The sequence below is a fragment of the Williamsia sp. Y844 genome (assembly GCF_056786475.1).
The window spans coordinates 1-114,721 of sequence record NZ_JBXCJB010000006.1; the positions used below are offsets into that span (position 1 = coordinate 1).

Annotated in this window: 106 protein-coding genes and 1 riboswitch (1 of these 107 cut by a window edge); of the genes, 59 read left to right on the plus strand and 47 right to left on the minus strand. The window is 63.8% G+C overall.

Going from position 1 to position 114,721, the window contains the following annotated elements; all coding sequences use genetic code 11:
• Positions 1-330: 330 nt before the first annotated feature.
• The 5 genes from AC1TQG_RS26715 (at position 331) to AC1TQG_RS26735 (ending at position 6,645) form a co-directional block, all read left to right on the plus strand.
• Positions 331-1,428 carry an alpha/beta hydrolase gene (locus tag AC1TQG_RS26715; protein ID WP_482141952.1) on the plus strand — a complete coding sequence of 366 codons (1,098 nt, stop codon included), beginning with the start codon at positions 331-333 and terminating at the stop codon, positions 1,426-1,428.
• Positions 1,429-1,511: 83 nt separating this feature from the next.
• The gene (locus tag AC1TQG_RS26720) at positions 1,512-2,714 is read left to right on the plus strand and encodes an oxygenase MpaB family protein (protein WP_482142143.1); all 1,203 of its coding nucleotides are present in this window, start codon (positions 1,512-1,514) and stop codon (positions 2,712-2,714) included.
• Positions 2,711-4,051 (plus strand): homogentisate 1,2-dioxygenase, encoded by a 1,341-nt coding sequence (gene hmgA, locus AC1TQG_RS26725; protein ID WP_482141953.1) that lies wholly within the window; start codon positions 2,711-2,713, stop codon positions 4,049-4,051. The genes AC1TQG_RS26720 and hmgA overlap by 4 nt, the downstream gene beginning before the upstream one ends.
• The gene (locus AC1TQG_RS26730) at positions 4,048-5,523 is read left to right on the plus strand and encodes an aldehyde dehydrogenase family protein (protein WP_482141954.1); all 1,476 of its coding nucleotides are present in this window, start codon (positions 4,048-4,050) and stop codon (positions 5,521-5,523) included. The genes hmgA and AC1TQG_RS26730 overlap by 4 nt, the downstream gene beginning before the upstream one ends.
• Before the next feature lie 54 nt (positions 5,524-5,577).
• On the plus strand, positions 5,578-6,645 hold the full coding sequence (locus tag AC1TQG_RS26735) for a lipocalin-like domain-containing protein (protein WP_482141955.1): 1,068 nt from the start codon (positions 5,578-5,580) through the stop codon (positions 6,643-6,645).
• Positions 6,646-6,733: 88 nt separating this feature from the next.
• Here AC1TQG_RS26735 and AC1TQG_RS26740 read toward each other — a convergent pair whose 3' ends face one another.
• Complete coding sequence (locus AC1TQG_RS26740) at positions 6,734-7,315, minus strand: FKBP-type peptidyl-prolyl cis-trans isomerase (protein WP_482141956.1); 582 nt, start codon at positions 7,313-7,315, stop codon at positions 6,734-6,736.
• Positions 7,316-7,453: 138 nt separating this feature from the next.
• On the opposite strand from AC1TQG_RS26740, the gene AC1TQG_RS26745 reads away from it, so the two are divergent.
• The 3 genes from AC1TQG_RS26745 (at position 7,454) to AC1TQG_RS26755 (ending at position 10,718) form a co-directional block, all read left to right on the plus strand.
• A complete protein-coding gene (locus AC1TQG_RS26745; protein ID WP_482141957.1) occupies positions 7,454-8,680 on the plus strand; it encodes an amidohydrolase family protein in 1,227 nt (408 codons plus the stop codon).
• 96 nt (positions 8,681-8,776) lie between these two features.
• Positions 8,777-9,616, plus strand: a complete 840-nt coding sequence (locus tag AC1TQG_RS26750; RefSeq protein ID WP_482141958.1) for an SDR family NAD(P)-dependent oxidoreductase — start codon at positions 8,777-8,779, stop codon at positions 9,614-9,616.
• A gap of 19 nt (positions 9,617-9,635) precedes the next feature.
• Positions 9,636-10,718, plus strand: a complete 1,083-nt coding sequence (locus AC1TQG_RS26755; protein WP_482141959.1) for a phosphotransferase family protein — start codon at positions 9,636-9,638, stop codon at positions 10,716-10,718.
• Positions 10,719-10,734: 16 nt separating this feature from the next.
• On the opposite strand, the gene AC1TQG_RS26760 is transcribed toward AC1TQG_RS26755, so the two are convergent.
• From AC1TQG_RS26760 to AC1TQG_RS26795, 8 genes are all read right to left on the minus strand, one after another.
• The gene (locus AC1TQG_RS26760; protein ID WP_482141960.1) at positions 10,735-12,057 is read right to left on the minus strand and encodes an ANL family adenylate-forming protein; all 1,323 of its coding nucleotides are present in this window, start codon (positions 12,055-12,057) and stop codon (positions 10,735-10,737) included.
• 164 nt (positions 12,058-12,221) lie between these two features.
• Entirely contained in the window at positions 12,222-12,653 is a 432-nt protein-coding gene (locus AC1TQG_RS26765; protein WP_482141961.1) for a PaaI family thioesterase, read from the minus strand.
• Positions 12,654-12,680: 27 nt separating this feature from the next.
• The gene (locus AC1TQG_RS26770; protein WP_482141962.1) at positions 12,681-13,808 is read right to left on the minus strand and encodes an NDMA-dependent alcohol dehydrogenase; all 1,128 of its coding nucleotides are present in this window, start codon (positions 13,806-13,808) and stop codon (positions 12,681-12,683) included.
• Between the two features lie 30 nt (positions 13,809-13,838).
• Positions 13,839-15,419 (minus strand): class I adenylate-forming enzyme family protein, encoded by a 1,581-nt coding sequence (locus AC1TQG_RS26775; RefSeq protein WP_482141963.1) that lies wholly within the window; start codon positions 15,417-15,419, stop codon positions 13,839-13,841.
• Complete coding sequence (locus AC1TQG_RS26780; protein WP_482141964.1) at positions 15,412-16,917, minus strand: class I adenylate-forming enzyme family protein; 1,506 nt, start codon at positions 16,915-16,917, stop codon at positions 15,412-15,414. Before AC1TQG_RS26780 ends, AC1TQG_RS26775 begins: the two co-directional genes overlap by 8 nt.
• On the minus strand, positions 16,917-17,708 hold the full coding sequence (locus AC1TQG_RS26785; RefSeq protein ID WP_482141965.1) for an enoyl-CoA hydratase/isomerase family protein: 792 nt from the start codon (positions 17,706-17,708) through the stop codon (positions 16,917-16,919). The genes AC1TQG_RS26780 and AC1TQG_RS26785 overlap by 1 nt, the downstream gene beginning before the upstream one ends.
• Positions 17,699-18,502: an enoyl-CoA hydratase/isomerase family protein gene (locus tag AC1TQG_RS26790; RefSeq protein ID WP_482141966.1), complete on the minus strand. Its 804-nt coding sequence runs from the start codon at positions 18,500-18,502 to the stop codon at positions 17,699-17,701. The genes AC1TQG_RS26785 and AC1TQG_RS26790 overlap by 10 nt, the downstream gene beginning before the upstream one ends.
• A 78-nt stretch (positions 18,503-18,580) precedes the next feature.
• Complete coding sequence (locus AC1TQG_RS26795) at positions 18,581-19,399, minus strand: enoyl-CoA hydratase/isomerase family protein (RefSeq protein WP_482141967.1); 819 nt, start codon at positions 19,397-19,399, stop codon at positions 18,581-18,583.
• A 170-nt stretch (positions 19,400-19,569) separates the two neighbouring features.
• Here AC1TQG_RS26795 and AC1TQG_RS26800 point away from each other — a divergent pair, with 170 nt between their 5' ends.
• The 4 genes from AC1TQG_RS26800 to AC1TQG_RS26815 are packed head-to-tail and all read left to right on the plus strand — an operon-like array spanning position 19,570 to position 23,201.
• Positions 19,570-20,745, plus strand: a complete 1,176-nt coding sequence (locus AC1TQG_RS26800) for a thiolase family protein (RefSeq protein ID WP_482141968.1) — start codon at positions 19,570-19,572, stop codon at positions 20,743-20,745.
• Positions 20,746-20,791: 46 nt separating this feature from the next.
• Positions 20,792-21,553: a crotonase/enoyl-CoA hydratase family protein gene (locus tag AC1TQG_RS26805; protein ID WP_482141969.1), complete on the plus strand. Its 762-nt coding sequence runs from the start codon at positions 20,792-20,794 to the stop codon at positions 21,551-21,553.
• Between the two features lie 52 nt (positions 21,554-21,605).
• Complete coding sequence (locus tag AC1TQG_RS26810; RefSeq protein ID WP_482141970.1) at positions 21,606-22,376, plus strand: SDR family oxidoreductase; 771 nt, start codon at positions 21,606-21,608, stop codon at positions 22,374-22,376.
• A gap of 27 nt (positions 22,377-22,403) precedes the next feature.
• The gene (locus tag AC1TQG_RS26815) at positions 22,404-23,201 is read left to right on the plus strand and encodes an SDR family NAD(P)-dependent oxidoreductase (RefSeq protein WP_482141971.1); all 798 of its coding nucleotides are present in this window, start codon (positions 22,404-22,406) and stop codon (positions 23,199-23,201) included.
• Between the two features lie 21 nt (positions 23,202-23,222).
• Here AC1TQG_RS26815 and AC1TQG_RS26820 read toward each other — a convergent pair whose 3' ends face one another.
• The gene (locus AC1TQG_RS26820; protein WP_482141972.1) at positions 23,223-23,414 is read right to left on the minus strand and encodes a ferredoxin; all 192 of its coding nucleotides are present in this window, start codon (positions 23,412-23,414) and stop codon (positions 23,223-23,225) included.
• Positions 23,411-24,643, minus strand: coding sequence for a cytochrome P450 (locus AC1TQG_RS26825; RefSeq protein ID WP_482141973.1), 1,233 nt, complete (start codon positions 24,641-24,643; stop codon positions 23,411-23,413). Before AC1TQG_RS26825 ends, AC1TQG_RS26820 begins: the two co-directional genes overlap by 4 nt.
• 179 nt (positions 24,644-24,822) lie before the next feature.
• On the opposite strand from AC1TQG_RS26825, the gene AC1TQG_RS26830 reads away from it, so the two are divergent.
• Together AC1TQG_RS26830 and AC1TQG_RS26835 are read left to right on the plus strand one after the other, a co-directional pair.
• Complete coding sequence (locus tag AC1TQG_RS26830) at positions 24,823-25,611, plus strand: SDR family oxidoreductase (protein ID WP_482141974.1); 789 nt, start codon at positions 24,823-24,825, stop codon at positions 25,609-25,611.
• Between the two features lie 73 nt (positions 25,612-25,684).
• On the plus strand, positions 25,685-26,959 hold the full coding sequence (locus tag AC1TQG_RS26835) for a cytochrome P450 (protein ID WP_482141975.1): 1,275 nt from the start codon (positions 25,685-25,687) through the stop codon (positions 26,957-26,959).
• Between the two features lie 103 nt (positions 26,960-27,062).
• Here the strand turns inward: AC1TQG_RS26835 and AC1TQG_RS26840 are convergent, their stop codons facing one another.
• Genes AC1TQG_RS26840 through AC1TQG_RS26850 form a run of 3 tightly spaced genes read right to left on the minus strand, consistent with a single transcriptional unit; the run spans position 27,063 to position 30,386 of the window.
• On the minus strand, positions 27,063-28,208 hold the full coding sequence (locus AC1TQG_RS26840; RefSeq protein WP_482141976.1) for a thiolase family protein: 1,146 nt from the start codon (positions 28,206-28,208) through the stop codon (positions 27,063-27,065).
• 39 nt (positions 28,209-28,247) lie between these two features.
• Entirely contained in the window at positions 28,248-28,664 is a 417-nt protein-coding gene (locus AC1TQG_RS26845; RefSeq protein ID WP_482141977.1) for a Zn-ribbon domain-containing OB-fold protein, read from the minus strand.
• Positions 28,665-28,709: 45 nt separating this feature from the next.
• Complete coding sequence (locus tag AC1TQG_RS26850) at positions 28,710-30,386, minus strand: acyl-CoA synthetase (protein WP_482141978.1); 1,677 nt, start codon at positions 30,384-30,386, stop codon at positions 28,710-28,712.
• A gap of 114 nt (positions 30,387-30,500) precedes the next feature.
• On the opposite strand from AC1TQG_RS26850, the gene AC1TQG_RS26855 reads away from it, so the two are divergent.
• Together AC1TQG_RS26855 and AC1TQG_RS26860 are read left to right on the plus strand one after the other, a co-directional pair.
• On the plus strand, positions 30,501-31,181 hold the full coding sequence (locus tag AC1TQG_RS26855; RefSeq protein WP_482141979.1) for a PaaI family thioesterase: 681 nt from the start codon (positions 30,501-30,503) through the stop codon (positions 31,179-31,181).
• Between the two features lie 49 nt (positions 31,182-31,230).
• Positions 31,231-32,148, plus strand: a complete 918-nt coding sequence (locus AC1TQG_RS26860) for an enoyl-CoA hydratase/isomerase family protein (RefSeq protein WP_482141980.1) — start codon at positions 31,231-31,233, stop codon at positions 32,146-32,148.
• Here AC1TQG_RS26860 and AC1TQG_RS26865 read toward each other — a convergent pair.
• The 3 genes from AC1TQG_RS26865 to AC1TQG_RS26875 form a co-directional block, all read right to left on the minus strand.
• Positions 32,135-33,037 (minus strand): alpha/beta hydrolase, encoded by a 903-nt coding sequence (locus AC1TQG_RS26865; RefSeq protein ID WP_482141981.1) that lies wholly within the window; start codon positions 33,035-33,037, stop codon positions 32,135-32,137. The genes AC1TQG_RS26860 and AC1TQG_RS26865 overlap by 14 nt on opposite strands.
• The gene (locus tag AC1TQG_RS26870) at positions 33,034-34,383 is read right to left on the minus strand and encodes a flavin-containing monooxygenase (RefSeq protein WP_482141982.1); all 1,350 of its coding nucleotides are present in this window, start codon (positions 34,381-34,383) and stop codon (positions 33,034-33,036) included. The genes AC1TQG_RS26865 and AC1TQG_RS26870 overlap by 4 nt, the downstream gene beginning before the upstream one ends.
• Positions 34,384-34,479: 96 nt before the next feature.
• Complete coding sequence (locus tag AC1TQG_RS26875; RefSeq protein WP_482141983.1) at positions 34,480-35,244, minus strand: TetR/AcrR family transcriptional regulator; 765 nt, start codon at positions 35,242-35,244, stop codon at positions 34,480-34,482.
• Between the two features lie 273 nt (positions 35,245-35,517).
• Between AC1TQG_RS26875 and AC1TQG_RS26880 the strand changes: the two genes are divergently transcribed.
• The 10 genes from AC1TQG_RS26880 to AC1TQG_RS26925 all read left to right on the plus strand — a co-directional run bounded on the left by AC1TQG_RS26880 (position 35,518) and on the right by AC1TQG_RS26925 (position 48,711).
• Entirely contained in the window at positions 35,518-36,333 is an 816-nt protein-coding gene (locus AC1TQG_RS26880) for an enoyl-CoA hydratase (protein WP_482141984.1), read from the plus strand.
• 71 nt (positions 36,334-36,404) lie between these two features.
• Positions 36,405-37,634 carry an amidohydrolase family protein gene (locus tag AC1TQG_RS26885; protein ID WP_482141985.1) on the plus strand — a complete coding sequence of 410 codons (1,230 nt, stop codon included), beginning with the start codon at positions 36,405-36,407 and terminating at the stop codon, positions 37,632-37,634.
• Entirely contained in the window at positions 37,631-39,271 is a 1,641-nt protein-coding gene (locus AC1TQG_RS26890) for an acyl-CoA synthetase (RefSeq protein ID WP_482141986.1), read from the plus strand. Before AC1TQG_RS26885 ends, AC1TQG_RS26890 begins: the two co-directional genes overlap by 4 nt.
• A 16-nt stretch (positions 39,272-39,287) precedes the next feature.
• Positions 39,288-40,142, plus strand: coding sequence for an amidohydrolase family protein (locus tag AC1TQG_RS26895; protein ID WP_482141987.1), 855 nt, complete (start codon positions 39,288-39,290; stop codon positions 40,140-40,142).
• A 22-nt stretch (positions 40,143-40,164) separates the two neighbouring features.
• The gene (locus tag AC1TQG_RS26900) at positions 40,165-41,262 is read left to right on the plus strand and encodes an acyl-CoA dehydrogenase family protein (RefSeq protein WP_482141988.1); all 1,098 of its coding nucleotides are present in this window, start codon (positions 40,165-40,167) and stop codon (positions 41,260-41,262) included.
• A 14-nt stretch (positions 41,263-41,276) separates the two neighbouring features.
• Positions 41,277-42,470, plus strand: a complete 1,194-nt coding sequence (locus tag AC1TQG_RS26905; RefSeq protein ID WP_482141989.1) for an acyl-CoA dehydrogenase family protein — start codon at positions 41,277-41,279, stop codon at positions 42,468-42,470.
• A 54-nt stretch (positions 42,471-42,524) separates the two neighbouring features.
• Positions 42,525-43,730: an amidohydrolase family protein gene (locus tag AC1TQG_RS26910; protein ID WP_482141990.1), complete on the plus strand. Its 1,206-nt coding sequence runs from the start codon at positions 42,525-42,527 to the stop codon at positions 43,728-43,730.
• Positions 43,731-43,957: 227 nt separating this feature from the next.
• Positions 43,958-46,699 carry an ABC transporter permease subunit gene (locus tag AC1TQG_RS26915; RefSeq protein WP_482141991.1) on the plus strand — a complete coding sequence of 914 codons (2,742 nt, stop codon included), beginning with the start codon at positions 43,958-43,960 and terminating at the stop codon, positions 46,697-46,699.
• A complete protein-coding gene (locus AC1TQG_RS26920; RefSeq protein WP_482141992.1) occupies positions 46,696-47,415 on the plus strand; it encodes an ABC transporter ATP-binding protein in 720 nt (239 codons plus the stop codon). The genes AC1TQG_RS26915 and AC1TQG_RS26920 overlap by 4 nt, the downstream gene beginning before the upstream one ends.
• Positions 47,416-47,451: 36 nt before the next feature.
• Positions 47,452-48,711, plus strand: a complete 1,260-nt coding sequence (locus AC1TQG_RS26925; RefSeq protein ID WP_482141993.1) for an ABC transporter substrate-binding protein — start codon at positions 47,452-47,454, stop codon at positions 48,709-48,711.
• Between the two features lie 94 nt (positions 48,712-48,805).
• Here the strand turns inward: AC1TQG_RS26925 and AC1TQG_RS26930 are convergent, their stop codons facing one another.
• On the minus strand, positions 48,806-50,026 hold the full coding sequence (locus tag AC1TQG_RS26930; RefSeq protein ID WP_482141994.1) for a CaiB/BaiF CoA transferase family protein: 1,221 nt from the start codon (positions 50,024-50,026) through the stop codon (positions 48,806-48,808).
• A gap of 138 nt (positions 50,027-50,164) precedes the next feature.
• Here AC1TQG_RS26930 and AC1TQG_RS26935 point away from each other — a divergent pair, with 138 nt between their 5' ends.
• The 4 genes from AC1TQG_RS26935 (at position 50,165) to AC1TQG_RS26950 (ending at position 54,963) form a co-directional block, all read left to right on the plus strand.
• Positions 50,165-51,721, plus strand: a complete 1,557-nt coding sequence (locus tag AC1TQG_RS26935) for an aldehyde dehydrogenase family protein (protein WP_482141995.1) — start codon at positions 50,165-50,167, stop codon at positions 51,719-51,721.
• A gap of 58 nt (positions 51,722-51,779) precedes the next feature.
• Complete coding sequence (locus AC1TQG_RS26940; RefSeq protein ID WP_482141996.1) at positions 51,780-52,628, plus strand: mycofactocin-coupled SDR family oxidoreductase; 849 nt, start codon at positions 51,780-51,782, stop codon at positions 52,626-52,628.
• Positions 52,629-52,694: 66 nt separating this feature from the next.
• Positions 52,695-53,504: an NAD(P)-dependent oxidoreductase gene (locus tag AC1TQG_RS26945; protein WP_482141997.1), complete on the plus strand. Its 810-nt coding sequence runs from the start codon at positions 52,695-52,697 to the stop codon at positions 53,502-53,504.
• 10 nt (positions 53,505-53,514) lie between these two features.
• Positions 53,515-54,963, plus strand: a complete 1,449-nt coding sequence (locus AC1TQG_RS26950) for a coniferyl aldehyde dehydrogenase (RefSeq protein ID WP_482141998.1) — start codon at positions 53,515-53,517, stop codon at positions 54,961-54,963.
• 50 nt (positions 54,964-55,013) lie between these two features.
• Here AC1TQG_RS26950 and AC1TQG_RS26955 read toward each other — a convergent pair whose 3' ends face one another.
• The 4 genes from AC1TQG_RS26955 to AC1TQG_RS26970 are packed head-to-tail and all read right to left on the minus strand — an operon-like array spanning position 55,014 to position 59,511.
• Positions 55,014-55,631, minus strand: coding sequence for a cysteine hydrolase family protein (locus AC1TQG_RS26955; RefSeq protein WP_482141999.1), 618 nt, complete (start codon positions 55,629-55,631; stop codon positions 55,014-55,016).
• Positions 55,628-56,644, minus strand: a complete 1,017-nt coding sequence (locus AC1TQG_RS26960; protein ID WP_482142000.1) for a Rieske 2Fe-2S domain-containing protein — start codon at positions 56,642-56,644, stop codon at positions 55,628-55,630. Before AC1TQG_RS26960 ends, AC1TQG_RS26955 begins: the two co-directional genes overlap by 4 nt.
• An 11-nt stretch (positions 56,645-56,655) precedes the next feature.
• Entirely contained in the window at positions 56,656-58,158 is a 1,503-nt protein-coding gene (locus tag AC1TQG_RS26965; RefSeq protein WP_482142001.1) for an acyl-CoA carboxylase subunit beta, read from the minus strand.
• A 51-nt stretch (positions 58,159-58,209) separates the two neighbouring features.
• Entirely contained in the window at positions 58,210-59,511 is a 1,302-nt protein-coding gene (locus AC1TQG_RS26970) for an amidohydrolase family protein (protein ID WP_482142002.1), read from the minus strand.
• 153 nt (positions 59,512-59,664) lie between these two features.
• Here AC1TQG_RS26970 and AC1TQG_RS26975 point away from each other — a divergent pair, with 153 nt between their 5' ends.
• Complete coding sequence (locus AC1TQG_RS26975; protein ID WP_482142003.1) at positions 59,665-60,732, plus strand: NAD(P)H-dependent amine dehydrogenase family protein; 1,068 nt, start codon at positions 59,665-59,667, stop codon at positions 60,730-60,732.
• An 18-nt stretch (positions 60,733-60,750) separates the two neighbouring features.
• Complete coding sequence (locus AC1TQG_RS26980) at positions 60,751-61,986, plus strand: cytochrome P450 (RefSeq protein WP_482142004.1); 1,236 nt, start codon at positions 60,751-60,753, stop codon at positions 61,984-61,986.
• Between the two features lie 67 nt (positions 61,987-62,053).
• Here the strand turns inward: AC1TQG_RS26980 and AC1TQG_RS26985 are convergent, their stop codons facing one another.
• Positions 62,054-63,091, minus strand: a complete 1,038-nt coding sequence (locus AC1TQG_RS26985; RefSeq protein WP_482142005.1) for a zinc-binding dehydrogenase — start codon at positions 63,089-63,091, stop codon at positions 62,054-62,056.
• A 609-nt stretch (positions 63,092-63,700) separates the two neighbouring features.
• Here AC1TQG_RS26985 and AC1TQG_RS26990 point away from each other — a divergent pair.
• Positions 63,701-65,287, plus strand: a complete 1,587-nt coding sequence (locus AC1TQG_RS26990; RefSeq protein WP_482142006.1) for a Na+/H+ antiporter — start codon at positions 63,701-63,703, stop codon at positions 65,285-65,287.
• A gap of 123 nt (positions 65,288-65,410) precedes the next feature.
• On the opposite strand, the gene glnA is transcribed toward AC1TQG_RS26990, so the two are convergent.
• On the minus strand, positions 65,411-66,844 hold the full coding sequence (gene glnA / locus AC1TQG_RS26995; protein ID WP_482142007.1) for a type I glutamate--ammonia ligase: 1,434 nt from the start codon (positions 66,842-66,844) through the stop codon (positions 65,411-65,413).
• 254 nt (positions 66,845-67,098) lie between these two features.
• On the opposite strand from glnA, the gene AC1TQG_RS27000 reads away from it, so the two are divergent.
• The gene (locus AC1TQG_RS27000) at positions 67,099-67,566 is read left to right on the plus strand and encodes an RDD family protein (protein WP_482142008.1); all 468 of its coding nucleotides are present in this window, start codon (positions 67,099-67,101) and stop codon (positions 67,564-67,566) included.
• Between the two features lie 69 nt (positions 67,567-67,635).
• On the opposite strand, the gene AC1TQG_RS27005 is transcribed toward AC1TQG_RS27000, so the two are convergent.
• The 6 genes from AC1TQG_RS27005 to AC1TQG_RS27030 form a co-directional block, all read right to left on the minus strand.
• Positions 67,636-68,376, minus strand: a complete 741-nt coding sequence (locus tag AC1TQG_RS27005) for a DUF4191 domain-containing protein (protein WP_482142009.1) — start codon at positions 68,374-68,376, stop codon at positions 67,636-67,638.
• Between the two features lie 100 nt (positions 68,377-68,476).
• The gene (lipA, locus tag AC1TQG_RS27010) at positions 68,477-69,529 is read right to left on the minus strand and encodes a lipoyl synthase (protein ID WP_482142010.1); all 1,053 of its coding nucleotides are present in this window, start codon (positions 69,527-69,529) and stop codon (positions 68,477-68,479) included.
• The gene (gene lipB / locus AC1TQG_RS27015) at positions 69,526-70,275 is read right to left on the minus strand and encodes a lipoyl(octanoyl) transferase LipB (RefSeq protein ID WP_482142011.1); all 750 of its coding nucleotides are present in this window, start codon (positions 70,273-70,275) and stop codon (positions 69,526-69,528) included. The genes lipA and lipB overlap by 4 nt, the downstream gene beginning before the upstream one ends.
• Positions 70,275-71,174: a TIGR01777 family oxidoreductase gene (locus tag AC1TQG_RS27020; RefSeq protein ID WP_482142012.1), complete on the minus strand. Its 900-nt coding sequence runs from the start codon at positions 71,172-71,174 to the stop codon at positions 70,275-70,277. The genes lipB and AC1TQG_RS27020 overlap by 1 nt, the downstream gene beginning before the upstream one ends.
• A gap of 7 nt (positions 71,175-71,181) precedes the next feature.
• A complete protein-coding gene (sucB, locus tag AC1TQG_RS27025) occupies positions 71,182-72,909 on the minus strand; it encodes a 2-oxoglutarate dehydrogenase, E2 component, dihydrolipoamide succinyltransferase (RefSeq protein ID WP_482142144.1) in 1,728 nt (575 codons plus the stop codon).
• A gap of 134 nt (positions 72,910-73,043) precedes the next feature.
• The gene (locus tag AC1TQG_RS27030; RefSeq protein ID WP_482142013.1) at positions 73,044-74,558 is read right to left on the minus strand and encodes a leucyl aminopeptidase; all 1,515 of its coding nucleotides are present in this window, start codon (positions 74,556-74,558) and stop codon (positions 73,044-73,046) included.
• Between the two features lie 90 nt (positions 74,559-74,648).
• Between AC1TQG_RS27030 and gcvT the strand changes: the two genes are divergently transcribed.
• Both gcvT and AC1TQG_RS27040 read left to right on the plus strand, forming a co-directional pair.
• Complete coding sequence (gene gcvT / locus AC1TQG_RS27035; RefSeq protein WP_482142014.1) at positions 74,649-75,767, plus strand: glycine cleavage system aminomethyltransferase GcvT; 1,119 nt, start codon at positions 74,649-74,651, stop codon at positions 75,765-75,767.
• 113 nt (positions 75,768-75,880) lie between these two features.
• On the plus strand, positions 75,881-76,981 hold the full coding sequence (locus AC1TQG_RS27040; protein WP_482142015.1) for a branched-chain amino acid aminotransferase: 1,101 nt from the start codon (positions 75,881-75,883) through the stop codon (positions 76,979-76,981).
• A 36-nt stretch (positions 76,982-77,017) separates the two neighbouring features.
• Here the strand turns inward: AC1TQG_RS27040 and AC1TQG_RS27045 are convergent, their stop codons facing one another.
• The 3 genes from AC1TQG_RS27045 to AC1TQG_RS27055 are packed head-to-tail and all read right to left on the minus strand — an operon-like array spanning position 77,018 to position 80,217.
• On the minus strand, positions 77,018-77,782 hold the full coding sequence (locus AC1TQG_RS27045) for an adenosylcobinamide-GDP ribazoletransferase (protein WP_482142016.1): 765 nt from the start codon (positions 77,780-77,782) through the stop codon (positions 77,018-77,020).
• 6 nt (positions 77,783-77,788) lie between these two features.
• On the minus strand, positions 77,789-79,537 hold the full coding sequence (gene cobT, locus AC1TQG_RS27050; RefSeq protein ID WP_482142017.1) for a nicotinate-nucleotide--dimethylbenzimidazole phosphoribosyltransferase: 1,749 nt from the start codon (positions 79,535-79,537) through the stop codon (positions 77,789-77,791).
• 5 nt (positions 79,538-79,542) lie between these two features.
• Positions 79,543-80,217, minus strand: a complete 675-nt coding sequence (locus tag AC1TQG_RS27055; protein ID WP_482142018.1) for a DUF3043 domain-containing protein — start codon at positions 80,215-80,217, stop codon at positions 79,543-79,545.
• A 133-nt stretch (positions 80,218-80,350) separates the two neighbouring features.
• Here AC1TQG_RS27055 and AC1TQG_RS27060 point away from each other — a divergent pair, with 133 nt between their 5' ends.
• From AC1TQG_RS27060 to AC1TQG_RS27070, 3 genes are all read left to right on the plus strand, one after another.
• Positions 80,351-81,406, plus strand: a complete 1,056-nt coding sequence (locus AC1TQG_RS27060; RefSeq protein ID WP_482142019.1) for a glycerate kinase family protein — start codon at positions 80,351-80,353, stop codon at positions 81,404-81,406.
• A 137-nt stretch (positions 81,407-81,543) separates the two neighbouring features.
• Positions 81,544-81,918: a HesB/IscA family protein gene (locus AC1TQG_RS27065; RefSeq protein WP_482142020.1), complete on the plus strand. Its 375-nt coding sequence runs from the start codon at positions 81,544-81,546 to the stop codon at positions 81,916-81,918.
• Between the two features lie 163 nt (positions 81,919-82,081).
• Entirely contained in the window at positions 82,082-83,059 is a 978-nt protein-coding gene (locus AC1TQG_RS27070) for a carbohydrate kinase family protein (protein ID WP_482142021.1), read from the plus strand.
• A gap of 85 nt (positions 83,060-83,144) precedes the next feature.
• Here AC1TQG_RS27070 and asnB read toward each other — a convergent pair whose 3' ends face one another.
• Positions 83,145-85,070, minus strand: coding sequence for an asparagine synthase (glutamine-hydrolyzing) (gene asnB, locus AC1TQG_RS27075; protein ID WP_482142022.1), 1,926 nt, complete (start codon positions 85,068-85,070; stop codon positions 83,145-83,147).
• A 233-nt stretch (positions 85,071-85,303) separates the two neighbouring features.
• Here asnB and ctaC point away from each other — a divergent pair, with 233 nt between their 5' ends.
• From ctaC to AC1TQG_RS27095, 4 genes are all read left to right on the plus strand, one after another.
• Complete coding sequence (gene ctaC / locus AC1TQG_RS27080; protein WP_482142023.1) at positions 85,304-86,380, plus strand: aa3-type cytochrome oxidase subunit II; 1,077 nt, start codon at positions 85,304-85,306, stop codon at positions 86,378-86,380.
• An 18-nt stretch (positions 86,381-86,398) separates the two neighbouring features.
• On the plus strand, positions 86,399-86,815 hold the full coding sequence (locus tag AC1TQG_RS27085; RefSeq protein WP_482142024.1) for a cytochrome c oxidase subunit 4: 417 nt from the start codon (positions 86,399-86,401) through the stop codon (positions 86,813-86,815).
• A gap of 71 nt (positions 86,816-86,886) precedes the next feature.
• Entirely contained in the window at positions 86,887-87,363 is a 477-nt protein-coding gene (locus tag AC1TQG_RS27090; RefSeq protein WP_482142025.1) for a GNAT family N-acetyltransferase, read from the plus strand.
• Positions 87,364-87,386: 23 nt separating this feature from the next.
• Positions 87,387-87,683 carry an antibiotic biosynthesis monooxygenase family protein gene (locus AC1TQG_RS27095; RefSeq protein ID WP_482142026.1) on the plus strand — a complete coding sequence of 99 codons (297 nt, stop codon included), beginning with the start codon at positions 87,387-87,389 and terminating at the stop codon, positions 87,681-87,683.
• Positions 87,684-87,887: 204 nt separating this feature from the next.
• Here AC1TQG_RS27095 and qcrB read toward each other — a convergent pair whose 3' ends face one another.
• The 4 genes from qcrB to ctaE are packed head-to-tail and all read right to left on the minus strand — an operon-like array spanning position 87,888 to position 92,262.
• The gene (gene qcrB, locus AC1TQG_RS27100; RefSeq protein ID WP_482142027.1) at positions 87,888-89,504 is read right to left on the minus strand and encodes a cytochrome bc1 complex cytochrome b subunit; all 1,617 of its coding nucleotides are present in this window, start codon (positions 89,502-89,504) and stop codon (positions 87,888-87,890) included.
• Entirely contained in the window at positions 89,501-90,673 is a 1,173-nt protein-coding gene (gene qcrA / locus AC1TQG_RS27105) for a cytochrome bc1 complex Rieske iron-sulfur subunit (protein ID WP_482142028.1), read from the minus strand. Before qcrA ends, qcrB begins: the two co-directional genes overlap by 4 nt.
• Complete coding sequence (qcrC, locus tag AC1TQG_RS27110) at positions 90,670-91,593, minus strand: cytochrome bc1 complex diheme cytochrome c subunit (protein WP_482142029.1); 924 nt, start codon at positions 91,591-91,593, stop codon at positions 90,670-90,672. Before qcrC ends, qcrA begins: the two co-directional genes overlap by 4 nt.
• Positions 91,594-91,650: 57 nt before the next feature.
• Complete coding sequence (gene ctaE / locus AC1TQG_RS27115) at positions 91,651-92,262, minus strand: aa3-type cytochrome oxidase subunit III (protein WP_482142030.1); 612 nt, start codon at positions 92,260-92,262, stop codon at positions 91,651-91,653.
• Positions 92,263-92,410: 148 nt separating this feature from the next.
• Between ctaE and AC1TQG_RS27120 the strand changes: the two genes are divergently transcribed.
• Both AC1TQG_RS27120 and trpD read left to right on the plus strand, forming a co-directional pair.
• Positions 92,411-92,869 (plus strand): hypothetical protein, encoded by a 459-nt coding sequence (locus tag AC1TQG_RS27120; protein ID WP_482142031.1) that lies wholly within the window; start codon positions 92,411-92,413, stop codon positions 92,867-92,869.
• A 140-nt stretch (positions 92,870-93,009) separates the two neighbouring features.
• Positions 93,010-94,059 carry an anthranilate phosphoribosyltransferase gene (gene trpD / locus AC1TQG_RS27125; protein WP_482142032.1) on the plus strand — a complete coding sequence of 350 codons (1,050 nt, stop codon included), beginning with the start codon at positions 93,010-93,012 and terminating at the stop codon, positions 94,057-94,059.
• A gap of 49 nt (positions 94,060-94,108) precedes the next feature.
• Here trpD and AC1TQG_RS27130 read toward each other — a convergent pair whose 3' ends face one another.
• Both AC1TQG_RS27130 and AC1TQG_RS27135 read right to left on the minus strand, forming a co-directional pair.
• On the minus strand, positions 94,109-94,384 hold the full coding sequence (locus AC1TQG_RS27130; RefSeq protein WP_482142033.1) for an Lrp/AsnC family transcriptional regulator: 276 nt from the start codon (positions 94,382-94,384) through the stop codon (positions 94,109-94,111).
• 20 nt (positions 94,385-94,404) lie between these two features.
• Complete coding sequence (locus AC1TQG_RS27135; protein WP_482142145.1) at positions 94,405-96,156, minus strand: DEDD exonuclease domain-containing protein; 1,752 nt, start codon at positions 96,154-96,156, stop codon at positions 94,405-94,407.
• A gap of 599 nt (positions 96,157-96,755) precedes the next feature.
• Positions 96,756-96,939, plus strand: a riboswitch (cyclic di-AMP (ydaO/yuaA leader).
• Positions 96,940-96,954: 15 nt separating this feature from the next.
• Here AC1TQG_RS27135 and AC1TQG_RS27140 point away from each other — a divergent pair.
• The 12 genes from AC1TQG_RS27140 to AC1TQG_RS27195 all read left to right on the plus strand — a co-directional run bounded on the left by AC1TQG_RS27140 (position 96,955) and on the right by AC1TQG_RS27195 (position 107,800).
• Complete coding sequence (locus AC1TQG_RS27140) at positions 96,955-97,539, plus strand: C40 family peptidase (protein ID WP_482142034.1); 585 nt, start codon at positions 96,955-96,957, stop codon at positions 97,537-97,539.
• Positions 97,540-97,789: 250 nt separating this feature from the next.
• Positions 97,790-98,806, plus strand: coding sequence for a C40 family peptidase (locus AC1TQG_RS27145; protein WP_482142146.1), 1,017 nt, complete (start codon positions 97,790-97,792; stop codon positions 98,804-98,806).
• 8 nt (positions 98,807-98,814) lie between these two features.
• Positions 98,815-100,218 carry a hypothetical protein gene (locus AC1TQG_RS27150; RefSeq protein ID WP_482142035.1) on the plus strand — a complete coding sequence of 468 codons (1,404 nt, stop codon included), beginning with the start codon at positions 98,815-98,817 and terminating at the stop codon, positions 100,216-100,218.
• Between the two features lie 4 nt (positions 100,219-100,222).
• Entirely contained in the window at positions 100,223-101,347 is a 1,125-nt protein-coding gene (locus AC1TQG_RS27155) for a glycosyltransferase family 4 protein (RefSeq protein ID WP_482142036.1), read from the plus strand.
• A gap of 76 nt (positions 101,348-101,423) precedes the next feature.
• Positions 101,424-101,852 carry an SRPBCC family protein gene (locus AC1TQG_RS27160; protein WP_482142037.1) on the plus strand — a complete coding sequence of 143 codons (429 nt, stop codon included), beginning with the start codon at positions 101,424-101,426 and terminating at the stop codon, positions 101,850-101,852.
• Positions 101,849-102,286 carry an SRPBCC family protein gene (locus AC1TQG_RS27165; RefSeq protein ID WP_482142038.1) on the plus strand — a complete coding sequence of 146 codons (438 nt, stop codon included), beginning with the start codon at positions 101,849-101,851 and terminating at the stop codon, positions 102,284-102,286. The genes AC1TQG_RS27160 and AC1TQG_RS27165 overlap by 4 nt, the downstream gene beginning before the upstream one ends.
• Positions 102,287-102,312: 26 nt before the next feature.
• Complete coding sequence (locus AC1TQG_RS27170; RefSeq protein ID WP_482142147.1) at positions 102,313-103,533, plus strand: ArsA family ATPase; 1,221 nt, start codon at positions 102,313-102,315, stop codon at positions 103,531-103,533.
• A 70-nt stretch (positions 103,534-103,603) separates the two neighbouring features.
• Entirely contained in the window at positions 103,604-104,035 is a 432-nt protein-coding gene (locus AC1TQG_RS27175) for a hypothetical protein (protein ID WP_482142039.1), read from the plus strand.
• Positions 104,032-105,051: an ROK family protein gene (locus tag AC1TQG_RS27180; RefSeq protein WP_482142040.1), complete on the plus strand. Its 1,020-nt coding sequence runs from the start codon at positions 104,032-104,034 to the stop codon at positions 105,049-105,051. Before AC1TQG_RS27175 ends, AC1TQG_RS27180 begins: the two co-directional genes overlap by 4 nt.
• A gap of 94 nt (positions 105,052-105,145) precedes the next feature.
• Positions 105,146-105,853, plus strand: coding sequence for a lysophospholipid acyltransferase family protein (locus tag AC1TQG_RS27185; RefSeq protein WP_482142041.1), 708 nt, complete (start codon positions 105,146-105,148; stop codon positions 105,851-105,853).
• A gap of 8 nt (positions 105,854-105,861) precedes the next feature.
• Positions 105,862-106,356, plus strand: coding sequence for a polyadenylate-specific 3'-exoribonuclease AS (locus AC1TQG_RS27190; RefSeq protein ID WP_482142042.1), 495 nt, complete (start codon positions 105,862-105,864; stop codon positions 106,354-106,356).
• 43 nt (positions 106,357-106,399) lie between these two features.
• A complete protein-coding gene (locus AC1TQG_RS27195; RefSeq protein WP_482142043.1) occupies positions 106,400-107,800 on the plus strand; it encodes a class II 3-deoxy-7-phosphoheptulonate synthase in 1,401 nt (466 codons plus the stop codon).
• Positions 107,801-107,905: 105 nt separating this feature from the next.
• Here AC1TQG_RS27195 and pknB read toward each other — a convergent pair whose 3' ends face one another.
• Positions 107,906-110,134, minus strand: a complete 2,229-nt coding sequence (gene pknB / locus AC1TQG_RS27200) for a Stk1 family PASTA domain-containing Ser/Thr kinase (protein WP_482142044.1) — start codon at positions 110,132-110,134, stop codon at positions 107,906-107,908.
• Between the two features lie 161 nt (positions 110,135-110,295).
• Between pknB and AC1TQG_RS27205 the strand changes: the two genes are divergently transcribed.
• Positions 110,296-110,661, plus strand: a complete 366-nt coding sequence (locus tag AC1TQG_RS27205; RefSeq protein WP_482142045.1) for an Rv2175c family DNA-binding protein — start codon at positions 110,296-110,298, stop codon at positions 110,659-110,661.
• Positions 110,662-110,773: 112 nt separating this feature from the next.
• Here AC1TQG_RS27205 and AC1TQG_RS27210 read toward each other — a convergent pair whose 3' ends face one another.
• From AC1TQG_RS27210 to AC1TQG_RS27225, 4 genes are read right to left on the minus strand one after another with little or no spacing between them, the layout of a single operon-like run.
• A complete protein-coding gene (locus AC1TQG_RS27210; RefSeq protein ID WP_482142046.1) occupies positions 110,774-111,391 on the minus strand; it encodes a class I SAM-dependent DNA methyltransferase in 618 nt (205 codons plus the stop codon).
• Positions 111,392-111,417: 26 nt separating this feature from the next.
• Positions 111,418-111,882 (minus strand): GNAT family N-acetyltransferase, encoded by a 465-nt coding sequence (locus tag AC1TQG_RS27215; RefSeq protein ID WP_482142047.1) that lies wholly within the window; start codon positions 111,880-111,882, stop codon positions 111,418-111,420.
• Between the two features lie 29 nt (positions 111,883-111,911).
• On the minus strand, positions 111,912-112,502 hold the full coding sequence (locus AC1TQG_RS27220) for a GNAT family N-acetyltransferase (RefSeq protein WP_482142048.1): 591 nt from the start codon (positions 112,500-112,502) through the stop codon (positions 111,912-111,914).
• 7 nt (positions 112,503-112,509) lie between these two features.
• Positions 112,510-112,986 carry a DinB family protein gene (locus AC1TQG_RS27225; RefSeq protein ID WP_482142049.1) on the minus strand — a complete coding sequence of 159 codons (477 nt, stop codon included), beginning with the start codon at positions 112,984-112,986 and terminating at the stop codon, positions 112,510-112,512.
• Between the two features lie 164 nt (positions 112,987-113,150).
• Between AC1TQG_RS27225 and AC1TQG_RS27230 the strand changes: the two genes are divergently transcribed.
• On the plus strand, positions 113,151-113,381 hold the full coding sequence (locus tag AC1TQG_RS27230; RefSeq protein ID WP_482142050.1) for a hypothetical protein: 231 nt from the start codon (positions 113,151-113,153) through the stop codon (positions 113,379-113,381).
• Between the two features lie 23 nt (positions 113,382-113,404).
• Here the strand turns inward: AC1TQG_RS27230 and AC1TQG_RS27235 are convergent, their stop codons facing one another.
• Both AC1TQG_RS27235 and AC1TQG_RS27240 read right to left on the minus strand, forming a co-directional pair.
• A complete protein-coding gene (locus AC1TQG_RS27235) occupies positions 113,405-114,295 on the minus strand; it encodes a phytoene/squalene synthase family protein (RefSeq protein ID WP_482142051.1) in 891 nt (296 codons plus the stop codon).
• A protein-coding gene (locus AC1TQG_RS27240; protein ID WP_482142052.1) for an alpha-(1->6)-mannopyranosyltransferase A crosses the window boundary here: on the minus strand, positions 114,292-114,721 show its 3' portion. It continues 1,175 nt past the right edge of the window; 430 of the gene's 1,605 nt are visible here — the last part of the coding sequence; the start codon falls outside the window, past its right edge; it ends in the stop codon at positions 114,292-114,294. The genes AC1TQG_RS27235 and AC1TQG_RS27240 overlap by 4 nt, the downstream gene beginning before the upstream one ends.

A 114,721-nucleotide genomic window follows, 5' to 3' on the forward strand; every position in this document is an offset into this window, starting at 1 on the left:
CCTCGAACATACATTTGAGTCTAGATGGGAGCTCTGACAATCGACGGAGTCCGTGTGAGTGTGGTCGTTCCGATCGTGAAACCACGTTGGGCGAGTCTCCCATTGCCGATTGTGGCGGGCGGGCCAGGCATCCGGTGATGGCAGCTCTTCCGTTTGGATAGAACATACCCTTCGGTATGGTACGTTCGCGATCTGTGATCTGGATCGCAATACCCGCCATGTCTTGATCACGCGAAGTCGTGTGCCACGCCGAACAGGAAGTGAGCCCAACGTTTGACGATCGGTGACAGTTTTCAGCGAATCCCGTTTGAGCCCGCCACGGATGGGCGGGTGGAAAGCCATTCGGGTCTGACCCGCCACTATCCGACCTTGCCCGCCAATTTTGTGACGCCAGAGGGGTATTCGAAGCGTGTTGGCCTGATCATGGCCCATCCCGCGTCCAATTTTCTGACCCATTTTCTGCTCCGCGGATTCGCTGAAGCGGGCGTTCCGATCATGAGTATCAACACCCGATACAGCACCAACGAGCCGGCGTTGATCATGGAACGGGCCGCCCTGGATCTCGGTTGTGGTGTGCGGTGGATGCGCGAAGAGCTGGGATTCGAGAAGGTCGTCATACTCGGTTTCAGCGGGGGAGGGTCGCTGGCCGCGTTCTACCAGGCCCAGGCGTTGAACAACGATGTCACGCAAACGCCCGCGGGTGATCCGGTTGACATGTCCGCACTGGTGCCCGCTGACGGGCTTGCTCTCATCGGTGCGCATCCGGGCCGCGCAAGGGTGTTGCGGCATTGGATCGATGGCTCCGTGGTCGATGAATCGAATCCCTTTGAGACCGACGTGCACCTGAATCTCTACAACACGCGACGAACAGTTCCGCTGGATCCGGCCTGGGTGGAGGAATACCGCAACGCGCAACTTCGTCGGATTCGCCGCATCGACGACTGGGCTCTCGACCAATTGGGAGTGCTCGACCGACATGGCGCGGCTGATCGGGCATTTGTTGTCCATCGCACCGTGGCCGACCCGCGGTTTGTCGACCTCACAGTCGATCCCAGCGACCGCGCGATCGGGAGCATGTACGGCGACCCTGCTGCGGCGAACATGGCGGCCGGTGGCCTCGCCCGGTTCAGCACGGTCCGATCGTGGTTGAGTACCTGGAGTTTTGATCGCACCAACGCCGATGCGCTGCGCAATCTGAAGGCGGTCACAACACCGACAACGGTGGTTTGCCTGCGCGCCGATCAGGCCGCATTTGTCAGTGACTCGCGCGATATGTACGAGGCATCAGCAGATCCGCAGGCATCGCTGACCGAACTCGACAACCTCAACCACTACCTCGTCGATCAGCCCGGTGGCCTGCCGATGATCGTCGAAGACTTGAAGTCCTGGCTCATCAAACGCGAACTTGCAGAGGGATTCGAATCGTGACCATCGACGAAACCGCGGTGCCGACAGTCGAATCCGGCCCGGCAATCGCAAGCCATCCGACTGCTTTCTGCTACGAGGAGGGAATGAACTCTCCGGGTGTCCAGCGGGCGCAGATGTTGGTGCGCAGGATCTTCGGTGCCGAGATGTTCCCGACGCAGCGGCAGATCGACGACATCTGTGCCGACATGTTCACGGCGGATCCCGTTGCGGAACGGTTTGTCGACGAGGTCTTCTACGGCGACATCGGGCCCACCCGTGGGCGTGCGATGCTGCAACAGGCATTGGCTGAGGGTATTTCGTCGCTCGCCGATCCACCGGAGTCGATGGTGGCCCTGTTCGACGAGTTCGAGCATGTACCGGACTGGGTGGATCCAGAGATCGTCGAACGGGGTGCGGCGATCTGGCGGCGTTGGGGCACAATGTTGTTCAGTGTTGCCGGCGGGATCACCCTCGAGATGTACACCGAATCTTCGGTCGCGACCCCGCTGTCGCTGGCAGGCGGATATGCCGGTGACAACGCGTTGCGCAGATTCCTGGAAACGGCGAGATTCTGGATCGACGTGTCGGAACCGGAGGCGCTGCTGACCCGTGGCAGCAAAGGCCGTGAAACCGCGATGCTGGTGCGCGTGATGCATGTGTCGGTGCGCAGGCGAGTGGCCGACCACCCCGAATGGGATACCGAGAAGTGGGGTATCCCGATCAGTCAGACCTACATGCTGCTGACGCTGCTCGGCGGCAGCGTGGCGCCTGCGCTCGCCCTGCGGCTGGTCGGAATACAGACGCCTGCAAGCGAAATCCGCGAGCTGATCCACTTCCAGAAGTACATGGGGCACGTCCTCGGAGTGCGGACCCGGTGGCATCCGGAGACCATTGCCGACTCACTGCGGCTCCTTCTGCTGGTCGCGGTGTCCCGCAGTCACGATGCAGGTGATCACGGTGCCGAACTCATCGAGTCCTTCCCGAGGGCGTTCGCTCCACGTTATGGGCACACCGGATTGAAGAAGTTCAGGGAAAAGTACAACGGCACGATCTATGCGGCGTATTCGGCTGTCTTCATGATGCCGTGGACCCGAAAGAAGTACGACATGCCAGGCGCCGTCCCGGGACTACTGTGGTTGATTGCACGACTACCGGCGGTGACGGTCTACGAAATACTGCGACGACTCATTCCGCCGTTGGCCCGTCGTCACGAAAGTCTCATGCGCCGCCACCGGGAGAACTGGTATCGCGCACAGATGGACGGCCGGGAGTCGGAGTTCGACGCCTCGGGGGCGCTGCGGCGATGACTGGGTCGAAGGGCAAGGCAGAGTCGAACAACAAGGCAGAACTGCAGTACCTGACCGGTTTCGGTAACGAGCACTGGTCCGAGGCGATCCCCGGTGCCCTGGTCACCGGCCAGAACTCACCGCAGCGCGCACCGATGGGTCTGTACGCCGAACAGATCTCGGGCACCGCCTTCACCGAACCCCGAACCATCAACCGGCGCACCTGGATGTACCGGATCGTACCGACCGCCGCGCACCGCCCGTTCGCCCGGATCGATGACGGCAGGCTGCGCAGTGCTCCGATCAGCACACCTGCTGACCCGAATCGGTTGCGCTGGGATCCATTGCCCGCGCCGACCGGATCGGTCGACTTCCTCGATGGCATCTATACGATCGCCGCAAACGGGGATGTGCTGACGCGCAACGGAATCGCAGTCCACCTGTACTCTGCGACAACTTCGATGACTGACCGCTACTTCTCGAACGCCGATGGTGAACTCCTCATCGTCCCGCAATCCGGTGAGCTGACGATCCGCACCGAACTCGGGGTGCTGGATGTCGGTCCGGGCGAGATCGTCGTCATCGGACGCGGCATCAAGTTCTCCGTCGACATCGCCGATGGCCCGGTGTCGGGGTATATCTGCGAAAACTACGGGGCCTACTTCGAGCTGCCGGAGCTCGGCCCGATCGGCGCCAACGGTCTGGCACACGCACGGCACTTCCATCATCCCGTTGCGGCGTACGAAGACACGGCGCGCAATGTGCAGTGGGTCAACAAGTTCGGTGGCCACCTCTGGGCCACGGACCTGGATCATTCTCCGCTGGACGTGGTGGCGTGGCACGGCAGCCACGGCGTCTACAAATATGACCTGGCACAGTTCAACGTGATGGGGACGCTCGGCTGGGACCATCCCGACCCGTCGATCTTCACGGTGCTGACGTCGGTGTCAGAACGACCGGGGCAGGCCAATGTCGACTTCGTGGCATTCCCGCCGCGTTGGGTGGTGGGGGAGCACACCTTCCGGCCACCGCACTTTCACCGCAACGTGATGACCGAGTTCATGGGTCTGATCTACGGCGTCCACGATTCGAAGGCCGAAGGCTTTGTTCCCGGTGGATCGAGCCTGCACAACATGTTCGCCGCGCACGGGCCGGACCTGCAGACCTTCGAGACCGGTAGCAACGCCGAACTCGCACCTCAGAAGTTCGACAACTCATTGGCTTTCATGTTCGAGACGCGGTGGCCGCTGGTGGTCACCGAGTTCGCCATGGCGGCCGCGCACCGGCAGAACGACTACGACGGCGTCTGGTCCGGTCTGCACCGCAACTTTCAACCACCGACAAGGGAGTTCTCATGACCGCTGCAGCAGTCCGGCCGAAATCACCCGTGCTCCCCGAGGCGGGTTTGCGGATCGGTGGACGGGTACGTCCATCGGCAGGCGGGCAAACGTACCGATCCATCAATCCGGCCGACGAATCGTTGGTCGTCGAACTCCCGGCCGGCAATGCCACCGATATCGATGAGGCCGTCAGCGTCGCTCGCACAGAGTTCGAAGAGGGCGAGTGGGCAACCATGCCCGCACATGAGCGGGGTCGGGTGCTGTCCCGGGTGGCAGACCTGATCGAGGCCGATGCAGAAAACATCTCTGCACTGGAATCGGTCGAGATGGGCAAGCTGTATGTGGACACCGTGAACGGTGATGTCCCGGCCGCAGCCGCCGTGTTCCGGCATTTCGGGGGATGGGCCGACAAGATCCAGGGATCGACCGCACAGCTACCGGATATCGCCGGGCAGCACCGGTTCGGATTCACGCTGCGGCAACCGGTGGGCGTTGTCGGTGCGATCACCCCTTGGAACAATCCGCTCGTCATCGCCGCGTGGAAGCTCGCACCTGCACTTGCTGCCGGATGCACCGCGGTCATCAAACCCGCTGAGGACGCGTCGTTGTCGACCATCCGCCTGGCTGAATTGTTCTCCGAGGCAGGACTTCCCGACGGTGCGCTCAACGTGGTGACCGGGCTCGGTGACGAAGCGGGCGCTGCGCTCGCCGGACATGCTGGTATCGACAAGATCTCGTTCACCGGTTCGGCGCGGGTCGGCAAGCAGATCCAACCGCTGGCCGGCGACAAGTTCCGCAAGATGACATTGGAGCTCGGCGGGAAGTCGCCGCAGCTCATCTTCCCGGACGCCGATCTGGACGCGGCGATGTTCTGGATCGCGATGGGCAACTTCTACCACCAAGGACAGGTGTGCGCGGCCGGTACCCGAGTCCTGGTCCACGAGTCGATTGCCGATGAGGTCGTCGACGGCTTGACCGCGGCTGCGCGCGCTGCGGTGATCGGTGATCCGATGGATCCGTCGAGCACGATGGGAACGATAGTGAACCGCAAGCAGCTGGACCGGGTGATGGGCTACATCGAGAAAGGCAAGCAGGAGGCCGAGCTGATCACCGGCGGCAACCGGATCGATGGTCCCGGCTTTTTTGTCGAACCAACCGTCTTCCGCGGGACCAACGACCTGACGATCGCTCGCGAGGAGATCTTCGGCCCGGTGGCCACCGTCATCACCTTCCGCGACACCGATGAGGCTGTGCGACTTGCCAATGCGACGAAGTACGGGCTCAACGCGATGATCTACACGTCGAGCCTGTCGACGGCACATTCGGTGATTCCGCGGCTTCGGGTGGGCATGGTGTGGGTCAATGGCTGGGGTGTCCCCGAGCCGCAGCTCCCGTGGGGTGGTCGCGAGGCGAGCGGGTACGGGCGCGAACTCGGTCAAGCAGGTCTGCTCGCACATACCGAGGAAAAGACCGTCCACCTGGCCTTCTGATCCCGGTCGACCAAACGGCCAGACCGCGATCAATACCAACAACGGAGTGAGATCATGACAACCGTGGACATCGTCGAAGCATGGAACGGCCCCGGCCGCAAGGACGGGGTGATCACCGATGCAACACCGAAAAACAATGCGGTACATCTCAGTTCAGGTGGCGCGGCATTCGAGCATTGGTACTTCGATGCCCAGCTCGAGGACGGCCACACCGTCGTCGCGTTCCTGAACAAGCGGCGGCCCGAAGATCCCCCCAAGTGCAGGCCGTGGGTCGAGATCATCATCTACGCCCCGGACGGAACCCGGCGGGAGATCGCCAAGAAATACCCGCGCGGGGAGTCGTTTTTCTCCGAAGAGAAGTGTGATGTGCGGATCGGCAAAAACACTGCTCGGGTGAGCTTTCCGGAGGATGGCGGGCTGCCGAGCTACCACGTCTTCATTCAGGAAGAAGACGTGACGTTCGACCTCACGTTCACAGCCGAATTGCAGCCATGGATGCCGGGTCGTGGTGAAACACACTTCGGCGCAAAGCATTCCTTCGGCTGGATTGTCGGTGCACCCCGCGCACGTGTCACCGGAACCGTGAAGCTGGGTGCGTTGACCCTCGATGCGAACGGACGCGGCTACGCCGACCACAACTGGGGTGTCGGCGATATGAAGCGTGTCATCGACTGCTGGCATTGGGGCCGGCTCTATGTGGATGACTACTCACTGCTGTACGCATCGGTCAAAACGCAGGAGAAGTTCGGATCGCATGCGATCCAGCCACTGATGCTCGCTCACAACGATTCCATCGTCCTGAGCACCGGAGAGGTCGAGTTCACCACCGGGCCGACAGCGTTCGACGAGGTGGCGAATCGTAGTTATCCCACCTGGATCTCGCTGGAGGTGCCAGGAAGTCTGGAGCTGCGTCTGGATGTCCAGCGTGTTCTCCATGCGCACGACTTCCTCGACGATATTCCGGTGATCGGCAGCAAGCTGCTGCGCCCGCTCGCGTACCGACTGATCGGGCATCCCGGGTATTTCCGGTTCCAGTCGACGTTCGACCTCAAGATCATCGACGGGGAGCAAACCCACCATCGCACCGGGACGACCCTCCACGAACTGGTTGCCCTGCGCTGACCGCACCCGCAGATGCTCCACCTATACGAAGACGCTCCACATACTTGTGGAGCGTCTTCGTATAGGTGGAGCGTTTAGGGGGTTGTGGTCAGCCGGTTACTTCGAGGATCTTGATTGCGAAGATCAGGGTGTCGTCGCCCTCGATGCCGGCGCCGGGATTGCCGCTCGCGCCGTACCCGTCGTCGGGGGTCATCGCCACGGCGACGGTGGAGCCGACCTTCTGGCCGGCGATGGCCTTCTGGAAGCCTGTGACAACACCGGTCAGCGGGAATTCGACGGGTGCACCGCGCTCGTAGCTGCTGTCGAACACGTTGCCGTCGCGGCCGTCGACTCCCATGTAGCAGACGGAGACCTCTGCGGTCTCGGCCACGATGTCACCGTTACCCTCGGTCAGCGTCTGAACAGTGGTCTCATCCACTGAGAAAGGCTCCGTGACAGTCACTTTGGGAGCCGCTGAGTCAGTCGAACCGGTGACCTCCACCGCGCCGGTCGTGCCATCCAAGGTCCATTCCGGTGCGACATCGCCGGCCGGTTCCGCCGTGGGGCACGACGCCACGGAAGATGTGGCGGCGGCCGAATCGCTCGACGAGTTGTCGTCGGAGCCGCAGCCGGCGAGCAGCAGCAGTGAGGACGAAGCCACGAGGGCCATGGAGAGGCGCTTGGAGATCATAGGAGAAAACTTAACAGTCCATCATCGGGCCTCCGGTCGGCGGCGGTGGACAACCCCACGTGACCGCAGCTACTGTGAAGGCAACCGCAAGCCTAACAGTATCGCTTTGTGGAACGAACCTTTCAGTGGAGGTGCACGGTGACGACGGTTTCAGAGGGTCGGCAACGCAGCAAGGTTTCCTACGACCGCCCGGTTGACTGCGACAACCACTACTACGAGAAGATCGACGCCTTCACCCGCTATCTCGACCCGAAGTTCAAAAGGCGCGGCGTCGAGATCATCACCCGGGGCACCCACACCGAACTGCTCGCCGGTGGCCAGTTGTTCGAGTTCGTGCCCAATCCCACGTTTGATCCGGTGATCGTTCCGGGCTGCCTCGACGCACTGTTCCGCGGCGAGATCCCGGAGGGTGTGGACCCGCGGAGTCTGTCGAAGGTCGAACCGCTCAACGCTGCATATCAGGATCGGGATCTGCGGCTGGTGATGATCGAGAAGCAGCAGATGTCGGGTGTGATCTTGCTGCCGACGTTGGCCTGCGGTGTAGAAGAAGCCCTCAAACACGACATACCGGCAACGATGGCGAGCATCACCGCCTTCAATCGGTGGCTGGACGAAGACTGGGGCTATGCCTACCAGGGCCGGATCTTTGCGACTCCGATGCTGTCGTTTGCCGACCCCGACGAGGCTCTCAAAGAAATCGATCGCCTGATCGACCGGGATGTGCGCATCGTCTCGGTCCGCCCGGCGCCGATACCGGCCGGCCATGGAACGTCCAAGGCGTTCGGTGATCCGCGATACGACAAGGTATGGGCCAAGCTCGCCGATGCCGACATCCCGGTCGCATTCCATTTGAGCGACAGCGGCTACACCGAGTTTCTGGGTGCGGCCTGGGGCGGACCACCGAAGTTCGCTCCGTTCCGCTACAACGACCCGCTGGCATCGGTGGTCGTATCGGACCGGGCCATCCACGACACGATTGCCAGCCTCGTCATCGGTGGCGTGTTCACCCGCCATCCGAAACTCCGTGTGGCGAGCATCGAAAACGGTTCGGACTGGGTGCATTTGCTACTCAAACGGTTGCGCAAACTCGCCAACCAGGCGCCGTGGCTGTTCGCCGAAGATCCCGGGGACACCTTGCGCAGACACCTGTGGGTCTCGCCGTACTACGAGGATGACGTCCCGAAACTTGTGGAGGTCATGGGATCCGACCGGGTCATGTTCGGGTCGGACTGGCCGCACGGCGAGGGGCTTCAGACCCCACTCGACTTCGTCCACGAACTCGAGGGCTTCGGAGAGGCCGAAGTCGATCAGATCATGCGGACCAATGTGCTGGACCTGATGGGCATCGAGTACCGAAGGGTCTAGGCAGCAGCTGAAACATCCTGGCGTCATGGCAATTTGGGCCCAATCGACGGCCGAAAGCGCACGTATTGCTGTTGGGCTTACCGTATGGTTGCGCACATGAGTGGAACGTTTGCAGGCAAGGTCGCAATTGTCACCGGCGGCGGCTCCGGAATCGGTGCGGCGCTGACCCGCGCTCTGGTGGCAGCGGGTGCCGACGTCACCTGTACCGACATCGACGCTGATGCCGCCCGCGCTGTGGCGACGGGGGCGGCAGGCGACGGAACGGCTCGCGGCGAGCGGCTCGACGTCACGGACGCGGCGGCCGTGCAGGCTGTGGTCGACAGTGTTGTCGAGCGTCGTGGCCGGCTCGATCTGATGTTCAACAATGCCGGGATACTCTTCGGCGGCGACACCGAACTGCTGACTCTGGACCAGTGGAACACCATCATTGATATCAACATCCGCGGTGTGGTGCACGGTGTTTCGGCGGCATACCCGGTGATGATCCGACAGGGGGCCGGTCACATCATCAATACGTCGTCGATGGCGGGGCTGGTCGCGACCGGCCAGATCACCAGCTATGTGATGACCAAGCATGCGGTGGTGGGACTGTCGCTCGCCCTGCGTACCGAGGCTGCCGCACACGGTATCGGTGTCTTGGCGATCTGCCCCGGTGCCGTGGAGACACCCATCATCGAGAAGGGCGCTGTCGGCGACTTCGATGGCCGCGACTTCTTCCAGCAAGGCCAGGGAACCAAGCACTTTCACGATCCGGATCGGCTGGCACGAGACACGTTGCGGGCCATCGAACGAAATCGCGCATTGCTGGTGACACCGGCCCGCTCGCGGATGGCCTGGATATTTGCACGGCTTGCACCGGGCCCGATGCAGAAGATGTCCATTCGTTTTGTGGCGCAGTCCCGCTCCGCACACAGCAGTAACAGCCTGCAGAAGTGATCACCAAAGGAAAACGCCCATGAGTGCGACGCTGTCGATCCCGCGGTATCCCTCCGACGTCACCAACACCTGGCTGTCAGGGGTGCTGAGTGCCGGACGCGCACCGGTGACGGTGGCCGAGGTGGCGGTCAGCCCGATCGGCACCGGGCAGACCGCTGCGACCTACCGGATCAATGCCACGTACACCGCAGGCCGCGCAGACCTGCCCGACAGTTTTGTGCTGAAACTCCCGGCCCAGGACGACAGCGTGCGCGACGGTCTGGTGTTGGGGTACGTCAGCGAATGTGCGTTCTATGACTCGGTTGCCGACCTGGTACAGATTCCGATCCCGCGGTGCTATCACAATGAAATCGCCGATGGCGGAAAGAACTTCGCCCTCTTGCTCGGCGACGAGGTCGATGCGGTGCAAGGCGATCAGATCCGCGGTTGCGGGCAGGAGCAGGCGCTGGCAGTGGCCCGGGCGCTGGCCGGACTACATGGACCCACCTGGTGCGATCGCGCCTGGCATGACTTCTCCGGCCTGGCCTTCGCGACGAAGGAAGTTGCCGCCATTTCAGGACTGAGTGACGTGGCGCAGCTGAGCGCCGCCATGACCATCGACAAACTCGGCGACCGATTGTCGGCCGCGGACCGCGAGACCCTGACCGCCGCGATGGGCATGGTCAAACCCTGGCTGAGTGATTCTCCGGAACGTTTTGCGCTGTTGCACGGCGACTTCCGGCTGGACAACATGCTGTTCGGTGCCGACGGAAAGCTGACCGTGGTCGACTGGCAGACGCTGGGTGTGGGACTACCGGCCCGCGATCTGGCGTACTTCGTCGGAACCAGCGTCGAGTCGGAATTACGCGCCGCCATCGAAGAGGGTGTGGTCGACGCCTATCACCAAGCGCTCATCGGCTATGGAATTGCTGACTACTCACTCGAAACATGTTGGCGCGACTACAGGTTCGGCATGCTGCAGACCCTGCTGATCACCTCGCTGGGTTGCGCGTTCGCAACCGGCACAGACCGTGGAGAGAGGCTGTTCGAGGTGATGTTGCAACGTGGGTGTCAGGCGATCCGTGACCTGGGCAGTCTGGAGCTGGTCGCCGCTGCTGCTTGAAACGCAGCAGGCTGATTCATGAGTAGAACGCGGCGACGTCGTTCACCTGCACCTTCAGTGCTGCGTTGCGGGGCAACTCGTCGACGATCGTGATCACCACCGGGACGTGGTGGCTCGGCAGTGACTCGCGGACCAGATCTTTCAAGGATTCTTCGGTGGGTACCGGTAGTCCGGCGCGGACCTCGACGGCGGCAAAAGGTACGTGACCGAGCAGTTGATCTTCGACACCGACGACTGCCGCGTCGAGCACCGACGGATGTCGGAGAAGCACGCTACGGACGGTTTCGGGAAGGATCTTGAATCCACCACGGTTGATCGCGCCATCGCCGCGTCCGTGAATGGTCACGAACCCGTCGGAGTCGACCGACGCGATGTCGGTGGTTGCCAGCCAACCGTTTCCGAGTATCTCTGATCGGGCTTCCAGCCGCCCTTGCATCCCGGTCGGTGCCTGCGCCCCGGTGTCGGGGTCGATGATCCGGACCTCGATACCCGGCAACGGCCTGCCGACACTGCCGGGCTTGGACTCGCCGAACTCACGATGCAGGTCCGGTGTCCAGGCGCAGACCGAACCCGCGAATTCGGTTGCGCCGTAGCCCCACAACAGGACTACGTCGTACTTTTCCTCGAAACGCTTGCGCAGCTCTGGATCGAGCGGGCCGGATCCGCCCGGTAGATACTGCAATGACAGGAGATCTTCCGACGGGACATCGGCCTCGAGCACCATGCGCAGGATCGCCGGTTGCACCCCGGTCCGGGCGATCCGATAGGTGCGGACCGCTCGCACCCACTCATCGACGTTGAACTTCTCGAGCAGCACCATGCGCTTTCGGAGAAACGGAGCGGCCAGCAATTGGCAGATCCCGATGCTCCCGAACGGCCAATACACCAGTTCCGGTGGATCATCGGGTGTTGCGTTCTGGCCGATGGTCATGCTCAGCACGGTGTGCTGGAGTGCCTTGGTTGGCAGCGGGAGACGCTTGGGTGGGCCGGTGGTCCCGCTGGTCAGAATGTGGAGTCCGGGCAGGTCGAAGGTGTCGCCGGTGTTTCCGGTCTCGTGGTCGCGCGTCGCCGCGAGTTCGACCGTGGGCTCGGTGAGAGACAACACAATTGCGCAGGCCCCGACCTTGCGGCAGGCCGCGACGACGGGTTCGGTCCAGTCCTGACGGTCGACCACGACAACCGCCGGGCGCAGCGCCTCGATGTCCCGGGCGATGGAGGTCTCGGATTGGTAGGAATAGATCATCGCCATCGGACGCCGTGCCACGATGAAATCGAAGATCGCAGCGGCATGGGGCACCCGGTTGCGGACCACGATGCCGACCGATTCGTGAGCCGCCACCACCCGCTTCGACGAGTGCGTTGCCGATCAATACTCGATAACGGGCGATGTCGTTGCCGGAGTACCACTGCTGGTTGAACTCGATGAACGGGGCATCGCCGTATCCGGCCAGTCGATCATCCAGCTCGGCCGCAAATCGGGTACCGGCATCGATGGTCATCGACTCATCCGAGCTGTGGAGCGGCGTTGTCGACTGTCGAAACCAGCGGCGACTGTCCGCGTACCCGCGCGAAGCTGATGGTTGCGATGGCGGCGAGTTCGTCGGAAGGCCGGGACCTGATCTCGACATCGATGATGACATTGCGTTTGCCGGCGTGCACAATTCGGGCCGTGGCCTGCGCAGCTCCGGCGGTCACCGGCCGTAGATAACGCAGGTGCAGGTCGGAGGTGACCACATTGCCATCGCAGGCGTCGAGGGCAAGCCGGCCGGCCACGATGTCGACCAGCGTTGCCAACAGTCCGCCCTGGATTCCACCCGAGAGGTTGACGACGTGCGGTGCCACCGGCAGTTCCCACGCCATGGCCGCACCGTCGACGGAGGCCTGCCGAAATCCGATCTCATCGAACAACTCGCCAATGGTGTTGGTATAGCTCATGGAGTTCCTTTCGGTGAGGGCGGAAGGTCAGCGGTCAGCATCGGTGAAGCGGATGACACCGCGTAGGTTGCGGCCTTCGAGCATGTCGCGGAACCCGTCGTTGATCTCATCGAGGCGGTACTCCCTGGTGATCATGTCGTCCAGTTCGAGGTCACCGAGTTTGTACAGTGCCAGTACCTCGGGTATGTCGTACTGCGGGTTACCTCCGCCGAAGATGCTGCCCTGCAGGGTCTTCTGTAGCAGGGTCAGCATCGACATGTTCAGCGACGTATCGGCCGACTTCGTGTCGCCCATCGCGGTCACCACGCAGGTGCCTCCCTTGGAGGTCACCCACATCCACGACTCGACGTCGCGGCCCTCGCACCGGCCGACGGTGACGATGACCTTCTTGCACATACGGCCGTTGGTGGCCTCCGCGATGTCGGCGAGCGCGGTTTCGACATCGGCATAGACGTGGGTTGCACCGAAACGTTTGGCCTGGTCGCGCTTCCATTCGACCGGATCGATGGCAAACACCCGCCGGGCCCCGGAGATCACCGCACCCTGGAGTGCGGCTGTCCCGACACCGCCGATACCGATGATCGCCACGTCGTCACCGGGCCGGACGGCGGCCGTGTGGACAGCGGAACCGTAGCCGGTTGTCACACCGCAACCCACGATGGCCGCGACGCTGAACGGGATCGACGGGTCGATCTTGACCACCGACGTTTGATGTACCACCGCGTACGGCGCAAATGTGCCGACGAGCGACATGGGAAATACGTTCTGGCCCTGCGCCTGTACCCGGAAGGTCCCGTCGGACACCGACGCTCCCGACAGCAGGCCGGCGCCGAGGTCGCAGAGGTTGCGCATGCCGGACTGACAGGACTGACATCTGCCGCACGACGGGATGAAGGACATCACCACGTGGTCACCGACAGCGAGGTCCTCGACACCGTCCCCGACCTCGGTGATGATGCCGGACCCCTCGTGACCACCGAGGATGGGGAAGTCGGCCATCGGGATGTCGCCGGTGACGAGGTGGTGGTCGGAATGACACAGGCCGGCGGCCTCCATCTGCACCTTCACCTCACCGCGGTGAGGATCCCCGATCTCGATGTCCTCGATTGCCCAGGGCTGGTGGAAGTCCCGGAGCAGAGCGCCCTTCGTCAACATGTCAGACCCTTCATTTGTTCGACTGTGTTTTCAGTTACCGCCGGCAGTGGTGCACAGCAGTTCACGGAGTTGTGGCGCCGGGACCTTGCCGGTGCCGCCACGCGGGATGTCGTCATCCGAATCGACAAGGAGCCACACGGTGGGCACCTTGAACGAACTCAGCGCTGCGGCCGCCGCGGCCCGCAAATCTTCGACCGAGGTGGTGGAGGTGTCGCAGACGATCGCTGCGCCGACTTGCTGTGCACCGCCGACCGGCACATCGGTGACGTACGCCGCCTGGATGCCTGCGATACCGCGCAGCGCCTTCTCCACCTCACTCGGGTATACCGAGGCGCCACTGACCTTGAACATGTCGTCGGATCGGCCGTGGTAGAACAAGAATCCGTTGTCATCGAGGTGGCCGAGGTCGCCGGTGGGGTAGAAGCCGTCGGGCGTGAAGGTGTCGTCGCGACCTCGCAGGCAGATCCCGCGCAGGATATGTGGCCCGCGGACCTGGATTTCTCCGGTTGATCCGGTTGGTACCGGTCCGCGCTCGGACATGATCCGAACCTCCATGCCTGCGAACGGCTTTCCGCAGCTACCCCAGGCGGACCGGGGCATATCGGTATCCGCCGGATATCCGCAGTAGGGACCGAAGGTCTCTGTCATGCCGAACAGGCGGGCCCGGGCACCGGGTGCGGCCCGTTGGCCGGCGGGCAGCAGGGCATCAAGACTGCCGACGACGAGCGAGGACAGGTCGGCCCCGACAATCTGCTGGTGCCGCGCGAGTGCCTCGGCCTGATCGGGCCAGCCGCGAAACAGTGTCACCCGTTCACGTTCGAGCAGGCGCAGCGTGGCCTGCGGCCGGGGGATCTGCTCGGTGACAAGTGTTGCGCCGGCGAGCAGTGTCGAGAGGACACCGCTCCCGAAACCTCCGACCCAGAAGAACGGCATCGGAACGTAGAGGCGGGTATCGGCGGTGATGCATCGGTCGGCGAGTCCGGATACCACCGCACCGAGCGCGCCGGCGTGCGAGTGGAGAACACCCTTGGGGATGCCGCTGCTGCCGGAGGTGAAGGTGATGACCAGCGGATCGTCGTGATGCACGCTATCGGCCAGCGCGTCGACCAGTTGTCCCGCCGTCAACGGCTCGCCTGCTCGGGGCAGGTCGTCATCGGTCCAGACCCGTCGCAACGAGGGCAGTGCGGGGTGGTAGAGAATCCGGTCGGTGAGGTCGCCGGTATCCAGCGACGTCTGTAGATCGTCCAGATAGCGGTGTCCACGGAACTCGCGCACGCCCACCAGGTACTCGATCGAGGCAACGTCGCACTGCGCCAGCAGTTCTCGCGGCGACAGCAGGGTGCTCAGTGGGACCAGTACGGCCCCGATCCGGGTGAGCGAGAGCGCAACCTGTACCCAGCGGACACTGTTGGGCATGATCACCCCGACTCGGGAACCCTTCCCGACCCCGGCCTCGATGAAGCCTGCGGCCAGCTCCCGGGTTGAGGCATCGAGGTCGCGGTAGGTGATCCGATGGTCGGGATCGATGACGGCCGGCTTGTCCGGGTACTGTGCGGCAACGGATTTCACCAGCCACTCGACAGTGAGTGCTGTGGCCTGTGGATCAGACATGCGCACCCCCGACGTCGAAGTGGCGGCGGACGGCGCCGAGATCTGCCTTACCGGAAGGGGTCCGGGGTATCTCGTCGACGATGGCGATCTCGGTGGGGATCTCGTAGCGGGCCAGCATCTTCTGGAGGTATTCGGACAGTGTGTCGGCATTGACCGATCCGTCCGGACGCAGTTCGACCATGGCCACCGGGGTCTGGCCCAATCGCGGGTCTTCGCGGCCGACCACGGCGGCACCGGCGATGGCGGGATGACGTTCGAGTGCCAGTCTCACATCGTCGGGCATCACCTTGAATCCGCCGCGGATGATCGCCTGATCGGCTCGGCCGAGGATCCACACGAAACCGTCGGGGTCGATGCGACCGAGGTCAGTGGTCCGCAGCCAGGGTGCCGAGGCGCCCATCTGACCCGGTTTGACCTCGAGCACCCCGGGTAGGTCGGGGTCAAGCGGTATGCCGTCGGCATCGACCACACGTAACCGCGCGCCACCGGATGCCCGACCCACACTGCCTCGCTTGCTCTCCCAGTACTGCTTGTGGTCAGGCAACGTCCAGCCGGCCACACCGCCCCCGAATTCTGTTGCCGCATAGGATGTCAGGACCCGAATCCCGAACTTCTCGGTGAACGCCTCGGCGTCCTCGACCGACAGCGGCGCGGTACCCGAGGTGACCGCCTTGATGCTGCGCAGGTCATCGCGGGTCAGATCCGAATGCAAGACCATCCGTAAGGCGGTGGGGACCAGGGAGACTGCTCGGGGCCGGTGGGTGCGAACGGCATCGGCCCACCGATCGAGATCAAAGCGCGGCAGCAGCACAAAGGATCGGCCCTCAGTGACACATTGCAGTACCCGGTAGATTCCGCCGATGTGCACCAGTGGCGCATTGACGATCGCCACCCCGTTGCGCAGCTCGGTGGGTGACGACGACCAGGTCCGGTCAGAACCCATCACGCTGCGCGCCAACATGTTGTAGGTGATGTCCACTCGCTTCGGTGGTCCGGTGGTGCCACTGGTCAGCATGTGTACTGCGATGTCGGCCTCCATGGGCTCGCGGTCCACGCTGATCCGGCCGGCTTCGCGCAACGCAGGCGGGCTCGCCAGGTCGGAGATGGTCGCGACGGTTGAATCAGGTTTCGGTGCAACCAGTGTGGTGATGTCGTCGGCGGCACCGATGATCAGAGGCAGGTTCAAGGCGCTGATGTCGGCTCGCGTGCGATCGTCGCCGCGTGACGGGTTGATGACCACCACGCTGCCGCCTGCCATCAACACACCCAGGAGGGTGGCCACGTGTGCAGGTTGATTGCGAAGGAGGATTCCGACGCGGCGGTCGACGCCGGAGCGGTGGACGAGGTCGCTGACCCGGTCGGCGAGTGTGGCGAGGTCGCGCCATGTCGACCAGATGCCCTCGTGTTCGATCGCCCGCGTATCCGGTTGCAGGGCCAGGACATCGGCGATGCGCCGGCCCAACGCGTGCCGGGTAGAGACCTCGGTCGGGTCGGTCATCAGCGGATCCTCGGTGTCTGCGTGGTGGCAGGTGCGGCGGCAAGTTCTTCTTTGCCGATCGGATTGCCCAACCGGGTGTAGATCAGGCCCTGGTCCATGGCGGCACGATACGGTTTGTCGAGCGATTCCCAGATCGCCTTCACCGTGCCCTGCGTGGCGGTGGGTGGTTTCGCGGCGATGGCTGCGGCGATGGCGTGGGCCCGCTGCCAAAGTTCCTCGGCCGGAACCACTTCGGTGACCAACCGGATGTCCAACGCGGTCTGCGCGGTGACCCGCTCGTCGTTGCCCATCAGTGCCATCCGCAGGGTGTCGCCCAGCCCGACCCGCCGCATCAGCCCGATGGGTTCGAGAGCCGATACCAGACCGGCAGAGACATGTGAGTCGAAGAATGTCGCATCGGATGAGCAGATGACGACATCGGCCTCGTTGACGAAGTAGAACGCACCCGCGGTACACATACCCTGCACCGCGCAGACCACCGGCTTCCACACCTTTTGCCACTTCGGGCTGAGCAACTCACCGGGATCCTCGTGATTCCAGACGATGTCTGGTTGGCCGTACGTCGATTTCACGTCGAGTCCGGCACTGAACGCGCGGGTTCCGGCGGCCCTCAAGACCACCGCGTTGACCCGGTTGTCATTTTTGACCGTCTGCCAGATCTCGGCCATCTCGTGGCACATCGTCCGATTGAACGTGTTGAGCTGGTCGGGCCGGTTCAGGGTGATGGTGGCAACTCGGTCGGTCGGATCGACCTCGAGTAGAAGGGTGTCGAATGACCTGCTCATCGGCACTGCCAATGGGGTGCGCGCTTCTCGGTGAAGGCCAGGGGACCTTCGAGTGCGTCCTCGGTGCGGGTGACACGCTCGCGGAATGATTCGGCCAGCATCTCGGCTTCGTGGAGCGGGAGATCAAGGCCCTTGATGATCGCCAGCCGGGTACCCCGGACAGCCAGGGGCGCATTCGAATTCACGACCGCGGCGATCTCGTGCGCACGTTCGAGGAGCCGGTCGTGTTCGACAACCTCACTGACCATCCCGAGTTCGTAGGCCCGCTGCGCGCTCATTCGCTCGTGCTTGCCCATCAAGGCCATCCGCAGGGCAACCGATCTGGGCAGGACCCGGGCCAGGCGGACCGTTTCGCGGCCTGCGACCAGACCGATGCTGACGTGGGGATCGAAGAAAGTCGCTTTGTCGGAGGCGATCACGATATCGCCGGTGGTGACCCAGTCGAGTCCGGCTCCGCAGCACAATCCGTTGACCGCGACCACAATCGGTTTGGCCGTGGTCCGAAACGGTGGGGTGCCCTCCTGCGGTGCTTCCCACTGTTCGTAGGTCGACAAATACGGACGTTCGTTGATGACCTTGCCGTCTCCGGGGATCTCCTTCACGTCGGCTCCGGTGCAGAATGCCCGCCCGGTTGCCGTGACGATGGTGAGCCAGACGTTGTCGTCGTTCTCGGCTTCGTCGTAGGCGCCACGCAGTTCGGTGATCATGTGCGGGCTGAGCGCGTTGAGTGCTTCCGGACGATTCAGCGTGATGGTGGCCGTGTGGCCGTCGACCTCATACTTGATGCAGTCGAACGACATTGGTGCTCCTTCGGGTCGGTGGCAACGGGTGCTCCCTTCGGTCGGGGGCAATGGGTGCTCCCTTCGGTCGGGAGATGGTCATCGCCCATCGAAGTCTGGTGTCCGGCGTTCTTTGAACGCTGACAGTCCTTCTTTGAAATCGCTTGTTCTGCAGGCCAGTTCCAGGGCCGATAGTTCGTGGTTCATCGTTTCGGTCAGAGATGCGCCCTGACCGAAATTGATCGATGCCTTGGCCAGGCCGATCGCGACGGTGGGTCCGCCTGCGAGGCGGTCGACCAGATCGGTGGAGATCTTGTCGATCTCGGTGGCGGCGACGGCGCGGTGGATCATGCCCCACTCCGCGGCCTGGGTCGCGGTCACCTTCTCGCCGAGCAGCAGCATCTCCTTGGCCCGGGCGACGCCGATCAGCCTCGGAAGCAGCCATGTGGCGCCGGAGTCGGGTGTGAAGCCCCTCGCCATGAAGGGCTCGGCGAAGACGGCGCCCTCATCGGCGACCGTGAAGTCGGCTGCCAGCGCCAGATTGCAACCCAGTCCGGCAGCCCAACCCTGCACGCTGCAGACCACGGGGAGGTGAATGGTGGTCACCAATTCGATCACCCGGTGCGCGGTATGGGGGATTCGGCGGATGAGATTGCCTGCGCGGGGCCGCTGATCGGTCTTGTTCGTTGCCACCCAATCCGAACCGGCACAGAAGTGGTCGCCGCTCCCACGGATATGGACAACACGCAGGGAGTCATCGGTTGCAGCGTCGGTCAACGCCTTCACGAAAGTGTCGATCATTGCGTGGGTCATGGCATTTCGCCGGGATGGGCGATCGATCACGATGCGCAGAACTCCACCGTCAGCAGAGACCGTCAGTTCTCCATCGGTCGGATCCGGCGGGTTCAAGTCGCCCATGGTGTAGTCCACACCTCTCTGCTGTGCCGCGGTGAACCGAAGGCGTCGGTCAGGTTCCAAATAAGCATACTGTTACTCCTACGGTAGATGCTACGATTTGGTTTCGCCGCTTGTGATCATCACGCTGCGCCCGCTCGCGGGGACGCGGCCCGAGAGCCCGAGGTTGGAAAATGCCCACACCCGTCATCGTTGGTGCAGCCAGGACAGCGATCGGCAGATCGTTCAAAGGTGCGCTCGTCAACACACCTGCCGAGGCACTCGCAACCGCCGTCCTTCCCGAGGTTGTACGCCGCGCCGGCGTCGACCCCGCTGCAGTCGACGACGTGATCCTTGCCGAGTCGCATTACGGCGGTGGCGACCTGGCGCGCTACGCCGCGGTCGCCGCGGGGATGGAGACCGTGCCCGGACAGGCGGTGAACCGGCACTGCGCGGGCAGTCTCACCGCCATTGGCAACGCAGCGGCGCAGGTCGGATACGGGATGGAGCGTGTGGTGGTCGCCGGTGGTGTGCAATCACTGTCGACGGGTCCGGCGATGAAGTGGCGGATCCCTGGTCCGGAGCTGGAGTTCAAAGAGGGCTGGATGCCACCGAGCCATCCGGAGACGCCGGACGCACCGACCCTCGACATGTCGATCACCGTCGGCTGGAACACGGCAAAGGCGGTCGGCATCAGTCGCGCCGAGATGGACGCCTGGGCACTACGTTCGCATCAGCGTGCGATCGCCGCGATCGACGCCGGAAAGTTCACCGACGAGATCTTCCCACTCAAGATCGAACTGCTCGATGGCACCGTTGTCGACTTCAGCGTCGATGAACATCCTCGGCGCAACAGCAGTTTGGAGCGGTTGGCGGCGCTGCCGGTCCTGCATCCCGAGATCGAGGGCTTCTCGATCACCGCGGGCAACAGCAGCGGGATCAATGACGCCGCGGCCGCCGTGGTTGTGGTGGACGAGGACTACGCGCTGGCCGAGCGCCTTGAGGTATTGGGCACTGTAAAGGCCTGGGCTGCTTCGGCGCTCGCTCCACGCGATACCGGACTCGGGGCAGTCGCGGTGATCGGGAAGGTCCTCGCTCGCGCGGGCCTTGCAGCCGGGGACGTCGACCTGTGGGAGATCAACGAGGCATTCTGTTCGGTACCGATCGCGGCCGTGCGCGAGTACGGGCTCGACGAAGAACGGGTCAACTTCTCCGGAAGTGGCGCCAGTCTCGGCCATCCCATCGCCGCGTCCGGCGCGCGGATGGTCACCACGCTTCTGTACGAGTTGAAGCGACGGGGCGGCGGTATCGGAGTCGCGGCCATGTGCGCAGGCGGCGGCCAGGGTGGCGCCGTGCTCATCGAGGTCTGAGACGTCATCGAGGTTTGAAACACACACATCCAACGAGGGGTAAGGCATGTCAGACGAGGTCATTGTCGAGCGTCGCGGGCGCACATTGGTCATCACCATCAACCGTCCGGACGCGCGAAACGCGGTGAACCTGGCGGTCAGTCAGGGGCTGGCCGATGCGGTCGATGAACTCGACAGCAGTCCGGAGCTGTCGGTCGCGGTGCTGACCGGAGCGGGTGGCAACTTCTGTGCCGGTATGGATTTGAAGGCTTTTGCCGCAGGGGAGATGGTGCACATCAAGGGCAAGGGGATGGGCTTCACCGAGAAGCCGCCGGTCAAGCCGATCATCGCGGCCGTGGAGGGTTACGCACTGGCCGGTGGAACCGAACTCGTGTTGGCCACAGATCTGGTGGTGGCATCGAAGACAGCAAAGTTCGGTATCCCAGAGGTCAAGCGGGGTCTGGTGGCCGCGGGCGGCGGTTTGCTGCGACTGCCTGATCGCATCCCGTATCAGAAGGCCCTGGAACTGGCATTGACCGGCGACAGCTTCACCGCCGAGGAAGCCGCCGGATATGGATTTGTGAACGTTGTCGCCGAACCCGGTGAGGCACTGGACAGGGCACTGGAACTCGCCGAGAAGATCACCGCCAACGGTCCGCTCGCGGTCGCCACCACCAAAGAGATCATCGTGAAATCTCGTGGTTGGAGCGAACAGGAGATGTGGGAGAAGCAGATGGAGCTGATCATTCCGATCTTCGGTTCCAAGGATGCTCAGGAAGGCGCTGTGGCCTTCGCAGAGAAGCGTAAGCCCAACTGGTCGGGCGAATAGTCCTCGTCCATTCTGCAAACACTTTGTAACACTTCACTTCTAGGAGATATCCGTGTCATTTGAAGGTCAGTCAGTACTTGTCACCGGAGGCGCGGGCGGCCTCGGCGCGGCAACCGTCCGCAAACTCCACAGCGAGGGTGCCGCCGTTGTCATCGCCGATCTGGCCGATGACAAGGCGCTGGCACTGGCAGAGGAACTGGGCAACAAGGTCGCCTACGTCCGGACCGATGTGCTCGACGACGACGCGGTTGTCGCCGCCATCGCCAAAGCCGAAGAGCTGGGCGACTTCCGATCCGTGGTGATCGCTCACGGCGGCTTCGGGGTCCTGGAAAAGGTGGTCAACCGCGACGGCACCCCGCATACCAAAAAGGGTTTCACCGACACGATCGCGCTGTACCTGACCGGCACGTACAACGTGCTGCGGCTGGCGGCGGCGAACATCGCCACTCGTGAGCCCAAGGCCGACGGTGCCCGTGGCGCGATCGTGATGACCAGCTCGATCGCGGGATATGAGGGACAGATCGGCCAATCCGCCTATGCCGCAGCCAAAGGTGGAGTGATCTCGTTGACGCTGACCGCGGCCCGCGACCTCAGTGCCGTTGGCATCCGGGTGAACAGTATCGCTCCCGGCACCATGCGGACCCCGCTGATGGAATTGCTCGGCGAAGAAGGACTGGCGAAGTTCGCTGCTTCGGTGCCCTTCCCGAAGCGGCTCGGCCAACCGGACGAGTTCGCGGGACTGGCGCAGTACCTCCTGGAGAACACCTACATCAACGGCGAGGTCGTCCGCATCGACGGGGCGCAGCGGTTCGGGCCGAAGTAACCCCCTAGAGCGCAGGGATCGAGAATCATGGATCTCGGATTCAGTGGTGCCAGTGCAGTGGTGGCGGGTGGCGGCCGGGGCATGGGCCTGGCCGTCGCCCGCTGCCTTGCCGAAGAGGGTGCGCGCGTTGCCGTCCTGGCCCGGACGCCATCCGACCTCGATCGCGCCGTCGCCGAACTCACCGTATCCGGTTGCCCCGATGCGGTCGGCCTGGTCGCGGATGTCCGTGATCGGGCGCGGGTGAGCGAGGTCTTCGTCGAGCTGGGGCAGCGGTGGGAAGGCCGACTCAATGTGCTGATCAACGCTGCAGGCCCGAATGTCCAGGGCGACTTCGAGACACTCACCGACGAGCAGTGGCAAGCCGGATTCGATGACGGTGTGATGGGGATGGTCCACACCGTCCGGGCGGCACTTCCGCTTCTGCGACAAGCCGAATGGGCACGGGTGGTGAACTTCTCGGCCGGTTCGACACAGCGGCAGAGTGTCCGGCTGCCGGCCTACACGGCGGCAAAAGCGATGGTCACCAGTATCTCCAAGAACCTGTCGCTGTTTCTGGCGCCGGACGAGATCATGGTCAACGTGATCTCTCCGGGCAGCGTGGCGTCGGATTCATTGATCGCATGGGCCACATCGGTGGGTGTCGACAGTGACGATCCCTATCAGCTGATGGCGGCGATCGACAAACACTTCGGGCATCCGGCGCACCTGCCGCGGGCCGGGCTGCCCGATGAAATCGCACGTGTTGCAGTATTTTTGGCCTCACGTGCCAATTCGTACATGACCGGGGCGAATGTGAACGTCGACGGTGGCACCGACTTCACCTGATCTGCACTCGACCACCGAAGATCATTCAGCGATCGAAATGGCCTGACGGGGGCATTTTCGAACCGCTTCTTTGATCAGATCCAGGTTTTCGGGGGTGACCTCGGGGTGCAGGACGGTGAGCATGTCGTCATCGCCGAGTTCGAAGACCTCCGGGATCACGGCCATGCAAAAGCCGTTGCTTTCGCACAGCCCGAAGTCGACCTGCACTCTCATCGGATCACCCGGACGGGTACGTTGCTCCATCCGGCCACATTCTGCATGGTCACCCGCTTGCAGCTGTCCGCGTCGACCGTGAACTTCGGCATGAAATCGAGCAGCCGATCGATCGCGATGGTGCTCTCCATACGCGCGAGTGCGGCACCGAGGCAGCTGTGGATCCCGTACCCGAAGGCGAGGTTCTGCGCCTCGCTGCGGTCGCGGTCGATGTTGAAGGTGTCGGGGTCGGTGAAGGCCTCTGGATCGCGGTTGGCCGAGCCGCCGAGGAGGAACACCGGCTTGCCTGCCGGGATGGTGACGCCGTGCAGTTCCACTTCTTTGAGTGAATACCGCACGTTGTACTGAGCGGGGGCCTCGTAGCGCAACAACTCCTCGATCGCCGCCGGGATCTTGCTGCGATCTTCTCTCAGCATCTCCCATTGATCGGGATGCTTGGCGAAGAGTACGCCAACGTTGCCGATGAGTTTTGCGACGGTTTCGGCACCTGCTCCGCCCAACAATGTTGTGAAACTGGCGATTTCGATGTTGTCGAGGCGTGTTGTGCTGCCATCTTCGCGTTCGATCTCCGCGTTGACGAGCTTGGTGAGCATGTCGTCTTGTGGATCTGCGCGTCGCTCCTGGGCGAGCCCGTAGTAGAGCATCGCCGTGTCGATGGCGCACTGCAGCCCGGCCTCCGACATCTCGACCTGGCCGGGATTGCGATGCAGCATCTCGTCGACCCACAACCGAACCTGTTGCCTGCTCTCGGCAGGCACTCCGAGCATCCGCGTGATGACCTCCACCGGAAAATACACAGAGAAGTCTTGGACGAGATCGAACTCGTCCGGATCGACCTCGCCGAGAAAGCGATCCACCTGTTCGGTGACCATCGGCTTGAGTGCGTTGATCGCCCGCGGCGTGAACACCTTGCTGAGCAGTCCGCGCATATGGCGGTGGTCGGGAGGATCCATCACGATGATCGACTTGAACTTCTCGGCTCCGCCGACGCGGACCTGCGCGAGGTCCACACCGCGCGCGGACGAGTAGGTGGCAAAGTCGGTGAGGCCGTGTGCCACATCGGCATGCCTGCTCAGTGCGTAGAAATCGTATTCCTCGCTGTAGTAGACCGGGGCTTCTTCACGCATCCGCCGGTAGGTGTCGTATGCACCGTCGAAGAACTCTTGCGAGAACGGATCGAATACGAGTTTGGCCCCGAACGTGGTTCGCCCAGATTCGAACTTGGTCATACTTCCTCCACCGCTGTGCCGCACGACTGCCGGGGCAGCGCCCACTGTTGCCTGATACCGTAAGCCATACTATATCTGTTTCACGTGCAAGCCAAGAAGTCTTGGCTTATTGCCCAGCGCGACCAACATGTTTACTGTTGGGCTTACAGTCAATCGTACGACGACGGGGTTGTGGCGACATGAGCAGTGCACAGCAGCGCAGAGTGGTGGTTGTGGGAGCCGGGTCGGGGATCGGCGCGGCGACCGCTGCCCACTTCGATTCGCGGGGGGATTACGTTCTCGCAGTTGATGTCAAGCCGAATACGACACCGGCGTCGGAACATCGCCAGGTTGATCTGCGTGATCCGGCGGCGATCACGGCGTTTCTCGCTGACATCGGTTCCGGCTGGGATCTGCTGGCACATGTGGCCGGCGTACCCGGGACGGCGCCTGCAGGCGACGTGCTGCTGGTCAACTACCTGGGCATGCGTTTGATGACCGCCGGAATGCTACCGCTGCTGAACACCGGCGGCTCAGTTGTCGTGGTCGCTTCGGTGGCGGCTCTTGGCTGGGAGCAGCGGGCCGCTGACCTCGTCGGACTACTCGATGCCACAGAACCGGCCGCGGTCGTGGCATGGCAGGCGACGCAGGATCCGAACTATCCCGTCTACAGCACCTCGAAACAGGCGGCGATCCTGTTCGCGAAACGGATTGCGGGCCCGGCGTTGTCGAAGTACGGGGTTCGGGTCAACATCGTCAGCCCTGGGCCCACCGAGACCCCGATCCTCACCGACTTCGAGGCGTCGATGGGCAAGGACGTGCTTGATTCGGTGAAGGCCACCGTTGGCAGACATGCAGGCGTCGAGGACATCGTTCCGGTCATCGACTTCGTCGGTTCACCCGGAGCCGGCTGGATTGTGGGACAAGACATTCACGTCGACGGTGGATTCATCTCGTCGATGATGGCCGGGCCACCGATCGCGCTGTAGCGGGGTCCGTCACGAAGTCCGGCGGAGACGATTCTCCAAAGTGTCAGCCAAACAACAAGATCCAGGGGTATCGATGACCATCGACAGTGCGCCGGTTTCACCACATCCGTATCACCGGCTCGACATTTCGGCCGAGGACTTCTGGAAGGCCGGTGACTTCCGCACGCGTGATGACATATTCGCGCAGTTGCGCGCCGAGGAAGGCCTGAGCTGGCATGCTCCGGTTTCCGCGGTCTTTCCACACGAGGAGACCGGATACTGGGCGCTGACCCGGCACGCGGACATCCGTGAGGTCAGCCAGAACAACGCCGTCTTCGGATCCAGTCTGGGGGTGTCGCTCGATCCGATGCCTGCCGAGATCCAGCGGATGACAACCTACTTCCTGGCGATGGATCCGCCGGATCACACCCGGCATCGCAAGCTGATCAGTTCGGCGTTCACGCCGCGGCAGGTCAAGCGGATCGAGGAACAGATCCGGACGAATGCTCGTGTGGTGGTGGACGATTTCCTGACCCAGCTGCGCACCGGTGAAGAGTTCGACCTCGTGTCGTCTCTGTCGACGAAGCTGCCGATGAAGACCATCTCCGACATGATCGGCATCGAGCCGGAGAATCAGGAGGCCGTCGCCTACGCCGCCGAAAGCCTCATGGGCGGAAGCGATGACGAGTACGCGTCACTGGAAGAGCGGGCGATGCACGTCATGGGTCAGCTCGGGATCCTCCAGAATGCCGGCGTCGAACTCGCTGCCCGTCGCCGCGAAGACCCGCGCGAAGATCTGATGACCAACATCATCAACGCGGAGGTCGATGGGCACAAGGTGTCCGACACCGATATCGGCTCGTTCATGGTGCTCCTCGGCTCGGCGGGCAACGACACCACCAAACAGACAACTACCCACGTGTTCAAGGCGCTGGTCGAGAACCCCGACCAAAAGGCCTGGCTGCTGGAGGATTTCGACGGGCGGATCAACACCGCCGTCGACGAGTTCGTCCGCTGGTCGACGCCGGTGGTCTCGTTTGCACGGCATGCACTGGTCGACACCGAACTCGGCGGTACGCAGATCGCGGCCGGCGAAAAGATCGGCCTCTTCTACTGCTCGGGTAACCGCGACGGAGAAGTCTTCGACCGTCCCCACGAGTTCGACATCACGCGCGACCCCAACCCCCACGTCGGCTTCGGCGGCGGGGGAGCGCACTACTGCCTCGGAGCGCAACTCGCGAAAATGGAACTGCGCCATCTCTTCTACGAACTGCTGACCCGGGTTCCCGACGTCACCCTCGGTGAACCCGAGTACCTGCAGAGCACCTTCGTCCACGGCGTCAAACGGATGAACGTCAGCCTGGCCTAGTGCCCTTCCGCAAACGCTCCACTTATGCGAAGACGCTCCGCATATATGCGGAGCGTCTTCGCATAAGTGGAGCGTATGGTGGCCGGGTGGTGCGGCCCGGTTGTCAGGTGGTCAGGACTGTGGCACCTGCGGTTCCGGGTGCACCGTAGAGCTGGGCGAAGCCGACTTTCGGATTGCCGCCGACCTGGCGGTCGCCTGCCTCGCCGCGGAGTTGGCGTACCAGCTCGTGGATCTGCCGGATACCGGATGCCCCGATCGGCTCACCATTGGCGATGAGACCACCATCGGTGTTGACCGGCATCGGACCGCTGATCTCGGTGAGACCTTCGGCGAGCAACTTCTCCTGGTCACCGTGGGCGCAGAAGCCCGCCTCGGCCATGTGGATGACCTCGGCTCCGGCATCGGTGTCCTGGAGCTGGATCACGTCGACGTCTTCCGGTGATACCCCGGCGACTTCGAAGGCAGCGCGGGACGCGTAGACGGTGGGCGCCACATCCTCGTCGACGGGGCCATAGGTGGTGTTGACCTCGTAGGCACCGTAACTGCGCGTCCGCAGCTCAACGGCCTTCACGAAGACCGGCTTGGTCTTGAAGCGATGTGCGATGTCGGCGTTGCACATGATCACCGCGGCGGCACCTTCGTCGGGTGCGCAGAACATGTAGTGCGTCAACGGATAGTTGAGCATCGGCGAGCCGAGGATCTCTTCCTCGGAGATCGGCTTGCGGCGGAACGCATTCGGATTGAGGGCGCCGTTCCGGTAGCTCTTGGCTGCCACCTTCGCCAGGGTTTGCGGTGGGATGTTGTGATCGTGGAGGTAGCGATTGGCCTTCATGCCGAAGAACTGCGTGGTCAGGTACTGGCCGTTCTCGGCGTACCACTTCGGCATCCCCACCAGGGTCGGGTCTTCGGTGAATGCACCGCGCGGATGCTTGTCCAGGCCGATAGCGATCCCGATGTCATAGCGACCGACGCGGATCGTGTCGGCGCACACCTGAGTTGCGCTCGCGCCGGTGGCGCAGGCGTTGAACACGTTGGTGAAGGGTATTCCGGTGAGCCCCAACATCCCGACGATGTTGTCCGGATTGGCGACCGTCCAGCTGCCGCCGACACCGAACTGGATGTCTTTCCATTCCAGGCCGGCGTCTTTGAGTGCAAAGCGGACGGCGTCGACACCCATCTCCATGGCGGACTTGCCCTCGAATCGGCCGAACGGGTGCAGTCCCACTCCGATGATCGCGACCCTCGTCATTGTGCTGTCCGATCTGTCATTTCAAAACCCTTCGTGGTGTCAGATCGCCTGGAAGGCGAACGTCACGATCTCGTTGCCGTCGTCGTCGGCGGTGAACGGGATCATCGTGAGCTCGACATCCATCCCGAATTGCAGTTTGGCGGTGTCGCTTTCGGTCAATCGACCCTCGACCCGGACCACATCGCCGAGCTGGACCAGGCCGACTGCAAACGGTGTGAAGGTCTTCATGGTCTCCCGCCCGGCGTACGGAGCTCCCGGAAGAAACCCCTGGGTGGTCCACGCGACCAGGGTTCCGCGGCGCGGCAGCAGTGCCGCCGACACCTGATCGCTGCTGCATCGCGGGCAGAGTTTGTGTTCGGGAAACACAGTGGCCTCACAATCACCACAACGACTTCCGATCAGCTGGGGATCGGTGCTCGGCCAGGTCGAGATCTCCGGTGCCAAGGCTTTTTGCATCAAGCACTCCATTCGTGGTTCTGCGGATGAGGTGAAGAACGGGGGTCAGTCGCCGGTGACCGCCTGCGCTCGGGCCCACCGATAGTCGGCCTTACCCACGGGGCTTCTCTGGATCGCAGTGCGGAACAGAACGGCCTTGGGCAGTTTGTATCGGGCGAGTGATTTGCCTGCGTGATCGACGAGGTCCTCGGAACTTGCTGTCGCGCCATCGATCAGCGCCACCACGGCAACAACTTCCTCACCCCAGCGTTCACTGGGACGTCCGGCCACCACGACATCGCTGACCGCCGGGTGGGAGGCGATGGCCATCTCGACTTCCTCGACAAAGACCTTTTCGCCGCCGGAGTTGATGGTCACGGAGTCTCGGCCCAGCAGTGCGATGTTGCCATCGGAGAGCAGTCGGGCGCGGTCGCCGGGCAGGGAGAATCGGATGCCGGCAACGGTGGGAAACGACTTCGCGGACTTTGCTTCATCACCCTTGTAGCCCAGCGGGACGTGTCCGCGCTGAGCCAGCCATCCGATGCCGTCGTGTCCGGGTTCGAGGATCGCCTCGAGGTCCTCAGAAAGGACGCAGGTGTCCGGTCCAGGATTGAATGTTCCGGTGGAAACGGCGTCGGCAGTGGACAAGTGGGTCATCTGCGCGCCGGTCTCCGAGGAGCCGACACCGTCGATCACGATGGCGTTGGGGAGGGCGTCGATCAGTCGCGCCTTGATGGTCGGCGTCAGGATCGCCCCACCGTTGGCCACGGCGAACAGCGACGTGAGGTCGGCGGAGGTGTCTTCCAGCGCAGTGAGCAGGGGCCGTGCCACGGCGTCGCCGACAAGCATCACCACCCCGGCTTTCTCCCGTTCGATCGCGGCCACGACGTCGTGGGGATCGAGATGGTCGACGACGGTGGGGAACACCAGGGATTGGCCTGTGCTCAGTGCTTGCATGGCGGCCCACTGGGCGGCGCCGTGAATCAGCGGCGGCAACACCACGATCTTGATCCCCGGGTTGTCGACCACGCGGGCGGCGATGTCCTCGTACGAACGTGCGAGTTCACCGGTTGCGAGATTCCGCCCACCGAAGGCGGACACAAAGATGTCGTGTTGACGCCACAGCACGCCTTTGGGCATACCTGTGGTTCCGCCGGTGTAGAGGACGTACAGGTCGTCCGGCGAAGGTTCGACGGGCGGTGATTCCGGGGAGCTCTCGGCGATGACGGTTTCGTAGTCCACGGCGCCGGGCAACAAATCGTTTCCCGAGTTGTCGGCGATCTGGATGAGCACTCGCAGGTGTGGGAGGTCGGGCAGCACCGCGGCGAGCTGTGGGGCAAACACGGCGTGATAGACCAGCGCACTGGCGCCTGCGTCCGCGAGCAGGTACCGAAGCTCGTCGCTGACGTACCGGAAGTTCACGTTGAACGGGGCGACGCGGGCCCGGAAGGCACCCAGCAGCGTCTCGATGTATTCGTTGCCGTTGTAGGCGTAGATGCCGAGCAGATCCTGACCGGTTTCGTGGCCGGCGAGTTCATCGCGTTTGGTATGTACGCCCAATCCGCATGAATGGAGGTAGGAGGCAAGGCGTTTGGAACGATCGGCGATCTGGGCGTGGGTGTAGTGATCGTCGCCCTGGGAGATGAAAACGCGGTCGCCGATCGCGGCGGCGACGACGTCGGCAGCCGCTCCGACGGTGAACTCGGTAGTTGTCGGCTCGGCCCCGGTGTCGGTGTTGGACACAATTCCTCCTCGATGGCGGCTTCGCGGCCACAGGTGGCCTGATGTCCACTACTGTAAGGTATACGGGAACGCGTGCGACAGTCTTTGCGACAAGCATTTTGAAGGAGTGGGACCATGGCGCTGGACGAACAGGTGACCTCGGGCGAGAGCGCCAGACCCAGTTATGGCGAAGCACCACTCGACCAGACGGTCGCCGCCGCAGCGGCCATCCGCCGTCTGATCGAAGTGGCACTCTCACTCGAACATGAGCACCCGACGGTGGATGCCATTGCCGCCCAATGTGAGCAGTGGGAGCGCGAACTGGCCGTTGCGGCGCCACCGAATCCGGCGCCGCGATTCGGAGATGAGGTCGGCGCGGATCGGCGGGTCTACCTCGACCACGCCTTTGACGTCGGTGCATTCAATCCCTGTTTCCCCGAGTACGAGTTCGACCACCTCGACCCCCGCAGCGCATCGGGACGGGTGGAGTTCGGGTTGTCCTACGAAGGTCCACCGGGATCGGTGCACGGTGGGTTCTTGGGCGTGTTCTTCGATTGTGTTGTACAGCACCAGAATTGTGCGGTACGACTATCGGGTAAAACCCGTTCACTCAACATCGCCTACCGACGGCCGACGCCGGTGCTCACCCCGTTGCGGTTCGAGATCGACCGATCGCACGAGGGTCGCGAACTCATCTCGACGGCGCGCCTGCTACTCGGCGACGAGACGTTGTGCAGCGCGCAGGTCACCGCGGTTGCATTACCTCCCGATCAGCTGGCCGGCTCGCGCCACGGCAAACGCAGGATTTCGAACTGATGCGCAGGCACCGCACATCCCCCGTGCGAATCGATAAGGAGTTTGGCAGATGACATCGTCGACTGTTGGAAGTGACCGGGTCCTGTTCGAGGTGGACCGTGACACCCGGATCGCGACGATCACGCTGAACAATCCACAACGCCGTAACTCCTACGACGCAGCAATGCGCGATGATCTGGCCCGGTGCCTCGATGTGGTCGCCGACGACGACGACGTGACGGTCGCGCTGCTTCGCGGCGCCGAGGGGGTGTTCAGCACGGGCGCCGACATGAACAACGCCTACGGTTGGTACGGCGAAGAGAAGGGCGTCGATGGGAATGATGCAGGCGCCTCGGGGAAGAGTCGCAGGCCCAGTCAGCGTCGACGACTCAATGTGGACCGCAAGTCATTTGGCTTCTACCACGAGTTCCTGGGGTTCCCGAAGGTCACCGTCGGCGAGATCGGCGGGTATGCGCTTGGCGGTGGATTCGAGATGGCGCTCATGTGCGATATCTCGGTCATCGCCAGGGACACCAAGATCGGGATGCCCGCGACCCGGTTCCTGGGCCCGGCTCTGGGCAGTCTGCACATGTTCTTCCACCGCCTGGGCCCGGTGCTGGCCAGGCGAATGTTGTTGACGGGCGACATCATCGGTGCCGGGGAGGTGGAGCATCTGGGCGTGTTCACCGAGACCTGTGATCCGCAGTCCCTGACCGCCGCTGCCCGCTACTGGGCGCGCAAGGCGGCAAAGATGCCGGCCGATGGCGTGGTGATCGCCAAAGAGGCGTTTCGGATGGTGGAGCAGAATCAGGCGTATCAGGGCGAGGAGGTGGCGAGCTACCTCTTCCACGCCTTCGGGACGAACCTGCAGTTCGCGCCGGGGGAGTTCAACTTCGTCAAGACGCGAGCCGAACATGGGACCAGGGAAGCATTCCGGTTGCGCGACGAGCACTTTCACGTCGAACGTGAGGACTTCAAGAACCTCTGAGATCTGCACCGGCGGTCAGCGCGCGGGTCAGGAACTTCACCTGATGGGCGACAACCGTTTCGTGCCACGGCTTGCCCGGATACACGTCGAAGTGATCGCAGGGATAGTGCCGGATCTGCGCGCGGGCCCGCACCGCGGTCTTGATCGCGGCGTCAACCGCGACGCAGCGGTCGAAGTCCGCGATCTGGAACAGGGCGTGGCAACGCACCTGCGCGGCGCGGCGGCCGGGTCGATGCCGGATGGCCTCGACCGCAATCGAGGCGTTCACCTCGTTGCGCCAGGTGGGTCCGGCTATGGACGTGTAGTCGTCGAATGTGCCGGACACATCCAGCAGTGCGCCCGAACCGGGCTGTCCGACCGCGGGCACCATGATCCGAGGTCGGCCCAGTGCCGCGGCGGCCTTGTCTCGAAGTCCCTGTGCAAGAAGCTTTGCCACTCGCGACGCCCGGTGATCAGGGCGGCTCGCCACCAAGGGTGTGAGCGAGATCAGCGCGACGATGTCGCTACGACCGGCCGCAACCTCCAAGATGGTGCCGCCGGACATCGAGACACCCCAGAGCACCATCCGCTGCGGATCGACTTCGGGGAGCAGTGCGGCCTGGCGTAGCGCGGCGCGATAGTCCTGGACCTGGCCGGGCAATGAGATGACCTGGCGTGGCCGGCCCGCACTGGCGCCGAAACCCCGGTAGTCGAAGGCGATGACGTCCAAACCGGCGGCGGCCAGGCTCCGGCCGAAGGGTTCGAGCCCACAGTCCTTGGTGCCGGCGAATCCATGTGCCATGACCACCACTGGTCTGCCGGTGCCACCCGCGAGCCTGTTGTCGGCGGCGGGAAAGTGCCAGGCATCGATGTCGACACCGCCGGAGGGGAACACCAGTTGATTCCTCACCGGCGGGCACCTGCCCGGCGTCGTCCCTGCGGGAGTTCCTGCAGTCTCATCTGACGTTCGTAGTCGAAGAAGTTGACCTGCTGCGTATGTCGAGGGCGGTCGAGCACATTGTGCAGGTACATGTCTTCGTCGGCCTTGATGATCCGGTGCATCTCGTCGACGTCTGGTGGCCGATACGCCCCCGCTGCGTAGGCGGCGATCAACCGCGACTGGCATTCCACAAATGGGAAAAGAGTCGGAACCGACTGTGCGAAGCCGGCAAAGGCCAGATCGTCGAAACCCGGTTTGAGGATGCGCTTGTAGAGCGCGATGCGATTGTCCGGCGCGCTGATGAAATCACGATCGAAGAACGGGAAGGTGATGTTGTAGCCGGTGGCGTAGATGATGACGTCGACCTCGGCGCTGGTGCCGTCGTCGAAGTGCACGGTCCGGTCGTCGAGCTGCCGGACATCGGGTTTGGGGGTCACGTCGCCGGAGCCGAGCCTCAGGGGCAGTTCGATCGACTGCGTTCCGTGGGCATCGAGGAACCGGTGCGTCGGCCGCGGCAACCCCCACTGCGCCGGATCGCCCGAGATGAACTCGGCAAAGCCGTTGATCATTGTGCGCTGCAACCGTTTCGGGATGTAGGGCAGCGCACGTCCGTACTTGTCGACCGGGCGTCCGGCGATGTATTTGGGAACGATCCAGGACCCTGAGCGGGTGGACAGGTAGACGGTGTTGTTCAGCGTTCGCGAGGAGACCTCGACGGTGATGTCCGCGGCGCTGTTGCCGATGCCGACCACGAGAATGCTTTTGTCGCGGCAGTCGAGGGGTTCGGATGGATCGATGTACTGATGGGAGTGGATCGTCTGTCCGCTGAACTCACCGGGGAAGCCGGGGTAACGGGGATCCCAGTGGTGGCCGTTGGCAACGACCAGGAACTCGAAGTCATGGCTGCCACCGTCGCGGGTGTGCAGGGTCCAGCCGCCACCGCTGTGGTGCTCGGCCCGGATGACGGCACTGTTGAACTCGATGCGCTCCAAGAGGTCGAAGGCTTCGGCATAGTCGTCGAGATAGGACTTGATCTGCGAATGGTGTGGAAAGTCCGGGAACTCGTCGGGCATCGGGAAGTCCCGGAACGACAACTGATGTTTCGAGGTGTCGATGTGCAGCGAACGATAGGCACTGGAGACACCGTTCGGATTCTGGAAGGCCCAGTTGCCGCCGATCCGGTCCGAGGATTCGAAGCAGGTGTACGGAACCCCGTAGTCGCCCAGCATCTTGCCGGCTGTCAGGCCGGCGATACCTGAACCGATGATCCCGGTGGAGCGTGGCCCAGTGGATCCGGACCCAGTAGCGATGCCCATTCGATCTCATCTCAGCCGAAATGTTGTCGTATGCCTTGTCCATGAGGCCACTTCGATGAGTCTGGTTTGTATTCGCCGTGTTCGCAGGCAGTTTGGCTAACTCGCTTCAGGTGTCTTTCCGTTGCGGCGTGGCGATGCCGATGATTTTGCCGCCCCTGCCGACGTGGCCTCGATCAGCCGGCTCGCATGATCGAGGATGCATTCGAGACCGAAGGCGAAGTTCTTGTCGTCCGGCGCACCGATGCTGTGCCCGCGACCGACGCCTTCGGAGAGCAGCGGCGTCGTCTCCGGCGTGATGATCAGGTGCTCGTAGTACGCGCGGGCTTCGGGGTCGGCAGCCTTCTGCTTGTGGTGCAGACGCGCCAGGACAACCGAACCGCGCACGTGGAGCTGGACCGCCGAGTACGTGTCGAATGCGTCGTCAAGGGACAGTCCGGCCTTCACCAGGTTGGCGACGGCCAGCTCGATCAGTTGCGCACCGGGTTGTCCGGCCCGTGGACTCATCGACCCCCGGATCAGGATCAGGTCGCACAGGATCGGGTTCGCGGTGAAAGTCTCGCGCATCCCGTACGCATGTTCGCTGAGCGTTTCGCGCCACGGCCTGTTCTGCGGGAACGGGGTTTCCCGGGCGAACTGGCCCAGCGCCCGGTCGGTCATCGCGTTGAGCAGGTCGTCCTTCTTGCGGAAGTACCAGTAGATGCTCGTGACTCCGACACCGAGATGTTTGCCGAGCAGCGGCATGCTGAGGTTGTCGATCGAGACCTCTTCGGCCAGTTCGAAAGCACCCTTGATGATGTCGTTGGGATCAATGGATCCACGCTCTCGCCGTTGCCGCTTCGCTGGAGCGCTTTGCTTTGCCATTTCGAAACCACTTCCGTCAACACTCGTCTGCCGACGAGCGCGTCCGCCGTCGTACTTGATCGTCCCCGTAAACGTTACCGAAGACCGTGCAGTAACCACCGTTGCCAGGTCTGTGAGCTGGGTCTCCGTTTGACGGTGCGGCAGCGTGTTCGGCCGACGTGAGGGTGGCCCCCGTGGCCTGTGCAAACCCTTGTGGAATGCACTACCGATAGGTATACAGTAGTGGTGCCAGAGAGTCCTCGGGGCTGTTTACCCAATTCAGGAGGTGCCGCTGTGTCCGAGGCGGATATCGATCAGGCGGTTCTGTATTCCGAGACCGATGCCGGGGTTGCCGTCCTCACGCTGAACCGTCCGGATCGGATGAACGCCTGGGGGATCGACATGGCAAATGCCTTCTACGAGTGCGTCGATCGGGCCGAAGCGGCTCCTCATATCCGGGTGTTGGTCGTCGCGGGCAGCGGTGGTGCGTTCTGCGCCGGTGCCCACCTCGGCTCATCCGAGACCATCGGTGACTCGCTGTCGCGCACGGGTGATGTCGATATCAGCAAGATCATCGGGGATCGGCCGGTGTCGTTTCTGACCGGCTTGCGTAAACCCGTTGTCGCGGCCATCGACGGGCCTTGCGTCGGCATCGGTCTGGTACTGGCCCTGATGTGCGACGTCCGTTTTGCCACCACGGGCACAAAGTTTGCGGCACCCTTCGCCAAAAGGGGGCTGGTCGCCGAGAACGGTATCTCCTGGATACTCCCGCGGCTGGTCGGATGGGGTGTGGCCATGGATCTGCTGCTCAGCGGTCGTACCTTCTACGCCGACGAGGCCGCAGATCTCCACTTGATCAAAGAGGTTGTCGCCACCGAGGTACTCATGGAGCGGGTACTCGAATACGCCGAAGGTATTGCCCTGCAGTGTGCCCCGAGTTCGTTGGCGTACATCAAGGAGCAGGCGTATCGGGATTCGACCGGCGATGTGGGCGAAGCCGGTTCCCGCGCAGTGGCTTTGATGGGTCACTCGTTGACCCGACCGGACTTCTCCGAAGGCATCTTGGCCTTCTTCGAGAAGCGAAAGCCGAACTTCCCGCCGCTGCAGTGAACAGCTCCACTGCGCGGCAACGGGTGCTCCAACAACACAATTCACCGCTCGCCGGATCGAAAGGACACTCAATGCCGAAGCTTCCGTACCGGGCGATTGATGTCGACAACCACTACTACGAACCGCTCGACGCCTTCACGCGACACCTCGACAAGAAGTTCCGCCGCCGGGGTGTGCAGTTCGCCGACAACGGGCGGCACACGATGGCGATCATCGGTGACCGGGTGAACCGATTCATCCCCAATCCATCGTTCGACCCGATCATCGTGCCTGGCTGCCTCGATCTGATGTTCCGGGGCCAGATCCCCGACGGGGTCGACCCGGCCTCCCTGATGCAGGTCGAGAGTATCGAGATGCGCCCCGAGTATCGCGAGCGCAGCGCCCGGGTTGCGATCCTGGATGAGCAGGAGATCGAGACGATCCTGATGTTCCCGACATTCGGGTGTGGTGTCGAGGAGGCGTTGACCAACGACATACCCGCGACGATGGCCTCTTTGCACGCATTCAACCTGTGGCTGGACGAGGATTGGGGTTTTGCACGCGCTGACAACCGGATCATCACGGCACCGATCATCTCCTTTGCAGATCCGGAAGCTGCTGCCGCAGAAGTCGATTCCGTCATCGAAAGGGGTGCGCAGCTGGTCTGCGTCCGGCCCGCACCGGTTCCCGGGATTCCGAAGCCGCGGTCGTTGGGGGACCGCCTGCATGATCCGGTCTGGGCGCGCCTGGCCGAAGCCGGTATACCCGTGGCCTTCCACCTGAGCGACAGCGGATATCTCAACATCGCTGCGATGTGGGGTGGCAAGGCGAACTTCGAAGGATTCGGGACCACCGACCCGTTCGACAAGATCGTCGTCGATGATCGGGCGATACACGACACCATCGCCTCGCTGATCGTTCACGGCGTGTTCGACCGTCACCCCACGCTTCGGGTGGCGAGCATCGAAAACGGTACGGACTGGATGCACCGGCTGGCCAAACGTCTGGCCAAGCTTGCCAATCAGTTCCCGCGGTCATTCCCCGGCGATCCGGTCGAGACGCTGCGCAACCATGTGTGGGCGGCCCCGTATTACGAGGAGGACATGCCGGCGCTTGCCGAGCTGATCGGCGTCGAGCGCATCTTGTTCGGCTCGGACTGGCCGCACGGTGAGGGGCTGGAGACTCCGGTGTCGTTCGCCGATGACCTGTCCGATTTCAACGAGGCGGATGTCCGGAAGATCATGCGCGACAACGCCTTGGAGTTGCTGGGTCGTTCACCCGTTGTGGCAGGCGCCGGGCCCGAGAAGAAGGCGGGCCGATGAGGGAATGGTCGATCGGTGATGTGCTCGACGAAGTGGCGTCGGCGATACCGGATCGGGTGATGACGGTATGTGGCTCGCGGAGGAGCACATTCGCCGAGTCGGCCGCGCGGACACGCCGGTTGGCCAATTACCTCGTCGATCAGGGCCTCGGCGTCCACACCTCGCAATCCGAACACGAACGCTGGGAATGCGGACAAGACCGGGTTGCGCTGATCATGCGCAACGACCTCTACCCGGATGCGATGATCGCCTGCCTGAAGGCCCGCGTGGTCCCGGTCAATGTGAACTACAACTACACGGCGCGGGAGATCGCCGAACTTCTCGCCTACGTTCGCCCGAAAGCGGTGATCTACCACCGCTCATTCGGCCCCGAGTTCGCCGGGGCGTTGACTGCCGAAGGGGTCGAGCTCCTGATCGAGGTCGCTGACGGCAGCGACGCGCCGCACGTCGACGGCGCGGTCTCCTTCGATGATGCTGTGGCACAGGGTAATTCGGACAGGACGCTGCCCTCCTCACCCGACGACATCGTCATGCAGTGCACCGGTGGCACAACCGGGCGACCCAAGGGGGTGATGTGGCGACAGAGTGATCTCTATGTGTCGTCACTGGCCGGCAATGACTACGAGTCCGCCACCGACCTCCACAACATCGCACTGACCGGCGGTCAGGTCTGGTTTGCGGTGTCGCCGCTGGTGCATGCGGCAGGTATCTGGACGGCGTTCTCGGGACTGCTGACCGGGCAGACCGTGGTGCTGTTCGACGACCGCGACCACTTTGATCCCCGGGCGGTCCTGGAAACGGCGGAGCGGGAGAAGGTCTCGCTCATGACGATGGTCGGGGACGCCTACGCGGCGCCGATCGCTGCGGAGCTGGGGCGCAAGAGCTACGACCTGTCATCGATGTACGCCATTGCCTCCGGCGGCGCGGCGACCAACCCGATCCACAAGACCGCGTTGCTGGAAGCTCTACCGCATGTGATGGTCATCGACGGATACGGATCATCGGAGACCGGTGGTCTGGGCTTCTACACGAGCCAGAAGGGTGCCCTGGGGGAGACTTTCGGACTCCGGCCCGGCGGAACGGTTGTCTCGGCCGATCGCACCCGGGTCCTCGAACCCGGGGACGACGAGATCGGCTGGACTGCCCGCGCGGGTCGGGTCCCTCTTGGATACTTCCAGGATCGAGTGGCCACCGAGAGCACGTTCCCGGTACTCGGCGGGGTGCGGATGTCGATCCCCGGTGACCGGGCGACCCTTGACGCCGATGGCACGGTGCGACTTCTCGGACGCGACTCGCTCGTGGTCAACACCGGCGGCGAGAAGGTTTTCGTCGAAGAGGTCGAAGCCGTACTGCGGAGGCAACCGGGTATCACCGACGCTCTGGTGCTCGGTCGGGCCAGTGATCGCTGGGGCCAGGAGGTGGTGGCGCTGGTCGCGCTCGAGCCCGGTTCGAGGCAGACCGCGGAGAGCTTGCGGGCGTTGTGCAAGTTGGAGTTGGCCGGGTTCAAGGTGCCCAAAGCGGTGATCTTCGTCGAACGGGTCAAACGACTCGGCAATGGCAAGCCCGACTACCGGTGGGCGAAGGCAGAGCTGGAATCTTCCTGTGACACAGCCCGTCCCGTGACCTCAGCACTTTAGAAACGGATTCGCTCACATGCCAACACAAGTAACCGCCACTCCGGCAATCGATTGCCTGGTCAACGTCCACTTCGGCGAGACCGCGCAGCAACCCGGCTGGATGCTGAAGGTGCGCGACGACTACTTCAAAGGTCCCAAGTCGATGTTCGGACCGGTGGATATGGCCGAACTACTCGACGAGATGGATGAGCAGGGTGTGCGCAAGGCGATCCTGATGGACAACCTCGCAACTCCGTCGACCACCGCCCGTAAGTTCGTCGAGGCCGAACCCGACCGGTTCACCCTCGCGATGGGCGGCATCAACCTGCTCAAGCCGATGCCCGCACTCCGGGAACTGACCGCGGTTGTCCGAAACCTACCGGTGACGTATGCGGTGGTGGGACCGAGCTTTTGGGGTGACGGAATGTATCCGGCCAGTGACGCGGTCTACTACCCGCTCTACACGAAGTGCGTGGACCTGGACCTGCCGCTCTGTATCAATACCGGGATACCCGGCCCGCCGATACCCGGTGAGGTGCAACATCCGATCCATCTCGACCGGGTCTGCGTGCGTTTTCCCGAGCTCCGGTTGTGCATGATCCACGGGGCCGATCCCTGGTGGGATGTAGCGATCCGGCTTCTCGTCAAATACAGCAATCTGCGGCTGATGACATCGGCCTGGTCGCCGAAACGTCTGCCGGAGAGCCTCTTGCACTACATGCGGACCCGTGGGCCGAACAAGATCATCTTCGGTTCGGACTGGCCGGTACTGCCGATGCGGCGGGTTTTGCCGGAAGCGGCAGCACTTGATCTGCCTGCCGATGTGCTCGAGAACTACCTCTACAACAACGCTCAGGACTTCTTCTTCACCGGCGCGATACAGGAGCAGTGACCCCGGATATGGAGCAATGATCATGGACCGCTACGAATTGCGCAGGCTGGATTACACCCTGTCGCCAGACCAGCTCGACCTGCAGGTGGCCTACTCGAAGTTCTTCAGCACCCATTCGGGGATCGAAGTGGCTCGTGCCGCCGAACCCGAAGGTATCGACAAGAACCTTTGGGAACGACTGTGTGCCACCGGTGCCACGTCGATGGCGGTGCCGGAGTCGGTTGGCGGTGACGGTGCCACCCTGGTCGACCTCACGCTGGTGGCCGAGGAGATCGGCAAGTCTATTGCGCCGGTCCCATGGATCGATCACGTGTGTGCCGCGCGGCTGCTGGCCAGAACCGGTGTGCTGAACGAAGATTCCGCGTTCACGCGGGACGTTGTCGCCGGTAGACAGTTGGTGGTACTGGACCCACACGGCGACGAGGTGGAAGGACCCCGGCTGGTGGCCGCGGCTTCGGCGGCCGACCACATCATTCTGCGAGACGGCGACAACATCGTCAGGTTGACCGCCGACACCCGGCCGGCCCGGGTCAGCAACATCGGACACCTGCCGATGGCCTGGGTGGATCCTGCCGGGGGCGGTCATCGCACCGTGGTGGCCAGTGGACCGGAGGCGATTTCCGAATACGAACTGGCGCGCGATGAATGGCGGGTGCTGACCGCCGCGGCTCTGGCCGGTCTGGTCGAGAAGACGATGCAGATCGCTGCCGAGTTCGCCAAGAGCCGCTACACGATGGGCGTTCCGATCTCGACACTGCAAGGCATTTCACATCCGCTGGCCAACATGGCGATCGTGGTGGAGTCGGGCCGCAATCTGTCGCGGCGGGCGGCCTGGTTCCTCGACAACGAGCCGGATGAGCGGCGTGAGCTCGGCGCTGCGGCCTTTGTCTACATGGCAGAAGAGGCCACGCGCTCGGCGGCCGGTGCCGTCCACGTCCAGGGTGGATTGGGTGTCACCACCGAAGCGGCGGCCACCGCGTACCTCGTCCGCGCCAGGGGATGGCCGCTGGCGGGCGGAGATCCGGCGATCAGTGCGCGGCGGGTTGCCGAGATCATCGGGGCTCGCGAAAGCGCGCAGGACACGTTTCGGGCGCATACGCCGACGCCGGTAACGGTCTAGGAAGGGACGCGGACATGGATTTCTCAAAGGTCGAACTGGCAGCGGAAGATCAGGCGTTCCTCGACGATGTGCGTGCATTTCTCGGCACCCATGTCACCGACGAGGTGATCCGCCGAGATCGCGAAAGCGGCGACAACTTCGACGAGGCAGTACATATGGCAATGGGTGCGGCGGGCTATCTCTCGGCCGAATTCCACACGGAGACCGAAGGTGGCTTCACTCGGATCCAGCGGCGCATCTGGCAGCTGGAGAAGCGTCGGTCCCACGCTCCGTGGGTGACGTGGGGGACAACATCGATCGTGGCGCGGTCGGTGTTGTCGTTCGGTTCGCAAGAACTCCGGGACGAGGTGCTCCCTGGTGTCTTCAGCGGTCACATCCGGATGTGCCTGGGTTATACCGAGCCCGAGGGGGGTTCGGATATCGCCACCTCCAAGACCCGAGCCGTGCGGGATGGTGAGCGCTGGATCATCAACGGGTCCAAGATGTTCACCACAGGTGCCCACAACAGCAAATACGTCTTCCTGATCACCAACACCGACCCGGACGCCAAGAAACACAAGAGCCTGACGATGTTCCTGGTGCCGCTGGATTCACCTGGCGTCGAGATCCAGGGCATCCGTACCGTCGACGGGGACCGGACGAACATCGTCTACTACAGCGACGTCGAGGTCGACGACCGTTACCGGCTCGGTGAGGTGAACGGCGGCTGGGCCGTGCTGATGGGGCCGCTCAGCGTCGAGCACGGTGTGACCGAGCGCAAGCCCGACGGTCTGGACGACATCGCGATCATGATGCATCAGGGCCTGTACATGGCGACAACCGTCGACAAGGTCGCGGCCGCGGTGTCACGTGAGACACGCTCTGGCAAAAAGGCTCTCGATGATTCGTCGGTGGCGTACCGGCTCGGTCGCAGTGCCGCCCGGATGGAGGCATCGCTGTCGGCGCCTGGCATGTTCGGCCGGGTGGCCATCGCCCAGGCAATGCGTGACACGGCCCCGGATCTGATGGACATCCTCGGTACCGCGTCGACCTTGCCGGTCGAGACCGACGGCGCCGCCGATGACGGTGCATCGGAGTACCTGTACCGCTGGGCTCCGCTGTGTGGCATCTACGGCGGCACCTTGGAGGTGTTCCGCAACATGATCGCGCAGCACGCTCTCGGGCTGGGACGCCCCGACTATTCGCAGGCGAAGGCCAAAGCAGGTTAGGAACAGCCGATCAATCCTGTGCACAACAATTTTGACAACTAGGAGCGTGCAATCATGCCGTCGCGCAAAGTCAACTTCCCGGTGTTCGATTCCGACAGTCATATGTACGAGACACAGGAGGCCCTGACCAAGTTCCTCCCGGAACACGCCAAGGGCACGATCCGCTACGTCGACATCGATGGGCGCACCAAGATCGTCGTCCGCGACACGATCAGCGAGTTCATCCCCAATCCGACATTCTCCGTTGTTGCCGCACCGGGGGCGCAGGAAGACTACTTCCGCAACGGAAATCCGGAGGGCAAAAGTGCCCGGGAGATCATGGGCAAGGCGATGAAATCGATTCCGGCGTTCCGGGAACCGGCGGCCCGTCTGGAGAAGATGGATGAGCTGGGTGTCGACTACGCGTTGATGTTCCCGACGCTGGCCTCCCTTGTCGAGGAGCGTCTGAAGGACGATCCGGAACTGACACACGATGTGATCCACGCGCTCAACGAGTGGATGTTCGAGCAGTGGTCGTTCAACTACGAGGACAGGATCTTTGCGACGCCGGTCATCACGCTCCCGATCGTGGACCGCGCCATCGAGGAGTTGCACTGGGCCCTCGAACGGGGAGCCCGCACGGTGCTGGTGCGTCCGGCACCGGTTCCCGGGTTCAGGGGGTCGCGGTCTTTCGGTTTCGAGGAGTTCGACCCGTTCTGGCAGGCCTGCGTCGATGCCGGCATCCCGGTGTCGATGCATGCCTCGGACAGTGGCTACTCCGAAGTGCTCAACATCTGGGAGCCGGCATCGGAGTTCAAGCCGTTCGCCCCGACCACGGGCTTTCGGACGGCCGCGATGGGCAGTCGCGCCATCGAGGATGCAATGACCGCGTTGACCTGTCACGGGACCCTGTCGCGGGTGCCGGATCTCAAACTCCTGCTGATCGAGAACGGGGCGGACTGGCTGCCGACATTGTTCCGCAACCTCGAGAACACCTACAAGAAGCTGCCACAGTTGTTCCTGGAGAACCCCATTGAGGCATTCAGGCGTTGCGTGTATGTCAACCCGTTCTGGGAGGACAGCTACGCCGAGGTGGTCGACCTGCTCGGAGCCGATCACGTTCTCTTCGGTTCGGACTGGCCGCATCCGGAGGGATTGCAGGACCCGTTGAGTCTGATCGACAGCAAACTTGCCGGCCTCTCCGAAGAGGACGTCCGAAAGATCATGGGTGGCAACATGTCCAGGCTGCTCGGTATCGAGGCGAAGGTTCAGGTGGGCTAGCGGAGAGCCGCTCGACACCCGGCTGATGGCGCCGATCTGCCCACGTGCAGATCGGCGCCTTTGTTTGTGTCCAATGATCGGACGATAAGTCTTTTGGGTCGGATGTCCCAGTAATCCCAATTCAACTATTGTTCCTACCGTTTCGTTTACCGTAGGGGCATGTCCGACAGTCTCGGCCGCCGATCACGGGGCCGGGTGTCGGGCCTCCGATCTCAAGAAAGCCGCCCATGACCGAGCATCTTCAATTCCTCGTCCTAGGTATCAGTAGCGGTGGTGTATTCGCTGCTCTCGCAGTGGCTCTGGTGCTCATCTATCGGAGTTCGGGGGTCGTCAACTTTGCCACCGGTGCGATCTCGCTGTACGGCGCGTACGTGTATGCCTTCCTGCGGGAAGGCGAATTCGTGCTCCTGGTCCCGGGGGCGCCGAAATCCGTGGATATCGGCGGTGATCCGGGATTCTTGATCTCCACGATCATCGCGGTGATCTTCTGCGCACTGCTGGGTCTGGTCATGTATGTCGTGATCTTCCGGCCGCTGCGCAAGGCACCGCCGATCGCGCGGGCGGTTGCGTCCATCGCCTTGATGCTTGTCATGGTCGCGGTGGCGGCCAAGCAGGTCGGAACGCTTCCGGTTGGAGTCGATGCCATCTTCCCCGTCGACATCTGGACGGTGGGCGATGTTCGGATCCCGCAGGACCGGATCTACTTCGCGCTCACGATCATCGCCATCGCGGTTGCCCTGGCCGCGGCCTATCGGTTCACCCGCTTCGGCTTGTTCACCCGCGCGGCGGCGGAAAGTGAAGAGGGTGCGTTCGTCAGTGGGGTCTCACCCGATCGGACCGCTGCCTACAACTGGATGATCGGTTCCGGTGTGGCGGGCCTCGGCGGCATCTTGATCTCGCCGATCGTTCCGCTCACCCCGACGGCGTACACGCTCTTCATCGTTCCGGCGCTGGCCGCGGCGATCATGGGACGCTTCACGTCGGTGCTCGCGGCCACGGCCGCCGGGTTCGCGATCGGGATGTTGCAGTCCGAGGCGACGTACTTACCGCGGGTCTATGAATGGCTCCCGTCGACCGGTCTGGTCGAGTTGGTCCCGCTGGTCCTGATCCTCATAGTTCTGGTCGCCTGGGCTCGGCCGCTTCCTTCCCGAGGCGGGGTCATCGTTGCCGAATTGGGCAGTGCGCCATATCCCAGGCGATTGTGGTCGACGACGATCGTGGCGACTGCGGTCGCTGCGGTCGGTGTGATCGCACTCGGCGGTGACGTGCGGTCGGCGTTGATCACCAGCCTGATACTCGCGGTCATCGGACTCTCGCAGGTTGTTGTCACCGGCTACGCGGGGCAGGTGTCACTGGCACAGCTCGCCTTGGCAGGCACCGCAGCATTCCTGGTCGGACCCATCACCGAGAACTGGGGCGTCCCATTTCCGATCGCGCCCCTGCTGGCGGCAGCGGCGGCCACGGTACTGGGGGTCATGATCGGACTCCCGGCGTTGCGCGTCCGCGGGTTGACGCTGGCGGTGGTGACCCTCGCGCTGGCCTATGCGATCGAGGCATTGTGGTTCCGTAACACCGACATCGTCGGCTCGAGCGGAATCGAGGTCCCGGCACCGAAGCTGTTCGGAATCGACCTCGGGATCGGGATCGGCAACGACTATCCGCGGATCGGGTTCGGCCTGCTGTGCCTGGTGGTACTCGTGGCGGTGGCTGTCGGGATCGCGTTGCTGCGACGGAGCAGGCTCGGCACGCGGATGCTGGCCGTCCGCGCCAACGAACGGTCTGCCGCGGCCTCCGGTGTCGACGTGACCCGAACCAAGTTGCTGGCGTTCGCAATCGGTGCATTCATCGCCGGCATCGGTGGCTGCCTGTACGCGTATCAACAGACGAACATCTCGTATCAGCCGTTCATGGCCATCGCCGGTCTGACTCTCTTTGCCACCGTCTATCTCGCGGGGGTGACCTCGATCTCCGGTGGCATCCTCAGCGGCATCCTCGGAGCGGGTGGTCTGGTCTTCTATGCCGCAGACCAGATGATCGGGGACAGCACCGGGGATTGGTATCAGGTTGCTGTCGGCGTCGGGCTGGTGCTGATCGTTCTGCTCAACCCCGAGGGTCTGACCGGACCCGCGCACCGGGCCATCGCGCGGATGGGACGGCCCTCCACCAGTGGTCGCGTCGGATCTGTTGTGGCGGTAAATGTACCGGCCGCCGACCACAGCCCGGTGGAGCTCGGTGAACCGATTCTGAGCCTGCGCGAGGTCACGGTTCGCTATGGCGGAGTGGTGGCGATCGACAACGTGGGGTTCGACGTGCCGCGAGGCGCCATCATCGGCCTGATCGGACCGAACGGTGCGGGCAAGTCGACTTTGATCGATGCGATCAGTGGGCTGGCACGTTCGACCGGCACCATCACCCTCGACGGCGAGGACCTCACGGGAAAACGTACCCACCAACGTATCCGAGCCGGATTGGCCCGCACATTCCAGGCGATCGACCTGTACGAGGATCTCAGCGTCCGGGAGAACGTACTGGTCGGCCTCTCGGCCCGCGGCGCCGACCATGGACCAGGAGGTGACGACGACGTCACCGCCGTGTTCGAACTACTGGGACTGTCCGAGGTCGGTGACATTCGTGCCGGTGAACTGTCGCAGGGCCAGCGCCAACTCGTGTCGATCGCCAGAGCGCTGGCGGGGCGGCCGAAAGTGCTCCTCGTCGACGAGCCGGCCGCTGGACTCGATACGACCGAAAGTCATTGGCTCGGTGAGCGGTTGATGGCCATCCGGGCGAGCGGGGTGACGATTGTCCTGGTAGAGCACGACATGAGTTTGGTGCTCAGTGTTTGTGACCGCATCGAGGTGTTGAACTTCGGTCGCACACTCGCGTCCGGCACGCCCGCGGAGATACGTAGCGATCGCGCGGTCACCGAGGCCTACCTCGGAAGCACCTTTGCCGGGGAGGCCGTGAAATGAGCTTGCAAGTTATCGGTTTGGAGGCAGGCCACGGCAAGGGCAAGGTGGTCGGCAAGCTCGATCTGGAGGTTCCCGGCGGGTCTGTGCTTGCGATCCTCGGTCCGAACGGCGCCGGGAAATCAACACTGTTGCGGACGATGGCGGGATTGCTTCCACCACTGCGCGGCACGACGAGCGTGGACGGTCGTGAGCTCGCCGGTGGCCGTCCGGTGGCGGCGAATCGTGCGGGTCTGGTTCTGGTACCGGACAATCGGGCGTTGTTCAGCTCGCTGACCGTCGAAGAACATCTGTCCATCGCACACCGGCGCGGTGGCCCCGAGATCTCGGAGATCGTGGACTTGTTCCCGGCCTTGCAGCCTCGGTGGGAGGTGGCGGCGGGTTCACTGTCGGGTGGCGAACAGCAGATGCTCGCCATCGCCCGAGCGCTGGTGCAGGCACCGAAGGTATTGCTCATCGACGAGATGAGCATGGGCCTGGCCCCCGTGATCGTGGAGGGTCTGCTTCCGGTTGTCCGCCAGATCGCCGAAACCACCGGTGCCTGCGTCGTTCTCGTGGAACAACATGTGCGCCTGGCCCTCGAGGTCGCCGATCACGCGATTGTGATGGTGCACGGCAACGTCACGCTCCGCGGTACCGCGACAGAACTTCGCAGCGCGCCGCAGCGACTCGAAGCCGCGTACCTGGGAGGTGGCATTGCCGTAACGCCGAACACCTAGCCCCAGCAAGCGTCTCAAATGTCAGGAGATCAGTACATGTTCAGTTTGTCGAGAAAGCGGTGGGCCGTTCTGCCCTGCGCCGCGGCTGTCGTGGCGCTTGTCGCCACCGGGTGTTCGAGCGACGACAGCAGCTCATCGGATTCGACCACAGCCGACCAGTCTGTCTTGGGCGAGGTCAATCAGGCCACGGGTGAGCCGATTCCGATCGCGTTCGCGTGGACCGGGGCCAATGCGGCGACCCACGTCGAGGAGTTGAAGGCGGCGAACGCGGCCGTCGGCTACATCAACGAGTACCTCGGTGGTATCAACGGCAGGCCGATCGAGCTCACGGAGGTGTGTGAAGATCAGATCCAGGTCGCAGCCGCCCGTGAATGCGCCAACAAGTTCGTCCAATCCGATGCGGTGATCACGGTGACCGGTGAGTTCGCGAATGCCGACACCGTTGCGAGCATCACCTCTCCGTCGGGGATGCCCTATCTGTCGGTGTCCGGTGGCGGGCAACAGGTGTTGTCGCTCCCGAACACCTTTGTCCTGGGCAATCCGCTCGCACCGATTCTCGGAACACCGGCGGCATATGCCAAGGAGAAGGGGTACAAGAAGGTCGCCATCCTTGCGATCGACGCGCCGAACGCGGTGCAGCCTATCCAGTTCCTCGGCCCGATGGCCTTCGGAAATGCCGGGGTGGAAATGGATCTGGTGACGATCCCGCCGGGAACCGCTGACGCGACCCCGCAGGTACAGGCGGCGTTGTCGAATGATCCGGACATGTTCCACATTCTCGGTGACGTCCCGTTCTGTACGGCAGTGCTCAAGGCGATGCGGACACTGAACACCGATCAGGAGACGATGCTGATCACGCAGTGCATTGGAGGCGAGGACGTTGCTTCTCAGATCCCCGGTGGCTACGCGGACATGCCGGTCGGGGTGTCGAGAGATCTGTCGCCGACGCAGAAGGACTATCAGATCTTCGCGGCAACACTGGCCAAATACAACGGTCAAGGTGCTGAAACGGCCGGATCTCCCTGGGTTGGCCTGGTGTCGTTGCAGCGGGCCTTGAACGGCATGGAAGGCGAAATCAACCGGGAGACGATCGCGGCCAGACTCGCAGCGATGCCGGAGCCTCAATTGGTACCGATGGCAGCCGGTCTCACGTTTCAGTGCGGCACCAAGCCGATTCCGGTGACACCGAACGTCTGCACGAAGGACGGACTCATCGGCATGGCGGAGGAAGACGGCACGGTTGTCGACATCAAACCCATCGATGTCTCTGCCCTCTTCACGCGCCAGGCCACCTGAACAACCTGACCGACCTCAAACGAAAGAACTCTGGCGCCGGGGGAAATCCCCGGCGCCAGAGTTCTTTTCGGTCCTTTCGGGTTGTCGCCCCGGGTCAGATGATCGCGCCGGCCTCTTTTGCGGCGATGATCTCGTCCCAGTCCATGCCGAGTTCGAGGAGTATGGTCTCGGTGTGTTCACCGTATTCGGGGGCGCGGGCGCCATCGGGTGCGGTGTTGTTGAATTGAATTGGTGCACTGACGGTTTGAAAGGCGACACCGTCGTCGTCTGTTGCCGTCAGGAGGTAGCCATTGGCGGCGACCTGGGGGTCGTCGAGGACTTCGCGGGGTGTGGCAAGGCCGGCCCAGACGCCGGGCTCGTCGGCCAGGATCTTGCCCCATTCCGCCAGATCGCGGTCGGCGAAGACCTTTCGCAGCTCCGCGGTGGCGAGATCTTTGTTGGCGACCAGGTTGGCGATCGGTGTGAACCGTTCGTCGGTCGCCAGTTCTGGACGTCCGATCCGGTCGCAGAAACCGGCCCAGTATCGGTCGGCCTGTAGGAACACCAGCTGCAGCCACCGATTGTCGCGGGTCTTGTAGCGATTGACCACCGGGTTGGGAGCTTCGCCCGGCGGGTACGCGGGGATTCGATCGATCCCGTAGTGGTCGGCGGCGGCGATGTCCGGTGCGACGGCCCACATACCCTGTGCCAGTAGCGAACCGTCGACGATATCGGGTTCGCCGGTGCGCTCGCGATGGAACAGTGCGGCGGCGATACCGCCGGCCAGCGTGCTGCCGCCCTGCAGGTCGCCGAACGCCGGACCCTGGGCGAACGGGAACTCGCTGCCGTCGGGTGTCAGTGCGTAGGCCACCCCGGCCCGGGCCGTGTAGCCGGAGGCGTCGAATCCACCTTTGTCGCGGTCGGGGCCCAGTGATCCCTGCCCACTGCCTCGGGCGATGATCAACTGTGGGTTGAGTTCGCGCAGCGCGTCGACGGTGAGGCCGGCCCGTTCGAGTGGGCCGGGCAGCCAGTTGGTCAGGAAGACATCGGCGTCGGCGATCAGTTTGGCGAAGATCGCCTTGCCGTCGGGGGTTTTGATGTCAACGCCGATGCTGCGTTTGCCGCGATTGCCGATTTCCATCATGAAGTTGACCTTCACCCGCGAGTCCTGCGGCTGCAGTCCGCCGACGGTGAGCTGCCGACAGGGGTCGCCGCCACGGGTGTCCTCGATCTTGATCACATCGGCGCCCCAGTCGCGCAGGATGACGCCCGCGCTCGGGACGTATGTCCATGAAGCCAGCTCGACCACGGTGACACCGCTCAGCAATGAGGACATCCGCACTCCCTTTCCAACTGTTTGACGCACATAATGTTCGAGCCTACTGTAAGAACTACAGTTAGTCAGCCCGTCAGCGTCCGGGCTCACGCGGGTCCGCGTCGGTACCTCTGCAGTTCTCGATGATCAGGAGACGACTTGAGCAACGTCAGCATCGAAGGGCCGGGTATCGAAGGTGCCGAAACCAGTGTGGAACTCGGACAACGCGTCGGTCGCCGAGCAGAGACGCGGATGCTCATCGATGGACAGTTGGTCACTGCGGCCGATGGCGCCGAATACGACAATCTGAGCCCGGCGACGGGACGGGTCCTCGGAGTGGCCGCTGCGGCGGGTACGGCGGACATGGTGCGGGCCATCGGCGCAGCCCGGCGGGCATTCGACGAGACGGACTGGTCTACCGATCGCGCGCTGCGGCGACGCTGCCTGGGGCAACTACAGGCGGCCATCGAGGCCGAGCAGGAGGACCTGCGTGAGGAACTGATCGCCGAGGTCGGCTGTCCGGTGGCGACAACACAAGATGCGCAACTGGATTGGCCGCTGGCGCGGTCACTGCGTTATCCGGCAGACCTGATCGAGGGGTTCGAGTGGGAACGTGTCCTGGACGGCGGGGGACTGTTCGGCGAGCGCAATGTACGTAATGTCGTGAAGGAAGCGGTGGGTGTGGTGGCGGCGATCTGTCCGTCGAACTACCCGATCGAAGTGATCCTCAACAAGCTGGGTCCGGCACTGGCGGCAGGCAATACCGTTGTACTCAAACCGGATCCGAACACCCCGTGGAATGCCACGCGGCTGGGCCGTCTGATCGCCGAGCACACCGACATCCCGGCCGGTGTGGTGAATGTCGTGACCACGCCCTTCAACGAGGTCGCGGAGCTGCTTGCAACCGATCCGCGCGTCGACATGCTCTCGTTCACCGGGTCGACCGACGTGGGCAAGCTGCTCATGCGCCAGGGCGCGACCACCATGAAACGCACATTCCTCGAACTCGGTGGCAAGTCGGCGCTGATCGTGCTCGATGATGCCGACCCGAGCCGGATCATCTACGGCGCACTGGCTTCCACCGCTCACGCGGGTCAGGCCTGTGCGGCAACATCACGGATACTCATCCACCGGTCGCTGTTCGATGATGCCGTGGCCGACGTGGCCGCTGGGTTCGAAATGCTTCCCGTTGGTGATCCGGCCCATGCGGGTACCTTTGTCGGTCCGGTGATCAGCGATGCGCAGAAGTCGAGAATCCTTGCGCACCTGGATCGGGCGCGCGCCGACGGCGCCGAGTTCGTCACGGGCGGCCGGACCCCGGACAACCTGCCCGAGTATCTGGCGGGCGGCAACTTCGTGCAACCGACTGTGATTGTCGGAGTGGACAACTCCGCTGCCATCGCCCAGGACGAGATCTTCGGTCCGGTGGCCGTGCTCATCCCGTTCGACGACGACAACGATGCGGTCCGGATCGCCAACGACAGTGCCTTCGGGCTCGCCGGTGCGGTCATGTCGGGTTCGACCGAGCGCGGGTTGAAGGTCGCGCGCCGCATCCGGACCGGATCGATCGGTGTGAACGGCGGGATGTTCTACGGCGCCGACGCACCGTTCGGCGGTTTCAAGAACAGCGGTGTCGGGCGGCAATGCGGCATCGAAGGTTTTGCGCAGTACCTCGAGACGAAGACCATCGCGCACCGGGCGCCGAAAGCGCACTGAGGCGTGCCGCGTTCGGCGACGCACAGACCGAATCCATCACGAGCAAAGGGATCAGCACATGGGAAAACTGGACAACAAGGTGGCGGTGGTGTCGGGTGCCGCACGCGGCCAGGGGCGTTCGCACGCGGTGAATCTGGCGGCCGAGGGTGCCAGCATCATCGCACTGGACATCTGCGCCGACCTCGAGGGCAACACCTATCCGCTTGCCCGACCCGAAGATCTGGAGGAAACGGCTCGGCTGATCGAGAAGGAGAACGTCCGGGTGGTCACCGCGGTGGTTGATGTCCGCGAACGTGCCGCGGTGTGGAAGGCGGTGGCCGACGGTGTCGAAGAACTGGGACGGCTCGACATCGTGGTCGCGAACGCCGGCATCTGCGCGATGGGTGACGGGCAGACCATGCAGTCGTGGTCGGACACGATCGATACGGATCTGTCGGGTGTTTTCAACGTGATCCAAGCCAGCCTGCCTCACATCGCTGACGGGTCCTCCATCATCGCAACGGGTTCACTGGCCGCGCAGCTCGGAAGTGCCACCAACCAGGGACCGGGTGGCTCGGCGTACAGCCTGGCCAAGCAGATCGTGGCCCGGTACGTCAACGATCTGTCGATTCAGCTGGCCAAGAGGATGATTCGCGTCAACGCGGTCCACCCCACCAACGTCAACACCGACATGCTGCACAACGAGGGCATGTACAAGGTGTTCCGCCCCGATCTGGCTGCCCCGACCCGCGAAGACGCCGAGATGGGCTTCCCTGCGATGCAGGCGATGCCGGTTCCGTACATCGAACCGCAGGACGTCTCGGACGCGGTGGTCTTCCTCGCCAGCGACGCGTCGAAGTACATCACCGGCACGCAGTTGCGGATCGATGCCGGCGGCTACATCAAAGCCAAGCCGTGGAAAGGGTGACGAGTAGGGATGACGAGTAGGGATGACGAGTAGGGATGACGAGTAGGGATGAGGAGGGATGAGGCAATGTCAGACGTGATCGGATTCATCGGGGCGGGGCAGATGGGTGAGCCCATGGTCACCCGTCTGGTCGCCGCAGGCCATGACGTGCTGCTCTATGCGCGCAAAGATGAGGTGCGGACCCGACTGGCGGATCAGGGCGCACGGCTTGCGGATTCGGTTGCCGAGGTCGCTGCCGGTAGCGACATCACGATCCTGTGCGTCTTCTCCGATCCTCAGCTTCTGGAGCTTGGTCGGGGAGAGGGCGGGTACATGGCCAACGCCAGATCGGGCTCCGTTGTGGTCTCCCACACCACCGGACTCCTGAGCACCCTGACCACACTGAAGACGGAGTATCCCGACGGCCCGGAGCTGATCGATGCACCGGTGAGCGGATCTGCCGATGACATCCTCGCCGGCACGCTGACCGTCTTGCTGGCAGGCCCGGAGCCGGTACGTGAACGCGTCCGGCCGGTCCTGGCTGCGTACGCCGACCCGATCATCGACACCGGTGACGTGGGAAGTGCGTTGGCGCTCAAGCTGATCAACAATGTGCTGTTCGCCGCCAATGCTCAATTGGTCGCCTCTGCGATCCAACTGGGGGAGAAGCTGGGCGTCGAAGAAGCTCAATTGCTCGAGGCCTTGGCTGTGTGTAGCGGTGCCAGCAAGGCGGCGCAATCACTACAGCTCATCGGTGGACTCCAGGGCTTCACGGACCTGGCCGGTCCATACATCGCCAAAGACGTGGCGGCCTGCATCGCCTCGGCCGAGGAATCGAGCGTTGATCTCGGCTTGCTGCGGTCGGTGGTCGAGACCGGTCCGATGAACATCACGTGATGGCTCAGTAATGGGCACCGAGATCGCGGAGGCCCTGGACAAGCAGCGAGCATCGTTCCTGCAGGATGGTCCACCGGATGCCGCGCTGCGGCGCAACCGTATTGATCGTCTGATGGCACTGGTCCTCGAGCACTCCGACGAGTTCGTTGAGGCCATGGTTCGTGATTTCGGTACCCGGTCGAGAACCGCAACACTGATGACGGAGATCTTCGGGATGATCTCCGTCATCGAACACACGCGGTCCAACATCCCACGGTGGATGCGGACCACCCCGGTGATGCGCGCGGGTCGGTTGGCCGGGATCACGGCGCAGGTGCAGCCGACGCCGCTGGGCGTCGTCGGCATCGTCGGACCGTGGAACTTTCCGCTGAATCTGGTGATACTCCCCGCGGCAACCGCGTTCGCCGCCGGCAACCGGGTGATGATCAAGATGTCCGAGATCACCTCACACACCGCTGAGCTGACGGCACAACTGGCGCCGCGCCACTTCGACGACACGGAGTTGGTGGTCGTCACCGGTGGACCCGACATTGCCGCCGAATTCGTCGCCCTGCCTTTTGACCATCTCTTCTTCACCGGTTCACCGGCGGTCGGCAAACTCGTTGCGCGCGCCGCCGCCGAGAACCTGGTCCCGGTGACCCTGGAGCTCGGTGGAAAGAACCCGGTGGTGGTCGCCCCGGATGCCGATATCGTGCGATCGGCGCAACGGATTGCCAAGGGCCGCATGGTCAATGGCGGTCAGGTGTGTGTCTGTCCGGACTATGCGCTGGTACCCGAAGAGCACGCCGAGACGTTTGTCGACGGGGTCCGGGCAACGTTCTCGGCGATGTTTCCGACGATCATCGACAACGACGACTATTCGTCGTCGGTGAACCAGGCGAACTTCGAGCGGATACTCGGCCTCCTCGATGAGGCACGTTCACATGGCGGCATCGTCGAGTCCGTTGCCCCCGAAGGCGAAGTTCTGCCGGACGGACGGACCCGCAAGATCGCGCCGACGATCGTCTCGAACATCAACGAAGAGATGACGATCGCGCACGACGAGATCTTCGGCCCGGTGCTGGTTGTCCGGACATATCGGGATCTGCCGGACGCCATCGACCAGGTCAATCGGCGACCGTCACCGCTGGTGGCCTACTGGTTCGGCCCCGACGACAACAACTTTCGGACATTCGTGCGGCATACGCGCAGTGGGGGAGTTGCCCGCAACGACTTCGCCATCCACATGATGCCGTCGGATGCGCCCTTCGGCGGTGTCGGGAACAGCGGTACGGGCGCCTATCACGGCAAAGCGGGGTTCGACGCGTTCAGCCACCACCGCACGGTTGTCGGGACCGATCTGCGCTTCTCGGTGACAACCGGGATCGCGACACCGCCGTTCAGCGGTCCGATGCGCAGGGGCGGCGACCTCGCCATCGCCATGGTTCGGTGGCGGACCCGTCGCAGGCTGAAGTCCTGACCGACCACGCGGTGTCGAGGCGGGGTCGCAGACCGTGAGGCGGGGCAGGGCTATTGCTTCCATGCCTCGATCAGTTTGTCGGTGGTGGTGATGGTGGCCAGCAGTGACAGGGTGTTGTCGATGACGGCGTTGCCGTACTCGGTGGGGATACCGGCCACCGCATCCCTCGGAACGACGACGCGGTAGCCGGCGTTGACCGCGTCCATCACCAGGTTCGGGATCGCCACATTCAGCGAGACCCCCACTGCCACGATGGTGCTCACGCCCAGGTTGCGCAGGATGGGGTCCAGATCGGTGCCGCCCATCGGCCCGAGTCCGTGCCACCGGCGCAAGACGAGGTCTGACGGGTCCGGTCCGAACTCGGGGATCAATTCGGCACCCGGCGTTCCCGGGGTGATACCGACCTCGGTCCTTCCGAGGGCGAACAACTTGGCATTGTGGTTGGAGCCCAATCCATCCGGTCGTCGCTGCACCAGGGCGTGCACCACCTGAATACCTGCCGAACGCGCCGCGGGCAACAGTCGGACGATGTTGGGCAGCGCCTCCCGGCGGGCCTCGTCGGCAAGCATCCGCAGACCTGCGTCGGGGCCGACCACCGCTCCCTGCAATTCCTGGGTGATGACTGCGGTGCGACCGGGCGCAATCAACTCGGAGAGATCGACCTTCACGATGAGGTACCGACTGCCTCGGTGGGCGGGACGTCGTAGAACTGTGTTGCCCACTTGCGCATCGCCCGAAACGGTGGCGCATCAACCCGGGACAGTGGCGGATGCTCTACATACTCCTGGTAGCGCCAGATACTGAGGTCCTCGAATACCGTGACGAGGAACTGTTTTTCGACCTTCTCCCGGACGTCATCGGGCGGGATATCGGATTCATCGCCAGGGTTGCGCGGCCACCAGATCGAATAGAAAAGGTCGGAGTAGCCGTCCTCGACCGGTGTGCAGGCGAAGATCAGACGATAGTTGGTGGCGCCCTCGAAAGCGCTGATGGCAAAACCCAATCCAGAGAAATGGCTGTGGATGAACAGCGCCATCTTGTCCGGATCATCGCTGCGCACATCGGGCCAGCCGGTGAGGAATCTCCACTCGTTGTCGACGACTTCCCAGTTCAATCCGACCGGGGTGACGGTGGCATTGTGGACGTATCTGAAATGGGCGCTGTCAGGGCCGTTTTCGGCAACGATCTGCGGGTGGACCGGTTCGTGCTCGGACTTGCGGGCGAACTCGGGATACGGCCGGTAGTAGGCGTCCGCGTCGGTCGGGAATTGCGGAAACTTCCCGAACAGGTCCGGCAGCTCCCACTTGGGTGGCTCACCGCGGGGGTGATGCCACATGAACACCAGGCCGTACTGCTCCTGAACCGGGAAGGTGCGCAGTGTCAACATCTTGTTGGGTCGATCGGGTTCGTCGGGCCGGAATTGGTTGACGCCGTCCGGGCCCCACTGCCAGCCGTGGAACGGGCATTCGACGCAGTCGCCCACCACCTTTCCGCCGTGCCCGAGGTGCGCACCGAGATGCCGACAGCGCGCCGAACTCACGTGCATGTCCCCGGACTCGCCCCGGTAGGCCACCAGGTCTTCGCCGAAGTACTTCAGCGGCCTGGTCTCGCCGACCGGATACTCCTGCGACCAACCGATCACGAACCAGCCGGTGACCTTCCAGGTGAACGGAACCTTCATGGGTTGACCTCTCAGGGGGTGATGGTTGTTCGCATGACGGGCTGGGCCGCAGCCTGCCGGCCGCGCAGCGCACGTTCCAGTGAGGTGAGAAGTGCGTTGCGTGTCTCGGTGGGATCGATGAGTTCATCGAAACCGAGGTGTCCGGCCGATCGGTAGGACGCCTCGAGTTCCATTTCACGAAGCACCGTGCTCATGTCCTCCTTCGCGTTGGACGCCCGGCTCAACGCGGCGGCACTCATCGCGCCCATGGTTGCCCCGGGATAGGCGAAAGTGGCTGCCTGGCCGTCGAATCCGATCAGGGACATGACCATCGAGCCGAATCCGTAGGCCTTACGAAGGGTGACATGCAACTTGATGGTGGTGGCACCGGTTTGTGCCGCGAACATCCGCGCACCACTTCGAAGGACACCCCTGCGCTCGGACTCGCTGCCGGGGAGCATCCCGGGGTTGTCGGCAAGGAAGATCAGCGGGAGATGGAACGAATCGGCCACGTTGATGAAATGGGCGGCCTTGTCGGCGGCATCGGAGTTGATGGAACCGGCCATCGTCTGCGGCTGATTGGCCACGACCGCAACCGGATGACCGCCCAGATGCGCGAGCGCACAGATGATCGCCGGACCGAACGTGGGCTGAACCTCGAAGTAGTCGGGACGGTCGAAGACGATATCGAGTACGTCGTGCATGTCGTAAACCCGCCGACTGTCACGCGCGATGACGTCGAGAAGCTCTGCGGTGGCGCGTTGCTCGTTGTCATCGTCGTCGCCTGCGGGCAGTGACGGCGGATATGACCAGGCGCTCGACGGGAAGTAACCCAGATACCGCCGTAGGTCGTCGAGGGCGGCTTCATCGTCGTCAGCCAGGTTGTGGATGACGCCGCTGGCAATCGCGGTGGCCGGTCCGCCGAGATTCTCTTTCGAGATGGTTTCTCCGGTCGATTCTTTGACCACCGGAGGTCCGGCGGTGAAGATCGCGCCCTGCTCGGACATGACGGTGAAATCGGAGATGGGGGCGACCAGGGCGCCGTGCCCGGCCGAGGAACCGAGTACCGCGGTGACCAGCGGGACCTGACCCGAACACTGCGCTTGTGCCAGCAGATCGGTGGGTGTGCGTCCGTATGCGTGGGCGGTGGCGCGGAACCCGGCCCCTTCGAGCATCATGACCAATGGGATCTTGTTGCGCACAGCAAGTTCGGCGATGCGGTAACGCTTGGAGTTGCTGCCCGGCGCGATGGTGCCCGCCATGGTGGTGAAGTCTTCGGCACCGATCATCACCGGGTTTCCGTTGACCAGGCCCGAGCCGACAACGATGCCGTCGGAGGCGATCTCACCGCCGACAAGGGTGCCGAACTCCTGGAAGCTACCTGGATCGAGGAATCGTGCAACCCGTTGCCGGGCATCGAGTTTGCCCTTCGCGTGATGTTTGGCAACCTTGTCCGGCCCGCCCATTTCGTGTGCGCGCTGACGGCGGCGCTCGAGATCGGAGAGCGTTTCCTTCCAGCCCTGTGCGTTTGTCATATGCCTCGTTCCTCTTCGAAAATGCTGGTGACGGGTCGAAAGTGGTTGGGCCTATGTGGCGGCGGAGTGCCTGGTGGCCGCCTTGATCTGGGTCTGGAAGTTCGCGAGCTTCTGGGCTGCATCGATGGTGTGGTGGCTGCGGGCCTGAATGCTGATGTCATGGCCGGAGGCCGCCGCACGCAGTGCGCCCACGGTCGCATTCTCGCGAGGCACATGTCCGAACGGGTCAAACGAATACCAGCGCATTGCGTTGAGATGGGTGATCTTGTCGATCTCGTCGTCAGGGACGTTTTCGGCGTCGAACACCTCGGACAGCTCTTCGGGGGCATTGGGCCACACCGAATCGCTGTGGGGATAGTCCATCTCCCAGCTGATGTTGTCGACGCCGATCTCGTGACGGAGTTTCACTCCGAGTGGGTCGCTGATGAAGCAGGTGAGGAAGTGCTCACGGAACACCTCACTCGGGAGTTTGCCCCCGAAGTCCTGCAAGGTCCACGTCGAGTGCATTTCAAAGGTGCGATCGACCCGTTCGAGGAAGTAGGGGATCCAACCGGTTCCGCCCTCGGAGAGAGCAACTTTCAGATCGGGGTAGTCCTTGATCGGCTTGGACCACAACAGGTCGGCCGCGGCCTGCACGATGTTCATCGGCTGCAGGGTGATCATCACATCGGGTGGTGAATCGACGGCCGGGATCGAGAGCCGGCCCGAGGAACCGATGTGGACCGACAGCACGGTCTCGGTGTCGACGAGGGCCTTCCAGAGCGGATTCCAGTACGGGTCATGGAAGCTCGGATAGCCCAGGGCTGCCGGGTTTTCGCTGAATGTCAGTGAGTGGACGCCCTTTTTGGAGACTCTGCGGACCTCCTCGGCGCACTGCTCGGCATTCCAGATGACCGGCAAAGCCATCGGGATGAATCGCCCCGGGTGCGCCCCGCACCATTCGTCGATGTGCCAGTCGTTGTAGGCCTGCACGAGCGCGAGCGAGAAGTCCGGGTCGTCGGTTGCGAACAGGCGCGCGGCAAAACCCGGGAACGAGGGGAAGTTCATCTGTGCCAGCACACCGCCTGCGTTCATGTCCTTGACGCGCTCATCGACGTCGAAGCAACCTGGGCGGATCTCGTCGAGTCCGTCGGGTTCGAGGCCGTACTCCTCTTTGGGGCGCCCGGCCACTGCGTTGAGTGCGACGTTCGGGATGACGATGTCGCGGAACTTCCACACGTCGGCGCCGCTGTCCTGGTGTACCAACTGCGGCGCGTCGTCGAGGTACTTCTTCGGTAGGTGATTCTTGAACATGTCGGGAGGTTCGATGATGTGGTCATCGACGCTGATCAGGATCATGTCATTTTTGTCCACGACTGTTCTCCGTTTCGAGGGCCATACAGTATGGCTTTCAATTTAGCGTGCATCGAGGTGCTTGGGAAGGTGTCGCAGGCTAGTGAAAGTGGGATACTGTACGACTTACAGTTACATGGTGCAGCCCGGACCCGGTGAGGAATACGTACGCGCATGGACAGACTTCGAATCATCCAGTGGGCCACGGGTTCTGTAGGCAGGCATGCCGCGGCCGCGGTGGTGGGACATCCCGACCTGGAGCTGGTGGGGGCATATGTCCACAGCGACAACAAGGTCGGCCTCGACGTCGGTGAGATCTGCGGGATCGCCGACACCGGTGTGCTCGCGACGAACAGCGTTGCGGACATCACCGCGCTCGACGCCGACTGCGTTCTCTACATGGCGCAGGGGGAGATGGATCCGATGGGCGCCATCGACACCATCTGCCAACTGCTCGCCTCCGGCAAGAACGTCGTCTCCACCGCGGTGACCGCTCTGATCTATCCGGCGAGCCTCGGCGCGGATGTGGTGGACCGGTTGGAGGCGGCGTGCGCACAAGGCGGATCGTCGATGCACGCCACCGGTATCGAGCCGGGCTGGGCGGCAGAAGTGGTGCCGTTGATCATGTCCGGGCTGTGTAGGCAGGTGGACTCGATCCTCGTCCAGGAACTACTCGACTATGGCGAGTACGACAGCCCTTCGATGCTGTTCGACATCATGGGTTTCGGAAAGCTGCCAGAAGAACAGGTGCCGATGGCCGACCCGGTGCTCGCCGGATCGTCATTCCGGGCCCCGCTGATGTTGCTCGCCGACGGACTGGGCGCCACCATTGACGACTTCACCTTCGACCGGCAGGTGGCGGTCACCGACGAGCCGTTCGAGGTGAAGGCAGGCCCGGTTGCGGCCGGAACCGTCTCGGCCCAGCGATTCAGTTGTACCGCCATCATCGATGGCAGGCAGGCGTTGACCGTCGAACACATCACGCGGCTACGCGACGATCAGGCGCCGGACTGGCCAACCGGACGAGGATGGAAGGTCACCGTGGCGGGCGTGCCCTCTCTGGTTCTCGAAGCGCAGATCGCCACCGCCGGTGAGGACGAGAACGAGCAGGCCTGCCTGGGCACCGCGATGCATGCCGTGCACGCGATCGAACCCCTCTGTGCAGCGGCACCGGGTATTCGCACATTCCTGGATCTGCCCATGATCATCGGGCGGTACGTATTGTCCAGCCCAAAGAAGTGATCTGTAAGGGGATTTCGTATGACAGTTCCGAGTACCGATGATGCAGCGCGGGTGCTCGCTGATCCATCGGCATACACCGACGACGCGCGCCTGCACGACGCGCTGACGCACCTGCGGGCCACGGCGCCCGTCTCGCTGGTGGAGGAGCCGAACTACCGCCCCTTCTGGGCGATCACCAAACATGAAGACATCATGGCGATCTCGCGCAACAACGCCCTCTTCACCAACTTTCCGCGTCCGGTTCTGATCAAATCCGTGCAGGAGGAGATGGACATCGCGAGCCAGGTGAAGACGCTGATCCACATGGACGATCCCGAACACAAGGTGGTGCGGGCGATCGCGGGGGACTGGTTCCGTCCCAAGGCGATGAGGGCGATGAAAGCCCGGGTCGCCGAACTGGCCGCGATCTATGTCGACAAGATGCGTGCAATGGACGGCGACTGTGACTTCGTCCAAGAGATCGCGGTGAATTATCCGCTGTACGTGATCATGTCGCTGCTCGGCGTACCCGAGGCCGACTTCCCGCTGATGCTCAAGCTCACGCAGGAGCTGCTCGGTGGTGACGAACCGGAGTATCACCGCGGTGACACCCAGGAAGATCGCACCATGGCACTACTGGAGATGTTCGAGTACTTCAACGCCGTGACCGCTGCTCGGCGCGAACATCCCACGGATGATCTGGCGTCGACGATTGCGAACGCGACCATCGATGGTGCGCCGCTCTCCGACATCGAGACGGTGTCGTACTACCTCATCATCGCCACCGCCGGCCATGACACCACCAGCGCGACCATCGCAGGCGGAATGCAGGCGCTGATCGAAAACCCGGATGAGCGAGCACGTTTGGTCGCCGATCCGGGTTTGATGGCGTCGGCCGCCGAAGAGATGATCCGGTGGACCACGCCGGTCAAGGCCTTCATGCGGACCGCAGCGCAGGACACCGAGGTGCGTGGGGTGCCGATCGCGCAGGGGGAGTCGCTGCTGTTGTCCTACGTGTCGGGCAACCGGGACGAAGACGTCTTCGATGACCCGTTCCGATTCGACGTCGGCCGCAGCCCCAACAACCACGTCGCCTTCGGCTACGGGGTCCACTTCTGCCTCGGCGCCGCGCTGGCCCGGATGGAGGTCAGCAGCTTCTACTCCGAACTGCTGCCACGCTTGCGGTCGGTGGAGCTGACCGGCGAACCCGAACTGATCGCCACCACCTTTGTCGGTGGGCTCAAACATCTGCCGATCAGAGCAACGGTGGTGTGAAGCGGCAGCATCAAGCCGACGGCTCCTCTGCCGCCCCACGTTGCCGACGGGAGCGCCGCGCAGGTGGCTACGGCTGCACGAGTGTCTTGAGGGATTCGCGGGCGTTCATGGCCCGGTAGCCGTCGGCCGTGTTGTCCAGTCCAACGGTGAGGTCGAACACCCTCCCCGGGTTGATGCGGCCGTCCAGCACCTGTGGGATGGCGTGCTCGATATACGCACGCACGGGTGCCGGTCCACCGTTGAGGGTGACGTTCTTACCGAACAATGACCCGAAACCCACGGGGGCGGCCTCGTATTGGGGCACACCGACACGAGAGATGACGCCGCCGGGTCGCACGATTCCGTAGGACTGTTCGTAGGCGGGCATGTGACCGACGGCCTCGAGGACCACGTGCGAGCCGAGTCCGCCGGTCAGGTCCATCACCTTCGCGATTCCTTCTTCGCCACGCTCGGCGACCACATCGGTGGCGCCGAACTCTCGACCAAGATCGGTGCGAGTGGTGTGGCGGCCCATCAGGATGATCCGTTCGGCACCCAGTTGTTTGGCTGCGAGCACTGCCGAAAGCCCCACTGCGCCATCGCCGATGACGGTGACGGTTTTGCCGGGGGAGACGTTACCCATGTGGGCGGCGTGATAACCGGTGAGATAGACGTCCGACAAGGTCAGCAGAGAAGGCAACAACTCGGAGGTCTCGTCCACGGGAACCGCCAGCAAGCTGCCGTTGGCCTGTTGCACGCGGACTGCTTCAGCCTGCGCGCCACCGATACCGGGTTGTCCATACCAGCCACCGTTGACGCAGGCGGTCTGAAAACCCTCCTGGCAGAAGACACAGGTGTTGTCCTGAAACGCGAAGGTGCCGATGACGAAGTCACCCTTCTTCACGGTGGTCACATCCGCGCCGATGTCTTCGACGACGCCGAGGAACTCATGGCCCATCGGGGTCGGCGCCTGCGAACCCGCCATGCTGTTGTAGGGGTGCAGATCGGATCCACAGACGCAGGCACGGACAACTCGGACGATCGCGTCGCTCGGCAGCTGAATCGTCGGATCGGGTACGTGTTCCACACGCACGTCGCCGGCGCCGTACATGAATGTTGCTCGCATCGATGATCTCCACTGTTGGTTGGGTCGGTCTGCTGGTTTGGGTCGGTCGGGGCGACGTGGATGAACATCGCCGACAAAGACCAGCGTTGTCGCAGTGTCGGGCGTCTGGGAGAGCCCGCCGATGCAGGTACTGCCGGTACCCCCCTCCACGGTGCAGATATGTGACCACCCTGTGCGCGGACTCACTCTCCGGGTGGAGGTCGGCCGGGCTCGGCAGTTCGGATATGCCGCGGTATGGCGGCGATAAACTTGTGCGGTACTTCTCGACGCAGGAGCGCGACATTTCGGTCGATTTAGCCGGTGATCGTGCACAACTGGGAACCTGCAGCTGGTGGTCACATACGAGCGGCGGCAAAACAGGTGGATCGCCGTCAAGGCTGTCGCCAGCACATTCTGACTGCTGGCCTGCGCAAGGTTCCGCGTCCATGTCAGGGATCAACCCGATACCGGTAATCACAGTCCCTGCCGCGCCGGACATCGATCGGGTTGACTGGCGCCAGATCGACCTTGACCGCGGCGCACAGCATCGGACCAAGACTGACGTCGTCAACCGCGAGAGGGGAGAGCGGCAACATCGGCGGCGGTTTGAATTGAAAGTGTGGTGCTCAGATGGAATCGCTCGAGACGGTCGTCTTGATCGGAGCACTCCTGGTTGTGGGTGCGGCAATCGCTCCACGTCTGCGTATTCCGGTCCCGTTGGCATTACTTGTCCTGGGAGTCTTGGCGGGTTTCGTCCCGCAGGTACGCGAAATCCATCTCCCTTCTGAGGCGGTATTGGTTCTGTTCTTGCCCGCTCTGCTGTTCTGGGAGAGTCTGACCACGTCTTTGCGTGAGATTCGCAGAGATCTGCGGGGCATCCTGTTGCTGAGCACGCTGCTGGTGGTCGCGACCGCGTTCGGGGTCGCTGGTCTCGGGACGGCACTGGGAATGTCCTTTGGGGCCGCACTCATCTTGGGTGCTGCCCTTGCGCCGACGGACGCGACCGCCGTTGGGGCGATGGCACGATCGCTACCGCACCGGAACATGACATTGCTGCGTGCGGAGAGCTTGATCAATGACGGCACAGCGCTGGTGATGTACACGATCGCAGTCGGGGTGGCCGTCGGGGACCGCGTGTACACCGGCTGGTCGATCACTTGGCTGGTCGTCGTCGCCTACGTGGGTGGCGGCGTTCTGGGTCTCGCCATCGCGTGGCTGGGGACTCTGCTGTTGCGACAACTGGACGAGTCGCTGGTCATCAACACGACGTTGCTCGTGATTCCCTTCCTCGCCTTCATGTTGGCGGAATTGGTGGATGCGTCGGGTGTCGTGGCTGTGGTGGTGGCCGGCCTCTTCATCACCCAGTCCGGCCCGTGGGTGAGCACCCCGGTGTCTCGACAGCAGACGTACGGATTCTGGTCCCTGTCGACCTTCGTTCTCAATGGCGCACTGTTCGCGCTGATAGGGATCGAAGCGCAGTCGGCGGTCCGCGCGGTGGAAACCTCTCAGATCGCGCCGCTGATCCTTCTGACGATCGCGGCATGGGCATTACTGCTGATCATCCGGTTCCTGTTCCAAATGGGAGCGGTATATCTGATCCGCCTTGTCGACCGGCGTCCGGCACAGCGCGGCCGGCGCATGCCACATCGCGCGCGTGTTGTCAGCACGGTCGCCGGTTTTCGTGGCGCGGTGTCCCTTGCGGTCGCTCTCTCAGTGCCTGCCACGTTCACCAGCGGTGAGACGTTTTCGGGTCGGGATCAGATCATCTTCGTCGCAGCCGGCGTGGTGCTGCTCAGTCTGGTCGTGCAGGGTCTGATGCTTCCCGCCGTGCTGCGGTGGGCACATCTACCCGCCGACCATTCGGGCGAGGAGGAACTCGCAGCTGCGCAACGTGCGATGGCGCAGGAAGCCGTTGGCGTCGTGGAGAAGTTTGCGGACGACCTCGGTGTCAGCGAACCGGTGCGATCGAAAGTCTTGGAGGACTACCGCGAACATCTGGCCGTTCTCGACGCGGATCCCGACCGCGCTGAGGAACAGGAACTTCTCAAGCGCAGCCATGAGGACGTGCAATTGCGTTTGGCGATCCTCGACCGGAAGCGAGAGGTGGCGATCGCGCTCCGCGATCGCGGCGAGATCGGTGGCACCACGCTTCTGACGATCCAGGCTCGGCTCGACCGGGAGGTGCTGCGGCTCACCCAACCAGAGGTCCTGGAGTAGTCCGCCGACCCGTGACTGGATCTGATGGACAAAACCCGGCCCGGCGATCTGCATTGCTGCAGAAGGCCGGGCCGGGTTCGTCAGATCAGAAGATCAGATCACACGTCGCGTCGTCGGAGACGATCACACGTCGTAGTAGAGCTCGAACTCGTACGGGTGCGGACGGATCTGCACCGGCTCGATTTCTTGTTCGCGCTTGAAGCTGATCCAGGTCTCGATGAGGTCCTCGGTGAACACGCCACCTTCGGTGAGGTAATCGTGATCCTCTTCGAGGCGATCGATGACTGCGCCGAGTGAGGTCGGAGCCTGCGGGATGCCCTTGGCCTCCTCCGGCGGGAGCTCGTAGAGATCCTTGTCGACGGGCTCGTGCGGCTCGATCTTGTTCTTGATGCCGTCGAGGCCGGCCATCATCATGGCAGCGAACGCGAGGTACGGGTTGCCCGAGCTGTCGGGGCAACGGAACTCGAGGCGCTTGGCCTTCGGGTTGTTGCCCGTGATCGGGATGCGCACACAAGCGGAGCGGTTGCGCTGGCTGTAGACCAGGTTGATCGGGGCCTCGTAGCCCGGGACCAGTCGCTTGTAAGAGTTCACCGTGGGGTTGGTGAACGCCAGCAGAGACGGAGCGTGGTGCAGGATGCCGCCGATGTAGTGGCGGGCCATGTCGGAAAGTCCCGCGTAGCCGGCCTCATCGTGGAAGAGCGGCTTGCCGTCTTTCCACAGCGACTGGTGGGCGTGCATGCCCGAACCGTTGTCGCCGAACAGGGGCTTCGGCATGAAGGTGACGGTCTTGCCGTTTTTCCATGCGGTGTTCTTCACGATGTACTTGAACAGCTGAACATCGTCAGCGGCCTTCAGCAGTTCGTCGAACTTGTAGTTGATTTCGGTCTGGCCACCGGTGCCGACCTCATGGTGCCCACGCTCGAGGATGAAACCGGCGTTGGTCAGGTTGGTCGAGATCTCATCACGCAGGTCGACGTAGTGGTCGTACGGTGCGACGGGGAAGTAGCCGCCTTTTTGGCGAACCTTGTAGCCGAGGTTCGGGGAGCCGTCCGGGTTCTGCTGCGAACCGGCGTTCCACCAACCCGACTCCGATTCCACGTTGTAGTGGGTGCCGTTGATCTCAGAGCTGAACGAGACCGAGTCGAAGATGTAGAACTCGGCCTCGGCGCCGAAGTAGCAGGTATCGGCGATGCCGGTGCTGAGCAGGTAATCCTGCGCCTTGCGGGCGACGTTGCGCGGGTCGCGGCTGTAGGACTCACGCGTGAACGGGTCGTGCACGAAGAAGGTCACGTTCATCGTCTTTGCCTTGCGGAAAGGATCGATGCGTGCGGTCGTCGGGTCGGGCAGCAACATCATGTCCGACTCGTCGATCGACTGGAAGCCGCGAACCGACGAACCGTCGAATGCCAGGCCGTCTTCGAAGACGCTTTCGTCGAAGGCTGTTGCCGGGATCGAGAAATGCTGCATCGTTCCGGGGAGATCGCAGAAGCGGATGTCGACGTATTCGACACCTTCAGCCTTGATGCCCTCGAGCAGTTCTTCTTTTGTGTTGTACACCTGCGGGTGACTCCTTCACTCGTGCCCAATTGCTGCCAGCACCATATTCATGGATGTTGCAAGGGCTGGCGATTGTCCCTGTCCACTGTAGAGCGGCGGATCATCAACGCTGACCGTATTGACGTCAGGTTGCTAGCCAGATACTTCGGTGTTTCGCCCGTGTTACGCGCGCCTTTCCAGCAGGAATCGGAGTGTGAGATGGGCCGCATAATGCTTGGTGGGACTGTTCTCGCAGCACATCTATGATTATGGCCATGGGACGTATTACCGGATCGTGGCTTTCTGGCCCGCAGGCAGCACTCGGAGACAATGTCGAAGTAGGTGCCTACCGCGGCGAAAAGCTCGGTTTGGCCGAGTCCGGTCCGAACTCGTTGGCATCTTCCTGGCATCGCTGCCTCGGGTTGCTCGCCGACTGGCTGATGTCCGGTGGCGTGACGCTGATCTTCGTCCGTGACCTGCAGTCGCCGATCCTGTCCAATGTGGTCTTGCTCGTCTGGTTCGTGGTCGGTGTCGGTTCGGTGACGGCCTTCGGGTTCACCCCGGGACAATTCCTCACCGGCATGCGGGTCGCTCGCGTCGACGGGGTAGAGCGAGTCGGTTTCGTCCGCGCATTCGTCCGGCAGATCCTGATCGTGTTCTTGGTCCCGCCGCTGATCAACGACCACGACGGCCGCGGCATGCACGACCGGGCGACCGGTACAGCGTTGATCCGTACTCGCTGAGCAGTTCAGCGCCAACAAAAAACCACCCGCGGAAGACGGGTGGTTTTTTTGTTGCGGCGTGGAGACCGATCAGCGACGGCGTGCGGTGCGCTGGATGCTGCGCATCTTGGCGCCCGCCGGCATCGGGCCCTTGGGCATGCCCGGACCGGGCTGTTTGCCGCCGAGCGCGGCGAGCCGTGACTCCAGCGCGTCGATACGGTTCTTGTCAATGTTCTTCGGAAGTTTGTTCAGGTGCTTTTCGAGGTTCTTGAGCGGAACCTGACCCTCTTCGTTGCCGACGGTGATGTCGTAGATCGGGGTGTCGCCGACGATGCGGGCGACCCGCTTCTTCTCCTGGGCCAGCAGCGGCTTGGTGCGGCTCGGCGACCCTTCGGCGACGAGGATCACACCCGGCCTGCCGATCACGCGATGGATGGCGTCGAGCTGAGCGGTACCGGTGACGGCCTGCTTGACCCGCCACTGGCCACGCATGTTGTCCAACGCCCAGGCCGCGGCACCGGCCTGACCGTCCGCCTTGCGGAAGACCGTCTTCTGAACGCGGCGTCCGAAGATGATGAACGCGAGCAGCACGCCGAGCACGATGCCCATCGGGAGGACGAAGATCAGGCCGCCGACAAAGATTCCGACGAGAACTGCAATCACCGTCGCGCCGACGATGGTGCCGATCATCAGTGGCAACAGCAGCTTGTCTTCTTTGCGCTGCATCTGGAACGCCTGCCACAGTTGCTTGCGGCGGGCTCGCGACGCTTCCCTACGGGCAGCCTTCGCGGCCGCCTTTGCTTCTTTTGTCGCCTTTGTTGCCTTCGCCATGCCCATCAGGATACTGGCCCGCAGTAGACATCCGCCAAACCCGGTACCCCCGCCCTCCGATGATCCGGAAATCTGGTCGGCAGGCGGCGCCGATCAGGGCTCAGCGGGCGAGGCGGGCCATCAGCGAAGAGGCTTCCTGGCTGGCACTTCCGCCGTCGGTCAGATGGGACATCGCCTCGGGGAGTTCCCGTCCGTGATGCTTCATCGCCTGCGCGTACAAGCGGCCGGCCCGATACGACGAGCGAACCAGTGGTCCGGCCATGACACCGGCGTAACCGAGGTCTTCTGCGAACTTCGAATGCTCGACGAACTCTTCGGGCTTGACCCACCGGTCCACCGGATGATGCCGCGGTGAGGGGCGCAGGTACTGGGTGATGGTGAGGATGTCGCAGCCGGCCTCGTGCAGGTCGACCATCGCCTCGCGGACCTCTTCGGGTGTCTCGCCCATGCCCAGGATCAGGTTCGACTTGGTCACCAAGCCGTAGTCGCGTGCTGCGGTGATGACGTCCATGCTGCGCTGGTAACGGAATGCCGGGCGGATCCGCTTGAAGATGCGCGGCACGGTTTCGACGTTGTGCGCCAACACCTCTGGGCGGGAGGCGAAGACCTCGGCCAGCTGGTCGGGGTCGGCGTTGAAGTCGGGGATGAGCAGTTCGACACCGGTGGTCGGGTTGAGCTGCTTGATGTACCGGACCGTTTCGGCGTAGAGCCAGGCGCCGCCGTCGGCGAGGTCGTCGCGGGCCACACCGGTCACGGTTGAATACCGCAGACCCATCGTCGCCACACTCTCGGCGACCCGGCGGGGTTCGTCGCGGTCGAGGTCATCGGGCTTGCCGGTGTCGATCTGGCAGAAGTCGCAGCGCCGGGTGCACTGCTCGCCACCGATCAGGAAGGTTGCCTCGCGGTCTTCCCAGCACTCGTAGATGTTGGGGCAGCCTGCCTCTTCGCAGACCGTGTGCAGGCCTTCGCTCTTGACCAGGGCCTTGAGTTCGGTGAACTCCGGACCCATCGTGGCGCGGGTCTTGATCCACGACGGCTTGCGCTCGATCGGTGTCTCGGAGTTGCGGGCCTCGAGGCGCAGAAGTTTGCGCCCGTTCGGGCCAACTGATGCCGATGCGCTCGATTTGGCTGGTTTGTCGTGCGAAACAGTCACTGGAGAGATCCTACGTGGGTTCGATTGTCACGCTCGGTGACCTTGGTTGATGCAGTGTGTGAGCTGACCGGCAACGTCCCGTCGAGGGCGTCGGCGATCGCCGCGGCGAGCACGGGACGAACCTCGTCGACCGTGATCGTGCGACCGAGTTCGTCGGTGAGTGAACCAGCTCCGGCGTCGGGGATGCCGCAGGGGATGATCGAGCCGAAGGCACGCAGGTCGGGGTCGCAGTTCACGGCGATGCCGTGCAAAGCCACCGCCCGTGCCACCCGGATGCCGATCGCGCCGATCTTGCGGTCGGGGCGAGGACGACTCTCTACGTGTGCCGGCTGATCGACCGCCCAGACACCAGAGCGACCGTCGACCCGGAACGTCGATAGACCAAGGGTCTGGCAGACATGGATCATCGCTTCTTCCAGTCGCCGGACGTAATCGACGACGTCGACCGGACTGGCCAACGCGACGATCGGGTAGGCGACCAGCTGACCGGGTCCGTGCCAGGTGATCTTCCCGCCGCGGTCGACGTCGATCACGGGGGAGCCATCGGTGGGACGGTCGGCATCCTCGGTACGCCTGCCCGCGGTGTAGACCGACGGGTGTTCGAGCAGCAGTAGGACGTCGTGGTCGAGGACACCGTCGGCACGTTCATTCGCGAGTCGATGTTGCAGGTCGAAGGTCTCCTGGTAGTCGACCCGGCCCAGCCAGCGGACCTCGAGAGGTGCAGCGGATAGACGAGCGCTGGGCATCAGGCGCCCTTGCCGACCGCGTACGCGAGCGCGGAATCGATGGTGGGATGGCGGAATTCGAAGCCGTGTTCGGTCAGCACCTTCGGTACAACGTTCTGACCATGCAACAACATTTCCTCGGCCATCTCACCTGCGGCTTTCGACAACACGAACGCCGGTACCGCAAACGGTGTGGGGCGGTGCAACGCACGTCCCAACGCCTTGGTGAACTCGGCGTTCGTGACCGACAGGGGTGCGCACATGTTGACCGGACCGGCAATCGGCCGCGTCAACACGAACTCCAGGACCCGCACGGTGTCGACAAGGCTGATCCACGGCATGTATTGCTGACCGTTGCCCAACCGGCCACCGAGTCCGAGACTGAACAACCGCCGCAGTTTGCCGAGCATGCCACCGGACGGAGACATCACCGGCGCAGTGCGGATCAGTGCCACCGTGGTCTGGGATCCGGACGACTGCGCGAGGAGAGCCGCGGCTTCCCAGTCGGTGGTCAGATCTGCGAGGAACCCGGTGCCTGCGGGATCGTCCTCGGTGACCACCCGTGGACCGGTGTCGCCGTAGAAACCGGTTGCGCTGGAACTCACAAATAGGGGCACACCGGCGATCCGGATTGCTTCGGCGAGCACCTGTGTCGGGATGATCCGGCTGTCTCGGAGCTGCTGCTTGACGTGTCCGGACCACCGGCTGTCGGCGATACCGCGACCGCAGAGATTCACCACCGCGTCGACCCCCGCCAACGTGGCGGGATCGATGCCGAATGAATCAGGCTCCCATTGGATTTGATCCGGGGCAGTGGCGGGACGGCGAACCAGGCGGACGACCTGATGGCCGGCCCCGGTGAGACTGTCCACCAGGGCCGAGCCGATCAGGCCAGAAGATCCCGCTATGGCGATCCGCATGGACTTCCTACAGTCCTAGATCCGCCTCGAAAGCAGCCTCTTCGAGGCGATGCTTCACGGTGCTCAGGAAGCGGCCGGCGTCGGCGCCGTCGATGAGGCGGTGATCGTAGGTGAGCGGCAGGAACGACATCGACCGCACTGCGATCGATTCCGAACCGTCGGCACCGGTCATGACCACCGGGCGCTTGACGATGGCACCGGTACCGAGCATGGCCGCCTGCGGCGGAACCAGGATCGGGGTGTCGAATAGCGCACCCTGGCTACCGATGTTGGTGATGGTGAAGGTACCACCGGTCAGATCGTCGAGCTTGAGGTTGTTGCTCCGTGCCCGTGCCGCGATATCTGCGATGGCCCGCGCCAGGCCGGCGATCGACAGATCGTCGGCGTTGTGGATGACGGGGGAGAGCAGGCCCTGCTCGGTGTCGACCGCGATGCCGAGGTGGACCTTGGAGTAGTACGTGATCTCCTTGGCCTCTTCGTTGATCGAGGCGTTGACGTTCGGATGCGCCTTGAGCGCCTCCACCACTGCCTTGGCAATGAACGGCAGGTAGGTCAGGTTGACACCTTCGCTGGCCTTGAAGCCTGCCTTCGCGGCTGCCCGCAGGGTGGCGATCTTCGTCATGTCGACCTCGAAGACCTGGGTGAGCTGTGCGCTCTCCTGCAGGGATTCGCGGGTCTTCTTGGCGGTGATCTGACGGATCCGGTTGATCTTCTGCGTGGTGCCGACCAGCTTGGCCAACTCCGGGCTCGGTGCGGCCGGAGCCGACTTCTCTGGGGCCGACTTCGCCTGTGCTGCAGCCGGTTCCGGGGTTGCCGGGGCGGCCGGTGCCTTGGCGGCCTCGGCGGCGGCCAACACATCCTGCTTGCGGATGCGGCCACCGACGCCGGTGCCCTTGATGGCGCCCAGGTCGACATTGTTCTCGGCCGCGAGCTTGCGGACGAGCGGGGTCACATACGGTGTCGACTCCTGCTCGGCTGCCGGCTTGGGCTCTTCCTTCGGCTCCGGCTTCTTTTCTGCAACCGGCTCCGGCTTTGCCTGCGCCTTCGGCTTGGGCTCTTCCTTCGGCTCAGGTGCGGCCTCGGGCTCCGGCTCGGGTTCGGACGGCGCCACGGTCGGCTTCGACTCGGCAGAGCCGACCACGGCCAGACGGCCGCCGACCTCGACGACGTCGTCCTCGGAGGCGATGATCTCGAGCAGTGTGCCGGCGACGGGCGACGGGATCTCGGTGTCGACCTTGTCGGTGGAGACCTCGAGCAGTGGCTCGTCGGCCGCGACAGAGTCTCCGACCTCCTTGAGCCAACGGGTGACGGTGCCCTCGGTCACGGACTCGCCCAGTTCGGGCATCGTGATGTCGGTACCTTCGGCGGATCCGGCTGCCGGTGCCGACGCGGCCGGGGTTGCCGGCGCCTCGGGCTCGGGCTCCGGCTCTGCTTCTGGCTCGGCTTCTGGCTCGGGTGTGGATTCCTGCGCAGGAGTGCTGTCACCGGCGGACTCGCCGGCGTCGCCGATCTGGGCGAGCTCGCCACCGACCTCGACGACATCATCTTCTTGCGCGACGATCTTGATCAGGACGCCGGACGCCGGTGCGGGGATCTCGGTGTCGACCTTGTCGGTCGACACCTCCAGCAACGGTTCGTCGGCCTCGACCGTGTCACCCTCCTGCTTGAGCCACCTGGTGACGGTGCCTTCGGTGACGCTTTCACCCAGGGCTGGCATTTGGACGGAGAAGGCCATCGTTGTCGACTCCTTGATTTCGAGAACCGGTGTGCGGTCTACGGTCTGGGCCTTACCACCAGTGTTGGTGGCAGGCATGGAGGTGGTGATCCGCCGGATGAGGCGAACCGCCGTTCTAAACCCTACCTTTTGCCTCATCCTTCGGCAGCGATGTCCTCCAGTACGGCGAAGATGGTCCGCACTGGCACCCCGGTTCCACCCTTGCCGGTGTAGCCCCACGGGCCGCCGGTGTTGAAAGCCGGACCGGCGATGTCGATGTGCACCCACTGCACATCCTTCGCCACGAACTCGCGCAGGTAGATACCCGCCGAGAGCATTCCGCCCCAGCGGTGGTTGGTGACGTTGGCCAGGTCGGCGACGCGTGAATCGAGATCGGGGCGTAGCTCTTCCGGAAATGGCATCGGCCAACCCGATTCGCCCTCGGCTTGCGAGATCGATGCGACCCGGTCGCGGAACTCGTCGGTGCCCATCACGCCAGGGGTGCGGGTGCCCAGGGCAACCATCTGGGCGCCGGTGAGGGTGGCGGTGTCGATCAGGTAGTCGGGCTCGTCCTCGCAGGCGCGCACGATGGCGTCGGCCAGGATCAGCCGGCCCTCGGCGTCGGTGTTGATGACCTCGACGGTCTTGCCGCCGTACTGGGTCAGGACGTCACCGGGACGCTGCGCGGTGCTCGAGGGCATGTTCTCGGCCATCGGAACCGTGGCGATGACGTTGACCCCGACATTGAGCTCGGCAGCCAGGATCACGGTGGCGATCACGGCGGCGGCGCCACCCATGTCGGAGGTCATGTTCTCCATGCCCGCGGCCGGCTTGATCGAGATGCCGCCGGTGTCGAAGGTGATGCCCTTGCCGACGAGGGCAACGGTCTTGGCCTTCTTGCCTGCGGTGTGGCTCAGCCGGACCAGGCGAGGCGGACGTGAGCTGCCCTTGCCGACGCCGATGATGCCGCCGTAGCCGGCCTTGTCCAGGGCGGACTCGTCGAGGATCTCGACCTTGAGTCCGGCCGCGGAGCCGAGGGCCTTGGCGCGGTCGGCGAACTCTTCGGGGAACAGGTGACTCGGCGGTGTGTTCACGAAGTCGCGCGCGATGGCAACTGAGCGGGCGATGGCCGCCGCGCGATCCAATTCCGCCTCGGTGCTCTTGTCGGCGGCAGGTACCAGCAGGCGGACCGCTGCCAGGGGTGCCTTTTCGGGCGGTGTCGAGCGGAACTCGTCGAACCGGTAGGCGCCGAGGAAGAAGCCTTCCGCGGTGGCTGCGAGGTCGGCGGCCGGAAGACTGGTCACCGCGGTGCCCACACCCTGCAGGCTGCGGGCGGCCACACCGGCCTGACGGCGAATGTGTTCGGCATCATCGAGCTTGTCGGGCGCGCCGAGTCCGACTGCAAGCACCGATGTCACTCCCAGGCCTGCGGGCGCGGGGAGCTTGGTCAGCTCGCCTGCCGAACCTTTCGCGCCGAGTGCGGCGAGCGCATCGTCGATTGTGGAGGCGGTGGCGTCGTCGAGGAGTCCTTCACCGATGACAAGACTCGGTGCGCCACCCTCTTCGTCTGCGGTGGTCAGTCCGATGACCAGGACATCGTCGTCCTTGCTGATCCCGGTGGCCAGTGACAGTTGCGGACCCAGCTGACGTTTTGCGCTTGACTTGCTCACACTTCACTCCCACTCGTAGCCGTACCTTGCTCTCGACCAAGCTTAGTGGTCGTACCCGACTCGCTCTCGCGACGCGATAGCGTTGGGCGCATGAGCGAAGGTGAATTGCTGGCAGGCCCCATCGAGGAACTGCATCGCGGACTCGGCGCGAGTTTTGCCGAGTTCGGTGGCTGGAACATGCCGGTGTCCTATGCGGGCACTGTTGCCGAACACACCGCGGTCCGCGAGACGGTGGGCATCTTCGATGTGAGTCACCTGGGCAAGGCCTCGGTCACCGGGCCAGGTGCGGCGGAGTTCGTCAACCGTTGCCTGACCAACGACTTGAACAAGATCCACCCGGGCAAAGCGCAGTACACGTTGTGCGCCAACGACTCCGGCGGTGTGATCGATGACCTCATCGCTTACTGGGTCTCTGACGAAGACGTGTTCCTCGTTCCCAACGCCGCCAACACTGCCGCCGTGGTGGCGGCCCTGCAGGCAGTGGCTCCCGACGGCGTCGAGGTGGTCGACCGGCATCGCGACTTCGGGGTCTTCGCGGTCCAGGGTCCACAGTCGTCGGCGGTGCTGTCGGGGCTGGGACTGCCAACGGACATGGAGTACATGTCCTTTGTCGACACCGAAATGGTTGTGGGACAGCAGCGTTACCCGGTCCGCGTCTGTCGGACCGGCTACACCGGCGAGATCGGCTACGAGTTGCTGCCTACGTGGGACGACAGCGAACCGGTCTTCACGGCGTTGTCGGCCGCGGTCATCGCCGCTGGCGGAGCACCGGCCGGACTCGGTGCGCGCGACACGTTGCGCACCGAGATGGGCTATCCGCTGCACGGACACGAACTGTCCGTCGACATCAGTCCGGTTCAAGCCCGGTGCAGTTGGGCCGTCGGCTGGAACAAGCCGGAGTTCTTCGGTCGCGATGCCCTGCTGGCCGAGAAAGAGGCCGGTCCGGTCCGTCGTCTCTGGGGCCTGCGGGCGACCGGGCGGGGGGTGCCGCGCGCAGACCTCGCCGTCCTCGACGGGCCCGGCGGAACGCAGATCGGTACCACCACATCCGGGACCTTCTCGCCGACCCTGAAGGTGGGAATCGCGTTGGCACTCATCGATTCGTCCGCGGGCATCGCCAAAGGTGACACCGTGGTGGTCGACGTCCGCGGCCGGGCTCTCGAATGCGAGGTCGTCCTGCCGCCGTTTGTGTCGGCAGGCACCAGCTAGCGCCGCGGTCGTCGTTGGCCGGAATTGTCCGGTCCGACGACGTCGGGCAACGCCGAGACGATCGGAGTCCCACCGGGGAAAATCGGCGGGGGGTCAGGCGATACGATCGACGCATGACTTTGGAGTTCGCCCGGACCGAACACCCGCAGCCGTTGTCGGCGCAGCGCCGCGCGGAAATCCTGGCTGCACCGGGATTCGGCAAGTACTTCACCGATCACATGGTGACCATCGACCACAGCACCGAACAGGGCTGGCACGATGCGAAGGTACTGCCCTACGGGCCGATCCAGCTCGATCCGTCGTCGATGGTCTTGCACTACGCGCAGGAGATCTTCGAAGGTCTCAAGGCCTACCGCCAGGCCGACGGCAGCATCTCGTCGTTCCGTCCCGAAGCCAACGCCCTGCGTATGCAGCGGTCGGCGCGGCGCCTGGCGATGCCGGAACTGCCGGTCGAGGACTTCATGGACTCGCTGCGCGCGCTCGTGGACGTCGACAACCTCTGGGTGCCGGAGGCCGGTGGGGAAGCGGCGCTCTACCTGCGTCCCTTCATGATTGCCACCGAGGCCGGCCTCGGTGTGCGGCCGGCGAACGAATACCGCTACCTGCTCATCGCCTCACCTGCCGGCGCGTACTTCACACGTGGTGTGCAGCCGGTGAGTGTGTGGCTCTCGACCGAATTCGTGCGCGCTTCGCCCGGCGGTACCGGTGCGGCCAAGTTCGGTGGCAACTACGCCGCCTCGCTGCTCGCGCAGGCCCAGGCCGCCGAACAGGGCTGCGATCAGGTGGTCTGGCTCGACGCCATCGAACGCCGGTTCGTCGAGGAGATGGGTGGCATGAACCTGTTCTTCGTCTTCGGCTCCGGCGCCGATGCCAAACTCGTCACCCCGGAACTGTCCGGGTCGCTGCTGCCGGGCATCACCCGTGAATCACTGTTACAGCTGGCCGCGGACGCCGGCTTCGACGTTGTCGAACGCAAGATCAGCGTCGAAGAGCTGCGCAAGGGCGTCGCATCGGGTGAGATCACCGAGGTCTTTGCCTGCGGCACCGCCGCCGTCATCACTCCGGTGGGTCACGTCAAGGGTGACGTCGACGACTACACCATCGGCGACGGTCAGCCCGGCGAGGTGACGATGGCGTTGCGCGACACGCTCACCGGCATCCAGCGCGGCACCTTCGCCGACATCCATGGGTGGATGGCCAAGCTCCACGGCTGAGAGTTCGGTCGGCTGAGTTCTCCGGTGAGCCGCGGCTCAGGTGACCAGTAGCCCGCAGATGGCGATCAGCGTGCTCAATTCGATGAGTGCGCCGAGTACGTCGCCGTTGATGCCGTCGAAGCGGCGGGCGCAGTGAAAGCTGAACCACCAGGCGAATACGACAACCGCCATCGCGCTGAACACACCCGGAAGAGGTAGTTCGGTGTCGACGGCATAGCCGACGGCGATCGCTCCGAGCGCCCAGAACACGATGGTCAGCCGTTGTGTTCCTGCCGTCAGTGCGCCGAACTTGGATTCGTCGGTGGCGGACAGATTCACCCGGCAGCCGATGACCGGGGCCACCCGGCTGACAAAAAGTACAAAAACGATTGCGGCCCAATCATTCTGTTGAATCAGGGCGCCATAGCCGGCCGCCTGCGCGCCCAGTACGACTACCAGTGTGGCCGCGCCAAAGGGCCCGGCACTGCCACTGTGCATCACCTTGTGCACGCGTTCGGGCGACCCGAAGCAACCCAATCCGTCTGCGGTGTCCGACAATCCGTCGAGATGCATGCCGCGGGTGAGCATTGCGATCGCACCGACGACGAGCAGGCCCGCGAGCAGCGGTGGCAGGTCGGTCGCGCCGAGGCCGAGTGCGATTGCCGCGGTGACGACTCCGAGGACTGCGCCCACGAGCGGCGTCGAACCGATGACAGCGCCACCCAATGCGCGGTCGAAAGGACCCTTCGGGGTGGGGACCGGCAGGATCGTCAACCACGACAGCGCGGTCTGCGGACCCCGAAATGCGGCTCGTAGGTTCATCGGTGGTCAGGACGCCGCGTCGGGCGCACCACTGACCTGAGCCTCGGCGAACGTGGCCATCGATGCGAGCGTGTTGACGGCTGCCTGCACCAGGGGGAGGGCGGTGAGGGCACCGCTGCCTTCACCGAGACGCATCGACAACTCGAGAAGCGGTTCGAGATCGAGGTGCCGCAACGCGATCTGGTGAGCGGGCTCGGCCGACCGATGTCCGGCCACCCACCACTCCCGGGCGCCGGGCGCCAGATCGTTGGCAACCAGCGCGGCTGCGGTGACCACCAGGCCGTCGAGGATGACCGGCGTCTTGCGCAATGCGGCCTGCGCGAGGAATCCGGCCATCGCAGCGATCTCCGCACCGGAGACGGTTCGCAAGAGCTCGAGTGGGATCCGCGCGTGTGGCCGACCTCGTCGCATGCCGTCCCGCACGGCCGCCGTCTTGCGGATCCAGCCATTGTCGTCGATGCCGGTGCCGCGTCCGACAACCACGACCGGTTCGGAATCGGTGAGCAGGCCGACCAGGACCGTGGCCGGGGTGGTGTTCCCGATCCCCATCTCTCCGGCGATGAGAAGATCTGCGCCGGAATCGATCTCCTGATCCGCGATGGCGCGTCCTGCCGCGATTGCGGCGCGGGTCTGTTCGGTGGTCAGAGCATCTTCACGCGTCAGATCGCCGCTGCTGCGGCGGACCTTGAAGCGGCTGATCTCGTCTGGTGTCTGCGCATTCACAGCCAGATCCTCAACCCGGACCCGCGCACCGTTCTGCCGTGCCAGCACGTTGACCGCAGCTCCACCGGCACAGATGTTTGCGACCATTTGTGCGGTGACCTCAGGCGGATACGCCGAGACACCGCTCTGGGCGACACCGTGGTCGCCGGCAAAGACCACCACGCTGGGGTCGGTGATCGGACGAGGAGGGCAGACGCCCTGGCAAGACGCCACCCAGATGCCGACTTCTTCGAGACGCCCGAGCGATCCGGCCGGTTTCGTCAGTGTGCCTTGACGTTCACGCGCGGCGATCGCAGCATTGCGGTCGGGCGCTGCGACGAAGTCGAACTGTTCCGGTTTCTCGAACTCGGTCAACGGTGCCGGATCGGCAACCGCGGTCGGCTCGTCCAGCGTGGCCGGATCGTCGACCGTGGTGGGGACCGGTACCGGGTCGGGTGAGGGAAGCGGCGCCAGGACGGATGCGGCAAGTGGGGATGAAACCGACTCCGGGGCAGCGACATCGCCTGCCGCGCCACCGCGCAGTTCGAGGGTCTGGCCGGCAACGACCAGCACAACCCGGTCGCAGACCGCGGCAATTGCCGCGTTGACGATGCCCAACTGATCTTGGAAGAGTCGCCCGGCCGGAACCGGTGCCACCAGCGAGAGGCCGACCTCTGGACTGATGATCACCAGATCGCCGGTGTATTCGGCAACTGCCGTGGACAATTCGATCGCCGTGGCCGACAGGTCGAAGGCATCGTCCTCCCAGCCACCGACCGAGTCGATGTACCGGCTCAGCCAGCCGCCGAGATCGTCGACGAGGGTCGGTGTCTGCGCATCGCAGCGCAATTCGCCTGCCACGTCGCCGGATTCGACCGTGGTCCACCCGCTGGGACGGCGGGTGCGGTGGGCTCCGATCCGGCTTTCCCACTGTGGGTCGCCGGTTGCCGGATCGGCGGCCGTCGCCAAGTATCTGACACCGTCGCGGGGCAGCAGGCTCTCACCGAAAGCTGATTTGCCCGAGCGTATTCCACCAAGAACCAGGGTTCGCATACCGATCAGACCGCGTCGCCCGGCTTGACCACGGGCCGCGGTGCGCGCATGAACCGCATCTGCATCGCGCGGCTGAATCCGTACCAGGCGAGTTTGAACCCGCCGTCGGTGGTGTTCGGGAAGCGTTCACGCACGCGGTTGTTGATGATCCGTCCGAGCATCACGCCGTCGATCACCAGGAAGATGACGAAGACGAGCATGAACAGCGTGGCGTAGACCGCGAGGGCCGGCACGAACATCACGAGGATCAGCAGGATCGCGAACGGCATGAACAGCCCGGCGAAGTTGCGCCGTGAATCGACGATGTTGCGGGCGTATCGACGGACCTCACCCTTGTCACGGGGCATCAGGTAACGCTCGTCACCGTCCATCATCTTCTCGCGCTGGTCGGTGCGAGCCTTACGACGCGCATCGGACTGCGAGCGCTTCTCTTCTTTGGTCAGGCTGACCGTCGAACCCTTGAGTTCCTTCTTGCGAGCCCGGGCCTCGGAGCGGGTCGTCGGGGCCGGCGCAACCGGACCACGTCGCTTGCCCTCGGCGTCGCGGCGCTTGGGGGTGGGGCGGCCCTTGCCCTCGGTGTATCTGCGATCGGCCGCAGCTTCTTCTGCCGTCTGCTCGACGGTCGACGTCGTATTGGCCGCGACCTCGGCGTCGTCGTCTTTTTTCCAGGGCAATTTCACCTCTCCAGATTATCCCGACGGCGCGTGCAGCGGCTGCCGGGTCTGGCCACTGCGTGGATCGAGCAGGCGGTGGCGCTCTGCGGGTGTGTTTCTGCACACTGCCGCGCGGCGGTCGCCTTCCTATACTTCGTCCATGAAAGCTCTGATCGCCCCGGATTCGTTTGGTGACACCCTGACCGCTGTCGCCGCCGCGGAGACGATCGCCGCGGGATGGGCTCTGTCCAGGCCGGACGACGAATTGATCCTCGCGCCACAGTCCGATGGCGGGCCCGGATTCGTGTCGGTGCTGGCCAGTCGGTTCGGTGAGGTCCGGGAAGAAACCGTCGCCGGACCTCTGGGTGCACTCGTTTCGGCGCAGTGGCTGTTGCATCGTGAGAAAGAGCACGTGACCGCTTATATCGAATGCGCACAGGCCTGCGGTCTGCATCAGCTGGGTGGCGGGCCGTCGCCTCGCACCGCGGTCGCCGCAGATACATATGGAGTGGGCCGGCTCGTGTCGGCCGCGGTTGCGGCAGGCGCCGACACGATCGTGGTCGGACTGGGTGGTAGCGGCAGCACCGACGGCGGCAAGGGCCTGATCGATGCGCTCGGTGGGTTGGAAGAGGCGTCGCGACTGCTACGGCCGATCACCCTGGTGGCGGCCTCCGACGTGGAGAATCCGCTGCTCGGTCCGGACGGTGCGGCCGCGATATTCGGTCCGCAGAAGGGCGCTGACCCGGACACCGTCGCAGCGCTCGAGGCGCGCATGACCGAATGGGCGGGCAGGCTCGGTGCCTTCGCCGGCCGCGACATCAGCCCGTTGGCCGGTGCCGGCGCTGCCGGGGGTCTGGGGGCAGCGCTGCTCGCACTCGGTGGAACCCGGATCTCGGGTGCGACGGTGATCGCGGACGCGACCGGACAGGCCGACCTGATCGCCACGGTCGACCTGGTCATCACAGGGGAGGGAAAATGCGATGAACAGACCCTCAAAGGCAAGGTCGTCGCGGCCCTGACGGGTGCGGCCCGCGAGCATGACATTCCGACGATCGTGCTGGCCGGCCAACTGGCGCTGACCCCGGCTCAGATCGCCGAGGCCGGTATCGCGCGAGGTCATGCCATCGTCGAGGTCGCGGGCTCGGTGCAGCGGGCCATGGACGACGCGCAGAACCAGCTGACCGAACTCGCTCGTCGAGTTGCCGACTCGTGGTGAGCATCGCTGCAGCGCACCTGGTGTGATAGGCAGGAATAGACCGGGCAGGAGTACGGTTGTAGCCGACGGAAGTTCGCATCCGAAACCCGGACCACTGTGGGTTCGCAGGCCGACGCCCCGCACACTGAGGAGATTTCATGACCGCATCGAACGAGACTGCTGTGCAGACCGAGACCGAGGCACCCGCGCACGGTGTGATTATGACCGAAGCTGCGTCGTCCAAGGCGAAGGCCTTGCGTGAGCAAGAAGGTCGCGAAGAGCTGATGCTGCGCATCGCCGTCCAGCCCGGTGGCTGCGCCGGCCTGCGCTACCAGCTGTACTTCGACGACCGCAACCTCGACGGAGACCTCGTCGTCGAGTTCGACGGTGTCGGACTGGCAGTCGACCGCATGAGTGCCCCGTACGTGATGGGTGCCAGCATCGACTTCGTCGACACGATCGAGAAGCAGGGTTTCACCATCGACAACCCGAATGCAACGGGCAGCTGTGCCTGTGGCGATTCGTTCAACTGACGCCTGACCTCTCACCAGGCTGCTTGATCCATACACAACAATCTGGCCGCATCCGAGCTCAGCTCGGGTGCGGCCTTTTTGTTGTCTCCGGGTCCTGCCTGTGTTCACCTGACGAACAGGTAGCGTTAGGCCATCATTCAGTGAGGAAGAAAGGCACTCCTTCGTGGCCATTGCCATTTGTGGATCGATCGCTACCGACCATCTGATGCGCTTTCAGGGCAAGTTCTCTGAACAGCTCCTGCCAGAACACCTCAGTCATATTTCGCTGAGTTTCCTCGTGGAGGAGTTGGTGATCCGGCGCGGTGGTGTTGCCGGGAACATCGCCTACGCGATGGGGGTCCTCGGTGGTTCGCCGCTGTTGGTCGGGTCGGTCGGTAGCGACTTCGACGACTATCGGAAGTGGCTGGAGGGCAACGGAGTCGACACGCGTGGTGTCCGGGTGTCGAAGACCGCGCACACTGCTCGCTTCATGTGCACCACAGACGACGAGATGGCGCAGCTGGCAAGCTTTTACGCCGGTGCGATGAGTGAGTCGCGCGAAATCTCGCTGACCACACTGGCATCCGATTTCGGTACACCGGAGCTGGTGTTGATCGGTGCCGACGACCCCGAGGGCATGATCGTCCACAGCCGGCAATGCCGCGAACTCGGTATCCCGTTTGCCGCCGATCCCTCGCAGCAGCTCGCCCGGCTCGACGGCGAGCAGGTTCGCGAGCTGATTGAGGGCGCCACGTATCTGTTCACCAATGAATACGAGTGGGGTCTGCTCCGGCAGAAGTCGGGTCTGAGTGAGGCCCAGGTCGCCGAAATGGTCGGCGTCCGGGTCACCACACTTGGTGGTGGGGGAGCGGAGATCGTCGACGCCGACGGCTCGCGCGTCCACGTTCCGGTTGTCCCGGAGACCGCCAAGGTTGATCCGACCGGAGTCGGTGACGCGTTCCGCGCTGGATTCCTGGTCGGCAACGCGGCCGGCCTGAGCCACGAGCGCAGCGCGCAGCTGGGATCAATGGTCGCCGTATTGGTCCTCGAGACCGTTGGCACCCAGGAATGGGTGTGGGACCGCAAGAGCGCGCTCGAGCGTCTGTCCGGTGCCTACGGAGCCGAGGCTTCTGCCGAGATCGGCGCGATCCTTCCCGCCTGATCAGCCCCGGACAACAAACACCCCAGACAAACGAATCCGCCCGCCCCTTCTGCAGGGGCGGGCGGATTTGTTCTCACGATGTTCGCTAGAGCCGGACCGGGTACTGGTGATCCTCGATCTGCGGCACGATGCTGCCTTCGACGAAGATCCCGTGCCACACCATGAAGATGAGAACGGTCCACAACCGACGGCTGTTGTCGACCGCGCCGGTGCGGTGCTCGTTGAGCATTGTGCGGATCGCATCCTTGTTCAGGATGTGGTCGGTCTGCGAGTTCTCGATCGTCTCATGCGCCCAGTCGTACAGTTCCGTGCCGCGCAGCCAATGCCGTACGGGCACAGGGAAACCCAGCTTCTTGCGATGCAGGACGTGCGCCGGGACGATCTGTTCGAGCGCTTTGCGAAGCGCGTATTTGGTCGTGCCGTGGGAGATCTTCTCCTCGTACGGCAGGCCTTCGGCCACGCGGAGTACCTCGGAGTCGAGGAACGGCACCCGCAGTTCGAGTGAGTTGGCCATCGTCACCTTGTCGGCCTTGACGAGGATGTCGCCACGCAGCCACGTGAACAGGTCCAGATGCTGCATCCGGGCCACCGGATCCCAGCCGCGTGAGGTCGCGTAGATCGGGGCCGTCACGTCGGTGTGGGTCCACTCGGGACGGAAATCCTTGAGCACGGCCCGAAGTCGGGCATCGTCGAAGCTCCTGGCGTTGCCGTAGTAGCGGTCCTCGAGGGTCATGGACCCGCGATGCAGCAGGCTCTTCCCCCGTTTACCTTCCGGGATCCGATCCGACAATCGGCCGGCTGCAGCCCGCAGGCCGCGGGGCAGACGTTCGAAAGGCTTGAGTGACAACGGCTCTTTGTAGATGGTGTAGCCGCCGAACAGTTCGTCGGCGCCCTCGCCGGACAAGACGACCTTGACGTGTTTGCGCGCTTCCTTGGCCACGAAGTACAGCGGGATCAGTGAGGGGTCGGCCACCGGATCGTCCAGGTACCAGACGATTTCCGGAATCGCGGCGACGAACTCGGCCGGTCCGACGACCTTCACGATGTGTTTGGCGCCGATGGCCGCGGCAGATTCCGCGGCGACGTCGACCTCCGAATAGCCTTCCCGTTCGAACCCGGTGGTGAAGGTGATCAGGTCGGGGTTGTGCTTGATGGCGAGTGCGGCGATCGCCGTCGAGTCGATACCTCCGGACAAGAACGAGCCCACTGTGACATCGGCGCGCATGTGCTTGGCGACGGAATCGGAGAGCACTTCGGCGATCTCGTCGTAGCGGGCCTGCTCGCTGCCCTTGGTGAACGGGCGCACGGCGAACTGCGGCGTGAAGTACCGGTAGACCTTGGGCATCTGGCCGGGCCGCAGGGTCGCGTAGCTGCCGGACTCGAGTCGGCGGATGCCGGCATGCAGCGTCTCGGGCTCCGGGACGTACTGCAGCACGGTGTAATGCTGGATCGCGCGGCTGTCGAGGGAATCGGCGACGCCGATGCGATCGATCAGCTCGAGCAGGCTCTTCTTCTCACTGCCGAAGATGGTGCCGCCCGAACCCGTCGCGATGAACAGCGGCTTGATTCCGAACGGATCCCGGGCCAGGAACAGTGACCGATCCTCGGTGTCCCAGATGGCGAACGCGAACATTCCGCGCAATCGGGAAACCGAATCCGGACCCCAGTGATGGAAGGCCGCGACAATCGCCTCGCCGTCGCCCTCGGTACGGAACTCGGCACCCTCGTCCTCGGCCAACTGGGCGCGGATCTCCAGGTAGTTGTAGATCTCGCCGTTGAAGACGAGTGCATACCGTTCGGGGTTCTCCGGTGGACCCCAGCGCAACGGCTGATGCGAGTGCTCGATATCGATGATCGAGAGCCGATTGAAGCCGAAAACCAGGTCGGAATCATGCCAGGTGCCCGGTTCGTCAGGTCCTCGATGTCGCATGCAATGCAACGCAGATGCGACCAGATCAGCTGACTCGGCGGCCGATGCGTCGCTAGACAGCAGACCTAACAGACCACACACGAAATTGCCTCAATTCGTCCAGGGACGGGGTACAGAACACGCCCGAGTATGCCGCAATCGGGAGTAGCGCCGCGTGCGCGGCCCGGGTTGGGTGGTCCGTCGGCGGCACCGCGGGACACGAACCCAAACCCCGATACGAATGTGAGCCGGGCTTGGTCTACGCTGCGTAGTACACGAGCTACCAATCGTGGAGAGCGTTGTGACTGTTTCCAGTCAGGGCAGGGTAGGAAGGCGTGAAATTGGCACACGGTGGGCAACCTCCGGCATCGACCAAGCGTCAGCACCGCGGACGTCGAATCAAGCAGATAAGCGCAGCCTTGTTCCTAGGCGTTGGCGCACTGATGCTGTCGAGCTGCAGCGCTGAAGAAGCGTTGCGATTCGGTTGGCCAAAGGGCATTACGCCCGAGGCCGAAGACATGCGGCATCTATGGACGTGGTCGGTGATCTCGGCCCTCATCATGGGTGTTCTGGTGTGGGGTCTGACATTTTGGACCATTACGTTCCATCGCCGTAAGGCAGGACAAGACGAGTTCCCGCGTCAGACGGCATATAACGTCCCGTTGGAACTGACATACACCGCGATTCCTTTTGTGATCATCGCGGTCCTCTTTTACTTCACGATCATCGTGCAGAACAAGGTCGAGGCGAAGCAGCCCGATCCTGCAGTGGTGGTCGACGTGACCGCATTCCAGTGGAACTGGAAGTTCGGTTACCGAACCGTTCGTTTCGACGACGGTCAGATTTACGACGGCTCCGAAGCCGACGGGAATCCGTACGACCAGCAGGTCCCGGAGGGCGAGCACCCAGAAGAGTCGGGCGATGAGCACGATGCGCCGTTCCAGGCCCTCGAGAATGACGTTCGGTCGTACCTGAAGTTCGACAAGATCGAGACATTGGGTACCTCGGACGAGATTCCGGTCCTGGTGCTGCCGACCGATCGTCGTATCGAGTTCGAGATCGCGGCGACCGACGTCGTCCACTCGTTCTGGGTTCCGGAGTTCCTCTTCAAGCGGGACGTCATGCCGTTCCCGAAGGAAAACCACTCGGACAACCGCTTCCAGGTCAGCGAGATCGACCGTGAGGGTGCGTTTGTGGGACGTTGCGCGGAGATGTGCGGCACGTACCACTCGATGATGAACTTCGAGGTTCGTGCGGTCAGCCCGGCGAAGTTCGACGAGTACATCAAGTTCCGCGAAGCCAACCCCAACGCGACCAATGCTGAGGCGCTCAAGGCGATTGGTGAGGATCCGCTTGCGATCACCACCAAGCCCTTCGACACCAAGCGCGGCACGCAGACCGCGCCGAACTAGTCACGGAGAAGCTACGAGATGCATATTGAAGCGCGGATCTTCGAGATCCTCACCGGATTCTTTTTCGCAGTGGGCGTGGCGTACGGGTTGGCCACCGGACTGACCAGTAAGAACGTCGAATGGGTTGGCGTCACCGGACTCGTCATGACCGGTGGTCTGGCCATGCTGGTTGGCACCTACTTCCGCTTTGTCGCTCGCCGGGTGGACATCCGCCCGGAGGACTACGAAGACGCGGAGGTGTCCGACGGCGCGGGCGAGCTGGGCTTCTTCAGCGCCGGCAGCTGGTGGCCGATTATGATCGCCGCCGGTGCTGCACTGTTCGCCGTCGCACTCGCGTTCGGGCAGTTCTGGCTCGTTGCGTTTGCCGCGGTCTGCATCATCGGTGCGGTGTGCGGTCTGGTGCTCGAGTACCACGTCGGACCCGAAAAGCACTGACAACAATAATCAGCACTCAGCTCCCAGGTCCGCAGGTTCAACTGCGGCACACCTGGGAGCTGAGTGCTTTCTTGCGTACGGCGATCCGAGCGCTTCTCGACCGGGCCTTCGACGGCGACTTCACCGACGCCGACTTCGATCACGCGCTCGGGGGAGTCCACGCGATGATCACCGACGGTGAAGTGGTGATCGGTCATGCCGCGGTGGTGGCCCGGTCGATCGCCCATGACGGCCGCGCATACCGGGTGGGCTACGTCGAGGCGGTGGCGACTGATCCAGACCGACAGCGCCAAGGCATCGGTGACCGCTTGATGAGCGCCGTAGAGGGCGTGATCGACGGCGCCTACGACTTCGGTGTCCTGGGGGCCAGTGATGCCGGTCTGCGCCTCTACCGAGCACACGGCTGGGTTCCATGGACCGGCCGGTTGTCGGCGATGACTCCGCACGGGTTGATCAAGACCCCTGAAAGCGCCGTTCACGTCTACGGACGGTCAACACCGGTGTCCGGTGAACTGACATGCGATTGGCGCTGCGGCGAGCTCTGGTGACCTGCGCAGGCATGATTGGTTCGATGATCATCGAACATGCGGTCCTACAGGTTCGCCCGGGTATGAGCGAGGATTTCCGTACCGCTTTCTCTGACGCGAGGAACATCATTGCCGGGATGCCCGGATTCGGTGGTCTGACGCTGTCGCAGTGCGTCGAAGATCCGGATCGCTACCTTCTGCTCGTGCAATGGGAGTCGGTGGAGCATCACACCGAGGGCTTCCGCGGGTCGCCGGCTTACCAGCAGTGGCGAGACCTGTTGCATCACTTCTACGAACCTTTTCCTGTCGTTCAGCACTATTCGCAGCTGGACACTGCGTAGTCGCGTGCGTGACCAACGGCCCGATGAAGGTCCGAGGGAACAACGCCCGTCGATACAGTTGGCAGGATGATCGTGGCGACCACGGTGTGCGACGGGACAACGGTGGGGTAGGGGAGTGCCGCTGCCGTCTGCAGCGACAGACCGTCCGCACATACAACAAGAGCCGGACCGCAATTGCGGTCCGGCTCTTGTCTATTGGCCGTGTCAGTCGACGAAGGGATCTCCGCCGCGCTCTTGCAGCGCGCGCAGGGCGTCCTTCTCGTCGTGATGTGCCTTCTTTTCGAGCGCGACGTTGCGAGCCTGCTCTTCGGCGGGGTCGGCGATCAGCAGTGAACCGGTACCTGGTTCGCCGGCGGAGCCGAGCTTGTTCATCCGCTTCGGGAGCGCAGCACCCTCGTACGGCAACGGAATCGGATGTCCGTGGTCGTCGACAGGTCCCAGCGGCTGGTGCAGCTCGATGAACTCACCGTGCGGCAGACGCATGATGATGCCGGTTTCGATGCCGTGCTCGAGCACTGCCCGGTCGCTGCGCTGCAATGCCAGAGCCCAGCGGTAGGCGATGTAGTACGCCAGCGGCGGGACGATGATCAGCCCGATACGGCCCATCCACGTGGTTGCGTTCAGCGAGATGTGGAACTTGTAGGCGATGATGTCGTTCATGCACGACAGCGTGAGGATGATGTAGAACGAGAGCGCCATCGCGCCGACCGCGGTCCGCACCGGCACGTCACGCGGCCGCTGCAACAGATTGTGGTGAGCGGTATCGCCCGTCAGCTTCTTCTCGATGAACGGGTACGTGAACATGAGCCCGAACACGATCGTCAGCACCACAACGACCCAGAAGATGGCCGGGATCGTGTACGCGTTGCCGAAGTAGATCTCCCACGCAGGCATCAGTCGAGCCAGACCATCGGTCCACATCATGTAGATGTCGGGCTGAGAGCCTGCCGAAACGTGCGCCGGGTTGTAAGGCCCGATCGCCCACACAGGGTTGATCTGGAACAGACCCGCGATGATCGCCAGGATGCCGAACGTGACGGCGAAGAATGCACCCGACTTGACTGCGAACACCGGCAGGATCCGGACACCGACAACATTGGTCTCGGTGCGGCCGGGGCCGGGGAACTGGGTGTGCTTCTGGTACCAGACGAGCGCCAGGTGAGCACCGATGAGCGCCAGGATGATTCCCGGGAACAACAGGATGTGCAGGACGTACAGGCGCGGAATGATGATGTCGCCGGGGAACTGTCCACCGAACAGTGCCCAGTGGATCCAGGTTCCGACAACCGGGATACCCAGGACGATGCCCGACATTGCGGCGCGAACACCGGTGCCCGAGAGCAGGTCGTCGGGGAGCGAGTATCCGAAGAAGCCTTCGAACATCGCCAGCACCAGCAAGAAGCAGCCGATGACCCAGTTCGCCTCACGTGGACGCCGGAAAGCGCCGGTGAAGAAGATGCGGGCCATGTGGATGATGATCGACGCCGCGAAGAGCAGCGCTGCCCAGTGGTGGATCTGCCGGACGAAGAGTCCGCCACGGACCTCGAACGAGATGTCGAGTGTGGTGGCGTACGCCTGGGTCATCATGACGCCGTTGAGCGGTTCGTAGGACCCGTTGTAAATGACCTCGGACATCGACGGATCAAAGAAGAACGTCAGGTAGACGCCCGAGATCAGCAGGATGATGAAGCAGTACAGCGCGATCTCACCGAGCAGAAATGACCAGTGCGTGGGGAAAACCTTGTTGATCTGGCGGCGAATACCTGCCGCCATGTGATACCGGGAATCTACAGCCTCGGCCTGCTGTCCGATCTTGCTCATGGCTTGTCCTTCCCCTGGCCGCGTTCCCAGAACGCCGGGCCTACGGGCTCGATGAAGTCACCGGCAGCCACCATGAAGCCCTGCTCGTTGACCGAGATCGGCAACTGCGCGAGAGCACGGGCGGCAGGACCGAAGATCGGTTTCGCGTATTCGAGGGCGTTGAACTGTGACTGGTGGCACGGGCACAAAATACGGTTTGTTTGCTGCTCGAACAGTGATGTCGGGCAGCCGAGATGCGAGCAGACCTTCGTGTACGCGTAGTAGTCGCCGTAGTTGAAGCTCTCCTGGCCTTGACGTTTGATCGCCTTGGCGGCGTCGTTGGGGCGCAGACGGATCAACATGACCGGGTTGCTGACGCCACGAAGACTCTCGATCAGCTTGTGACGTGACTCTTCGGTCTCACCGGTTCCGTCGGACACCCGCCACGGGAACACGGTCTCCATGCCTCCGGCGTCGATATCCTCGGGACGAACCAGGACCACTGACATCGGATTGCCGTTGTCGCGTCGCAAGAAGACCGTCTCGTTGGGATCTTCGGGCGAGTTGTAGATCGGCGACCAACCGGTGTTCCACAGCGGTGCCTTCTTGCCGAGTGCCCACGGGTTCTTGATGAAACCGCCGAGCATTGCGACGACGCCGGTCAGGGCGAAGGCGCCGAGGCCGAACAGACCGGCACGCTTGATCGCCTTGCGGCGGGGGAGCGTGGAGGTGTTCAGCGAATCGGCGAACTCTGCGGCGATGGTCCGCTTGTCGACCTCGGCGGAACCGCCGTCGTGGCGGTCCTGGACCGAGATCTCTTCAGGGATGAATCGCTTGGTGAACTGCACGGCGCCGATACCGAGAGAGAGGATCGACAGACCGAAGGTGAAACCGATGAGCGGGGTGTTGAGGATGTACGCCATGTAGTTGTCACCATCGGGCATCACGAATTCCCAGTGGTTGAACAGGAAGATGATCAAGCACGCGAGGGCCGAAACCCCGGCGAGTGCGAACCAGAATGCGACTGTGCGCTCGGCCCGCTTCTCTGCCTTGGTACCCGGCTCGGGGAAACGCTCCCGGCGGTGGATGACCTCCACGCCGTCGAGGTTCGTGCCGAGCTTGACCAACTCGTCGTGGCTCATCGCATCCAGCTCATCCGGGGTCGGATCTGGTTTCTGCTGGTCGGTCATCTACGTGATCCAATCCACATCGTGCCGGCGACAACAGCAACCGCGCCGACGAACCACATGAACATGCCTTCGGACACCGGGCCGAAGCCGCCGAGTCCGTAGCCGCCTGGGTCCTTCGCCGTGGTGGCGTACTTGACGTAGCCGATGATGTCGCGCTTTTCGTTGTCGGTCAGCTGCCGGTCAGAGAACTTGGGCATGTTCTGAGGTCCGGTGAGCATGGCGGTATAGATTTCCTGCTCGTTCGGCGCGTCGAGGGCGGGCGCGAACTTGCCCGACGACAGCGCACCTCCACGGCCGGTGAAGTTGTGGCATGAGGCGCAGTTCAGGCGGAACAGCTCACTGCCGCGTCCGATGTTGTCGCCCCGCAGAGCACCCTGCTCGATGACCGGGTAGCCGTTCTCGAAGATGACGTTTCCGTCGGCGTCCTTGGCGTAGACCACCTGCGGGCCACCACCGATGGACTGGATGTAGGCGCCGAGCTGGTCGATCTGGGCCTGGGTGAACTTGCTCGGCTTGCGGACGATCTGGGCTTCGCCGCGGACCGCCGGCATACGGCCGGAGGACACCTGGAAGTACACCGCCGCATCGCCGACGCCCACCAGTGACGGACCGCGATCGGCAACACCTTCGAGGTTCGCGCCGTGGCACGTGATGCAAGAGGTCTCGTAGAGCTTCTTGCCGTCTTGGACCAGTGCGGCAGTGGAGTCACTGTCCGCTTTGGCGACCTGGGCTTCAGGCGTGATGGCTGCGGCCAGTCCGCCGGCGACAACCAGACCTGCCAACAGGAGAAGAGCTCCGGAGGCGCGACGACGCAGTTTGCGGCGCGACTTGGATTTCTTGGCGTCTGTGCGGCCGGTGCCCTCGCTCAGGGCACCCGTTTCCGAATCCCCGGGTGAGGTGGGTGGGGGAGATGAACTCATCTGTATCTCTCTGCTTAGCGGACTGACTTTGCCTGTGCCAAAAGACTGTTTCGGCCGTTACCGAATGAAGTAAATGGTCGCGAACAGCGCGATCCAGACGATATCGACGAAGTGCCAGTAGTACGAGACGACGATCGCGGCGGTGGCCTGTGCCGGGGTGAACTTGCTGAGCCGGGTACGGAGCAACAAGATGACGAAGGCAACGAGGCCGCCGATCACGTGCAGGCCGTGGAAGCCCGTCGTGATGTAGAAGACCGAACCGTAGGCACTCGACGAGAGCGTGGTGCCCTCGTGGACCATGTGGTAGTACTCGTAGCCCTGTCCGGCGACGAAGAACGCGCCCATGATCAGGGTGATGGTGTACCACCGTCGGAGACCGAAGACATCGCCCCGCTCGGCGGCAAAGACGCCGAGCTGACATGTCACCGAGGAGAGAATCAGCACGGCGGTCACGGGGATCGCCAGTGTCAGATTGAGCTCGGTGGGCTCCATCGGCCAATTGCCGTAGTTTCCGGCTCGTGCCACGAAATACATCGCGAACAATCCGGCAAAGAACATCAGCTCGCTCGAAAGCCACACAATGGTGCCAACGCTGACCATGTTCGGTCGGTTCAGCGAGTGCACGCGCTGGGTGATAGCTGATCCTGTGGGTGCTGCAGCGCTAGTCACCAGAGAAGTATGACGGTTCGTAGTAAGCCCTGACTACTCGGGTCCAGATTTTTTTCAGCCCCGATGCGGCCGCGCTGGTAGTGGCACTGAAACGGTTCGCTGCGGCGTGTCCGAGATGTTGTTCAGGGCCACCTGAGAGGCTGGTGGGGTGGCACGTGATGTGAATGGCAATCCGATCGAGGTCCCCCGCTGGCGGCGACTGACAAGTCGTCTCGGGGGCGGGCGAAAGGCCAACGGAGAGTTGTCGGTCGACGACTCTTCGTTGACGATCACCGCCGAGAGTTTCGACGATGCGGAGGCGGCGTCGACGACCCTTTCGGCCTCACAGTGGCGCGCCGACGAACAGTCCGTGTTGCGACACCTGCTGGTGGTGTCCGAAGATTCGGTCGAAACGGTCATCGGGTTGGCCGCGCAGGACCACTACCAACTTGTATCGGCGGACGTTCCGCACTCGGTCGAGATCGCCGCGGGACAGATCGTCGTGGCGTTGGCGCGGGTGCAATTGATCGATGCCCTCCACGTATCTCAGGAGCGCTCGCGCATGGCGGGGCTCGCGCAGCGTCACGGTGGCACAGTCATTGCCTGGCAGGTGCTGCAGCCGCGTTGAGGGCTGGTGTTGTTGCAGTGGCGGAAGCAGCCTGCCGGTTTTGTCGCAGCAGGTGCTGCAGCCGCGTTGACGGCTGGTTGTTGTTGCAGTGATGGAAGCCTAGGTGGTCGTTACGGTTGGGCAGTGGATACTCTTTTCGCGTGACCCACTCCGATGCGCAGGCCCGCAGCTGGCCTCAGGTACTTGGAGTCCTGGCCGATGGCCGGGACCTGACCGCTGACGGCGCCGAGTGGGCGATGAACGAGATCATGTCGGACAACGCGACGCCGGCGCAGATCGCCGCATTCGGTGTGGCACTGAAGATCAAGGGGCCGGTCGCCGCCGAATTGCGTGGTCTCGCCGATGCCATGCTCAGCCACTCGACGGTGGTTCCGACGTCCGTGGCCTGTGTCGACATCGTCGGCACCGGTGGTGATCGCTCGAATACCGTGAACATCTCGACGATGACAGCTGTTGTCGTCGCGGCTGCCGGTGTGCCGGTGATCAAGCACGGCAACCGGGCCGCGACCTCGAAGAGTGGTGGCGCCGATGTGCTGGAGGCGCTGGGTGTGAACATCGCGCTGACGGCCGACGGCGTCAGCCGGTGTGTTGCGGAAGCCGGTATCGGATTCTGTTTTGCCCCGGTCTTCCATCCGGCGTTGCGTTTTGCTGCCGCACCGCGCAAGGAGATCGGCATCCCCACGGTTTTCAATGTGCTGGGTCCATTGACCAATCCGGCACGTCCGACGAGCGGGCTTGTCGGTTGTGCTTTCGCCGATCTGGCGCCGGTGCTGGCACAGACCTTTGTGGAGCGTGGCGATTCAGTGCTCGTGGTCCGCGGCGACGACGGCCTCGACGAGTTCACCACCACGTCGACCTCGACGGTGTGGCAGGCATTCGACGGTACGGTGCGCAAACAGACGGTGGATCCGACGACGCTCGGGTTGGCCCGGGTGCAACTGTCGGCGCTGCAGGGCGGGGATGCCGAACACAACGCCGCCGTCGCGCGAGAGGTCTTCGCCGGCGGGACGGGACCTGTCCGGGATGCGGTGCTGCTCAACGCCGCCGGCGCACTGACCGCGTACCGTCCGCAACCCGATGTCGATCTGCACGAGCAGTTACGTCAGCACATGGCCGTGGCCGCGGCAGCAATCGATTCGGGTGCTGCCGCAGCACGGCTGGCCGATTGGGTCCGCGTCAGCAACGCCTGACCCGACTCTTGGGCGAGATCACTCGCCGCCCGGATCATTCGCCGCCAGATCACTCGCCGATGGAGAAGCCCGCGTCGACGTCGGCGCTCGAATAGCTCTTGAACGCGATATGGGTTGCGGTGTGCTTGACCCCGGGGAGCCGGCTGATGGATTCGGTGACCACGTCGGCGATCTTCTCGTGGTCGCGGACTCGGAGTTTGGCGATCAGATCGACGTCCCCTGCGCACGAATAGACCTCGGTGACACCGGGGATGTCGGCGACCGCCTGCGCGGTTTCGGGGATCTGGTGGACATCGGTCTGAATCAGGACGATCGCGGTAATCATGGATTCAGACTAGTGCCGGATCAGGTCTGATCGATATCGATGGTGCGATGTGCCGAACCGACGAGTTCCCGCCACTGCGCCCACCGTCCGGCGCCGTGTCTCGGGAGGCTGAATCCGCTTGTGGCGCAGACAATTCGAACGCCAGGACTGGTGAGCCACCGAAAGACGAGTGCGGCTTCCTCCGGCGCGGCGCCGCAGAGTGGTCCGGTCGCGGGGATCACGGTCTCGGCCGAGGCGGCGAGCAACTCGACCACCGGCATCGGAGAGACTCCGCGGACCGCGACCCCGGCGCTGGCCAGGCGCCCGTGACGGATGACGGCAAGGTCCCAGCCACCACGCCCGTCGGGTGCGGCGGCCACGAGTTCGGAGATCCTGGCAAGCGCGGCGAGGCGCTGACAGCGTTCGAGATGGGCGATGAGTTGATCGAGGCGGTCGCGCAGGCGGGCGGCGTTCTCGAACAGTTCTGCCTCGGACAGGGTGGTCAGTCGATCCAGCGCGGCCACGACGGGTGCATCGCTGCGCCCGGAGAGCAGGTCGGCCACAGCCTGCGCCCGCCGGCTGTAGGCGTCGGTGTCCACCGATTCGGCGGTCGCGCCATGGCAGCCGCCGACGATCCGCCTGCCGTCTGGCCCGACCTCACACTGATGTAGACCGTCAGCGCGCAGCGGGGTCCGGCAGGTGCGAAGTTCGCAGAGCTCGGAGATGAGGTCGGCTATGTCGTAGGCGACGGTCCGCGATCGGACCGGACCCAGAGCCACTGTCGTTGGGGTGCGGCTCACCTTCAGGCGCGGAAACGGCTCGTCGGTGAGGCAGAGCCACCAACCGCGGTGGGGGAACTTGGACCGGCGGTTGTATGGCGGGGCATGGGCGCCGAGCAGGCGCAGTTCCCGGACCCCGGCCTCGATGCGGTGCGCGCATTGCACATGATCGACGCGGGTGGCCAGATCCACCATCTCCCGGATGCGGGTGCGGGTCTCCGAGCCGGTGAAATAGCTGCGCACGCGCCGCCGCAGATCGACCGCGGTCCCTATATATAGGACTTCGTCCGACGGGCCGCGGAAAAGATAGACACCGGGCTCGGCAGGCAAGTGATCGGACAGGACTCTCTTGCTGCGGGTCGCTGCCGAGATCCCGGGGAGGTAGTCGCGCAATTCTCTATATGTATGGATGCCCTGGTTGCCGACCCGCTCGAACAAGCGGTGAAGTACCTCCACTGTGGCGCGGGCGTCGTCGAGTGCTCGGTGGGTGGGGCGGGTCTGTACGGCGAACAATGCGGCGAGGGCGGAGAGTTTCACCGTGGGCGCCTCCTCGCGGGTCAACACCCGTCTGGCGAGCTTCACGGTGCACAGCACCCGGTTGAAGTTCCACGGATGACCGAGTTCGGTGGCGGCAGCGCGAAGGAAGCCGACGTCGAATCGTGCGTTGTGCGCCACGATCACCGAATCCTGAGCGAATTCCAGGAATGCCGGGAGCACCTGGTCGATGGTCGGTGCCCGGTAGACCATCGCTTCGGTGATCCCGGTCAACCGGACGATATGCGGGGGAATGCCGCGTTGGGGATCGACGAGCGTCGCAAAGTCGCCGAGTATCTCGCCGCCGCGGATCTTGACCGCACCGATCTCGGTGATGCGATCGTCGGTGGGACTGCCGCCAGTGGTCTCGAGGTCGACAACAACAAAGGTTGTCTCCCGCAGAGGTTGGTCGTCCGGATGCGCCAGAGTCGGGTCGTCAAACGACATCTGAGCCCCAACAGCCTCATCAACACCACTCATAACACTCACGTCGCGAACACTAGTTCGAGCCTCCGACAACGTTGAGATGTTTCCGGCCGCAGGGGGCGGGGTAAAAGATCCGGGATGTCTTGTCGGATGGTGCCGCTAGCGTCGCGATCGATGTAACAAAAGCCGGCTCATCTCGGCTCCGGGTAAACCCTGAGGGCCCCTGAGATCGAGATGAGTGGCCCAATGAGACGGAGATCACATTGCTCATCGAATGCAGCACCTGCCCGGGTCGTCCAGTTGAGTGTGACGGCTGCATGATGACGGTTTTCATGGGTCCCGTAGGGGTCCGGAGCAGCGAGGATGCGGAAGTTCGCTGTGATGAATTCGTTATTGATCACGAGGCCCGCCTCGAGGATGCAGTGGCGATGTTCCGCGCCGCGGGCATGCTCGCGAAGTCTGACACTCACGATCATCGCGTAAGGCCCGGCGCAGGTGGGGGCCACTTTTCGGGGCAGAATCAGCCCCAATTGTGGGCTGTGTAACACGACACGCCGGGGGACCTCTGTCGTCCTTCCGGTGGACATTCGTCGCCACGGTTTCGTAACCTTTCTGAGACCTTGCGAAAGCGTTCACTCCATCCGGAGCGAATCGTGAGGTCGCCGCTTAATCACCAACACGGTGAACCGGGGAACCATCTGATGCAGACCACAAGTCCGCATTTGGGGTGAATCCCATCGAACCCTGAGGTCTCAACGACTTTGCGGGTTCACCGGGTAGGGCCATCTTCCGGCCCGAATCCGACAGCTAACTCGGTCAGCGGATAGGGAAGAAACAAGGAGATCTCGCTTCGTGGCGAAACATCGTTTGAACAAAGAAAGCCGTGGGGCCAAGAGTGCCCGCGGTGCACTCATTGCCGGTTCGATCACACTCGGCACCCTGGGTATCGCCGCAGCGCCTGCCTTTGCCGCACCGGTGACAGTTCCCGGTGTCGGAACTTTCGACATCCCGGGTGTGACCCCGGAAATGATTCCGAATGAGCTGAAGCCGGAGAACCTTCTCCCCGGCGTCGCCGCTGCACCCGCACCCGTCAAGGCTGCCGGTCAGGTCGCTGCGGACGCCGCAGTCAGCAAGATCGGTTCGCCGTACGTCTACGGCGCAGCCGGCCCCAGTGCTTTCGATTGCTCGGGTCTCGTCTACTGGGCGCATCAGCAGGCCGGTCAGACCATTCCTCGTGACAGCTACGGCCAGCTCGGCGGAGGCACCAGCGTCAGCGCTGCGGACGCCCAGCCCGGCGACGTCGTGATCTACAACGGTGGCGGCCACGCCGGCATCTACATCGGTGGCGGTGAAGTTGTGCACTCTTCCACCGAGGGTGTGCCCGTCGCGCGTATGGCTATCAACGGTCAGTCGATCGTGGACATCCGCCACTACTGAGCAACCAGAACTGAATAGGCCATCGGGCGGGTCCGCATCCTTGCGGTCCCGCCCGACGGCATCCGGCCACCGGTGCGGCGGGTGAGGTCTGGCGATTCACATCGTCGGCCCATGCGCGCTGTGTAGCCTGGCCGGGTTGGTCAATTGCAGTGCAAGGGGATTGGTCGTCGGGTGACCGTCGACCAGAGTTGTGAACGTCGGTTAACGAGGAGTTGTCAAAGTCGTGGTGCGTGAGGGATATGCCGCCGTGATGCGGACTGCCGTTGCCGGAGTGGTCGTGGCGTTGGCGGTCACGCTGGGCGCCGGTGCGCAGGCAAGTGCCGAGCCTGCCCCGCAGAGCCCCGACGTGATGCTCGCCGATTACACGAAACTCGGGCGTGAAGCCGAGCAGGCCACCGAGGCGATCCACACGGCCACCATCGAACTGGGCAAGCAGCGCGAGGCCGTTGCGACGGCGACCAAGGACACCGAGGCGGCCGTGGCCAACCTCGCGGCACTCGACGAGCAGGCCGAAGGTCTCCAGGGCGCAGTTGATGCGCTCGTCACCGCCAGTTACAAGGGTGCGCGGGTCAACCGTCTCTACGCGGTGCTGGTCAGTGATTCGCCGCAGTCGCTCCTCGATCAGATGGCCGGCCTGGAGATGATCTCGCGGCAGACCGTCGAGGACGTCAAGAGGTTCACGACCGCGAAGACCAAGGCAGAGAATGCCGAGAAGGCCGCGTCTGATGCCAAGCTCAAGGCCGAAGCCGCCGTGGCCACCGCGGAGAAGACCAGCGCCGACCTGCAGGCCCAGCAGAGTGAGCGCGTCTTCAAGGCGACCGAGATCCGGGCCATGTATCAGGCACTCACCGGCAAGCAGCTCGCCGAACTCGCCGGTGGGAGCGTCGACTTCGACCCGAAGCTGCTGCCGGCGGGCACCGCCCCTGAAGTGGTCGCGGTCCGTGCGGCGATGACCCGGGTCGGCGATCCGTACGTCTGGGGCGCCACCGGCCCCGACCAGTTCGATTGCTCGGGACTGATGGTCTGGGCATATAAGCAGGCCGGTAAGACGTTGCCGCGGTCGAGCCAGGCCCAATTGGCCGGTGGAACCCAGGTATCCCGCGACGACATGCGTCCAGGCGATCTGATCATCTACTACCCCGACGCAACCCACGTGGGCATGTACATCGGCAACGGGTACGTGATCCACGCGTCGACCTTCGGTGTGCCCGTGGCGGTTGTCCCGGTCGACAAGGGCGGCCCGTTCAACTCTGCCCGTCGGTACTGACCATCTCGGTGCGCAAGGGATTGGCTGCCCTCGCTCCACGGACCCGCCGGATCATCTGGGTGGTCGTTGCTGTGGTGCTTGTCGCTGTTGTGGCGGTCGCGGCCACCGTCATTTTCCGTGACTCATCCCAGGATTCGGTATCAGATCCCGCCGCACCCGCTGCGCGTCCGGCAAATCCGTATGAGCAGGCGCGAACGCTCGGGGTCACCTTGACCCTGCAGGCCTATACCGATGCGTTGCGCAATGCCGAACCGGCCGCGGCGCTGGCACAACTCGACCCGTCCGCCGACCTCGCCCTGCGCACCCAGGCCGAGCTCAGTGCCGCCGGCGTCGGCGATCTGCCGTTGACGACCTTCGAGTACCGGCTGTCCGAGCGTCGCGATTTCGAACGGATGGTGCCTGCGCAGATCCAGGAAACACTCGACGCCGCAGGCAGTGTCGATTCCTGGGTCGCACCGGTCCAGCTGCGATATGCCTACGCGGGTATCGACGCCAAGGCCGTGGTGGTGGACATCCCGATGGTCATGGCCCAATATCCCGACGGCTGGCGGATTGTCGCCGAAGCCGCACCACTGTTCGGCGAGCCCCCGGCGCCGGGTCAGGTGTGGCAGTTCCCGGATCCCGGTTCCCAGCAGGTCGCAACCGATCCCGGCGAGTCGCTGGTACTCACCAACGGCAGCGACCGCCGATTCACCGAAGAGATTGCGCGGCAGCTTCCGGCCGCGGTCACTGCGGTGAGCCGGTTCTGGGGGACGAAGTGGCCGCAGAGTGCCGGGGTGGTCGCCGCGGCGACCGACGACGAGTTCCGTTCGCTGACAGGGGCATCTCCCGGCGATGCCGACGCCGCTGCCGCGGTCACGGTGTTCTCCGGGATCGACCGACCGGACGGGGCCGCGCCGACCGCCATCGGCCAGCGCGTGGTGTTCACTCCGCAAGCAGCGCAACTCGATTCCGCGGACCTGGCCGTGGTCTTGCGCCACGAGGTGTTCCATGTGGCGGCGCGCACGGCCACCGCGGAGAACGCCGCCATCTGGATCACCGAGGGCGTCGCAGAGTATGTCGGCCGCAGCGGGACCTACACGGACCTGGCGCAGGCGGCTCCGGCCCTGGCCGCGGAGATCGCGGGCTCGGGGCCACCGGAAGATCTGCCGAGCGATGCCGATTTCTCGCCGAGCAATCCCGATGCGGCCGTGTCGTACCAATCGGCCTGGTCGGTGGCGGCCTTCATCGCCGAGACGTTCGGCGAGGACAAGCTCCGGAACTTTTACGTCGCCCTTGCCGGTGCCGACCAGCCGGTGGACCCCGTACTGGTGGTGGCGGCCCAGGACACCGCGTCCGCAGTGGTGCTGAGGATCTCGCGCGAAGAACTGGTGCGGCAATGGCGCGATTGGCTCACCGCGCAGATACGGTGAGCTGATGCACCGGACCCTGTTGGTCACCAACGACTTTCCACCCCGGCAAGGGGGTATCCAGTCGTACCTACAGAATCTGGTCGATCGGCTTCCGGCCGGCGACATCGTCGTCTATGCGCCTCGCTGGCGTGGGGACAGTCATATCCGCTTCGATGCTGAGCAGCCCTATGAGGTGGTCCGGCATCCGACCACGTTGATGCTGCCGACGCCCGTGGTTGCCCATCGGGCCGCCGAATTGGTTCGCGCGCACCAGGTGGACACCGTGTGGTTCGGTGCGGCAGCGCCGCTGGCGACGCTGGCCGGTGCGGTTCGCCGGGCCGGCGCCAGTCGGGTGGTCGCCAGTACCCATGGTCATGAGGTGGGCTGGTCGATGTTGCCCGTCGCCCGCCAGACACTTGGCATGATCGGCCGCAACACCGACGTGATCACCTACGTGAGCAAGTACACGCGGGCCCGTTTTGCCGCCGCATTCGGCCCGCAGGCGGCGCTGGAGCATCTGCCGCCCGGTGTCGATGTCGACCGGTTCGCGCCGGACCCGGTTGCGCGCCAGGCATTTCGGGAGCGACTCGGGCTTGGCGACGCGCCGACCATCCTGTGTCTGTCACGGCTCGTCCCGCGTAAGGGGCAGGACGTGCTGATCCGGGCACTGCCGCAGGTCCGCGAAGCGATCGAGGGGGCCACCCTGGTGATCGTCGGCGGCGGGCCCTATGCGAAACGACTTCGTGAGCTGGCGGCCGAGACCGGCATGGCCGACCATGTCCTGTTCACCGGCTCGGTCGCGGCCGAGGAGTTGGCGAGTTACCACAACATCGCGGATGTTTTTGCGATGCCTGCCCGCACGCGGGGCCGTGGATTGGACGTCGAAGGCCTCGGCATCGTGTATCTCGAGGCCTCGGCGACCGGGGTGCCGGTGATCGCGGGCGACTCAGGCGGCGCACCCGAGACCGTCCGCGAGGGCGAGACCGGGCTGGTGGTGGACGGACGTTCGGTATCGCAGGTCGCTCAGGCCCTGACAACTGTTCTGGGCAACCCGGAGCTGCGCGAGGCAATGGGTCGTGCCGGGCGCGAGTGGGTGTGTTCCCGCTGGAAATGGGAGCACATGGCAAGCCGTCTGGGGCATCTGCTGTGACCGCACAGGGGCGGCGCTGCGGGGTCAAGGCAGGGTTTGTGGTCGGGTCGCGAAGCCGATATGTGAAGCTATTGCGGTGACCAGCATTCAGGTTGCCGATGAGACATTCATCGCGGCGCCACCCGAGAGCGCGACGGCGGTGATTGCCGACCGCGAAAACTGGCGTCGTTGGTGGCCCGACCTGCGACTGACCGTTGTCGAGGATCGGGCGGAGCAGGGCGTGCGCTGGACCGTGGCAGGCCCGTTTGCCGGTACCAGCGAGCTCTGGCTCGAGCCGGTGCTCGACGGCTTTGTGATGCACTACTTTCTGCATGCCGAACCGACCGGCGAGCTTCCCACGCAGCCGCGGGCCCGCATGGACGCGGTGGCCAAACTCAATCACCGGCGACGGGTTGCCGGGCGGGCGATGGCCTTTGAGGTCAAGGACCGGCTCGAGCGGGAGCGTCATGTCGGGGGGCCGGCGGCGGCAGCGTTGGTTCTGGACGGACACGGAGCCGGAAGATGACCGACCGCACTGAGCAATCGATCGTCATCAACGCCGACGCCGAGAACATCATGGCGGTGATCGCCGACTTCGAGAAGTATCCGCAATGGGTGTCGGCGGCTCGTGAGGTCGAGGTCGTGAAGTCCGGTGCCGACGGCCGCGCCGAGCACGTGCGGTTCGTCCTCGACGCCGGTGTCCTCAAGGACAGGTACGAGCTCAGCTATGACTGGTCCACCGACGGGTATTCGGTCACCTGGGATTTGATCACCAGCGAACTGCAGACCGCCCAGCACGGACGGTATTCGCTTGTGCAGCAGGCGCCCGGCTCGACAAAGGTGACCTACGAGTTGACGGTGGATCTGGCAATCCCGATGATCGGGGCACTCAAACGTCGCGCCGAGAAAGCGATCACCGACGCCGCACTCAAGGAACTCAAGAAGAGGGTCGAAGACTGATCGATCTAGCGCCCATCCACCTCGTCCTGGGACCGGGTGGCACCGGAACGTCGACGGTCGCCGCCGCCGGTGCAGTAGGTGCGCGTCGATCCGGCGACGGTCGGTCCGAATCTGGCCGCCGCGGTAAGACACTGGTCGTGTCGCTGGACCGGTTTCATGTCATGTCCGGGATCTTCGGAGTGTTTTCTGTTCCGGGCCAGACGATTCCGGCCTCGCAACAGGTCGACCTCCTGGAGCTCGACACGCTCGCCATGCTGGCGGACACCTGGGGCACGATCCGGGACGCACTGGCCACCGGGGCGTTGACCGGTACCGCGGTCCCCGGATCCGAAGCGGTGCTGGCGGGCCTGGATCCCGAAGAGATCCTCGGGATGCCGGGGGTGGAATCGCTCCTCGCGTTGCGACGTATCCGCGATGAGGCGGCCTCAGGTCAGTGGTCACGCGTGGTCGTCGACACATCCGGTGCGACCGACGCATTCGAACTGTTCCGCGTCCCGCAGATGGTGGCCGACACCATCGAGCGACTCTGGCCCCGCCATCGTCGGCTGGGTGCGGCGACCGACAACACCCGGATCGCGCGTGTGGTCGCGGTACTCGATGCCCTGATCCGCGATTGTTCCGACATCGATGACCTGCTGTTCGATTCTTCGGGGGTCAGCGCCCACCTGGTGGTCGGGGCCGACGACCACGGAGTGCTGGCAGCTCGCCGGTACCAGGCCGTGCTGCAAGTGATGGGTCTGCCGTTGACCTCTGTTCTGGTCAACCGGCTGATGCCGGAGACAGGTGCGGCCGCGAAATCGACAGCGGATTGGTTCGCCCGTAAATCCGCCGATCAGCGCGCCTGCGTCGAACAGCTGCGGGAGATCGGTGGCGAGGCCGAATTGATTTGCCTTCCTTGGCTTTCTGAACCCATTGATTCAGTGATCCGAATGCGTGAGCTCGGGGCGTCACTGGAGGCTCGGCCGATGAGTCCGGTCGGCCCGCGGGCCGCCGACGTGGCCCGGGAGTCGGGGACCGGTGTCGATTCGGTGTATCGGATGCGGTGGCGGCAGTCGCTGCCCGACCCGTCCGGCCTCCGATTGGGCCGTAGTGGAGACGACTTGATGGTCACCGTCAGCGGCGTCCGGCAACGGGTCCGATTGCCTTCGGTGCTACGCCGGTGCGTGGTGGTGGGCGCTCATTGGGATGATGGGTTCATGACCGTGCGGTTCCGGCCCGATCCTGATCTGTGGCCGAGTCAGTCATAGATACGTAAGAATGGCGGGCACCGCACGATTTCGTGGCCGATGAGTCAGTTCCAACCGAGAGAAGGGCCGAGTGGACCAACAGCACGACGGCTCGCCAGGCGGATCTCGATCCGGGGGAGACTCAGACGCGTGGCGGGTCCTGCTTGTCGGCCTGCTCGAGAAGGTCGACCTCCTTGCGGCGGGCCTGCTCGGAGGCGAATCCGGACCCCGTAGGGGAGGTACGGCCGGTGACGGCGCGGGCGCGCCGAGCGATTTCTCCGCACAGATCCGAACCACGCTGGAGATCCTCGTCGAAGAGGCCGGCGAGCTGATCTGGCAGATGCTCGGTCAACTGATCGCGATCCTCGAGGCCATCCAAGAGGCACTCGAACACGTGATGGGTTCGACGCCTGGGCCCGCTGCCGCCGCATCGGCAGGCGAAGGTGGATGGCGCGAACATCCCTACGAGCCGATCACGGTGCACTTCGACTCTCCGGAAGATCCGCCGACGGGCGGCGGGTGAGCGCGGGGGCGTCCGGTCCGATCCGCCTCGGTGGCGCCGTCGGCGGGGAACTGGCGATCGGGATCGACATCGGTGGAACGAGTATCAGGGCTGCGGTGGTCGACGAACTCGGACGGGTTCACGACACGTTCCGGGCGCCGACGCCGGGCACCGAAGCGGCCCTTCAGTCCGCACTCGATCGCGCCGTGGCGGAGCTGACAAGCCGGTGGAGCGTGAGCGCGGTGGGATTGGCGGTGGCGGGCTTTCTGACCGCTGATCGACAGACCATTCGTTTCTCGCCGCATCTGCCGTGGCGCGAGGCGCGGGTCGCCGAAGACATGAGCAAGCGGGTCGGGCTACCGGTCTTCCTCGAACACGACGCCAACTCTGCCGCGGTGGCCGAGTATCACTTCGGTGCGGGCCGGGGGCGCAACACTGTGGTCGTCACGATCGGTACCGGCATCGGTGCCGCGTTCCTGATCGACGGAGAAATCTATCGGGGCAGTTTCGGGGTGGCACCCGAATTGGGGCATCTGCGTGTGATGCCCGACGGTCGGCCGTGCTCGTGTGGCAAGTACGGGTGCTGGGAAAGATATTGCAGCGGTACGGCTCTGGTCGACACCGTCGTCGAGATGATCGCCGATGGTGGTGACTGGAACAGTCAACTCGCCCGCGAGATCATGGAGGATCCGGGCTCGCTGACCGGTCGCCGGATCGCTGCCGCGGCGCATGACGGAGATGCACTGGCGCTGGCGGCGTTCGCAGATTTCGCGCGCTGGCTGGGGCTGGGGCTGGCAATGGTCTGCGACGTGTTCGATCCGGACCTGGTGGTGATCGCCGGTGGGGTGGGGTCGTCGGCCGGGTTGTATCTCGATGAGGCGCGCGAGCACTATTCGGCGTTGCTCACCGGTGCCGGACATCGCCGCATGGCCCGGATCCGCGGCACGCAGCTCGGGGAGGCCGCCGGGATGATCGGTGCCGCCCAGGTCGCGCGCACCGAAGCGGCCGAAATGACGCGTCCCGCATCGGGGCGATGACGCTGCCCCGGCCGGGTGGGTAAAGTTTGCAGTCGTATTCGGTTTTCGGTAAACAGCGGCGGGGAGTTCGTGGCTCGTCAGAGAGTGGGAAGACATGTGGTACTGGGTCTTCAAATACATCCTGATGGGACCGTTCCTCCGGGTCATCGGACGGCCGAAAGTCGAAGGCGTGGAGAACATTCCGGTCAAGGGTCCGGCGATCCTGGCGAGCAATCACCTGGCCGTCGTCGACAGCTTCTACCTGCCGCTGATGGTTCCGCGCCGGATGTACTTTCTGGCCAAGAGTGAATACTTCACCGGAACGGGCGCCAAGGGTGCCTTCCAACGCTGGTTCTTCACCGCGTCGAGCCAGATCCCGATCGATCGCACCGGGGCCGACGCGGCGTCTGGCGCCCTGTCTGCGGCCAAGCGCAAGCTCGATGCCGGTGATCTGATGGCGATGTATCCGGAGGGCACCCGTTCGCCCGACGGTCGCCTCTACAAGGGCAAGACGGGCTTGGCCCGGATCGCGATGGAATGTGGTGTGCCGGTGATCCCGGTCGCGATGGTCGGTACCAGCGACCTGAATCCGCCCGGGACCACGGTGCCGCGTCCGGCCAGGATCACCGTGAAGATCGGCAAGCCGCTCGACTTCAGTCGGTACGAGGGCATGGAGGGCAACCGCTTCATCGAGCGCGCCGTCACCGACGAGATCATGTACGAACTCATGCGCCTCGGTGGTCAGCAGTACGTGGACGTGTACGCCGCGTCCCTCAAGGACAAGCCTGCCGAGCCGCCCGCCTCCACCTCGCCGGCCGCCTGAGCCCGGCGGTGCGTTACTTCTACGACTGCGAGTTCATCGAGGACGGCCACACCATCGATCTCGTGTCGATCGGCATGGTGGCCGAAGACGGCCGCGAATTCTATGCAGTGTCAACCGAGTTCAATCCGGATAAGGCCGGACCGTGGGTCCGGGCGAATGTTCTTCCCAAGCTGCCGTCGCCGGCGTCGAAGGCCTGGCGCGGACGGTCGCGGATCCGCAGCGACCTCTTCGACTTCCTGAACGAGGGCGAAGGCACGATCGAGCTCTGGGCCTGGGTCGGTGCCTACGACCATGTGGTTCTCTGTCAGCTCTGGGGTCCTATGACCGCGTTACCGCGCGAGATGCCGCGCTATACCCGCGAGTTGCGGCAGCACTGGGAACTCAACGGACGCACGGAACTGCCCGCCGCACCCAAGGATGCGCACGACGCGCTCGCTGACGCCCGGCACAATCTCAACAAGTGGCTGGCCATCGAGGCTGCGCTGGGTACACCGCGCGTGTGACCTCGCCGTTCATCTCGTGCTCCGAGGGCATTAGGCTGTTGGGGTGGTGAATTGGACCGTAGATGTTCCGCTGAATGAACTTCCCGAGCTTCCGCCGTTGCCCGGCGACCTGGCCGAGCGCTTTGCCGATGCGATCAGCAGACCGGCGTTGCAGCAGCCGAGCTGGCCTGAGGACAAGGCCCGCGCCATGCGGACCGTCCTGGAGAGCGTGCCACCGATCTGTCTGCCGAACGAGGTCGAGGAGCTCAAGGCTCAGCTCGCCGAGGTGGCGCTGGGTCGTGCGTTCCTGCTGCAGGGCGGTGACTGCGCCGAGACGTTTGCCGACAACACCGAACCTCACATCAAGGGCAACATCCGCACGTTGCTGCAGATGGCCGTGGTGCTGACGTACGGCGCCAGCCTGCCGGTCGTCAAGGTCGCCCGCATCGCCGGGCAGTACGCCAAACCCCGTTCGTCCGACACCGATGCTCTCGGATTGCTGTCGTACCGCGGTGACATGGTCAACGGGTTCCTGCCCGACGAGGCGGTGCGAGAGCACGATGCTTCCAGGCTGGTTCGGGCGTACGCCAATGCCAGCGCCGCGATGAACCTGGTCCGGGCGCTGTCCGGTGCCGGTCATGCTGACCTGCATCGGGTGCACGACTGGAACCAGGAGTTCGTCCGGACCTCACCGGCCGGTGCCCGCTATGAGGCACTCGCCGCGGAGATCGACCGTGGTCTCAAGTTCATGGATGCCTGCGGTGTGCGCGACTCGAATCTCGAATCAGCACACATCTACGCCTCACATGAGGCGCTGGTGCTCGACTACGAGCGCGCCCTGTTGCGTCTGGCCGACGATCCGGAGGATCCAGAGGGCGGCAAACTGCTCTACGACCTCTCGGCACACTTCCTCTGGATCGGGGAGCGCACCCGCCAGCTCGACGGTGCGCACATCGCCTTTGCCGAGTTGCTCTCGAATCCGATCGGCCTGAAGATCGGTCCGGGCACCACGCCGGAACAGGCCGTCGAATACGTCAAGCGTCTCGACCCGCACAACGTGCCCGGTCGTCTGACCCTGGTCGCGCGGATGGGCAACTCCAAGGTGCGCGAGGTGCTGCCGCCGATCGTCGCCGCCGTCGAGGCCACCGGGCACAAGGTCATCTGGCAGTGCGATCCGATGCACGGCAACACCCACGAGGCGAGCACGGGATACAAGACCCGTCACTTCGATCGCATCGTCGACGAGGTGCAGGGATTCTTCGAGGTCCACCACGCGCTGGGCACCCACCCGGGTGGTATCCACATCGAACTGACCGGTGAAGATGTCACCGAATGTCTCGGTGGCGCCCAGGACATCTCCGATCTGGATCTGTCGGGACGCTACGAAACCGCCTGCGACCCAAGGCTGAACACCCAGCAGTCGCTGGAACTGGCCTTCCTGGTCGCGGAGATGCTCCGAGGCTGATCCGTTCCGGACCGATCCGTACAGGTTCTCCGACCACGCACCGGCACTGCCAAGACATGCTGCGTGAGGAGAGCCTGTACGGGGTCTGTTCGAGATCGACGTCGGTCAGGGTATCGATGTGATGTCGACGGTGGAGCCCGTCTTGACCCGGTTTCCGCCACCTGGGCTCTGGCTGACCACAATCGAGATGTTCGAACCGGTCAGACCGCGACTGTTCACTTCGAGTCCGGCCTCGGAGAGCTTCTTCTTGGCGGTGCCGACGGTGTCCCCGGTGACGTCGGGTACCGACACCGCATCGGAGATGAAGATCTTCACCACCGGATTGCGTGGATCCACGCGCGCACCGAATGCCGGGCTGGCCGTTGTGATGGTGCCTGCCTTCGCTTTTCCATCGGTGGACGTTCCACCGTCCTCGGCGATCAGACCGGCGTCCTGCAGGGTCCGACGGGCGTCGGCGGGAGTCTTGCCGGACACATCCGGCACGATGATCGCGTCGGAGACCACCAGGGTGACCGTGCTGCCGGGTTCTGCCAGCGTTCCGGCCGCCGGTTCGGTGCCGATCACGTCGCCGCCGTTGATGTCCGGGCTGAAGCGGGTGGTCACCGAACCGGGTTTGAGCTTGGCGCCCTTGATGAGCTTGGTGGCCTCGGCCTGATCCCGCCCGGATACGTCCGGGACCGAAACGGGTTCGGGGCCACGGCTTGTGGTGATCTGCACGGTACTGCCAACCGGGACGGTTGTTCCCGAGTTTGGCGTCAGCGACACGACCGCACCTTTCGGGGCGGTGGCGCTGTACTGCTGACGGGTCACCTCGGGCACCAGCGTGTGTTCACGCAGCAACTTTTCGGCCTCGGGGAGCGAGGTCCCCGAATTCACGTCCGGAACCTTCGGCTGACCGACCGAATAGGCAAGTGTCACATCGGAAAACCGGCTGACGCGGGTGCCAGGGGCGGGTTCGACCGACATCACCTCGTCGACCGGGATCTCGTTGTGGAATGTCGGGTCGTCCACCACGCCGAGTCCGGCGTCCTCGATGGCCTCGGTGGCAGCAACCCGATCCATGCCGTTCGTATCCGGAACCGTGGCGAATCGGCCAGAACCCAGCCACCAGCCACCAACTCCGAGGAGTGCGGCGATCAGCACGACGACCAGCATCCAGATCAGGGTGGTGCGCCGGGATTTGCGACGACGTTCCGCGTAGTCGGTCGCATGTGGACCGAGCACCGCCGACGTCGGATGGTGCTCGGGCGGTTGCCCCGGATCGGCCGGTGGTTGACCGGGTGGGTCCTGAGAGGGCGCGCGGGTGTCGGGTGGCAATGTCTGGATGCGGGTGGGATTGCGGCCGGTGGGGGGTTGTGCCGGTGGGACCGCCGCCCGGATCGGGTCGGTCCTGTCGGGATCGGCGGGCGGCGCCATCTTCTGGTCGCGGAAGGCGACCATCGTGTCGCGTTCGGCGGATCGGGTAGGGGCGGGCACGGTGAACGGCGGCAGTTCCAGGTCGGCGGCGATCTCATCGAGGACCTCGCGCATGTGAAAGCCGTCGCGGTAGCGGTCCTGCGGGTCGCGGGCCGTCGCGGTGAGCACGAACTCGTCGAACTCGGGTGGGACGCCGGCGATGAGTGAACTCGGCGGCGGCACGTCGTTGTTGAGTCGCTGGTATGCCAGTCCGAGGGCGGTATCGCCGTTGAACGGCGTTTTGCCGGTGAGCATTTCGAATACGAGGATGCCGGTCGAGTAGACATCGGAGCGGGCATCGGCCGAGGCCGTCTCGACCTGTTCGGGGGAGAGGTAGGCCGCGGTGCCCAGGATGACGCTGTTGGACGTGATGCCCGCTGCGGCGATTGCCCGGACCAGTCCGAAGTCGACAACCTTGACTTCGCCCTCGTCGGAGATCAGGACGTTCTCCGGTTTGACGTCGCGGTGGACCAGGCCGGCGCGGTGGGCCACACCCAGAGCATTGAGGATCGGTGCCGTCACCGCGTTGACGGCGTGAGGTGGCATCGGCCCGCGTTCACGCAGTAGCTCTCGGAGCGTGCCACCCTCCACGAGTTCCATCACCAGGAAGGCGTAGTCGCCGTCGGCACCCTGGTCGTACACCGGAACGAGGCCCGGATCTTTCAGTCGGGCCACCGAGCGGGCCTCGAACTCGAGACGGGCCAGGAACTGGGGATCGGCCGAGAACCGCGGGTCCATCACCTTGACGGCAACGGGCCGGTCCAGTCGTAGGTCCATGCCGAGATAGACGCTGGACATACCGCCGCGGGCGATGAGCGCATCGATGCGGTATCTGCGCTCCAGGAGCGCACCCAAAAGCACGTCGGAGGGAGCGTTCACCGTGTCGAAGCCTTTCGTGATGGGGGTGGAAATTGAGGTGGAGATGTCGAACCGAGTCCACATTAGCGATGTGGGATCGAGAATCGGTCACGGCGCGGTCGAGCAGAGCAGCACGGGCTGTGATTCGACGGTTTGACCACTTGCTCGGTACCCTCTTGACCGTGGGTTCCGTACCGCTTTCTCCAGACACTCTTCCTGCTGACGTCGACGTCTTGTCGGTCTCTCAGGTTTCCTCCCGAATGGGCTTTTCCAACAGCAAAGTCCTCAACATGATCACCTCGCATCAGTTGCTCGCGGTTCGCCGCGACGAACAGATCGCGATCCCGGAGTTGTTCTTCGATGGTTCTGACATCGTCAAACACCTTTCCGGACTGATCGAAGTCCTGTTCGACAGTGGTTTCAGCCGTGACGAGATCATGCGGTGGTTGTTCACTGTCCAAGAAGACCTGGGCATCACGCCCGCTCAGGCACTGCACGGGCACTCGGCCCGCGAGATGATCCGCCGCGCGCAGGCCGAAGCCTTCTGACGTAGGTCCTGTTCGCGCCTGCCACCGGCGGGCGGTGCGTGCACACACATCGTGGCGCCAGGTCACATCCGGCCTCCTCGATGGCATTTGTGTGCAGTCAGGCGCGACGGTGTCACCCCCAGGGCGGGGTAGGGGCGGACGAGGTGGCGACGACAAAGATCCAAGGTTCGTCGAGATCGACCTGATCGAGCAGAACAGGTGTCCATCCGGTTCGGGCCAGAACGTCGCGTATCTCGGATTCGCGCCAGTAGGTGAATTGCCGGGGCCCGCCGAGTTTTGCCGTCCTCCCGGCTGATCCGTTGCCTCTCTTGATCGTGAACGCGAGTACTCCGTCAGGTGCGATCGCGGATTTGGCTCGCTGCAGGACGTTCTCGAACTCGTCCCCGGTCAGGTGCAGCAGGACGGCGGTGGCCAGGATTGCGTCGTACGGGCCGCCGAAGGCATCACTGCGAATGTCGAGTACATCGGCGTGGTGACCGTCTGCGCGCATCATCTCGACGAAAGCCGGTGCGGCGTCAGTGCGTCGCACACGCAGGTACTTGCTCTCGAGGTACTTCGCTGCACAGCCTGGGCCGCTGCCGAGTTCCAATATGAACCCGCCGGACCCCACTTCAACGGCAACTCGATCGAGATACGCGGTCAGATGCTCACCGAGCGGCGGCGTGCTATCGGCATAGAACTGCACTGCTGCTTGGTAACCGGCCGACGTCACGTCGCCTCCTGGTTTCATGCTCACCTTCGTTTTCGCTACGGTCATCAGGTTTTCGCCTGACGCACCATCAGGTTGTTCTCGATCGAGAACCCACATCGGGTGTACAGGGGGATCGAAGGGACGGACGGGGAGAGGACAACCTTGCTGAAGCCCTGCCCGTCCGCGTATTCGAGTGCTTGCATGACCAGGTCGCGGCCAATGTGACTTCCACGTCGTTCTGGTTGCACAAACAGATGGCCGAGATATCCCCATGATCCCGATGCTGCTGCTCGAGGACTTGGCATGCGTGTGTACTCGGTCATGCAGACCATCCCGACGGGCGCGCTTGCGTTGAATGCCACCCAGACGGTTCGAAACGGCGCGTGCATCCACTCGGCTGTCAATTCTGTGAATGCTTCATCGGTGGACCATGGGGGAACTGTTGCGTCGGACTCGCGGGCCCAGGCCCACCGCAATTCGGCGACGGGTACCGGGTCGGTGCAGCTGGCGATCATGTTGATCTCTTTCACTCCACCATCTTTCGAAACTCCTACTGGCTCTATGTTCTTACTTCGGACGTCCAATGTGGTGGGATCGACCAGACCAGTCCGTGCCATGACTCGCCCGAGTATCCGTGCGTGAAGTCGCGGAGAGGTTGTCGTGTCAGTCCGAGGCGTTCCATGACCGCCTGTGAGCGAGTGTTGGCGGGTGCCGTGTAGCTGAGGATTTCCCGAATACACCGCACATGAAGTGCGTGATGCAATGCCGCACGGGCGCTTTCGGTGGCGTAGCCGTGTCCCCAAACCTCCGCGAAGAATCGCCACCCCACCTCGAAGTGTTGACCCAACGGGTGGTCGCTCGCCATCCGTGGCATCACGCCGCAATAGCCGAGGAAGTCGCCGCCTGGGCTTTCCACGGCCCACCGGGAGATTTGGTGCCGGCGCTGGGCATCGACGTACCGGTCGAACTTCTCATCGCTGTCGGCACGGTCAATCGGGCCGCCGTGGTCGGCCATTGCCGCCGGGTCGGCGTGGAGTTCGGCAAATGGACCGCGGTGAGCGGGCTGCCATGTACGCAGAATCAGCCGTGCGGTCACGATTTGACCGGAGTCGTCAGCGTTCTCGTCGTCACCGCGCACGGGTTTGCTCAACCTCCATCTATCGCCCGGTCTGGCCGTCGAGCTGCTCGCGGATGATGTCCAGGTGGCCAGCGTGGCGTCCGGTCTCCTCGATCATGTGGGTCAGCGCCCATCGCATCGAGGGCGCCGATGTTCGACCGGGTGCGATCGGTGCGGGTTTGGCAAGGTCGGTGTAGGTGGCGATGACAGCGTTGGCTTGCTCGGTGGCGTCGTGGTACGCCTCGATGATCGAATCGACTGTGTCCGAATCTGTTGCGGTGAACGTGGACTTCCAGTTCGTGACCTTCACTTCGAGAAAGATCGCTCGTTCGACATAGGTGAGGTGACGCAGAAGACCGATCAGGTTCGTGCCGCTCGGAACTGCAGGTGCCCGGGCTACGGTCTCGGAAACTCCGAGGAGTTTCGAGGCCGCGGACACCCTCAGATAGTCCAGAAAGCCCACCAGCACTTCCTTTTCGGACGAACCGGTACGGGGTGGCGGGGTGTCTGTGGCCACATCAGTTCCTCTCCGTGCGCGAATGGGGTTGGACCACATTGTGCCCGGCCGGTCTGACACAGTTTGGCCATTCTCGGATGCGGCGGCGAAGCGCGCAGGTCCGGTCCGCAATTCAGGGTTGTTCCTGATGCGCCCGGACCCCCGCTCGCGGCAAGATCGATTCCATGGACATCGCAGAGTCATGGCCGAAACTCACACCTGAAACACAGTCTTGGTTGATCGAACACAATGGTGAACCGCTCGATCAGCCAGTGCTCGCCGATATTCTTCGCGCGAGTGGCGGGACAGACCCCGGTTGGTGGAACGGAGAGTCCGTGGACGGTTCGTCGGAACTGACCGATGAGGCGATCGACTGGATCGAGGCAGCGGCCAATGCCGAGATTGATCTCAATTGAGACCGCGAACCCGGTGACGATCGTCAGCGTCGGACGGTGAGTGCTGCGGCGATGTGGGTCAGGCGTTTGCGCCGGGGGACCACGGCACGCTGGGTCAGTATGCGGTAGTCGCTCGCCTCGATCTCGTCGAGAATGGCCCGGTACATGGTGAACGCCGCGCGGATCCCGGGACGGCTGGTCGGCGTCAGGTGTTCTATGCCGGGTTCGGCGAGGCGGTATTCGGCGCGGGTCACCGCGATCAGATGTGCCAGGGCCCGGCGTAATTCGGGTGGGACCTGTCCGGTCCTACGGCACCGGCGCAGCATCGATTCGTCGACGCCGAATGCGGCGAGTTCGTCGGTGGGGAGATAGATCCGGTCGCGGTCGAGATCCTCGCCGAGGTCGCGGATGAAGTTCGTGAGCTGGAACGCGTCTCCGAGCGAACGTGCTGATCCGGTCGCCTCCGACACCGGGACAACCGTCCCGAGGATCGGGAGCAACTCGAGGCCGATCACGCTGGCCGACCCGTACATGTAGTCCCGCAGTTGCTCCATGCTCCGGTAGCGGCTGACATGAAGTGGGCTCTCGGGCAGGTCCATTCGCATCGAGCGAAGGAAAGCTCCGAAGTAGCGGTGGTCGATCGAGTAGGTGGTCGCGGTATCGGCGACCGCCAGCACTTCTGGTAGGTCTGGCCGGTACGCCGGGTCGGCGAGGGCCGCGGCAAGATCGGATTCGATCAGATCCAGGCGGGTGAGACGGTCTGGTCCCGTTTCGTTGTCGACGATGTCGTCGACCATCCGCGCAAATCCGTACAGCGCGTACACACCGTTGCGCTTGTCTTTCGAAAGCAGTTGGGTACCGGCGTAATACGTGCGGCCGTGAACTTTGGCCAGCTGACGACAGTGTTCGTACGCGGCGCTGAGATCTTCGGTCATGACAGGTCTTCGGTGGCACCGGCGGCGGGGACGGGTGCCGGTTTCCCTCGGATCAACCGGCGTAATCGAAGCGGATCAACCCGCACAAAAGACCACCCGGCCAACCCGGACAACACCAGCGCCAGCAGGACGTCGGTGAGTTCATACATGTAGATCTCGTCGGTGGGGCCGAACACCTGCAAGAGGAACACCGAGAACACGATGATCGCCACGATGGCTCGCCTGTCGATCGCGAAGGCGGCGGCCAGAACCAGCGCCCAGGTGTAATACCAAGGCAGCGTGGATGGTTCGAGCAGCAGGACGGCGAACATCGCCCACGCCATGCCCTTGACCGCGTCCCGCTCGGATCTGCGGAACCACAGCCACAGACCCACCAGCGTCAGCGCCATGATGACCGACCCGACGGTGCGGACCACATCGAGCACC

Bases quoted from the DNA above. Each gene is read 5' to 3' on its own strand.
- AC1TQG_RS27095 (WP_482142026.1), top strand. From the start codon at position 87,387: ATGATCATCGAACATGCGGTCCTACAGGTTCGCCCGGGTATGAGCGAG.
- AC1TQG_RS26965 (WP_482142001.1), bottom strand. From the start codon at position 58,158: ATGACAAACGCACAGGGCTGGAAGGAAACGCTCTCCGATCTCGAGCGC.
- AC1TQG_RS26910 (WP_482141990.1), top strand. From the start codon at position 42,525: ATGCCGTCGCGCAAAGTCAACTTCCCGGTGTTCGATTCCGACAGTCAT.
- AC1TQG_RS26915 (WP_482141991.1), top strand. From the start codon at position 43,958: ATGACCGAGCATCTTCAATTCCTCGTCCTAGGTATCAGTAGCGGTGGT.
- qcrB (WP_482142027.1), bottom strand. From the start codon at position 89,504: ATGAGCAAGATCGGACAGCAGGCCGAGGCTGTAGATTCCCGGTATCAC.
- AC1TQG_RS26765 (WP_482141961.1), bottom strand. From the start codon at position 12,653: ATGAGCTATACCAACACCATTGGCGAGTTGTTCGATGAGATCGGATTT.
- AC1TQG_RS26890 (WP_482141986.1), top strand. From the start codon at position 37,631: ATGAGGGAATGGTCGATCGGTGATGTGCTCGACGAAGTGGCGTCGGCG.
- AC1TQG_RS26945 (WP_482141997.1), top strand. From the start codon at position 52,695: ATGTCAGACGTGATCGGATTCATCGGGGCGGGGCAGATGGGTGAGCCC.
- AC1TQG_RS26940 (WP_482141996.1), top strand. From the start codon at position 51,780: ATGGGAAAACTGGACAACAAGGTGGCGGTGGTGTCGGGTGCCGCACGC.
- AC1TQG_RS27065 (WP_482142020.1), top strand. From the start codon at position 81,544: ATGACCGCATCGAACGAGACTGCTGTGCAGACCGAGACCGAGGCACCC.
- AC1TQG_RS26795 (WP_482141967.1), bottom strand. From the start codon at position 19,399: ATGGGCGACTTGAACCCGCCGGATCCGACCGATGGAGAACTGACGGTC.
- AC1TQG_RS26960 (WP_482142000.1), bottom strand. From the start codon at position 56,644: ATGAAGGTTCCGTTCACCTGGAAGGTCACCGGCTGGTTCGTGATCGGT.
- AC1TQG_RS27145 (WP_482142146.1), top strand. From the start codon at position 97,790: ATGCGGACTGCCGTTGCCGGAGTGGTCGTGGCGTTGGCGGTCACGCTG.
- AC1TQG_RS26840 (WP_482141976.1), bottom strand. From the start codon at position 28,208: ATGACGAGGGTCGCGATCATCGGAGTGGGACTGCACCCGTTCGGCCGA.
- AC1TQG_RS26860 (WP_482141980.1), top strand. From the start codon at position 31,231: ATGACATCGTCGACTGTTGGAAGTGACCGGGTCCTGTTCGAGGTGGAC.
- AC1TQG_RS26900 (WP_482141988.1), top strand. From the start codon at position 40,165: ATGGACCGCTACGAATTGCGCAGGCTGGATTACACCCTGTCGCCAGAC.
- AC1TQG_RS27235 (WP_482142051.1), bottom strand. From the start codon at position 114,295: ATGACCGAAGATCTCAGCGCCGCGTACGAACACTGTCGTCAGCTGGCC.
- AC1TQG_RS26875 (WP_482141983.1), bottom strand. From the start codon at position 35,244: ATGGCAAAGCAAAGCGCTCCAGCGAAGCGGCAACGGCGAGAGCGTGGA.
- AC1TQG_RS26905 (WP_482141989.1), top strand. From the start codon at position 41,277: ATGGATTTCTCAAAGGTCGAACTGGCAGCGGAAGATCAGGCGTTCCTC.
- AC1TQG_RS26870 (WP_482141982.1), bottom strand. From the start codon at position 34,383: ATGGGCATCGCTACTGGGTCCGGATCCACTGGGCCACGCTCCACCGGG.
- qcrC (WP_482142029.1), bottom strand. From the start codon at position 91,593: ATGAGTTCATCTCCCCCACCCACCTCACCCGGGGATTCGGAAACGGGT.
- AC1TQG_RS26750 (WP_482141958.1), top strand. From the start codon at position 8,777: ATGAGTGGAACGTTTGCAGGCAAGGTCGCAATTGTCACCGGCGGCGGC.
- AC1TQG_RS26950 (WP_482141998.1), top strand. From the start codon at position 53,515: ATGGGCACCGAGATCGCGGAGGCCCTGGACAAGCAGCGAGCATCGTTC.
- AC1TQG_RS26815 (WP_482141971.1), top strand. From the start codon at position 22,404: ATGGATCTCGGATTCAGTGGTGCCAGTGCAGTGGTGGCGGGTGGCGGC.
- AC1TQG_RS26885 (WP_482141985.1), top strand. From the start codon at position 36,405: ATGCCGAAGCTTCCGTACCGGGCGATTGATGTCGACAACCACTACTAC.
- AC1TQG_RS26790 (WP_482141966.1), bottom strand. From the start codon at position 18,502: ATGTCGTTCGACTGCATCAAGTATGAGGTCGACGGCCACACGGCCACC.
- AC1TQG_RS26730 (WP_482141954.1), top strand. From the start codon at position 4,048: ATGACCGCTGCAGCAGTCCGGCCGAAATCACCCGTGCTCCCCGAGGCG.
- AC1TQG_RS27210 (WP_482142046.1), bottom strand. From the start codon at position 111,391: ATGAAACCAGGAGGCGACGTGACGTCGGCCGGTTACCAAGCAGCAGTG.
- AC1TQG_RS26985 (WP_482142005.1), bottom strand. From the start codon at position 63,091: ATGCGAGCAACATTCATGTACGGCGCCGGCGACGTGCGTGTGGAACAC.
- cobT (WP_482142017.1), bottom strand. From the start codon at position 79,537: ATGCGAACCCTGGTTCTTGGTGGAATACGCTCGGGCAAATCAGCTTTC.
- AC1TQG_RS26805 (WP_482141969.1), top strand. From the start codon at position 20,792: ATGTCAGACGAGGTCATTGTCGAGCGTCGCGGGCGCACATTGGTCATC.
- AC1TQG_RS27000 (WP_482142008.1), top strand. From the start codon at position 67,099: ATGGGACGTATTACCGGATCGTGGCTTTCTGGCCCGCAGGCAGCACTC.
- AC1TQG_RS27020 (WP_482142012.1), bottom strand. From the start codon at position 71,174: ATGCGGATCGCCATAGCGGGATCTTCTGGCCTGATCGGCTCGGCCCTG.
- AC1TQG_RS26735 (WP_482141955.1), top strand. From the start codon at position 5,578: ATGACAACCGTGGACATCGTCGAAGCATGGAACGGCCCCGGCCGCAAG.
- AC1TQG_RS27165 (WP_482142038.1), top strand. From the start codon at position 101,849: ATGACCGACCGCACTGAGCAATCGATCGTCATCAACGCCGACGCCGAG.
- AC1TQG_RS26920 (WP_482141992.1), top strand. From the start codon at position 46,696: ATGAGCTTGCAAGTTATCGGTTTGGAGGCAGGCCACGGCAAGGGCAAG.
- lipB (WP_482142011.1), bottom strand. From the start codon at position 70,275: ATGCCCAGCGCTCGTCTATCCGCTGCACCTCTCGAGGTCCGCTGGCTG.
- AC1TQG_RS26925 (WP_482141993.1), top strand. From the start codon at position 47,452: ATGTTCAGTTTGTCGAGAAAGCGGTGGGCCGTTCTGCCCTGCGCCGCG.
- AC1TQG_RS26975 (WP_482142003.1), top strand. From the start codon at position 59,665: ATGGACAGACTTCGAATCATCCAGTGGGCCACGGGTTCTGTAGGCAGG.
- AC1TQG_RS27130 (WP_482142033.1), bottom strand. From the start codon at position 94,384: ATGATTACCGCGATCGTCCTGATTCAGACCGATGTCCACCAGATCCCC.
- AC1TQG_RS26895 (WP_482141987.1), top strand. From the start codon at position 39,288: ATGCCAACACAAGTAACCGCCACTCCGGCAATCGATTGCCTGGTCAAC.
- AC1TQG_RS26770 (WP_482141962.1), bottom strand. From the start codon at position 13,808: ATGTTGACGAAGGGCGCTCTGCTCCGGGACTTCCACCAGCCCTGGGCA.
- AC1TQG_RS27060 (WP_482142019.1), top strand. From the start codon at position 80,351: ATGAAAGCTCTGATCGCCCCGGATTCGTTTGGTGACACCCTGACCGCT.
- AC1TQG_RS26980 (WP_482142004.1), top strand. From the start codon at position 60,751: ATGACAGTTCCGAGTACCGATGATGCAGCGCGGGTGCTCGCTGATCCA.
- gcvT (WP_482142014.1), top strand. From the start codon at position 74,649: ATGAGCGAAGGTGAATTGCTGGCAGGCCCCATCGAGGAACTGCATCGC.
- AC1TQG_RS27155 (WP_482142036.1), top strand. From the start codon at position 100,223: ATGCACCGGACCCTGTTGGTCACCAACGACTTTCCACCCCGGCAAGGG.
- AC1TQG_RS27005 (WP_482142009.1), bottom strand. From the start codon at position 68,376: ATGGCGAAGGCAACAAAGGCGACAAAAGAAGCAAAGGCGGCCGCGAAG.
- AC1TQG_RS26800 (WP_482141968.1), top strand. From the start codon at position 19,570: ATGCCCACACCCGTCATCGTTGGTGCAGCCAGGACAGCGATCGGCAGA.
- AC1TQG_RS27185 (WP_482142041.1), top strand. From the start codon at position 105,146: ATGTGGTACTGGGTCTTCAAATACATCCTGATGGGACCGTTCCTCCGG.
- sucB (WP_482142144.1), bottom strand. From the start codon at position 72,909: ATGGCCTTCTCCGTCCAAATGCCAGCCCTGGGTGAAAGCGTCACCGAA.
- AC1TQG_RS27085 (WP_482142024.1), top strand. From the start codon at position 86,399: ATGCATATTGAAGCGCGGATCTTCGAGATCCTCACCGGATTCTTTTTC.
- AC1TQG_RS27230 (WP_482142050.1), top strand. From the start codon at position 113,151: ATGGACATCGCAGAGTCATGGCCGAAACTCACACCTGAAACACAGTCT.
- AC1TQG_RS26720 (WP_482142143.1), top strand. From the start codon at position 1,512: ATGAACTCTCCGGGTGTCCAGCGGGCGCAGATGTTGGTGCGCAGGATC.
- AC1TQG_RS26780 (WP_482141964.1), bottom strand. From the start codon at position 16,917: ATGACCGACCCGACCGAGGTCTCTACCCGGCACGCGTTGGGCCGGCGC.
- AC1TQG_RS26825 (WP_482141973.1), bottom strand. From the start codon at position 24,643: ATGACCAAGTTCGAATCTGGGCGAACCACGTTCGGGGCCAAACTCGTA.
- AC1TQG_RS26835 (WP_482141975.1), top strand. From the start codon at position 25,685: ATGACCATCGACAGTGCGCCGGTTTCACCACATCCGTATCACCGGCTC.
- AC1TQG_RS27040 (WP_482142015.1), top strand. From the start codon at position 75,881: ATGACTTTGGAGTTCGCCCGGACCGAACACCCGCAGCCGTTGTCGGCG.
- AC1TQG_RS26775 (WP_482141963.1), bottom strand. From the start codon at position 15,419: ATGTCTGATCCACAGGCCACAGCACTCACTGTCGAGTGGCTGGTGAAA.
- AC1TQG_RS26820 (WP_482141972.1), bottom strand. From the start codon at position 23,414: ATGAGAGTGCAGGTCGACTTCGGGCTGTGCGAAAGCAACGGCTTTTGC.
- qcrA (WP_482142028.1), bottom strand. From the start codon at position 90,673: ATGACCGACCAGCAGAAACCAGATCCGACCCCGGATGAGCTGGATGCG.
- hmgA (WP_482141953.1), top strand. From the start codon at position 2,711: ATGACTGGGTCGAAGGGCAAGGCAGAGTCGAACAACAAGGCAGAACTG.
- AC1TQG_RS26855 (WP_482141979.1), top strand. From the start codon at position 30,501: ATGGCGCTGGACGAACAGGTGACCTCGGGCGAGAGCGCCAGACCCAGT.
- AC1TQG_RS26755 (WP_482141959.1), top strand. From the start codon at position 9,636: ATGAGTGCGACGCTGTCGATCCCGCGGTATCCCTCCGACGTCACCAAC.
- AC1TQG_RS27135 (WP_482142145.1), bottom strand. From the start codon at position 96,156: ATGAGTGGTGTTGATGAGGCTGTTGGGGCTCAGATGTCGTTTGACGAC.
- AC1TQG_RS26830 (WP_482141974.1), top strand. From the start codon at position 24,823: ATGAGCAGTGCACAGCAGCGCAGAGTGGTGGTTGTGGGAGCCGGGTCG.
- AC1TQG_RS26845 (WP_482141977.1), bottom strand. From the start codon at position 28,664: ATGCAAAAAGCCTTGGCACCGGAGATCTCGACCTGGCCGAGCACCGAT.
- AC1TQG_RS26990 (WP_482142006.1), top strand. From the start codon at position 63,701: ATGGAATCGCTCGAGACGGTCGTCTTGATCGGAGCACTCCTGGTTGTG.
- AC1TQG_RS26740 (WP_482141956.1), bottom strand. From the start codon at position 7,315: ATGATCTCCAAGCGCCTCTCCATGGCCCTCGTGGCTTCGTCCTCACTG.
- AC1TQG_RS27045 (WP_482142016.1), bottom strand. From the start codon at position 77,782: ATGAACCTACGAGCCGCATTTCGGGGTCCGCAGACCGCGCTGTCGTGG.
- AC1TQG_RS26930 (WP_482141994.1), bottom strand. From the start codon at position 50,026: ATGTCCTCATTGCTGAGCGGTGTCACCGTGGTCGAGCTGGCTTCATGG.